This is a genomic window from Xanthomonas sp. F14, assembly GCF_014199865.1.
Window position 1 is genome coordinate 991,745 of the sequence record NZ_JACHOM010000001.1, and the last position, 115,343, is coordinate 1,107,087.

The window sequence follows — 115,343 nt, forward strand, 5'->3', positions numbered from 1 at the left end:
CCCGAGGCACCGGCCACGCGCGCGGCAATGGCCGCCGTGGTGCATGAACTGGCGCATGTGCTGGACCGCGGTGCGCACGGCGGCTTGTCGCGCGACCCGCGGCTGCGCGATCTGGCCGGCTGGCAGGTGCGTCCCTGGCGGATCGGGCGTGGCGCAAACCGGTTCAGCGATCGCAGCCCCGACGATTACGAGCGGCGCAGCCCAGCCGAATTCGTCGCGGTGAATCTCGAACACTACGTGCTCGATGCCGATTATCACTGCCGGCGTCCGGCGCTGGCGGCCTGGTTCGCCGAGCGGGTCGGTGGCATGCCCGGTGCAACCCATTGCGAGACGACGCTACCGTACCTGCAGGCCGATAACGATGCCGGCGCGATGTCGCTGCTGGCACTGGATCCAGCGCGTGTGTACGCGGTGGACTACCTGCTGGCCGAGGGCAATGCGCAGCCGATGAGCCGCTGGGGCCACAGCATGCTGCGTCTGGTGATCTGTGCCCCTGGCCGCGCGCCCGGTCCCGATTGCCGTCTGGATCTGCAGTATCACCGCGTGCTGTCGTTCCGCGCCTTCGTCGGCGATGTGCAGATTTCCAGCTGGCGCGGGCTGACCGGTTCGTATCCCTCGCGGCTGTTCGTATTGCCGTTGAATCAAGTCGTGGACGAATACACCAAGGTGGAGCTGCGCGCGCTGTCGTCGGTGCCGCTGACACTGACGCGCGGGGAGATCGCCGCGCTGCTCGCACGCGCCGCGCAGGTGCATTGGAGTTACGACGGCCGCTACTACTTCATCGGCAACAACTGCGCGGTGGAGACCTTCAAGCTCCTGCACGACGGCGTGCCGCGGCTGGCCGCGGCACGGCTGTCGTCGATCACCCCGCGCGGCGTGAGGCAGCGCTTGCAGCGCGCCGGCATCGCCGACATGCAGGTGCTGGACGACCCTGCGCAGGCGATTCGCCAGGGCTATTACTTCGAGTCGGCGGCAGCGCATTACCAGACCATGTTCGAGGTGATCCGCCGCGGCCTGCCGGTGCCGCAGACCAGCGTGGAGCAATGGCTGGACGCGCGCGCGGACGCGCGTGCGCAGTGGTTCGACCGCGGCGGTCTGCGCGAGACCGCTGCAGCGTTGTTGCTGGAACAGGCCGCGTTGCGCCGCCAGGAATTGCTGGCACGCGATGCGCTCAAGCGCCTGCTGACACCCGGCGCGGCCGGGCGTGACTCGGTGCAGGGTCAGCTGCAGTCGCTGTTCGCGCGGCAGGCCCGGCTCAGTCATCCGGCCACGCTGTTGGGCAGCGCCGGCTACGGACTGCCGCAAGCAGACGAGCGGCAGGACCTGAGCGCGCGCGTGGTGCAGGAAACCGGCGTACTGGTCGACGGCTGGAAACAACTGCAGGCGCTGGGGCGGCAGCAACTGCCGGCCGACGTCCGCACTGGATTGGAGCAGGGCGAGGCGAATGTGCAGCGCCTGCGCGCACGCCTGCGCGAGCTAGCGCGCGGTGATGCGGCTGCCGACAAACGCCTGCAGCGGTAAGTCCCAGTTCCCGGTGCTCCGGCCAGGGACGACGCATTGCACCAGCTGGCACCTGTCACACCAGCCGGCGCACCTCAGCCAGCCGGTTGCAGATCCGCCTGCACCGAATACTTGCGCAGCCAGTCGCTGACCTGCGCGTTGTTGCGGTACTGCTGCATCAGCTTTGCAAGCCGTGCCGGTGCGGGCGTGCAGAATTGCGCGATCGCCACTTCGATCTCGTGGCGACGATCGGCGTCGTACGGGTCCTCGCCCGCGAAGTGCTCGCAGGTGTCGTAATCCTCCACCAGCGTGCGTACGTCCTCCGGCATGCCGCACAGGCCGGGCGGATGTTGCAGCCACTCCTCGTCCACCTTGGCATCGGTGCAGGCCACCGGCGCAGGTGCGGGCGTGGCTGTCGGCGCCGGGGCTGGTTGCGCCGTGCAGGCGCCCAGCAGCCCCAGCGTCACCACAACGACCAGCTTGCGCATCAGTCGGCGCGGCCCGCGAATTCGCCGGTGGTGGTGTTGACCAGCACGCGCTCACCGTTGGTGATGTACTCGGGCACCATGATTTCCAGGCCGGTATTGAGCTTGGCCGGCTTGGGCCGCTTGGTGGCGGTGCCGCCCTTGAGTTCGGGCGGGGTTTCGACCACTTCCAGCGTCACCGTCTGCGGCAGTTGCACGGCCACCGGCTGGTCGTCGATCACCTGCACGTAGATGCCGGTCAGCCCGTCGATGATGTAGCCGGCATCGGTGCCGATCACGTCCGCATCCAGCGTATACGGGGTGAAATCCTCGTCGTCCATGAACACGAACGCCTCGCCATCCTTGTACGAGAACGTCGACAGGCGACGCAGCAACTCCACTTCCGGCAGGTTGTCGTCGGCGTCGAAGCTGGCGTCCAGCTTGGCGCCACCGGGCACGCTGTACATGATGAAGCGGAAGCGCACGTTGCCACCGCGGCCCTGCGGCGAGCTGCGCTCGATGTCGCGGATCTGGTAAATGCCGCCGTTGTATTCGACGACGTTGCCTTTCTTGATGTCGTTAGCTTTCATGGAATGAGTCAGGGATTGGTGATTTGGGATTAGGGATTGGCAAAGCAGAGCTGGAGCGGGCGGGCAGGGCAGTAGTGCTGTTACGAATCCCCAATCCCGACGCACCAATCCCCGCTACTTCGGCGCCAACCGCACGCCGCCGTCCAGGCGAATCACGTCGCCATTGAGATAGCGATTGCGCAGGATGAAGGCGACGGTGTCGGCGTATTCGTCGGGTTGGCCCAGGCGCGAGGGGAACGGGATCGCCGCGGCCAGCGATTGCTGCACCGCCTCCGGCATGCCGTCCACCATCGGGGTCCAGAACACGCCCGGTGCGATCGTCATCACGCGGATGCCGAAGCGGGCCAGCTCGCGCGCCATCGGCAAGGTCATGCCGACCACGCCCCCCTTGCTGGCGGCATAGGCGGCCTGGCCGATCTGGCCTTCGTAGGCGGCCACCGACGCGGTGTTGATGATCACGCCGCGCTCGCCATCGTCGCCGGCGCTGTTGTGCTGCATCACATCGGCTGCGGCCTTGGCGACATTGAAGCTGCCGACCAGGTTGACCAGCACGGTGGTGCGGAAGGTCGCCAGCGGCATTGGCGCTTCCTTGCCGAGCACGCGGCCCGAGCCCAGGATGCCGGCGCAGTTCACCGCCAGGTTGAGCCCGCCCAGCGCCTGCGCGGCCTGCGCCACGTTGGCGGCGACCTGCGCCTCGTCGGTGACGTCGGTGGCGAAATACTGCGCGTTGCCGTCACCGAGCAGCGCCAGCGCCGCCTCGGCCTTGTCGGCGTTGACGTCGAACAGGGCGACCTTGCCGCCGTCGGCCACGATGCGCTGCGCCACGGCCAGGCCCAGGCCGGAAACGCCGCCGGTGACGATGGCAAGAACAGAAGAAGACTGCATGCGGTGGTTCCTTGAAAATCCTGGAAGCCGGTGGATGCCGGCAGGCGAACGGGTGACGACGCAGCCGGCGATTCTAGCCGAAGCGTCCGTGTGACCGCCCTGGAAGATGTGCGGGTGCGGCAGCGTGCGGGACTGAAATCTCAGCCGGCCGCCGCCAAGGCCTTGCCGACCTTGCTGCCGGTCTCGCGGCCCAGTAACTGCGCCAGCCAGCGGCCGGTACGGGCGAGGGCAGGCAGGTCGATGCCGGTCGACATGCCCAGCCCATGCAGCAGATACACCACATCTTCGCTGGCCACATTGCCGCTGGCGCCCTTGGCGTAGGGGCAGCCGCCGGCACCGGACACCGCCGCATCGACCACGCGCACGCCTTGCTCCAGACAGGCGGCGATGTTGGCCAGCGCCTGGCCGTAGGTGTCGTGGAAGTGCACGGCCAATGCCGGCATCGGGACCGCCTGCGCCACCGCAGCAAGCATCTGGCGTGCCTTGGCCGGGGTGCCGACGCCGATGGTGTCGCCCAGCGAAATCTCGTAGCAGCCCAGTGCGTACAGCCGTTGCGTGACATCGACCACATCGGCCACCGGCACCCCGCCCTGATACGGGCAGCCCAGTACGGTGGAGACATAACCACGCACGCGCACGCCGTCGAGCGCGGCCTGTTCCAGGATCGGCCGAAAGCGCGCGATCGATTCGTCGATGCCGGCGTTGGTGTTGGTGCGATTGAAGGCCTCCGACGCCGCGGTGAACACCGCCACCTCCTGTGCACCGGCGGCGCGTGCGCGCGCATAGCCCTGCAGGTTCGGCACCAGCACCGGATAGGCGATGCCCGGCGCCTGGGTGATGCCGGCGAACACCTCGGCCGCATCGGCCAGCTGCGGCACCCAGCGCGGGCTGACGAAGCTGGTCGCCTCGATGCTGCGCAGCCCGGTCGCGGAGAGTTGATCGATCAAGGCGATCTTGTCGGCGGTGGCGATCGGTGCCGCTTCGTTCTGCAGGCCATCGCGCGGGCCGACCTCGACAATGCGGACGAAGTCGCTCACGCCGCGCCCTCCGGCACCCAGGCCGGGCTGCGCTTGTCGAGGAAGGCGCCCAGGCCTTCCTGGCCTTCCGGGGAAACGCGCAGGCGCGCGATCCACGCGGCATTGGCAGCGTCGATGGCGTCGCGGTCGATCGGTGGCAGCACCGCGCGCACCAGCGCCTTGGCGCTGGCCGCGGCCAATGGGGCGGCCGCCAGCAACAGGCGGACCTGGCGCTCCACCGCGATATCCAATTGGTCGGCGGCGACCAGTTGATGCAACAGGCCCAGCAGCTGCGCGGTGGCCGCATCGAAGATCTCGGCAGTGGCGAACCAGCGCCGTGCCTGGCGCGCGCCGATCGCGGCGATCACATACGGTGAAATCACCGCCGGCAGCAGGCCGAGCTTGCTCTCGGTCAGCCCGAAGCGTGCCTCGGTGCAGCCGATGGCGATATCGCAGCACGCCACCAGGCCCACGCCGCCGCCAAACGCTGCGCCGTTGACGCGCGCGATGGTCGGCTTGGGCAGTTCGTCCAGCGTGCGCATCAGGCGCGCCAGGGCGAGCGCATCGGCCGCGTTGTCGGCCTCGCTGGCACCGGCCATGCCGCGCATCCAGTTCAGGTCGGCGCCCGCAGAGAACGCAGCGCCGGCACCGGTGATCACGACGACGCGGATCTGCGCTGCCCGGCCGGCCTGCTGCAAGGCGTCGGTGAGCGCGCCGATCAAGGTCGCATCGAAGGCGTTGTGCACCGCCGGGCGGTGCAGTCGCAACGTGCGGACCGCTCCCTGGTCCTCCACGATCAAGCCGGTGTCCTGCATTGCGTCAACGTCCATGAATGGGATGCGAACCATGATAGCGGCACGGGTCGGCTGAGCCATGACGCGGTGCGTCGATGCTAGAATTGAGAACCATTCCTAACAATCAGGCCGTCTTTGTGACGCTGTCCGACATGCCCTTGCATCGCGCCGCCATCGTGGATTCCGTGGAGGATCGCCTCCCCAACGACACGATCGCCCGGCGTCTGCGCGAACTGGGTTTTGTCGCCGGCGAAGAAGTCACGGTGCTGGCGACCGGGCCGGTCGGGCGCGAACCACTGCTGGTACAGGTCGGTTACACCCGGTTCGCCCTGCGCCGCAGCGAGGCCGCACGCGTGCAGGTGCGCGTCGATGGAGCACAGGCATGAGCGCGGCGAGCGTCCCGTTGCGGCTGGCGCTGGTGGGCAATCCCAACAGCGGCAAGACCGCACTGTTCAATCAGCTGACCGGCAGCCGGCAGAAGGTCGCCAACTACACCGGCGTCACCGTCGAACGCAAGGAAGGGCAGTTCCGTGCGCCATCCGGGCGCGACTTCGCGGTGCTGGATCTGCCCGGCGCCTATAGCCTGCAGCCGGCCAGCCTGGACGAGGCGATCACCCGCGACCTGTGCCGTGGCTTCTACCCCGGCGAACCGGCACCGGACGTGCTGGTCTGCGTGATGGATGCGACCAACCTGCGCCTGCACCTGCGCTTTGCGCTGGAGTTGCGCGAGCTGGGCCGGCCGATGATCGTGGCCTTGAATATGGTCGACGCCGCGCAACGACGCGGCATCGTCATCGACCTGCCGGCGCTGGAACAGGCGCTCGGGGTGCCGGTGGTGGAAACCGTGGCGGTACGCCGCGGCGGTGCCAAGGCGCTGGTCGAGCGGCTCGATACGCAGGCCGCGCGCCTGGTCGCCCCCAGCGCCGCGCCGCCGGCCGATGGCAACTATCACGCCCAGGTGCGGCAGATCCTGAGTGCGGCCGTCAGCATGCCGACCCGCACCTCGCGGGTGGACGATGCGCTGGACCGCTGGCTGCTGCACCCGCTCTGGGGCCTGGTCACGCTGGCGGTCGTGATGTTCCTGATCTTCCAGGCGGTGTATGCCTGGGCCATGCCGGTGATGGACCTGATCGACGGCGGCACCTCGGCACTGGGCGAGTGGGTCGGCGCCACCTTGCCGGAAGGCCCGCTCAACAGCCTGCTCAAGGACGGCATCATCGCCGGCCTGGGCGGGGTGGTGATCTTCCTGCCGCAGATTTTGATCCTGTTCGCCTTCATCCTGGCGCTGGAGGAGTCCGGCTACCTGCCGCGCGCGGCCTTCCTGCTCGACCGCATGATGTCTGCCGCCGGCTTGTCCGGGCGCTCGTTCATTCCGTTGCTGTCGAGCTTTGCCTGCGCGGTGCCGGGCATCATGTCCACACGCAGCATCCAGGACCCGCGCGACCGGCTCGCCACCATCATGGTCGCGCCATTGATGACGTGTTCGGCGCGCCTGCCGGTGTATGCCTTGCTGATCGGCGCCTTCATCCCGCAGAAGACCGTGTGGGGCATCTTCAACCAGCAGGGCCTGATCCTGTTCGGGTTGTATGCCGCGGCCATCGTCAGTGCGCTGCTGGTGTCGTGGACGATGAAGAAGTGGCGCCGCGACAAGAGCGAGCATCCACTGATGCTGGAGTTGCCGTCGTACCGCCTGCCGCATCTGCCCGACCTGGCGCTGGGGCTGTGGGAGCGTGCGCTGATCTTCCTCAAGCGCGTCGGCGGCATCATTCTGGCCCTGACCATCCTGCTGTGGTTCCTGCTGTCGTTCCCGGCCGCGCCGGCCGACGCCACCTTGCCGGCGATCGATTACAGCTTCGCCGGGCGCATCGGCCATGCGATGGCGGTCTTCTTCGCGCCGCTGGGCTTCAACTGGCAGATCTGCATCGCGCTGATCCCCGGCCTGGCCGCGCGCGAAGTGGCGGTGGCCTCGCTGGCGACCGTGTACGCGCTGTCGGCTGCCGACGACGATGCCGCCGCGCAGGCCTTGTCGCCGCTGATCAGCGATGGCTGGTCGCTGGCCACCGCGCTGTCGCTGCTGGTCTGGTACATCTACGCGCCGATGTGCATCTCCACGCTGGCCACGATCAAGCGCGAAACCAACTCGTGGAAGCAGATGACGGTCAGCGCGGTGTACCTGTTCGCGCTGGCCTACCTGGCCTCGCTGGTGACCTACCAGCTGGCCGTGCTGCTGGGAGCCGGCTGAAGTGGATCTGTCGCTCACGCTGCAATACGTTGTCATCGCGCTGGCGGTGTTGCTCAGCCTGTGGGTGGTGATGAAGAAGCAATTTCCCGGCACGCTGCGGCGTCTGCGCGGCGCAGTGGCGATCGGCCTGCTGCGCGATGGGCGGCCTGCGTGGATGCGGGCGCTGGGCCGCCGCGTGGCGCCGCCGGCCGCGCAGAACGCCGCGGCCTGCGGTGGCTGCGACAGCTGCGGGCCGACCCCGCCACGTCGTCACTGACACACCGCAGTTCTTCGGTAGCGCCACCGCGACCCAGGCGTGTGTCGTGACGCGTGGCGATGGTCGGCGCAGCGGCGATACCGCCACTGGGCGGGTTGCGTCGTCGACGCTGCAGTGCACAGCGCGTCGGCCGTGGGCCTTCGCTATGCTTGCGCGATGACGACCTCTTTCCAGATCTCCCGACGTGCGCAGGCGCTGACCAGTTCGGCGATTCGCGAAATCCTCAAGGTGACCGAGCGGCCGGAGGTGATTTCTTTCGCCGGCGGGCTGCCGTCGCCGGCCACCTTTCCGGTGGAGCGCATGCGCGCGGCCAGCGATCAGGTGCTGCGCGATGCGCCGCAGGCCGCGCTGCAATACGGCCCCACCGAAGGCTATGCGCCGCTGCGCGAATGGGTGGCCACACGCCTGAGCCGCGACGGCGCCAGCATTCGGCCCAGCCAGGTGTTGATCACCACCGGCTCGCAGCAGGGCTTGGACCTGCTCGGCAAGGTCTTCATCGACGAAGGCAGCAAGGTGCTGGTGGAAACGCCAAGCTACCTGGGCGCGCTGCAGGCGTTCTCGCTGTTCCAGCCGAGCTTTGTCGGCATGCCCTCGGACGAGGACGGAGTGGTGGTGGACGCGCTGGATCCTGCAGTGCTGGCCGATGCGCGCTTTCTGTATTGCCTGCCGAACTTCCAGAACCCCACCGGTCGCCGGCTGCCGCTGGCGCGCCGTCAGGCCCTGGTGGCGCGGGCGGCGGAGGCGGGCGTGCCGATCGTCGAAGACGACCCGTATGGCGAGCTGTATTACAGCGGCCAGCCGCTGCCGAGCCTGCTGTCGCTCAACCCGGAGGGCGTGATCTACATGGGCTCGTTCTCCAAGGTGCTTGCGCCCGGGTTGCGGCTGGGCTACGTGGTCGCGCCCGAAGCGGTGTTGGGCAAGCTGATCCAGGCCAAGCAGGCGGCCGATCTGCATACGCCCTCGTTCACCCAGCGCGTGGTCCACCAGACGTTGCAGGACGATTTCCTGGACACGCATATTCCGCAGATCCGCGCGCTGTATGCGCGTCAATGCAGCCTGATGCTGGAGGCACTGGATCGGCATTTCCCGCCCCAGGTGCAATGGAATCGCCCCGAAGGCGGCATGTTCCTGTGGGTGACCCTGCCACCCGGGCTGGACGGCACCGCGCTGCTGGCGCGTGCGATCGTGCGCAATGTCGCGTTCGTGCCGGGCGCGCCGTTCTACGCCACCTTGCCGCAGGTCAATACCTTGCGGCTGTCGTTTGTCACCGTGCCCGGCGACAGGATCGACGCCGGCATCCAGGTCCTGGGCGAGGTGCTGCGCGAGGCGCTGGCCGAATTGCCCGGACAGGGCGCGTGAGCACGCAGACCGCTGGCGTGCAGGCGCCTGCGCTTGCGATCACCATCGACAGCGTTGCGATCGGCATCGCACGCGACTTCACCCGGCCCGGTAGCCGCAGCGCGATCGACAAGCGGGCGGTGGACGGCAGGGTGCACGTCGGTCCCGACGGTCTGCACGGCGACGAGCAGGGCGACCGGCGTGTGCATGGCGGGCCGGACAAGGCGATCCATCACTATCCACGCGATCACTACGCCGCCTGGCAGGCCGAGCTCGGTGCGCAGGCATTGCTGGAGACGGCCGGCGCATTCGGCGAGAACCTGAGCAGCCTCGGCCTTACCGAAGCCGAGGTCTGCCTGGGCGATCGCTTTGCATTGGGTACGGCAGTGGTGGAGGTCTCGCAGCTGCGTCAGCCATGCTGGAAGCTGTCCGACCGTTTCGGCCTGCGCGACATGGCGCGCCGCGTCCAGGACACCGGCCGCACCGGCTGGTATTACCGCGTGCTGCAGCCCGGCGACGTTTCGGCCGGCGACATGCTGACACTGCAGCAGCGACCGCATTCGCAATGGACGCTGTCGCGCCTGCAACAGCTGCTGTATGCGCGCGATGTCGACGTCGCCGCCATCACCGAGGTGCTGCAACTGCCGCTGGTACCGTCATGGCAGGCGCTGTTCGAACGCCGCATGCAACGCCGCGAAATAGAGAGCTGGAGCAAACGCCTGCACGGCACAGCCGACTGAAAGCAGCCAGCACCATCGCGCGCGATCAAAGGCCGCGGCCGCGCCAGCTGCAGGGCTGAGATTTGGGATTCGGGAGTCGGGATTGGGGAATCGCGATCACGAAGTCGGCAACGCCACCTTCCAGGCGCCGCCATGATGGCCGTATGCCATGCGTCCTCATCGTCCTTACCAACGTACAGTGGCGCAGCCCTTACCAATCCATGGCCGCTTGCGACGTTGTATGCCAACCACCACGCGCACCCCACGGACGCCACCAAGCCCAAGCGCCACAGCACATAAAACGCGCACACCCGCATCCGCTCTCACGAGTTCCTGATCCCGATTCCCGGCTTTAACGACTCCCCAATCCCGGCTCCCCAATCCCAGCTTTTACGATTCCCGATTCCCGATTCCCAGCTATCTTGTACAACCCCATCGCCCAGCTAGGCCTGCCGCCATGACACCGTCTCCTGTGAAAGTTCTGATCCACGGCGCCTCCGGGCGGATGGGCAAGGCATTGCTGCGCCTGGCTGCCGAAGACGAGGCGCTGCACGTCGTCGGTGCGGTGGTGGGGCGCTCGCCTTCGCAGCGCGTGGTGGACGGCGTGCCGTACTTTGCCGCCAGCGAACTCGGCGGTGCGCCGGCCTTCGATGTGGCAATCGACTTCAGCCTGCCGCAGGGCTTCGCACCGATCCTGGCGCTGTGCGCGCAGCGCGGCAAACCGCTGGTGTCCGGCACCACCGGTCTGGATGAGGCGCAGCGCGCCGCGTTGCTGGAGGCCGCGCAACAGATCCCGTTGGTGTGGGCGTCCAACTTCAGCCTGGGCGTTGCGGTGCTGACCGAACTGGTGGAGCGTGCCGCCGGCAGCCTGCCGGGCTGGGATTGCGACATCGTCGAGGCGCATCACGTGCACAAGCAGGACGCACCCTCCGGAACCGCACTGACGCTGGGGGAGGCGGCCACCGGCAGCGGCGCGCAGCCGCGCTTTGCCAGCCTGCGCGCCGGCGACATCGTCGGCGAGCACACGGTGCAGTTCACCGGGCTGGGCGAGCGGGTGGAGCTGGTGCACCGCGCCACCAACCGCGACATCTTCGCGCGCGGTGCCCTGCATGCGGCCAAGCGGCTGCTCGGCAAGCCGGCCGGCAGCTATCGCGTGCGCGATCTGGTGCTGTAAGCCGGCGCGTCGCCGCGCATGAATGGCGAATGATCGCGGTGGCGCATTCATCCCGCCATTGCGGTGGCACTGCGGCGACCGGTGTTCTCCAGGCTGGCATGCCGGGGCACTTGCCTTTACAATTCTCGCTTGCCCGAACCAGCGTCGGACCGGTCCTCAGCACCGCGTCCGCGCTTTGCTGCAACCGGAATTTGGCCGGAAGCGCATCGGAGTCCCAGGCAGCCAGAGCGAGACCCCCACGTGACCCAACCCGCAATCCTTGTCCTCGAAGACGGCACCGTGTTCGAGGGCGAATCCGTAGGCGCCAACGGGCTTTCCGTCGGCGAAGTGGTGTTCAACACCGCCATGACCGGTTACCAGGAAGTCCTGACCGATCCCTCCTACGCCCGCCAGATGGTCACGCTGACCTATCCGCATATCGGCAACACCGGCTTTACCGATCAGGATGACGAGGCCAGCAAGATCTGGGCCGCCGGCCTGATCGTGCGCGACGTGCCGCGTCGCCCCAGCAGCTGGCGCAGCGAAGTCGCATTGCCGGAGTGGCTGCAGGCCCGCGGTGTGGTGGCCATTTCCGGCATCGACACCCGCAAGCTGACCCGCCTGCTGCGGCAGAAGGGCGCCCAGAACGGCGCACTGATGGCCGGCGAGATCGATGTGGACAAGGCACTGGAAGCCGCGCGCAGCTTCCCCGGCCTGAAGGGCATGGACCTGGCCAAGGTGGTTTCCACCGAGACCAGTTACAGCTGGCAAGAAGGCTCGCTGGATCTGAATTCCGACACCTTCGTGCGCGCCGAGCTGAAGCACAAGGTTGTTGCTTACGATTACGGCGTCAAGCTCAACATCCTGCGCATGCTGGCCGACCGTGGATGCGACGTCACCGTGGTGCCGGCGCGCATGCCAGTGGCCGAGGTGCTGGCAATGCAGCCCGACGGTGTGTTCCTGTCCAACGGCCCGGGCGACCCGGAGCCCTGCGATTACGCCATCAGCGCCATCCAGGAACTGATCGCCAGGCAGGTGCCCACCTTCGGCATCTGTCTGGGCCATCAGCTGCTGGCGCTGGCCGCCGGCGCCAGCACGGTCAAGATGACCACCGGCCATCACGGCGCCAACCATCCGGTGCAGGATCTGGACGGCGGGCGGGTGATGATCACCTCGCAGAACCATGGCTTTGCGGTCGACGAAAGCACGCTGCCGGCCAATGTCCGGGTGACCCATCGGTCGCTGTTCGATGGCACCAATCAGGGCATCGCGCTGACCGACGCACCGGCGTTCTCGTTCCAGGGCCACCCGGAAGCCTCGCCGGGCCCGCGCGATGTGGGGCCGTTGTTCGACCGGTTCGTGGAGTTGATGGCCAAGGATGCCAAGCGCGCATGAGCGCTCGTTTGATGGGTGTGCTGATCGTGCTGATGGGCGTTGCGCTGACATATTGGGGCGTGTGGATGCCGCTGGAGCAGGCACGCGCTGGCGCACAGTCGATCACGCTGCACGGCGGCATGAAGCTGGCCTTGCTGGTGCCGATGTGCTTCGTTTTCGGTGTCGGCTATGTGGTTGGAGGGGGATCCTTTCACCACCGCATGCAGAACACCGACCCGGACAAGGTACGCCGTTGGGGCAAGACCTCCGGGATCGGCTGGCTGCTGATCCTGGGCAGCTTTGCCGCGTCCTTCGGGCTGTATCAATGGATGCAGCACACCCTGCGCGCCCTCGGCTATGGATCTGCCGGATGAACCCGGCATTCGGCTCTGCCGAGCCGATGCACTATCACGCCGCGTCGCGATGCGATCGCCGCGGCCACTCTTCCGCACCTGCGGCTTGCCGCATGTTCCTAATCGAGTAAAGAAATGCCAAAGCGCACCGACCTAAAAACCATCCTGATCATCGGCGCCGGCCCGATCGTCATCGGCCAGGCCTGCGAGTTTGATTACTCCGGCGCGCAGGCGTGCAAGGCGCTGCGCGACGAGGGCTATCGCGTGGTGCTGGTCAACAGCAATCCGGCCACGATCATGACCGACCCGGACATGGCCGATGCGGTGTACATCGAGCCGATCAACTGGCAGACGGTCGAGAAGATCATCGCCAAGGAAAAGCCCGATGCCCTGCTGCCGACCATGGGCGGGCAGACCGCGCTGAACTGCGCGCTGGATCTGGCCGACCACGGCGTGCTGGAGAAGTACAACGTCGAGCTGATCGGTGCCAAGCGCGAAGCCATCCGCATGGCCGAAGACCGCGAGCTGTTCCGCGTGGCGATGGGCGAGATCGGCCTGGATTGCCCCCGCGCCGAAGTGGCGCACACGCTGGAAGAGGCGCTGGATATCCAGACCCGGGTCGGCTACCCGACCATCATCCGTCCCAGCTTCACCCTGGGCGGCAGCGGCGGCGGCATCGCCTACAACCGCGAAGAGCTGATCGAGATCGTCGGCCGTGGCCTGGAACTGTCGCCGACCACCGAAGTGCTGGTGGAAGAATCGGTGCTGGGCTGGAAGGAATTCGAGATGGAAGTGGTCCGCGACACCGCGGACAACTGCATCATCGTTTGCGCGATCGAAAACCTCGACCCGATGGGCGTGCATACCGGCGACTCGATCACCGTGGCGCCGGCGCAGACGCTGACCGACAAGGAATACCAGCGCCTGCGCGATGCCTCGATCGCAGTGCTGCGCAAGATCGGTGTGGATACCGGCGGCTCCAACGTGCAGTTCGGCATCAGCCCGACCACCGGCCGCGTGGTGGTGATCGAGATGAACCCGCGCGTGTCGCGCTCCTCTGCACTGGCGTCCAAGGCCACCGGTTTTCCGATCGCCAAGGTCGCCGCCAAGCTGGCGGTGGGCTACACGCTGGACGAATTGAAGAACGAGATCACCGGTGGTCTGACCCCGGCCTCGTTCGAGCCGTCGATCGACTACGTGGTCACCAAGATCCCACGCTTTGCGTTCGAGAAATTCCCGCAGGCCGATGCGCGCCTGACCACCCAGATGAAGTCGGTGGGCGAGGTGATGGCGATGGGCCGCACCTTCCAGGAATCGCTGCAGAAGGCGCTGCGTGGCCTGGAAACCGGCAAGATCGGGCTGGATCCGACCGGCCTGGATCTGAGCAGCGAAGACGACATCGCCGCGCTCAAGCGCGAGCTCAAGGCACCGGGCCCGGAGCGTCTGTTCTATGTCGCCGATGCGTTCCGCGCCGGCATGAGCGTGGCCGATGTCTACGCGCTGTCGTTCATCGACCCGTGGTTCCTGGATCAGATCGAAGAGCTGATCAGCCACGAACAGCAACTGGCCGATGACGGCATGCCGGCACTGGATGCGGCGCGTCTGCGCACGCTCAAGCGCGCCGGTTTCTCCGACGCGCGCCTGGCCGAGCTGACCGGCACCAACGAAGAGTCGGTGCGCACGCTGCGTCGCGCGCTCAAGGTGCGCCCGGTCTACAAGCGCGTGGATTCCTGCGCCGCCGAATTCGCCACCAGCACCGCGTATCTGTATTCGACCTACGAGGACGAGTGCGAGGCGCTGCCGACCGACCGCGACAAGATCATGATCCTGGGCGGTGGCCCCAACCGCATCGGCCAGGGCATCGAGTTCGACTACTGCTGCGTGCATGCGGCGCTGGCGCTGCGCGATGACGGCTACGAGACCATCATGGTCAACTGCAACCCGGAGACCGTGTCCACCGATTACGACACCTCCGACCGTCTGTACTTCGAGCCGCTGACGCTGGAAGACGTGCTGGAAATCGTCGAGCTGGAAAAACCCAAGGGCGTGATCGTGCAGTACGGCGGCCAGACCCCGCTGAAGCTGGCGCGCGCGCTGGAAGCCAACGGCGTGCCGGTGATCGGCACCTCGCCCGATTCGATCGATCTGGCCGAAGACCGCGAGCGGTTCCAGCAACTGGTCGACAAGCTGGGCCTGAAGCAGCCGCCGAACCGCATTGCCCGCAATGCCGAGGAAGCGCTGGTGCTGGCGCGCGAAATCGGCTATCCGCTGGTGGTGCGCCCGAGCTACGTGCTGGGCGGCCGCGCGATGGAAATCGTCTACGGCGAATCCGACCTGGCGCGCTATGTGCGTGATGCGGTCAAGGTCTCCAACGATTCGCCGGTGCTGCTGGACCGCTTCCTCGACAACGCGGTGGAAGTGGACGTGGACATCATTGCCGACAAGGACGGCAACGTGCTGATCGGCGGGCTGATGGAACACATCGAAGAGGCCGGCGTGCATTCGGGCGATTCGTCTTGCTCGCTGCCCCCGTACTCGCTCTCGCCCAAGACCCAGGCCGAGCTGCGCCGTCAGGTGGTGATGCTGGCCGAAGGCCTGAACGTGGTCGGCCTGATGAATACCCAGTTCGCGGTGCAGGTGAACGAGGCCGGCGACGATGTGGTGTTCCTGCTGGAAGTGAATCCGCGTGCCTCGCGCACCGTGCCGTTCGTGTCCAAGGCGATCGGCATGCCGCTGGCCAAGATCGCCGCGCGCTGCATGGCCGGCAAGACGCTGGCCGAGCAGGGCGCCACCAAGGAAATCGTGCCGGGCTATTACTCGGTGAAGGAGGCGATCTTCCCGTTCGCCAAGTTCCAGGGCGTGGACCCGATCCTCGGGCCGGAGATGCGCTCCACCGGTGAGGTGATGGGCGTGGGCCGCAGCTTCAGCGCCGCGTTTGCACGCGCGCAGGAGGCCGGCGGCATCAAGGCCCCGCCGGTGGGCAAGGCGTTCGTGTCGGTGCGCGATCCGGACAAGCAGCGCGTGTTGCCGGTGGCGCAGGCGCTGGTGGAGCGTGGCTATACGCTGGTCGCCACACGTGGCACCGGAGCCTGGCTGCAGCAGAACGGGCTGAGCTGCGAGATCGTCAACAAGGTCGCCGAAGGGCGCCCGCATATCGTCGATTCGATCAAGAACGGCGAGATCGTGTATATCGTCAACACCACCGAAGGTCGCGCCGCCATCTCCGACTCGTTCTCGATCCGGCGTGAAGCGTTGCAGCATCGCGTGACCTATTCGACCACCGTTGCCGGCGCCAAGGCGCTGGTGCATTCGCTGGAATTCCGCGGCACCGGCCCTGTGTGGTCGCTGCAGGAACTGCACAAGGAGCTGGAAGCATGAGAGCACCCATGACGGCAAAGGGCGCGCAGCGTCTGCGCGAAGAGCTGGACCAGCTGAAGTCGGTCAAGCGTCCGGCGGTGATCAACGCGATCGCCGAAGCGCGCGCGCACGGCGATCTGAAGGAAAACGCCGAATACCACGCCGCGCGCGAGCAGCAGAGCTTCATCGAAGGCCGCATCAAGCAGCTGGAAGGCGAGCTCTCGCATGCCGAGATCATCGACATCACCAAGCTGTCGGCCGGCACCAAGATCGTGTTCGGTGCCACGGTGACGCTGGCCGACACCGAGACCGACGAAGAGAAGCGCTACCAGATCGTTGGCGATCTGGAAGCGGACATCAAGCTGGGCATGATCGCGATCTCCTCGCCGCTGGCGCGTGCGTTGATCGGCAAGCTGGAAGGCGACTCGGTCACCATCGATGCGCCGGCCGGCCAGCGCGAGTACGAAGTGGTCAGCGTTGCCTATCTGGACTGACGGGCCGGGATTGAACGACGCCATCGCCCGATGACCACCGCCACGCTGCTGCTGCCGGAAAAACGCCGCCTGCCCGGTGAACTGGGCGACACGCCGGTGGCGCGTGCGCTGGCGCGTGCCGACCAGCACGGTGCCGAGCCCGGCGAAGTGGCGCAGCTGCAGCGCCACTTCACGCTGACGCCTGCGCACTGGCCGGTGGCCGCGTTGACCCGCCAGCTCGATGCCGGCGATGCGGCGGGTGCGACCTGGGTGCGTGCCGATCCGGCCTATGTGGTGCCGGATATGCAGGGCGCGCGCTTGATGGGCTACGGCGAGGCACTCGGCCCCACGGCCGAGGACCTGGCGGTGTTGCTGCCCATCCTCAAGCCGATGTTCGGCGATGCCGGCTTCCTGCTGGATGCGCCCACGCCTGCGCGCTGGTACCTGCGGCTGTCGCCGGATGCCAAATTGCCGGAATTTGCGCCACCGGATCTGGCGATCGGCGATGACCTGTTCGAGCATCTGCCGGCCGGCGAGATCGGCCGGCGCTGGCGTGCCTTGCTGACCGAGGCGCAGGTGCTGCTGCATCAGCACCCCTGGAACGAGGGCCGCGTGGCCAGCGGCAAGCCGGCGATCAATTCGCTGTGGTTCTGGGGCGGCGGCGTGCTGCCACATGCGGTGAGCTCGCCGCACCGTCAGGTACGCAGCCGCGAATCGCTGCTGCGTGCGCTAGCGCTGTCGGCCGGTGCCGATGCGCAGGGCGAACAACGCGTGGATGCGTTGGTGGACCTGCGCCATCTGCGCTCGCTGCAGCAGTTCAGCGACGATGCGGTGGCGCCCTTGCTGGCGGCGATGGCACGTGGCGAACTGGATCGGCTGGTGCTGGATTTCCAGGATGGCGAAACCGTGTCGCTGACGCATGCGCAACGCTGGCGTTTCTGGCGCAAACCGCGCGTACAGCTGGCGCAATGACCTCCACCCCGCGGATCGTCCGGCGCCCGCCCGGGCAGGCCGGCAGCTGGCCCGATGCCATGTTGCCGCTGCTGCGCCGCATCTATGCCGCGCGCGGCGTCACCGATACCCACGGCGCGCACCCGCGCCTGGGTCAGTTGCTGTCGCCGCAGTTGCTGCACAACAGTGACGTGGCCGCCGAGTTGCTGGCCGATGCGATCGCCCGGCAACGGCGCATCCTGGTGGTGGGCGATTTCGACTGCGATGGCGCCACCGCCTGTGCGGTCGGCGTGCGTGGCTTGCGCATGCTCGGCGCGCTGGATGTGCATCACGCGGTACCCAATCGCATGGTGCATGGCTATGGCCTGTCGCCGGCACTGGTGGAGGAGCTGGCCGCATTGCAGCCGGATCTGCTGGTCACGGTCGATCACGGCATCGCCTGCCACGCCGGCGTGGCTGCGGCCAAGGCGCGTGGCTGGACTGTGCTGGTCACCGACCATCACCTGCCTGGCGAGGTATTGCCGCCGGCCGATGCGATCGTCGATCCGAATCTGGCCAACGATCGCTTCCCGAGCAAATCCCTGGCCGGGGTCGGGGTGATCTTCTATGTGCTGATGGCCTTGCGCGGCGTGCTGCGCGCGCGCGGCGCCTTCGCCGAACGCGCCGAGCCGGATCTGTCGGTATTGCTGGACCTGGTGGCAGTCGGCACCGTCGCCGATCTGGTGCCGCTGGACACCAACAACCGGGCGCTGGTGTCGGCCGGCCTGCGCCGCCTGCGCGAGGGCAAGGGTTGCATCGGCCTGCGCGCCTTGATCGATGCCAGCGGCCGCGATGTGGCGCGCCTGAGCGCCAGCGATATCGGATTTGCGTTGGGCCCGCGTCTCAACGCAGCCGGCCGGCTGGAAGACATGGCGCTGGGCATCGAGCTGCTGCTCAGCGAGGACTGGAACCGGGCGCGCGAGATCGCCGGCATGCTGGAAGAGATCAACGCCGAGCGCCGCGCGGTGCAGCAGTTGATGACCGACGATGCCGAGCAGGCCGTCACCAAGGTGGTGCTGGATGCCGATGGCGCGTTGCCGATCGCCGCATGCCTGTTCGATGCCGACTGGCACCCGGGCGTGATCGGCCTGGTGGCCTCCAAGCTCAAGGACCGCCTGCATCGCCCGGTGATTGCATTGGCGCCGGCCGAGCCGGGCAGCAGTCAGCTGCGTGGTTCGGCGCGTTCGATCCCCGGCCTGCATATCCGCGATGTGCTGGCGGCAGTGGATGCGCGCCACCCGGGCCTGATCCAGAAGTTCGGCGGCCATGCGATGGCGGCCGGGCTGAGTCTGGAGCATGCCGCGCTGGCGACCTTCGAACAGGCATTCCAGCGCCAGGTGCAGGCGATGGTCGACGCCTCGCTGCTGCATGCCGAATTGCATAGCGATGGCGAACTGGCCGCGCACGAACTCGATCACCTGCATGCCGAAGCGCTACGCGTGGCCGGGCCGTGGGGGCAGGGCTTTCCCGAGCCGCTGTTCGATGGTCAGTTCGAAGTGCTGCAATGGCGCCTGCTCAAGGAACGCCATCTCAAGCTCACGCTGCGCTGCGCCGGCCGTGCCGAACCGCTCAACGCCATCCACTTCAACGGCTGGCGCGGCAGCGAGCCGGCACGTATGGTGCGGCTGGCGTACCGCCTGGTCAGCGACGACTATCGCGGCGGCACCGCGGTGCAGTTGATCGTCGAGCACTGCGAGCCGGCGACAGTCACGGGCTGAGCGCGCGGCTGTCAACCGCGGGCTTCGGTAGGGGCGACAGCGCGGCCCTGCAGCCAGGCTGCACATCAACCGCTCTACACGGGGGCGGCGCACCCACAGCCGGCATGTACGTGGTGGTTCATGCCGCAAGTGGCGCATGCCTGATGGCGGCAAGGTGGTTTGGTTCGTCGCTCAAGGCGTCTTGCAAGCCAGTGCTGCAAGCAGACCTGCGCTCGCACTGACCTCGCCCCGGTCAGGGCGCCTTCTTGACCTCGGTCACCAAGGTCGGCAATTCCCACGCTCCGCCAGCGGCGACCAATCTGCACAGGCCGGAGGTGGATTCGGAGGTCGGCACGAAACGGCGGCCGTCCCAGGTCCAGCTGGACTCGCTGTAGCAGTCGCCCAGGCCGCGTCCCTTCTGCGATGCAAGGATGGTGGAGCCGTCGATATCGCTGGCGTGCGTGGTCACCAACGTCGGCGCGAACGGCGGACGTGCATTGATGACCCAGAAACCGGTGCCGATGTTGTAGGCGCCCATCCAGCAGTCGGTCGAGACCAGCAGTTTGTCGCCGCTGAGCCGGGTGACCGACAGCGGCTCGGCTGCATCGCCAGCCCGCAGCCCCTTGCATTCCTCATCGGCCGGCAAGCTGGCACGCAGCGCTTGGTACAACGCCGGCAGCGTGCCCAGGCGCGCATCTGCTGCTTGCGTTGCTGCGAGTTTGACCGCTCGCACCTGCGGTGCCGGCACGGCCGGCAGCACCGCAGCTTCGTCGCGATCGCCCTTGCGCACCAGGGCGCCGCGCGTGCCCAGCCGGCCCTGGAACTCGTCCATCTTCAGCAGCACCGCTGCGGCGCCGCGGTCGGACAGCTGCCAGCGGCGACCATCGTTGCCGAGCGCCACGATCTTGCTGCTGCGGGTCAGTGCGGCCAGCAGTGCGGTCACCTGCGTGTTGGTCAGCGGTGCGGTGCCGCTGTCGCGATTCAATGCCAGCTTGCCCAGGTCGCGCTGGTCGATGCGCAAGGTGAGCGATGCCGGCATCTTGACCTCGTCGTACTGGCCCAGCATCAACTCAGCAGTGACCTGCTGCCCCGCACCGGCCTTGCGCGTCAGCAAGACCGACACCGGCGTGCTGCCGTCGTCATCCGGCTGATAGCCAGCGGCGCGGCAGGTGCGGGTGTTGTCGCAGGCGATGGTCCAGTCCTGGTGCTCGAAGGCGATGCCGACCGGCGCATCGGCAAGGGCGGCGGCAGGCGCGAGCAACAAGGTGGCGGCGAGCAGGGTAGGGCGCATGGTGTCTTCGAAAGAGCGTATCCGGCGGGCATCTTGCGTTGCTGCCGACGGGCCGTCCAGTACGTCGCATGCCGAAGCGGCACACGCCTGCGCAACATTTTCATGACGGCACCGGCGCGCTGTCGGTCGTGCCGGCCAGACGCCGCCTGCGCGCACGCAATCCGAACAAGGGACGCAACCAGCGCATCCGGCGGATCGCAAACTCATGCAACGCCAGGCAGCCGGTCACGGTGGCGGCGATCACCAGCGCCGGCTCCAGCCAGGCATTCAGATGCAGCGGCATCAGCCAGTACAGCGTCACGATGATCAGGCTCTGGTGCAGGATGTACCACGGGAACACCGCCTCCGTGCAGTACGGCAGCCAGGGGAACGGGCGATTCAATCGAAGCCTGGCCCAGCCAAGAATCGTCAGCAGCGCCAGCCAGGTGTAGGCAGCCCGTGCGCTGTGTTCGATCGCCTCCCACGGCAGCGCGGCCAGCGGTGCACCCAGTTGCGCAGTCTGCCCCTGGATGCTGGCATAGCGAATGCCCAGTTCGGTGCCGATCGCCACCAGTGCGGCGACCAAGGTGAGCCAGCGCAGTTGTACGGCCAGCTGCCAGAAACGCTCGCGGCGTGCCAACAGATACCCCAGGACGAACAGCGGGAACGATTCGGCGTGCACGAACCAGTCGCCAAACAGCGCGTGGGTGGGCGGATGCCGCGGCATCACCCACAGCACGCAGAACGCTTCCCACAGCATCGGCAACAGCAGCAGTGCCGGCACCGCCAGCGCAGCGGGCAAGCGCGGCCACGCGGCCAACCGCAGCGGTCGGGCCAACGACACCAGCGCCATCAAGGCAATGGTGTAGGGCAACAGATAGGCCAGATACCACAGATGGTTCCAGGTGATGCCGTGCTCCCAGCCATCGAAACTGCCGGCCGGCCACGGCCGCACCTGCCAGTAGCGCAGCAGGAAGCTGCCGAAGCCCGGGCTGACCTTGCCGTTGCTCACGCCCTGGCAATAGGCCTGCACCGCGACCACCACGAACATGCCGAACAACAGCGGCGGCAGCAATCGCCCGCAGCGTTGCAGGGCGAAATGCCAGGGCCTGGCCTGCGGCCGCGCCAGCCCGATCGCGATGCCGGAGATCATGAACAGCAGGGGCATCCGCCAGCGGTTGAGCACGATCATCGGCCATTGCAGCCACTGCGCGGTGTGCACGCTCTTGAGGTGGAAATCCCAGTCGGCCACATAGGCCATACCCACGTGATAGAGGATCAGCAGTGCGAAGGCGAAGACGCGCAAGGCATCGATATCGTGACGGCGTTCGGTCATGGTGGTGTCGGCAGGAGGCATGCCCGCATCCTCGGCAACGCAGGCCCCAAGCAGCTGCGCCAAGGGCGGCAATGCCGTCCCCGAGTGACCAGTTGCGGTCCCACAGGGACGAACCGGGGACGGCAAGCGGGCGGTTTTGTCGAAGATGCGCGGCTGCATTCCCGAGTCAGAAGCCAGGTCTGACATTGCTAGACCTCAGTTTCACCCTTTATTGGAATTGCGGCGCGCGGCGCCGGTAACGTCGGCAGGCCAAATAGCGGCCGCAGCCAGCGCTGCTTGCGAATGACCTCATAGCTGGCCAAGCACAGCACAGCGGTTGCGACGATCAGCGTCGCACTCTCGGCTAGCTGCGGCAGCGCCAATGGCTTCAGGGAATGCGCCAGTACCACGATGATCGTCTGGTGCAGGACATATACCGGAAACACTGCAGCAGTGAGATAGCGCAGCACGGCACCATCGGCATGACGGAAACGATAGGCGAAGCCCAGGATGGCGGCGATCGCGCACCATTGTTCTACCGCCCACACGGCACGCAAGAGCAGGCGCAGGGCGGTGGGTGCCGGGTGCGCATCGTCATAGATGGAGAAGTACCAGGTGTGGATCATCAGCGCATAGCTGCAAGAGGCCAGCAGCAGTGCTACCCAGCGCAGGCGCTGTAACGATTCCCAGATGCTGGCTATTGGCGCGATCAGCACCCCGATCAGGAAGACCAGCAGGTACTGCGCGTGGTTGTACCAGTCATCGAACAGCCAGTTGGTTTGCTGGAAGCGAGCCACCAGCACCAGCCGTGCGACCGCCAGTAGCGTCAGCGGTACCAGTAACGCACCCCAGCCCTGGAGCGGGCGCGCAGCCCATGCGCACAGACGCACCTTCGCTGCCGCAGGAAGCAGGCGCCAGAGCAGCCACACTACCAGGGTGTACGCCCACAGGTAGGGCAAAAACCACAGGTGATTCCAGGTGGGCAGGCGCAGGCAGTCGCCATCGGCTCCACAAAACCCTTGGTAGGCGCTCAGATACTTGGCATAAAACGCCAGATAGCCCTGGCGGTAGCCGCCGGGCAATTGTTCGACGACTTGATAGTAGGACTGTGGTGGCACGATCACGGCCATACCGAACAGCAGCGGCAGTAGCAGCTGGCGCGAACGTCGGTACAGCAAGCCCTCGGGCTTGTTGTTCAGCATGAAGGCGGTGGCGACACCGGAAATCAGGAACAGCAGCGACATCCGCCACGGGCTGCTGAGCAGCATGACCGGCTCCAGCATCAGGTGGGTCGAGGAACTTTTGACGTGCCAGTCCCAGGTCACGTAATACATGCCGACGTGATAAAGCACCAATGGGCCGAAGGCGATGACGCGCAGCCAGTCCAGATCGTGACGCCTTTGCATTGGCCGCCCTGCACCAAGGATGATATGCCCCAACTACGCGAGATGACGCAGCGGGCGACCAGCGGGAAGGGACGAAACAGGGATCTTCAGGGACGAATGGGTTCCGCCGTGGGGTGACGATCGGCGCCGCCAGCCTAGAATATGGGGATGAGTACCGACCCGGCACGCACGATCCTGGAGCGCTTTCTGCCTTGGCAGCGCAGCGCAGGCATGTTGTTTTGGCTGATGGTGGTGGTGGTCAACGCCAGTGGCAACGCCGTTACCGAGTTGATGGATCGCCGGCGCGCCGGGCTGCCGATCCAGAGCTGGGAACCCTGGGTGTGGGAGATGTCCAGCGGCTTGGTCTGGCTGCTGATGCTCGTCCCCGTCATCGCCTGGTTCACGCGGAAGCTGCCGTTACATCTGGATACCTGGCGGCGCCGGCTACCCTGGTATCTGTTGGTCAGCGTGGCGGTCTCGGTGGTGCATGTCGTCACGATGGTCGGCCTGCGCATGCTGACCTATCGGCTGCTGGGCGAACATTATGATTTTGGAGCGTGGCCGCAGGAATTGTTCTACGAGTACCTCAAGGACGTGCGTACTTTCGCGATCATCGTTGCGTGCATGCATGGCTACCGGTTTTTGCTGCGCCGCCTGCAGGGCGAGGTGCGGCTGCTGGCCGCGCCGGACGAAGGCCCGCCGGTCGAGCCGCTGGACCGTCCGGAACGCTTTCTGGTGCGCAAGCTGGGGCGCGACTTCCTGGTCGCCACTGCCGACATCGAGTGGGTCCAGGCGTCGGGCAACTACGTCAACCTGCATGTACGCGGCCATGATTACCCACTGCGCAGCACGATGGCCGCGATCGAGGCCAGACTCGATCCGGCCGTGTTTGTGCGAATCCATCGCAGCTACATCGTCAACCTGGGCTGCGTGGTGTCGATCGAACCGCTGGACGCAGGCGAGGCGCGCGTGCACCTGTCCGGCAATGGCCAGCTGCCCTGCAGCCGTCGTTACCTGGCGCCGCTGCGGCGCGCCGCCGGACATGCCGAGGCGCCAGCGGTCCCGGCTATGCCGGGCTGAACAGCATGCCTACCGCGTTCCGCCACCGTCGCCCGCTTGCTAAACTAGCCAGCTTGTTTGCCGGAAGTCCGTCATGATCGAAACCAATCCGATCCGCCAGCGCATCACCGATCTCAACGATCGCGTGCTCTCGCTCAGGGGGTATCTTTGACTACGACGTCAAGAAAGAGCGTCTAGAAGAAGTCAGCCGGGAGCTTGAGAGCCCCGATGTGTGGAACGACGCCGAGCGCGCGCAGGCCCTGGGCCGCGAACGCTCGCTGCTGGAAAAGACCGTCATCGGCATCGCCGATGTGCTGGCCGGCCTGAGCGATGCGGCCGATCTGCTGGAACTGGCCGAAAGCGAGCAGGACGAGGACACCGCGGTGGCGGTGATCGCCGATCTGGACAAGTACCAGACCCATGTCGAGAAGCTGGAATTCCAGCGCATGTTCTCCGGCCAGATGGACGGCGCCAACGCGTTCGTCGACATCCAGGCCGGCGCCGGCGGCACCGAGGCGCAGGACTGGGCCGAAATCCTGTTGCGCATGTACCTGCGCTGGGCCGAGTCGCGCGGCTGGAAGACCGAGCTGATGGAAGTGTCCGGCGGCGAAGTGGCGGGCATCAAGTCGGCCACGATCCGCATCGAGGGCGAGTACGCCTATGGCTGGCTGAAGACCGAGATCGGCGTGCACCGGCTGGTGCGCAAGTCGCCGTTCGATTCGGACAACCGCCGGCATACCAGCTTCACCTCGGTGTTCGTGTCGCCGGAAGTGGACGACAACATCGAGATCGACATCAACCCGGCCGATCTGCGCACCGACGTGTATCGCTCATCGGGCGCCGGTGGTCAGCACGTCAACAAGACCGAATCGGCAGTGCGCATTACGCATATTCCGACCAATACCGTGGTCGCCTGCCAGACCGGCCGCAGCCAGCACCAGAACCGCGACAACGCGATGAAGATGCTGGCCGCCAAGTTGTATGAGCTGGAAGTGCAGAAGCGCAACGTCGAGCGCGACGCGCTGGAAGCCACCAAGTCCGACATCGGCTGGGGCAGCCAGATCCGCAACTACGTGCTCGACCAGAGCCGCATCAAGGATCTGCGCACCGGCATCGAACGCAGCGACACGCAGAAAGTGCTGGACGGCGACCTGGACGAATTCGTCGAGGCCAGCCTCAAGGCCGGTCTGGCGGCAGGCTCCAAGCGCCTGGATGCCTGACCGCAGCAAGACCTCGCCGCGCCCGCCGCGCAGCGACGTCTTTTTTCGCGGACGCTGCGACATGTGCAGCGCCGCGCAGCCTGTACATCGCCACGCAGTCCCGTTGCGCCGTGCAGTTGTCACCGATACACCGTAAAACGCAGGAACCGGCCAGCCCGGTTCCGCATTCTCCACCGGGCACGCGCCCGACCTATCGCAGACCGATTCCCGCCATGACCGAGCAGACCCCCGCGCCGCAGATCCCCGCCGACGAGAACAGCCTCATCGCCGAGCGTCGCGCGAAACTGGGCGCGTTGCGCGGCCAGGGCATCGCCTATCCCAACGATTTCGTGCGCGAACACTTCGCCGGCGATCTGCAGGCCGAATTTGCCGATGCCGACACCTGGACCTCTGAGGCACTGGAAGCAAGCGGCCGCACGGTCAGGATGGCCGGCCGCCTGATGGCCAAGCGGGTGATGGGCAAGGCCAGCTTTGCGCAGATCCAGGACGAGTCCGGGCGCGTGCAGCTGTTCCTGCAGGGCAATGTGCTGGGCGATGCCTATACCGCGTTCAAGGGCTGGGATGTCGGCGACATCGTGGCGGTGGAGGGCGGGCTGACCCGCACCAAGACCGGCGAGCTGTCGGTCAAGGCCAGCGCGCTGCGCCTGCTGACCAAGTCGCTGCGTCCGTTGCCGGACAAGTGGCACGGCCTGTCGGACGTGGAGCAGCGCTATCGCCAGCGCTACGTCGATCTGATCGTCACCCCGGAGGCGCGCGAGGTCTTCATCAAGCGCTCCAGGATCATCCGCGCGATCCGCGCCTGGCTGGATACGCGCCGCTTCCTGGAAGTGGAAACGCCGATGATGCATTACATCCCCGGTGGCGCCACCGCCAAGCCGTTCACCACCCACCACAACGCGCTGGACCTGGACCTGTACCTGCGCGTGGCGCCGGAGCTGTACCTCAAGCGGCTGGTGGTCGGTGGGCTGGAGCGGGTCTACGAGATCAACCGCAATTTCCGCAACGAGGGTGTGTCGACCCGGCACAACCCCGAGTTCACCATGCTCGAGCTCTACGAGGCCTATGCCACGTATCACGAGATCATGGACCTGACCGAGCAGGTGATCCGCGACACCGCGCAGTCGGTATTGGGCACCGCCCAGGTGAACTGGGACGGCGCCGCCATCGATCTGGCGCCGGCTTTCCGGCGCTGGCGCATGGATGAGGCCGTTCGTCACCACAATCCGGAGATCAGCGCGGCTGATTGCACCGATCGCGATGCGCTGCTGCGCCATTGCGAACGGCTGAAGATCAAGGTCAAGCCGTCCTACGGCTGGGGCAAGTTGCTGCTGGAAATCTTCGAGGCCACCGTGGAACACACCCTGGTGCAGCCGACTTTCATCACCGACCACCCGGTCGAGGTGTCGCCGCTGGCGCGTTCCAGCGACACCGAGCCGGGGTACACCGACCGTTTCGAGCTGTTCATCAACGGCAAGGAGCTCGCCAATGGCTTCTCTGAGCTCAACGACCCGGAAGACCAGGCCGCGCGCTTCCAGGCGCAGGTGCAGGCCAAGGACGGTGGAGACGACGAAGCGATGCATTACGACGCCGATTACATCCGTGCGTTGGAGTATGGCATGGCGCCGACCGGCGGCCTGGGCATCGGCATCGACCGGCTGGTGATGCTGCTGACCGGCAGCACCTCGATCCGCGATGTGCTGCTGTTCCCGTACATGCGTCCGGAAGCCTGATCTTTTTTGTGCCGTCGGCGTGCCGACGGCACAGATACTGCATATGCTAGAGCGGAGCCCCGAATGGCGTATCGTCGGGGGAGTCGGCACAGCGGCCGGCGTCATCGCTTTTCCGTTCTCGGGATAGAGGAGCAACGGCTATGCAGGATGTTTTGGGTAATCTTGCCGGCGTATCGTCGGCGGATCCATCGGGAAGCTGGTCGGAAAAGGCGGATCTGGGATTGAACATCGTCATTGTCGATGACCAGATGTCTGCGCGGACGATGCTGCGCCACGTCATCGAGGACATCGCACCGGAGTTGAAAGTCTACGATTTCGGTGACCCGCTCGACGCGCTGGCGTGGTGCGAGGCCGGACGGGTGGATCTATTGCTGCTCGACTACCGCATGCCCGGCATGGATGGGCTGGAGTTCGCCCGGCGTCTGCGCCGGCTGCCCAGCCATCGCGATATTCCGATCATCCTGATCACCATCGTCGGCGACGAGCCGATCCGCCAGGCGGCGCTGGAAGCGGGCGTGATCGATTTCCTGGTCAAGCCGATCCGCCCGCGCGAACTGCGTGCGCGCTGCGCCAATTTGCTGCAGCTGCGTCAGCAGAGCGAAAGCGTCAAGCAACGCGCACTGTCGCTGGAGCAGCGTCTGCTGGCCAGCATGAACGAGGTCGAGGAGCGCGAACGCGAGACGCTGTCGCGACTGGCGCGTGCCATCGAGTACCGCGACTCGGGCACCAGCGCCTTCCTGGAGCGCATGTCGCATGTGGCCGGCCTGATCGCCGAGCAGCTCGGCTTGTCGGAAGAAGAAGTGCGCATCATCGAGATGGCCGCACCGCTGCACGACATGGGCAAGATCGCCATTCCCGATGCGGTGCTGCTCAAGCCGGGCAAGCTCACCGACGACGAGATGAGCATCATGAAGCGGCATCCGCGGATCGGCTACGAGCTGCTCAGCGGCAGCCAGAACCGCTTCATCCAGGTCGGCGCCCTGATCGCGCTGCGTCACCACGAGCGCTACGACGGCACCGGCTATCCGGATGGACTGGTGGGCGAGGCGATTCCGCTGGAAGCGCGCATCGTGGCGGTGGCCGACGTCTTCGACGCACTGTTGTCGCCGCGCCCGTACAAGGAGGCCTGGACCATGGACGCCGCGCTGGCTTATCTCTACGCACAACGCGGCCGCCTGTTCGACCCACGCTGTGTGGATGCGCTGCTGCGCGGCCGCGCGCAGCTGGACCAGATCTGCGGCGAATTCTCGACCGCATCGGCACGACCCGGGGTGTAAGGCTATGAATCCGTTCGGAAGGATCCGGCAGCGGTTGATGAATCGACCTGACAGCGAACATGGCCAGGCGATCGTCCGCATCGTTCTGATCAGCCTGATCCTGTCGTATGTCCTCGTGCCGAGTGTCCGGCACAGTTTGCCGCTGCACCAGCACACCGGTGTCTTGGTCATCGTGCTGACAGGTCTCGGGCTTGGCCTGGCGTTGTTTGGATGGCTGCTGTGGCGACCCGACCGCTCGGATGCGCGTCGTATCCTGGGCATGCTGGCCGATTACGGGTTGATGGCGGCCGGCATGATCCAGATGGGCGAGCCGCTGGCCTGGGTCTATGTCGTGGTGATGTGGGTCACCGTCGGTAATGGCCTGCGCTACGGCAACCGCTATCTGTATCTTGCGGTGGCAATGGCGGTGGTGAGCTTTTCCACGACGCTGTCGATGACCGAATACTGGCAACGCAACCAGCGCCTTGGGGTCGGGCTTGCGGTTGGTCTGGCCGCCGTTCCGCTGTATTTCTCCAGTCTGCTGCGGCAGTTGACCCGTGCAACCGCCGAGGCGCGCCGCGCCAGCGAGGCCAAGAGCCGCTTTCTGGCCAACATGAGTCACGAGTTTCGGACACCGTTGAACGGTCTGTCCGGCATGACCGAAGTATTGGCAACGACGCAGCTGGACGATGAGCAGCGCGAATGCCTGAAAACCATTCAAGCCTCCACACGCAGTCTGCTGGCGCTGGTGGAGGAGGTGCTGGACATCTCGGCCATCGAAGCTGGCAAGCTGCGGATCAACGCGTCCGACTTTGCAGTGCATGACACCTTGCAGGCAATCGGTCTGATCCTGGAGCCGCAGGCCAAGGCCAAGGGCTTGCGTTATCAGGCAACTATCGCTGCAGATGTCCCTCCCCGCGTGCACGGGGATGCGGGACATCTGCAGCAGATCCTGCTCAATCTGGTCGGCAATGCGGTCAAGTTCACCGACCACGGCAGTGTCCAGTTGAAGGTGGCGGCCACCGAGGCCAGTGGCCGCGCTGGTGTGCTGCTCCGTTTTGAAGTGCTCGATACCGGGATCGGTGTTCCGGTCGATATGCGTCCGCGTTTGTTCGAGGCGTTCGAACAGGCGGACACCGGACTGGCGCGCCGGTTCGAAGGCAGCGGCCTCGGAACGACGATCGCCAGGGGGCTGGTGCAGTCGATGGGTGGCGCGATCGGGTTTGAGGAAAATCTCGAAGGCGGCAGCTTGTTCTGGTTTGAACTGCCGTTCGGCCTGGCAACCGCCAAGCCTGCAGCTACTCCATCGCCTGTGCTGCATGAGACGGAGTCCACCACCATACCGGGCAACGTGATTGCGTTTGCCGATCCGTTCCTACGTCACCGTGCCCGCGTGCGTAGCATGCAGATCCTGGTGGCAGACGACCATCTGGCAAATCGCCTCGTGCTGCAGCGGCTGCTGCAAAAAGCAGGGCATCGCGTGACCTGTGTTGATGGCGGCGAAGCCGTTCTGGATGCGTTGGCCGAAGCCGACTACGACGCGGCCATCGTCGACCTGCACATGCCTGGTGTCAGCGGTCTGGACATGTTGAAGCAGCTGAGGGTCATGCAGGCCGGTGGTAAGCCGGGAACCCCGATCGTGGTATTGAGCGCTGATGTCACCCCCGAGTCGATTCGCAGCTGCGAACAGGCGGGCGCCTATGCATTCCTGGCCAAGCCGGTGGCGGCGATCAAGTTGCTGGATACGCTGGCCGAAATCGCCGTCAACCAGAAGCTGCGTCAGACCGATCTGAGCATTGGTACCCGTAGCGCGGCCCCAAGCGGCGCAGTCCTCGATCCTGCCGTGCTCGACGAGCTGGCGGAACTGGGGATGGGAAATGAGTTCGAACGCGAGTTCATTCAACAATGTCTCAGCGATGCTGCGGCATGTGTTGTCCAGCTCGGTAAGGCGGCGGCCGACGGAGACTGGGCACGTCTACGTGAGCATGCTCACGCGGTCAAAGGTGTTTCCAGCAATCTCGGGCTGGTGATGTTGGCAGAACAGGGCGGTGAGTTGATGCGCCTGCCGGAAGCGCAGCTGCGAGCAGAATGGAGTCAAAGACTGGAGCAGCTGAAGACTGGTTTGAAACTTGGGCGCGAAGCGCTCGCCCAGCGTGCTCAAAATAAGTCCGACGGAGGCGTCAGCGGGAATGGCGACCGTGGGTAAGCGAAGCCCGGCAATAGGCCGGGCCTGATTCCCCCAGTATTGGATCCACCAAAATCAGGCGACACCCGCGCCTGCGCGGCGGTTCTGTGCTTTGACCAAACGGTCCATCGTGCGCAGTGATTTCTCATTGAGTGCCAGGGCCGTGTCTACCCAGACTTCGGTGATGCGCAGCAATTCCTCGTAAGGCACCGCCTGCGCGAGATTGCGTGCGGCGTTCATCGCCAGATAGGAATGGGAGATGCGCTTTTGCTGGCGAATCAGCGTTTCGGTGGCAACCACGCCTTGGCCCTTCGGTACGAGTACGTCCACGATCCCCATCGCATGCATTTCTTCGCTGCTGTAAATGCGTCCATCGAGAATGATTTTTTCCGCCAGATGGGGCGAAACGCGACGGCACAGGAAGGAATACGCGCCCATGCCCGGAAACAGGCCGAACAGGACCTCGGGCAGTCCCATGCCGATGCCTTCCTCGGCCACGATGGTATGGCAGGCCAGGGCCATCTCCAGTCCGCCTCCCAATGCATCGCCCTGCAGCAGCGCAATGCTGCGCACGTCCCCACCGAAGCCGGTATGCAGGTGATGGACGCCTTCCACGCAGCGAATCGCATACCGCATGAGTTGCTCGCGATTCTGTTCGCGGATCAAGCGTGCGAACAGGTCCAGATCGCCACCGAGATTGAAGGCGTCCGCGTCGGAGGCGAGTACGAAATGGCGCAGTTCCCCACTGCGTCGCTCATGCGGAGCGCGGGTGATGGAGCCCATGACATCCCAGATGTCGTCCAATAACTCAGGACTGCAGCAGGGACGTATGCCAAAAGGCGCATCGGCATGCATGAACAACCAGTGGGTGCCGTCAGCAGCCGAAGAATCGACCCGAATGGTGGAGTGGGGACGACCGAGGGAAATCTTTTCAATCGTGTTCATGGGCGTGATCCTGGAAAAGCCCGCAGTGGGAGAGTGAACGCCGGCGGGCGCGCGCGATCCACTCCAAATCGATGCTACACCGGCACTATCTCCATGAACGCAGAGGGCTTCCTTTCTATCCGGTGGGCCCTATGACCTGAATCTTTCAGTGAATTTCCGCAAGCAAAAGTAGTTTATTGTGAATTGCACATTCTTGAAATTATGTGTTCCGTGATTCTGCGTTCCGGGTCCACCGAAGTACTCCTGGGGGACTGTCATGAGCTTTAAAAACGCATGGTATTTCCATGCATCGGAACGGCGCAGATAACCAAGTGCAAATCGGCCCTTATTCCGGCGCGCGCGTCGTCGCACGCTGGCCGTCCGAAACGAACGTTCCGTCCGAAGCGTGCAAAAACAAACGCCCGCAAGCCTGGCGGCAGTGCGGGCGTTGGATGACAGCCGAGTGGCTGTCGACCTGCGCTGGCGCCGGTGGATTATCCCTTGGGCGTATCCCGCAGTTCGCGGCGCAGGATCTTGCCGACGTTGGTTTTCGGCAGTTCCTTGCGGAACTCGATCACTCGCGGCTGCTTGTAGCCGGTCAGGTTGGCGCGGCAGTGCGCCTTGACGGCGTCGGCGGTCAGGGCAGGGTCTTTCTTCACGATGACGGCCTTGACGATCTCGCCGGACTTCTCGTCCGGTACGCCGACGGCGGCCACTTCCAGCACGCCGGGCATCTCGGCAATCACGTCCTCGATCTCGTTCGGATACACGTTGAAGCCGGACACCAGGATCATGTCCTTCTTGCGGTCGACGATGTAGACGAAGCCCTGTTCGTCCATCCGCGCGATATCACCGGTATGCAGCCAGCCGTCGGCATCCATGACCTTGGCGGTTTCTTCGGGCTTCTTCCAGTAGCCCTTCATCACCTGCGGACCCTTGATGCACAGCTCGCCGATCTCGCCCAATGGCAGCGCCGCGCCGGCGTCGTCCTTGATGCAGGCATCGGTGGACGGAATCGGCAGGCCGATCGAGCCGTTGTAGTCCTTCAGGTCCATCGGGTTGATGCAGGCGGCCGGCGAGGTTTCGGTCAGGCCGTAGGCCTCGACCAGGGTCAGGCCGGTGACCTTTTTCCAGCGTTCGGCGACCGAACGTTGCACCGCCATGCCGCCGCCCAGGGTCATCTTGAGCGAGGAGAAATCCACCTGATCGAAGCCGGGGGTATTGAGCAGGCCGTTGAACAGCGTGTTGACCCCGGTGAAGGCGGTGAAGCGGGTCTTCTTCAGTTCCTTGACGAAGCCGGGCATGTCGCGCGGATTGCTGATCAGGTGATTGCAGCCGCCGATCTTCATGAAGACCAGGCCGTTGGCCGTCAATGCGAAGATGTGGTACAGCGGCAGCGCGGTGATCACCACCTCGGCGCCTTCTTCCAGCTTGCCGGTGCCGGCAAGCCACTGATGGGCCTGCTGCATGTTGGCCACCAGATTGCGGTGGGTGAGCATCGCGCCCTTGGCCACGCCGGTGGTGCCGCCGGTGTACTGCAGGAAGGCGATGTCGTCGGGCTCGATCTGCAAGGTCGGCACGCTGTGCTTGCGGCCCAGCGCCAGTGCGTCGCGGAAACGGATCGCGCCATTGATGCGGTAATCGGGCACCAGCTTCTTGACGTACTTGACGACGAAATTGACCAGCGCCGCTTTCGGGAAGCCGAGCATGTCGCCCAGCCCGGTGGTGATCACCTGCTTGACCGGGGTGTCGGCGATGACCTGCTGCACAGTGGTGCCGAAGTTGTCGATCACCACCAGCACGCTGGCGCCGGAGTCGATCAGCTGATGCTTCAGCTCGCGCGGGGTGTACAGCGGATTGACGTTGACCACGGTCAGGCCGGCACGCAGGATGCCAAAGGTGGCGACCGGATACTGCAGACAGTTGGGCATCATCAGGGCGACGCGGTCGCCTTTCTTCAACTGCAGTTCGCCAAGCAGATAGGCGGCGAACTGCTCGACCAGTTGATCAGCTTCGCGATAGGTGATGGTCTTGCCGAAGCTGTGATACGCGGGGCGGTCGGCAAACCGCTTGACCGAGGTGGCGAACACCTCGGCCACGGTACGGAACTGCTCCAGATCGATCTCGGCGGCGACGCCGGCCGGATAACTTTGCAACCAAGGACGTGCCTGATTCATCTGCCCCCCTCCAGGGTATTCGGTACGTGACGCGGTGTGTTCCACGGCACTACAACAGCAGGCAGCATACCGTCATGGATGGAAAAGGCGAAGCGTGATGCAGAGCAGCATTCAAGCGTGGTGGCGGGTCGGGCTGGTCGCGATTTTGGTCGTGGCCTTGAGCGGTTGCACGCGTGCCGCACCGGAGCAACGGCTACGCGCAACACTGGAAGCGATGCATCAGGCGATCGAGGCGCGGCAGATTGGCGCGGCGATGGCGCCGGTGGCCGAGGACTTTGTCGGCGAACAAGGGCTGGACGCAGCCGGGCTGCGGCGACTGATGCAACTGCAGATGCTGGGCAACCGCCGCATCGGCGTGACCCTGGGGCCGGTGGAGGTGCAGCTGCGCGACGACACCGCGCGCGTGCGCTTCACCGCGCTGCTGACCGGTGGCAGCGGACGCTGGCTGCCCGAGCAGGCACAGACCTATCAGGTGACCACCGGCTGGCGCCTGCAGGACGGCGACTGGCAGCTGACGCACGCGCAATGGGAGCCCGCGGGGCGCTGAGCACGGCGACTCCGGTGTGCGCATCGTCAGGCGAGCGCGGCCGGTGTCTGGTGGCAAGGTATCTCCCCCGTTGCGCTGCGTCGCGTGCAGCGTCTTGCTGCCTCCGACGACGGTTCACCGTCCCGGCGTTGGCGAGTTCTGGCCACCCAAAACGACACTCCCGCCAGGCGGCGGGAGTGTCGTCGAGCTGATGGCGCAGCGCGCCTTGCGATCAGGCTGCCTTGCGTGCGGCCAGTTGGCGCAGCACATACTGCAGCAGGCCGCCGTGCTTGAAGTACTCCACTTCCTTGGGCGTCAGCAGCAGCACCTTGACCTGGAACTGCTTGACGCTGCCGTCGGACTTTCTGGCATCCACGGTGGCACGGCGGCTGGCGCCGTCCTGCAGGCCGGTAATGTCCAGCACTTCCGAACCATCCAGGCCCAGCGTCTGCGCGTTTTCGTTCTCCAGGAACTGCAGCGGCAGCACGCCCATGCCGACCAGGTTGGAGCGATGGATACGCTCGAAGCTCTCGGCGATCACCGCCTTGACGCCGAGCAGGTTGGTGCCCTTGGCCGCCCAGTCGCGCGAGGAGCCGGTGCCGTATTCCTTGCCGGCCAACACCACCAACGGCACGCCGTCGGCCTTGTACTTCACTGCCGCGTCGTAGATCGCCAGTTTTTCCGGCGCCGCGCCGTCCTTTCCGTAGTACAGCGTGTTGCCGCCTTCTTCGCCACCGAACATCAGGTTCTTGATGCGGATGTTGGCGAAGGTACCGCGCACCATCACGTCATCATTGCCGCGGCGGCTGCCGTAGCTGTTGAAGTCGGCCGGTTGCACGCCGCGCTCCTGCAGGAAGCGGCCCGCCGGCGAATCCTTCTTGATGTTGCCGGCCGGCGAGATGTGGTCGGTGGTGATCGAGTCGCCGAACAAGCCCATGATGCGCGCGCCGTGCACGTCCTCGACGTGGCCGACCTGCATGGTCATGCCGTCGAAGTAGGGCGGGTTCTTGATATAGGTCGAGGCCGCGTCCCATTCGTACAGCGCACCATCCGGGGAGGCGATGGTGTTCCAGCGGCTGTCGCCCTTGAACACGTCCGCGTAGTTCTGCTTGAACATTTCCGGGCCGACGGTGGCGGCGATGGTGTCGCCGATTTCCTTGTTGCTCGGCCAGATATCGCGCAGATACACCGGCTGCCCGTCGCTACCGGTGCCCAGCGGATCGGTGGTGAGGTTGATGTCGGTGGTACCGGCGATCGCGTACGCCACCACCAGCGGCGGCGAGGCGAGGTAGTTCATCTTCACTTCGGGATGCACGCGGCCTTCGAAGTTGCGGTTGCCCGACAACACCGAAGACACCACCAGGTCGTCCTTGGCGATCGCCGCAGACACATCGTCCGGCAGCGGGCCGGAATTACCGATGCAGGTGGTGCAGCCATAGCCGACCACGTAGAAACCGAGCGTTTCAAGATCGGCGAGCACGCCGGCCTTGCTCAGGTAATCGGTGACCACGCGCGAGCCCGGCCCGAGCGAGGTCTTCACCCACGGCTGCGCCTTCAGCCCCTTGGCCGCTGCGTTTCGCGCGAGCAGGCCGGCGCCCAGCATCACTGCCGGGTTGGAGGTGTTGGTGCACGAGGTGATCGCGGCGATCACCACCGAGCCGTCGCGCAGCTGCCAGCCGGCACCGCTGTCGGTGGAACTCTCGGCCTGCGCTGCCTTGGCGCCGACCGCAGTGCCGCCGCCGCCTTCGTTCTTCAGCCGGTCTTCCTGCTTGATGTCGGTCAGGCGCTTGCTGCGCGCATCCACGAACGGCTTGAGGCTCTCGCGGAAGTTGGACTGCATGTCTTCCAGCAGCACGCGGTCCTGCGGGCGCTTGGGGCCGGCCAGCGACGGCTTGACCTCGCCCATGTCCAGCTCCAGCGTGGCGCTGTACTGCGCCGGCGGGGTGTTGGCGTCGTGCCACAGGCCCTGCGCCTTGGCATAGGCCTCGACCAGCGCGATCTGCTCCTCGCTGCGGCCGGACAGGCGCAAATAGGTCAGCGATTCGTCGTCGACCGGGAAGATGCCGCAGGTGGCACCATACTCCGGCGCCATGTTGCCGATGGTGGCGCGGTCGGCCAGCGGCAGATGCTGCAGGCCTTCGCCGTAGAACTCGACGAACTTGCCGACCACGCCGGCCTTGCGCAGCATCTGGGTGACGGTGAGCACCAGATCGGTGGCGGTGGCGCCTTCGGGCAGCTTGCCGCTGAGCTTGAAGCCGACCACCTGCGGGATCAGCATCGACGAGGGCTGCCCCAGCATCGCGGCCTCGGCCTCGATCCCGCCCACGCCCCAGCCCAGCACGCCGATGCCGTTGATCATGGTGGTATGGCTGTCGGTGCCGAACACGGTGTCCGGGTAGGCGATCTGTGTTCCGTCCTTGTCCGCGCTCATCACCACGCGCGCCAGATTCTCCAGGTTCACCTGGTGGACGATGCCGGTGTTGGGTGGCACCACCTTGAAGTTTTCGAATGCCTTCTGGCCCCAGCGCAGGAAGCCGTAGCGTTCCTGGTTGCGCTGGAATTCGATCTTGCCGTTGAGGTCGAGCGCATCGGCCGAGCCGAACACGTCCACCTGCACCGAGTGGTCGATGACCAGTTCGGAGGGGATCTGCGGGTTGATCTGGTCGGCGTTGCCGCCGAGCTTGACCACGGCATCGCGCATCGCGGCCAGGTCGACCACGCATGGCACGCCGGTGAAGTCCTGCAGCACCACGCGGGCGGGCATGAAGGCGATTTCGATATCGGGCTCGGCGGTGGGGTCCCACTTGGCGACCGCTTCGATGTGGTCCTTGCCGACGGTGACACCGCCGTCCTCGTGCCGGAGCAGGTTCTCCAGCAGGATCTTCATCGAATAGGGCAGATGGCCGATATCGAAGCGCTCGCCCAGCTTCGGCAGGCTGTAGTACTCGTAGCGCTTGCCGTGGACCTCAAGCGAGGTGCGGGTGGAAAAGGAATCGCTCATGCATCACTCCTATGGCTGCAGGCTGTAGGTCTGTTTGGAACAGTGTGACCAATTCAGTGTGTACGTTCGGTTGCAGGACAGGGTATGTGGCCTTGAGTACGACAAGTCAAGTATGTAAAATCGGCGCATACTTTCTGCCGGGGCCACCTCCATGGAAGCCACAGTTGCCGAACGCGGACAGATCACGCTGCCCAAGGCCGTGCGCGATGCCCTGGGCCTGACCAAGGGCACCACACTCAAGATCGAGCTCGACGGCGGGCGCATCATCCTGCGCAAGGACGTCAGCGAGGCGCTGCGCAAGGTGCGCGGCAAGTTCAAGCTGGTCGACGGGCTGACCAGCACCGACGAGGCGATGCGCGCCATCCGCGGCCGCGCCCCCGGGGATCCGTTCGACCCATGATCGCCCTGGATTCATCGGTGCTGCTGGACATCCTGGTCGGCGATGCGGTCTACGGCGAGGTGTCGGAGATCTGCATCGGCGATGCGCTGGCGCGCGACGAGGTGGTGGTCTGCGATGCAGTGGTGGCCGAGGTGCTGGCCATGCTCGATACCCAGGTCGACCTGATGGAAACCCTGGCCTCGATCGGGGTGCGTTACGAAGCCACCCAGGAAGCGGCGGCGGTGCGCGCCGGCCATATGAACAAGCGCTTCCGCGCGCGCGGCGGCAAACGCGAGCGGGTGGTGGCCGATTTCCTGATCGGCGCCCACGCGCTGCTCCAGTGCGACGGGTTGATCACCCGCGACGAGGGCTTTTTCCGCGACTACTTCAAGGGTTTGAAGATCATTGTTCCCAAACCCGCAAGCTGATCCACGTTTCGCGTCTACACATTCACTGTTGTCTTTCGGAGAATCCGCATGTTGGAAGCCTACCGCCACCACGTTGCAGAGCGCGCCGCGCTCGGTATCCCGCCGCTGCCGCTGACCGCGCAGCAGACCGCCGAGGTCATCGAGCTGCTGAAGGCTCCGCCGGCGGGCGAAGAAGAGTTCCTGGTCGAGCTGCTCAGCCAGCGCGTGCCGGCTGGCGTGGATGATGCCGCCAAGGTCAAGGCTTCGTACCTGGCTGCGGTGGCCTTCGGCACCGAGAACACCGCGCTGATCAGCCCCACCCGTGCGACCGAGCTGCTCGGCACCATGCTGGGTGGCTACAACATCCAGCCGCTGATCGACCTGCTCGACAACGCCGAGCTGGGCGCCACCGCCGCCGAAGCGCTCAAGCACACCTTGCTGGTGTTCGATGCCTTCCACGACGTGCAGGAAAAGGCCGAAGCCGGTAATGCGCATGCCAAGGCCGTGCTGCAGAGCTGGGCCGATGCCGAGTGGTTCACCAGCAAGCCGGAAGTGCCGCAGAGCATGACCGTCACCGTGTTCAAGGTGCCGGGCGAGACCAACACCGACGACCTGTCGCCGGCCCCGGATGCGACCACGCGCCCGGACATCCCGCTGCACGCGCTGGCGATGCTGAAGAACAAGCGCGACGGCGCGGCCTTCGAGCCGGAAGAAGACGGCAAGCGCGGCCCGATCCAGGCCATCGCCGATCTCAAGGACAAGGGCCATCTGGTCGCCTACGTGGGCGATGTGGTCGGTACCGGTTCCTCGCGCAAGTCGGCGACCAACTCGGTGCTGTGGTGGACCGGCGAGGACATTCCGTTCATTCCGAACAAGCGCTTCGGCGGCGTGTGTTTGGGCAGCAAGATCGCCCCGATCTTCTACAACACGATGGAAGACGCCGGCGCGTTGCCGATCGAGCTGGACGTGTCGCAGATGGAGCACGGCGATGTGGTCGAGCTGCGTCCGTACGACGGCAAGGCGCTGAAGAACGGGCAGGTGATCGCCGAGTTCGCGATGAAGTCGGACGTGCTGTTCGACGAAGTGCGCGCCGGTGGCCGCATTCCGTTGATCGTCGGCCGCGGCTTGACCGCCAAGGCGCGCGAGTTCCTGGGTCTGCCGGCCTCGGACCTGTTCCGCCTGCCGATGGACCCGCCGGACACCGGCAAGGGCTTTTCGCTGGCGCAGAAGATGGTCGGCCGCGCCTGCGGCTTGCCGGAAGGCCAGGGCATGCGCCCGGGCACCTATTGCGAGCCGAAGATGACCTCGGTGGGCTCGCAGGACACCACCGGCCCGATGACCCGCGACGAGTTGAAGGATCTGGCCTGCCTGGGCTTCTCGGCCGACCTGGTGATGCAGTCGTTCTGCCACACCGCCGCTTATCCGAAGCCGGTCGACGTCAAGACCCACCACACCTTGCCGGAGTTCATCTCCACCCGCGGCGGCGTGTCGCTGCGTCCGGGCGACGGCGTGATCCACAGCTGGCTCAATCGCATGCTGCTGCCCGACACCGTCGGTACCGGTGGCGACTCGCACACCCGCTTCCCGATCGGCATTTCGTTCCCGGCCGGCTCCGGCCTGGTGGCCTTCGCCGCCGCCACCGGCGTGATGCCGCTGGACATGCCCGAGAGCGTGCTGGTGCGCTTCAAGGGTGAAATGCAGCCGGGCGTGACGCTGCGTGACCTGGTCAACGCGATCCCGCTGTACGCAATCAAGGACGGTCTGCTGACCGTGGCCAAGCAGGGCAAGAAGAACATCTTCTCCGGCCGCATCCTGGAAATCGAAGGCCTGCCGAACCTGAAGGTGGAACAGGCGTTCGAGCTGTCCGATGCCTCGGCCGAGCGTTCGGCGGCCGGTTGCACCGTGCACTTGGACAAGGCGCCGATCATCGAATACCTGACCAGCAACATCACCCTGCTGCGCTGGATGATTGCCGAAGGCTATGCCGATGCGCGCACGCTGGGCCGCCGTATCAAGAAGATGGAAGAGTGGCTGGCCGATCCGCAGCTGCTGCAGCCGGATGCCGACGCCGAGTACGCCGCCGTCATCGAGATCGACCTGGCCGACATCCACGAGCCGATCGTGGCGTGCCCGAACGATCCGGACGACGTCAAGACGCTGTCCGACGTGGCCGGTGCGGCGATCGACGAGGTGTTCATCGGTTCGTGCATGACCAACATCGGTCACTTCCGTGCCGCTGCCAAGTTGCTGGAAGGCAAGCGCGATATCCCGACCCGTCTGTGGGTTGCGCCGCCGACCAAGATGGACGCCTCCGAGCTGACCAAGGAAGGCCATTACGGTACCTTCGGCGCGGCAGGCGCACGCATGGAAATGCCGGGCTGCTCGCTGTGCATGGGCAACCAGGCGCAGGCACGCGAGGGCGCCACGGTGTTCTCCACCTCCACGCGTAACTTCCCGAATCGTCTGGGCCGCAATACCAACGTGTACCTGGGTTCGGCGGAACTGGCGGCGATCTGCTCGCGTCTGGGCCGCATCCCGACCAAGGACGAGTACATGGCCGATGTGGGCGTGATCAAGACCAGTGGCGATCAGATCTACCGCTACATGAACTTCGATCAGATCCAGGAATATCAGGACGTGGCCGACACCGTCGCTGCCTGATCCAGCTGGTTGCTCAGCTGTTCGAAAACGCCCGGCAACGCCGGGCGTTTTTCGTTATTCGGGCGATGACTTCGTTTTGGCTGCGTAATGTCGGAAGTTAAGGCAATCGCAGTTAACTCGTCTGTCGCATTGCAACAAAAATCTGAAGTCGGCAGGTCTAGAGTGGCGCCGCTCCCATCGCTCTGATTGATCTCCAATGCCTACTTGCACGATCGCTGGTCAAACGCTGCATTACGCACAATACGGTCAAGGGTTTCCGGTGTTGCTTGGCCACAGTTATCTCTGGGACGCGGCCATGTGGGAACCGCAGATCCAGGCGCTCTCGCCGCACTATCGGGTCATCGTTCCCGAGTTGTGGGGGCACGGGCAATCGGCGGCACTGCCAGCGGGCACGCAGACGGTGGGCGACCTTGCCAGGCAGATGCTGCTGTTGCTGGATGCGCTGGAGCTACCGCAATGCGCAGTGGTCGGCCTGTCGGTCGGCGGCATGTGGGGCGCCGAGCTGGCGCTGCTGGCACCGCAGCGTGTGCGCAGCCTGGTGCTGATGGATACCTTCCTGGGTGCCGAGCCGCAGGCCACGCAAACGCGTTATTTCGCTTTGCTCGATGCGATCGAAGCAGCCGGGCAGGTGACGCCTGCGTTGATCGAGGCGATCGTGCCGATCTTTTTCAGCCCCGGCATCGATCTGAATTCCGCGCTGCCGGCTGCGTTTGCGCAGCGTCTGGCGGCGCTGTCGGCCGAGCAGTTGCGCACCTCGATCGTGCCGCTGGGCCGGCTGATCTTCGGGCGCGCGGATCGCCTGGAGGCGATGTCCGCGCTGAATCCGGCCAGCACCTTCCTGCTCGGCGGCGCAGACGATATTCCGCGCCCGCCCGAAGAGCTGTGGCTGATGGCCGAGGTGATCGGGTGCGACTATGAGCTGATCCCCGATGCCGGGCACATCGCATCGCTGGAGAATCCGGCCTTCGTCACTGCGCAATTGCTGGGTTGGTTGAAGCGCACCGTGGCATCGGATTCGACGCGGATGCAAAGGCGCGCGCTTGAAGACAACAGTCAGGCACAGGCATCGCTCTCATGATGTGCCGCTGATCTGGCGATCAGAACGACACCATGCGTTGCTTGCAAGCATGAGCACCGGCCACCTCAGTTGGCGCTGCTTGCAACCATGAGCACCGACCACCTCACTTGGTCTTTGCCCGCTCACCGTCGCGGGACCTTACGCGGCATGGATGCCGCGTAAGAGCCTACAAGGACGTACTTGCGGCGTGTCCTGCGATGGTGGGCGGGCAAGGGCCCTGCACAGAACCACCAGATCAGATGCTTTGCCTTCTGGCAATTTGCTTCGACTTGCTGATGCGTGCGTAAAAACGCTATGAGAACAGCCTGACAAACCACGACATGGTTGTCGTGAGCCGCTCTAAGACTGCGCACCCAGCCAGGCTTCCAGTGCCGCCGCCGGCAATGGCCGCGAAAATAGATAGCCCTGCAGCACTTCGCAGCCGAGGTCGGCGAGGAACAGGCGTTGGGCTTCGTTTTCCACGCCTTCGGCAACCACGTGCTTGCGCAGATGCTCGCCGATGCGCAGCACCGAGGTGGTGAGGGCGCGGGCGTCTTCGCTGTGTTCGATGTCGCGCACGAAGCTCATGTCCAGCTTGAGTTCGTCGATCGGCAGGCGATGCAGGTGGCTCAGGCTGGAATAGCCGGTGCCGAAGTCGTCCAGCGACAACGAGATGCCGGCTTCGCGGATGGCGTGCAGGTTTTCCAGGACGCCGGGTTGCCCGGAGAGCATCACGCTCTCGGTCATTTCCAGGGTGAGGTCGGAGGGCTGCACGCCCATGTCGGCGATCAGGCGCAACAGATCGCTGAGCATGCGCGGGCTTTCGAAGCTGCTCGCCGACAGGTTCACCGACACGCGCGACACCGGCACGCCACGCTTGCGCCAATCGGCGATCTGCCGGCAGGCACTGCGCAGCACCCAGTCGTTGAGCTGCGGCATCATGCCTTGCTCTTCGGCCACGGGCAGGAACCGCGCCGGCGAAATGGCGCCCATCTGCGGATGATTCCAACGCAACAGCGCTTCCACGCCGTATAGCGCGTGCGGTGCGGCGCTGTGCAACTGCGGTTGGTAGTGCAACTGCAGTTGATCGCGGTCGATCGCCTGGCGCAGCTCCGCTTCCAGCGCAACGCGTTCCTGCGCCATGCGGTTCATGTCGGAACTGAAGAAACGGAACCGCCCGCCGCCTTCCTGCTTGGCGCGGTTCATGGCCAGATCGGCATGCCGCAGCAGGATGTTGATGTCGCGCCCATCTTCGGGAAACATCGCCACGCCGATACTGGCCGACGGATGCACGGTCATGTGCCCGACCGGCAACGGCCTGGCGATGGTGCCCAGCACGCGTTCTGCGGCGGCACTGGCTTGCTCGGCACTGCATTGCGGCAGCGCGAGCGCGAATTCGTCGCCGGCCAGGCGCGCCAGCATGGCGGTGGCGGTCAGCTGTTCGCCGATGCGCAAGGCGATGTCGCGCAACAGGCCATCGCCGGCGGCATGGCCCTGGCTGTCGTTGATTAACTTGAAGCGGTCGATGTTGATGAACATCAACGTGGCCGGTTCGCCGGCGTATTCGGCCTGTGTCAGGGCTTGCTCGGCGCGTGCGCTGAACATGATGCGGTTGGGCAGGCCGGTCAGCGCATCGTAGAACGCCAGTTGATGCACGCGCTGGCGGATCTGTTCGCGTTCCAGCGCCAGTGTGCACAACTGCTGGCACAGATCGGTGAGGCGTACGTGCCAGGCATCGGCACGCTGCGCCTTGCGGTAGTACAGCGCGAAGGTACCGAGCACGCGTGCGCTGTTGGAGCGGATCGGTGTGCTCCAGCACGCGCGCAGACCCATCGGCAGCAGCAGTTCGCGGAATTGCGCAAACAGCGGGTCGGTGGCGATGTCTTCCACCATTACCGGGCGGCCGCGCCAGGCGGCCGTACCGCAGGCGCCTGCACCCGGCGCGATCTTCAGTCCGTTGACCGCATCGGCATATTCCGGCGGCAGGCTGGGCGCGGCCAGCGAATGCAGGCAGCCCTGGTTGTCCGCGCTCATGACCGTGGCCAGCACGTCCGGTGCGATGCGCTCGACCTCGGTGCAGATCAGCGTCATCACCTCGATCAGCGGCCGTTCCTGCACCAGCGCCTCGAGCACGCGGTGCTGCAGCACCTCATGCATCTTGGTGTCGGTGATGTCGGTCAGCACCGCCACGTAATGCGACGGCAGATGCCTGGCGTCGTAGATCGGATTGAAGTTGAGCGAAATCCACAGCGGCGTGCCGTCCTTGCGGTATACCAGCAGGTCGGCCTGGGTCTGCTGCAACGCATCGGCGCGGTCGCGGATGCGCGCCACCTCGTCCTGGTCGCTTTGCGCGCGGGTCAGCACGTCCGAGGGACGCTTGCCGACCAGTTCGGCCTCGGTATAGCCGAACATGCGCTGGAAGCCGTCGTTGGCGTAGAGCAGGCGCGATTGCAGATCGCAGATCAGGATCGCACTGCTGCTGCCGTCCAGCGCTTCGGCCAGCAGGCGCGAGCGCGTGGCATCGGGATGTTCGTCCGGCCTGCTCACGCCAGCGGTGATCGGGCCGACCTTGAACGTCCTGGGAAGGGGCGCGTGATCTGCCGGTGTCTCCGCCGTCGCCAGCGATGCGGTTACCGCGACGCCGGGAACAGCCGCCTGTTCAGCCGGATGCGGGGGACGAACGGTCATGCCGGATCAACGCGCCTGTGCCGACAGCGCGATCAGGCGCTCGGCAACGCGGCTCAGCGGCACCACTTCCTGCGCGGCGCCGAGCTTGTAGGCGGCGCCTGGCATGCCCCACACCACGCTGCTGGCTTCGTCCTGCACCAGCGTGGGCGCACCGGCCTGCAACATTTCCAGCAGGCCGCGTGCACCGTCGTCGCCCATGCCGGTGAGGATGGCGCCGACCGCATTCGGGCCGGCGTTGGCGGCGACGGAGCGGAACAGCACGTCCACCGCCGGCTTGTGGCGATTGACCGGCGGGCCGTCGTCGATGCGGCAGCGCCAGCGCGCACCGTCGCGGATGATGCGCAGGTGCTGGCCGCCCGGCGGCAGGTAGGCGTGACCCGGCAGGATCGCCTCGCCATCGCTGGCCTCGCGCACCGACATCGCCGAGTGGCGATTGAGGCGTTCGGCGAAGGCGGTGCTGAAGCTGGCCGGCAGATGCTGGGTCATCACCACCGCCGGGGCATCGGCGGGCATGTGTTCGAGCACCACGCGCAGGGCTTCGGTGCCGCCGGCCGAGGCGCCGATGGCGATCAGGCGGTCGGTGGTGCGGAAGCGCAGCGCGCTGCCGGGAACCGGTGCGGACTGCATGTCCAGGGTGACCTTGGGCGCGCTGGGACGATTGAGCGCGCTGACCCTGGCCTTGGAGGCCATCTTGACCTTGCTGACGATTTCTTCCGCGTAGCCTTCCAGCCCGCGTGCGACGTCGATCTTGGGCTTGGAGACGAAATCCACCGCACCCAGCGACAAGGCCTGCAAGGTGGTGTCGGCGCCGCGCTCGGTCAGCGACGAAATCATCACCACCGGGGTGGGGCGCAGGCGCATCAGGTTTTCCAGAAACACCAGGCCGTCCATGCGCGGCATTTCCACATCCAGCGTGATCACGTCCGGATTGAGGCGTTTGATCTTTTCGCGCGCCAGGATCGGGTCGGCGGCCGAGCCGATCACCTCGATGCCGGCATCGCGCGAGAGGATTTCGGTCAGCATCTGGCGTACGACCGCCGAGTCGTCGACGATCAATACACGCACAGGGGTTTCCAGCGTCATTCGAACAACTCCACTCCACCGGTAACCGGTGCTTTGGACAGACGGGCGCGCACGGCCGATTCGGTGGCGGCGACTTCGGCTTCGTGTGCATGCGGCAAGCGCTGCACGACCACGCGTCCGGTCGTCGGGAAGAACCACACCTTGCGCGGATGGATGCCGCACAGATCTTCGGCAATGATGGGAATGTGTTCGGCCTGCAGGTACTGGCGCACGAACTCGGCGTTGCGGGTGCCGACCGGGTTGCTGGTGAAGCCCTTGAGCACGTTGGCGCCGCCGAAGACCTTGGCTTCGATGCGTTTGCGATGCGCGCCGCGCTTGAGCATGTCGTTGATCAGCAACTCCATCGCATAACTGCCGTAACGCGCGGGTGCGCCATCGCCGACCTGTCCTTCCGGCAACAGGAAGTGATTCATGCCGCCGATCTTCAGGACCGGGTCGCGCAGGCAGGCGGCAACGCACGATCCCAAGGTGGTCGTCAACGCGGTGTCGTCGTCGACCACCAGGTATTGGGTGGGCAACAGCTTGGCGGTGATGGTCTGGAACCGCGAATCGCGGTAGCGCATGACATCGTCGACCTGCACGGCGGTACTCATGCAGACGCTCCCGCGCGCGGGCTGCGCCGATACAGCGTGCGCCCGCACGGCTGGATCAGATCGGCCGCGTGCAGGTAGTTCTCCGAATGCCCGGTGTAGAGCAGACCGTCGTCGCCCATGTGGCTGACCAGCCGCGACAGGATGCCGCGCTGGGTCGGTTTGTCGAAGTAGATCATCACGTTGCGGCAGAACAACGCCGCATACGGGCCGCCCACGTCGTAACGCGGTGCCAGCAGGTTCAGTTGGCGGTATTCGATGAGCTGGCGCAATGCCGGGATCACCCGGCACTTGCCCTCGTTGGGGCCGCTGCCGCGCTGGAAGTACTTGCGCTTGATCGATGCGTCCAGCGAGGCGACGCGGTCGATGGCATAGACGCCGCGCGAGGCGGTCTCCAGCACCTGGGTGTCGACGTCGGTGGCGACGATGCTGACCGGCGGGGTCAAGGTGCCGAAGGCTTCGCAGGCGGTGATGGCGATGGAGTAGGGCTCTTCGCCGGTGGAGGCCGCGCACGACCAGATCTTCAACGGCGCCTGCGAGGCGCGCTTTTGCAGTTCTTCGCGCAGCTTGTCGAAGTGGTGCGGCTCGCGGAAGAACGAGGTCAGGTTGGTGGTCAGCGCGTTGGTGAACGCCTGCCATTCCTCCTCGTCGTTGCCTGCTTCCAGCTGGTCCAGGTAGTCGCGGAAGGAGCGCAGGCCGAGCACGCGAAGGCGACGCGACAACCGGCCATACACCATGTCGCGCTTGGCCGGAGCCAGGGCGATGCCGACACGCTGATAGATCAGGTCGCAGACGCGCTTGAAATCGCGGTCGCCAAAATCAAATTCGCGTGTGTCTGAAGCGGGAGTCGAGGTGGTCGTCATATCCATACGCGTCGTTAGCTATGACTGGATATCGGCCATGTGGTCATGCAACTGAAGCACCAATCGTGCATTGCAGACAGCCGGGTCCGCTGGCGGTGCACGGCGCTGCGCGGGCGGTGCGATCGCAGCCGGCGGCAGGGCAGTGCGCGCTGCGCCGGGGGCAGATACACAAAGCCCCGGCAGTGCCGGGGCTTTGTGGGGAGACAGCAGCGGCTTAGAACTCCTGCCAGTTACCGTCGGCCAGCGCGGCCTGCGGCTTGGCCGGGCGCGATGGGGTGGCTTCACGCGTCGCCGCCTTGGCTGCGGACTTCACCGCGACCGGGCGCGAGGCGACCGGGCGTACGCGCGCGGCCGGGGCGGCCGGCTCGTCCAGCTTGAACACCGACACCGCTTCGGCCAGGTGGCCGGCCTGTTCTTCCATCGAGCGCGCGGCCGCAGTGGCTTCTTCCACCAGGGCGGCGTTCTGCTGGGTGGTCTCGTCCATCTGGGTGATGGTCTGGTTGACCTGCTCGATGCCGGTCGACTGTTCCTGCGAGGCCGCAGAGATCTCGCCCATGATGTCGGTCACGCGCTGCACGCTGGCCACGATCTCGGCCATGGTCGCACCGGCCTTGCGTACCAGGGCCGAGCCCTCGGCCACCTTGTGCACGGAGTCGTCGATCAGGCCCTTGATCTCCTTGGCGGCACCGGCCGAGCGCTGTGCCAGCGTACGCACTTCGCTGGCGACCACGGCAAAGCCGCGACCCTGTTCGCCGGCACGGGCGGCTTCCACCGCCGCGTTCAGGGCCAGGATGTTGGTCTGGAACGCGATGCCGTCGATCACCGAGATGATGTCGGCGATCTTCTTGGACGAGGCTTCGATGCCCGACATGGTGGTGACCACCTGCGAGACCACCTCGCCGCCCTGCGAGGCCACGCCGGTGGCGCCGATGGCCAGCTGGTTGGCCTGACGGGCGCTTTCGGCGTTCTGCCGGACGGTGGAGGTGAGCTCCTCCATCGAGGCAGCGGTTTCTTCCAGGTTGGCGGCCTGCTGCTCGGTACGATGCGACAGGTCGCTGTTGCCGGAGGCGATCTCGCCGGCCGCCGAGTTGATCGCGGTGGACGAGACCTTGATGCGCCCGACGATGTCGGCCAGCTGCTCGGCGGTGGCATTGGCATCGTCACGCATCTGCGCGAACACGCCGCTGAATTCGCCGTGCATGCGCACGGTCAGGTCGCCGCGCGACAGCGCCGACAGCAATGCCGAGATCTGCTCCAGGCTGCCGGCGTTGGCATCCAGCAGGCCGTTGAGCTGCTGGGCCAGCTGCAGGAAGAAGCCCTGCTTGCCGTCGGTTTCCACCCGGCCGCTCATGTCGCCGCTGGCGGCGGCACGCACGATGCGGGCGACTTCCTCTTCAACCTGGACTTCGATGGTGCGGTCGCGCCATTCGCAGACATCGCCGGTGCTTTCGCCCTGCTCGTTCTTGATGACGGTGACGGTCTGCATCATCACAAACTCGCCGTAGCGCTCTTCGAAGCTGGTGATGCCGTCGCGTTCCAGTGCTGCGATGGCCTTGCGCACGGTCGTTTCGGGCAGGCCGAGATAGCTGATGTGCTGGCCGATGATCTTGCTGGCTTCAAAATCGGGCGAGGACAGACGAATGCTGCCTTCGTAATGCGTGACCAGCTTCATGAACGCCTCGTTGGCGTAGATCATGACCCGATCGGCGTTGGTGATGAAGGTGCTGGTGGACGATTTGTCCAGCGCGGTACGGATGCGCAGGTTTTCGTCGGCGATCTTCTGGTCGCGTTCGATGCGTTCCTTCAGGTCGCGCTGCATGCGGTGCATGGAGCGCATCAGTTCGCCCACTTCGTCCTGGCCCTGCACATTGATCTGGCCATCCAGCTTGCCGCTGGCGATTTCGGTGGCGGTGGACACGGCGCCGCGCATGCTCTTGACGATGGAACGTGCGAACAGGAATGCCAGGCCCAGGCCACCGGCGATGCCGATCAACAGCACCATCACGGTCAGCGAGACCGAGGTGGCATGGACTTTTTCGGCCTTGCTCTTGGCAGCCTGGGCCAGCTTGTTGTCTTCGACGATCAACGCGGCCAGCGAATCCTTGGCCTTGTTGTGCAGGGTGCGGGTCTCGCCGACAAAGGTGTCGACGGCATCGTCGGGCAGATTGAGCTCGACCATTTCGTCGACGCTGGCGTAGGAGGCCGCTGCCTTCTTCCAGTCCGCCACGAACACGTCGAACAACTTCTTCTGCTGCGGGCTCTCGATCAGGCGGGGGTAGCCCTTGATCGTGGCCTCGATTTCGCCATGGAGCCGCTTGGCGCGGACCTTGGCTTCCTGCTTGACCGAGTCGCTGGCGCGCACCAGATTCTGATAAGACGCATTTCGATATTCGCCGAGCATGCCGCGCAGGTCGCCTGCTTCGCGCACGCTGGACATGGTATTGCCGGCCAGATCGCGGGTGACGTTATTGAGCGACGCCAGGCCGGCATAGGCGATGATGCCCTGCACCAGCATGATCAGCAGCACGATGCCGAACGCCAGCATCAGCTTGGGCATCAGTTTGAGATTGTTGATCCATTGCATTGACACGATTCCCCGATAGAAGTCAGTGCGCATAACCGCAAACGGCAGATCGCCACGCGCGAGGGCGTGGCGATCTGCGGGGCGATTACTTGATGGTGGCCAGCTTCAGGCTGGCCGGCGAGCTGACTTCGATTTCGGCACGCGAGCTGTCGCGCTGGATCTTGCCGAGCACACAGACGTCCTTGCCTTCCAGGCTTTCCGGGGCAAAGCTGAACTTGCCGCGGTTGGCGCCGTCGATGCGGGCCGAGAAGGTGTGACGCGGGAACATGCCGCCCATGTACAGGAAGGTGGGTTCACCTTCCGAGCTCTGGGCGTACTTGGCCTTTTCGACCTTGCCGCACACCATGCCGTCCTTGCCGACGAAACGGGTCGCCATTTCCGGCGGAATCATTTCCTGCGACTGAGCCGACAGCGTGGGAGCAACAATCACGAGAGCAGCGACGGGGAGGAGCGAGAGCAGGAACTTCATAGGGATTCTCCAGAATCAAAAGTCGAACGGTGACCCGTTTGTGTACGCGGGCTTCTATTCAGCTATCGGCTAGCCGCCGTTCAACTTGAATCCGAAAAACGTGATTTCTATCTCACTTCAACTTCGTTGTGCGTCTCGTGTCGGGAAGCTCCCGACACCAGATGGTCTGAATCAGGCCGCTTCTTCGGCCAGTTGCTGCTGACCGAGCTCGGTGCTGTCCAGCAGGGTCTCGATATCCAGCAGGATCAGCATGCGATCGTCCTGGGTACCGATGCCCGAGATGAAGCGGGTATCGACCGAGGCGCCGAATTCGGGGGTGGGGCGGATCTGGTCGTCGTTGAGCGGAATCACGTCCGAGACGCTGTCCACCACGATGCCGACGACGCGGTCTTCGACGTTGAGCACGATCATCACGGTGAAGGCGTCGTAGCGCGCTTCTTTCAGGCGCAGCTTCAGGCGCAGGTCGATCACCGGCACGATGGTGCCGCGCAGGTTGATCACACCCTTGATGTAGTCCGGTGCGTCGGGCAGGCGGGTGACCGAATCGTAGCCGCGGATTTCCTGCACCTTCAGGATGTCCACGCCGTAGTGTTCTTCGCCCAGGGCGAAGCTGAGGAATTCACCACCGGTGCCGGTGGTCGTGCTTTTGTCGTTCATGGAAACTCCGGGCGTTGCGGCTGAGTGTCGGATTGCAGCTATAGGAAAAGCATGCGGATGAGGATTGCCCTAGCAACATCGGCGCAGCGCAGGGCAACTTTAGCCGTGCGCCGTGGCTGGTGCGGGTGGGTTCAGAACACGCCGCTCTTGCGCGCATTGCGCTGGCGGTCGACCCGGAAGATATAGCGCTGGATGGTCTCGTCGGCACCGCGTGGCAGGTCGCTGAACTGCATGCCGACACGGAAACCTTCGCTGCCGTTGGGCAGGGTCTGCTTGTACTGGCTGCACACCGTCAGCGGCAGGGTGATCGGCGCGGTGTCGGGCAGTTGCAGCGTGCAATTGCGGTAGGTGCGCTGCGGTTCGAGCAGGGGCATGCCATCGGTGAGCGAGACCGCCAGGCCGCCGCTGCTGATATCGATCACGCGCAGCTGCAGGTTGAGATTGCCGCCCTGTGCCTCGTCCTGGCGAATGATGCAGACGGGCGAGTCGGTGATCGGCGTTTCCAGCCGGTACGACTCGCGACGCTGCAGGTGATACATCGCCTCGGGCAGCTCGGCGCGGAAGGCAACGTGGATGTCGCGCTCCAGCCGCTCGGGCGTTTCCAGGCGGAAGCGGATATTGACCCGTTCCAGTTGTGCGTAGCACAGCAGGTACTTGGCGTCCTGGATGGCGCGGTTGGAGGCTTCGTTATGGCTGCCGTCCAGAATCACGCAGTCGTCGTCTTCGTCCACCTCGAGCACGGCGGTGGGCACGGCCATGTCGCGCCCGGCCACATGCATGGTCACGATGGCGCGCTGGTCGAGCAACTGGCGTAGCAGGCCACGGATCTGCCGTTTGTTGCGCAGCAGATAGCGCTCGTCACCTTCGGCGAGGTGGTCGGCGTCGTGGTCCAGCTCTGAGGTATCGCCTTGGGACATGGGCACAGGCACAGTAGATGCGGGAAGCCGCCGGAACGGTTGTCCCGGCGTCGCCTTGATATCGGCGGCAAAGCGAAATCTTTAAGAGCGGCTGACAAAAACTATTGCGTGAAGCGTTGGTTGCTTTGGGCGTTGTGTTCCCAGCGGCTAATAGTGCACATGGATCAAGTGTAGAGCGCGTGGTGCTGCCGCTTAGCTGCAGGGCCCTTGCCCGCCCACCATCGCAGAACACGCTGCAAGTACATCCATCTAGGCGCTGGCGCGGCATCCATGCCGCGCAAGGTCCCGCGACGGTGGGCGGACAGGGACCAGTGGAGATGGTCGGTGTGCACGGTTCCAGGCCTCTTTTTTTGTTGCCGTGTTTCGATGGACTTGGGGAGTGCAGATATATAAGTCGAAGAGCGGGTGATCTGTGACTTTGCTGCAGGGCCCTTGCCCGCCCACCGTCGCAGGACACGCCGCAAGTACGTCCCTGTAGGCTCTTACGCGGCATCCATGCCGCGTAAGGTCCCGCGACGGTGAGCGGGCAAGGACCAGTTGAGATGGTCGGTATGCATAGGGGAAGCGATGCATGACATGTGCTGGTCGGATCACTAAGCGTTCGATCAACCTCTGACCATTTTCCATTCGCAAGCCGAACAATACGCTTTCAAGAAAGCAGCCGACTAGCTGTCTGGCGCGGTGTCCTCGCCGGTTGCGGGACCCTTGGCGGCATGGATGCCGCCAAGGCGCCTCCATGGACGGATTCACGGCGTGTCCCGCGAGCGGTGAGGGCACCGCGCACTCGACTCACTGAGCTTTTGATTCAATCAGGATCGCGCCTAAATGACGCGACGCAGTCTTCGCTTACGGAGTCACGGAGTTTCCGCAAGCGGCGAGGGCATCGCGCCCTCGACTTACATATTCGACGGGCGCGCCGTCGTCGTCTGTCGCATCAGGTGTAGGCGTGGCGTGCGTTGGCCAGCAAGGTGTTGAGTTGGTCCTGCTGTTCCAGGCGGAACACGGCCACTGCATCCACCAGTTGCGCGGCCTGGTCTTCCATCGCGCGTGCAGCCGCGGTGGCTTCTTCCACCAGCGCGGCGTTCTGCTGGGTGGTTTCGTCCATCTGGGTGACGGTCTGGTTGACCTGGGTGATGCCGGCGGCCTGCTCGCGCGAGGCGCTGGTGATCTCGCTCATGATGTCGGTGACGCGCTGCACCGAGCTGACCACCTGCTGCATGGTGTTGCCGGCTTCGGACGCCAGTGCGGCGCCGTTGCCGATGCGGGTGACCGAGTCCTGGATCAGGTGCTTGATCTCCTTGGCTGCGCCGGCCGAACGCTGTGCGAGCGTACGTACTTCCGAGGCGACCACGGCGAAGCCGCGGCCCTGTTCGCCGGCGCGTGCGGCTTCCACTGCCGCGTTCAAGGCCAGGATATTGGTCTGGAAGGCGATGCCGTCGATGACGCCGATGATCTCGGCGATCTTCTTGGACGAGGTGTCGATGTCGGCCATGGTGGTGACCACGCGGCCGACCACATCGCCGCCCTGGGCCGCCACGCCGGCGGCGTCCAGCACCAGCCGATTGGCCTGGTCGGCGTTGTCGGCATTCTGCTTGACGGTGGCGGTGAGCTCCTCCATCGAGGCGGCGGTTTCTTCCAGGGCCGCGGCCTGCTGTTCGGTGCGACGCGACAGGTCGCCATTGCCGGTGGCGATCTCGGTGGCGGCCGAGTTGATCGCCAGCGAGGAGTCCTTGATCCGGCGCACGATGCCGGCGAGTTGGTCGGCGGTGGCATTGGCATCGTCGCGGATGGTGGCGAACACGCCTTGCAGGTCGCCGTCCATGCGCGCGGTCAGATCGCCCTGCGACAACGCAGAGAGCAGGGCGGACACGCGCGACAGCCCGTCCGCATTGTTGTCCAGCAGCGCGTTGAGTTGCTGGGCGAGCAGCAGCAGGAAGCCCTGCTTGCCTTCCAGGCCGACGCGCTCGCTCAGGTCGCCGGCGGCGGCGGCCTGCACGATACGTGCGACCTCCTGTTCCACCTGGACTTCCTGGGTGCGGTCGGCCCACTCGACCACAAATCCCATGCGCTCGCCGGCCGCGCCCAGCACCGGGTTGACCACCAGCCGCATGGTGCGGCCACCGACATGGATCTGCGCGGTGTGCGTGCCGGTGAGCTGGTCGAGCATGCGTGCCTGGTGCTCGGGCTTGCGATGGAACTGGTCGATGCTGGCATCGATCAGCGCATCGGCATCGAAGTTGGGCAGGTCGCGGCGCAGTTCGTCCTGCACGCTCTTGAGCATGCGTTGCAGCGGGCGGTTGACGTAGATGATGCGGCGATCGGCATCGGCGATCATCACGTTGGTGCTGACATCGTCCAGCGCGGTGCGCACGCGCAGCGCTTCGCTGGCGATCAGCTGATCGCGTTGCAGCCGCGCGCGCAGGTCGTCGCGCATGGCGCGTGCGTTGAGCAGCAGGCGACCGAGTTCGTCGTGGCGGTCGATCTCGATCGGGTTGTCCAGGCGCCCGGCAGCCACATCGCCGAGCACGCGTTCCACCGCCAGTAGCGGGCGGGTGACCATCTTGCGCGCGGCGATGAAGACCACTGCGATGCACAGGCCCAGCACCACCAGCGAGAACAGCAGCATGCTGCCCATCAGCTCGTCCAGCGGGCCGTCGATGGCACTGCGCGGCTGGGTGCCGATCACCGCCCACTGCCACGGCGCGTAGCGCTGGGCGGTGACTTCGAAGGCCCGGGCGTTGCCCTGGGCATCGCGCAACTGCAGGCTGGCGCTGGGCTGCTTGCCGTCCAGCACCGACTGCAGCAGCGATTGCTGCTCGGCCGGCACCAGCGCCGCCAGCGTGGCCGGTGTGCCCGGCGGTGCGGCGATGACCTGGCCCTGGTGCTCGCCCGGCGCCATGTCGACGATGACGAAATAACCGTCCTGGCCCAGCTTGGTGGTGCTGACCTGCGCCTTCAGCGCGGCCAGGCCCTGGGTGTAGTTGCGCCCGACGAACAGTGCGCCGATCACCTCGCCGGCGGCATTGCGCAGCGGCTGGTAATGGGTCATGTACTGCTCGCCGAACAGCTGCGCCTGGCCGGTGAAGGCCTTGCCTTGCGACAGTGCGGCGTAGGCCTTGCCCTTGCGGTCGAGCAGGGTGCCGATCACGCGCTCGTTCTGCTTGTTGCGCAGCGAGGTGGTGATGCGCACGAAGTCGTCACCGGTGCGCGCAAAGATCGTGGCGACCCCGCCGGCGGTCTGCGCGAAGCGATCCACGGCGTCGAAGTTGAGATTCAGTGCCTGCTTGCCGGCACGCAGCGACGGCGTCTGCTGCGCGCCGATGGCGACGGTGCTGGCGGTGTCGAGAGTGCGCTCGCCGCTGGGGAGCATGGTCTCAAATACGCTGCCCAGGCGCTGGGTGCCCTCGGTCAGGGTGACGTCGTACATCGCCACCGACTGCTGCATCAACCGGGTGCTGGAGCGCAGCTCGGCCTTGACCTGGGATTCGATGTCGTCGGCGGACTGGCGGTAGATGGTCAGGGCCAGCAGGCCGAGGGAGAGCGCGATCACCACGGTCAGCAGCGCGGACAGCCGGGTGCCGACGGACAGGCGGTTGAAGGAGTGCATGAGGAATCGACCTTGCCCGGGGGAGGGCGTTACGGATGCGTGAAGTCGATAGCGGCCGTTTATGCAATTAATTGATGGTTTGTGTCGAAATCCGCACAATTGTCCAGTTCGCTTGCCTAATTGGGCGGCTCCAGCGATGTGGCAGTTGTTAGTTTTTGATGAAGTATGGCGCGTCACATGATGCGTGGCCTGACGCCCGCTGGCGGATGGCCACAGATGCCCGGAACAAAAAAAGGGCCGCTTCCCTCGCCAGGAAGCGACCCTCAAGATTCGTCACCGAATCAAACTGCGCTCGAATGGTATTTCTGGAGACTGCGGGTGTGACGCGTTGCGGTGGGGCTCAGAACTCCTGCCAGTCGCTCGGATCGGCGGTGGCTGCCACCGTCGTCTTGCCGGTGTTGCTGCGGCGCGGGGCCGCGTTGCTGCCGGCACGGGCAGCCGGGCGGGCGGCAAAGCGTGCGTTGACCGGCGCAGCGACCATCGACGCGGGCTGACGTGCGGCCGGGCCCTGCTCGACGATCTTGAACACGGCCACCGCCTCGGTGAGCTGCTGGGCCTGTTCTTCCATCGCGCGGGCGGCGGCGGTGGCTTCTTCCACCAGCGCGGCGTTCTGCTGGGTGGCTTCGTCCATGTGGGTGACGGTCTGGTTGACCTGCTCGATGCCGGCCGACTGTTCCTGCGAGGCGGCGGAGATCTCGCCCATGATGTTGGTGACACGCTGCACGCTGGCCACGATCTCGGCCATGGTCTTGCCGGCCTGGTCCACCAGCTGCGAACCGTCGGCCACCCGCTGCACGGAGTCGTCGATCAGGCTCTTGATCTCCTTGGCTGCCGCCGACGAACGCTGTGCCAGGGTGCGCACCTCGGAGGCGACCACCGCAAAGCCGCGGCCCTGGTCGCCGGCACGCGCCGCTTCCACTGCTGCATTCAGGGCCAGGATGTTGGTCTGGAACGAGATGCCGTCGATGACGCTGATGATGTCGGCGATGCGCTTGGACGAGGCCTCGATGCCGCTCATGGTGTCGACCACCTTGCTGACCACCTCGCCGCCCTGCGAGGCCACGCTGGCGGCGCCGATGGCGAGTTGATTGGCCTGGCGTGCGCTTTCGGCGTTCTGGCGCACGGTGGAGGTGAGTTCCTCCATCGAGGCGGCGGTTTCCTCCAGGTTGGCGGCCTGCTGTTCGGTGCGCTGCGACAGATCCTGGTTGCCGGCTGCGATCTCGCTGGCGGCGGCGTTGATCGAGGTGGCCGAGTGCTGGATGTGCCCGACGATGCCGGACAACTGGGTCGCGGTGGCGTTGGCGTCGTCGCGCATCTGTGCAAACACGCCCTTGAACTCGCCGTCCATGCGCGCGGTCAGGTCGCCCGCCGCAATCGCGCGCAGGATGCCCGACAGCGACTGCAGGCTGCCGTCGGCGGTAGCCATCAACTGGTTGAGGCTCTCGACCATGACGCGGAAATCGAACTGGAAATGCGCTGCATCGCCGCGTGCACCGAAGTTGCCGTCGGCAGCGGACTGGGCCAGTTGCTTGATCTGCTGATTCATCGAGGCCAGGTTGGTTTTCACCTGCGCCATGGTGTCGGTCAGCCTGGCCTTTTCGCCGGGCAGCGCGTCCATGTCCTCGCTGAGGTCGCCGATGGCGTAGCGGCCCATGATCTGCGCCAGACGCAGCGTCACCTGGACGTGGCTGTCGACCAGTGCGTTGGTATCGCCGGCCATGCGGCCATAGTCGCCCGGGAACGCGTCGGCATCCATGCGGAAGCTGATCTGGCCGTTGTCGTGGCGCTTGGCCATGTCCAGCTGCGCGGTGATCAGGTTGCGCACCTGCGACTGCATCTTGTCCATTGCCTGCAGCAGGCGGCCGGTTTCGTCGCTTGCCTCGCTGTGCACTTGGTTGTCGAGCCGGCCGTCGGCGATCGCTTCGGCGGCGCGGGTGGCGCGGTTCAACGGGCCGGTGAGGCTGCGGGTGATCGTCCAGGCCAGCAGGGCGCTCAGCAGCACCACGGCCAGGCCGCCGCCGATCAGCATGCTGCGACCACGTGCCATGGCGTCATTGGCCTGCGTGTAGGCGACCTGGCTGCTCTTGCGTTGCGCTTCGGAGTAGGTGCGGATCGCATCCTGCCAGCGCTGGGTGGCTGGGGCGGCACGCTGGATCAGGATCGGCATGGCCTGGTCGACCTTGCCGGCCGTGCCCAGTTCGCGTACCTGCTGGTTGTGCGATAGCGCCTGTTCGCGCGCCAGATCCAGCGCATCGCGCATGCGCTGCCCTTGGGCATCGGTGGGGAAGGCATACAGCTTGTCACGCACTTCCTTGTAGCGAATCCGCTGCGCATCGATCGCATCACCGAACTGGCGATTCTGCTCGGCAGTGGTCGGCAGCACGATGTTGCGCAGGTTCAACGAGATGGTGGCATTGGCGTCCAGCATGTCGGTGGCGTACTGGATCATCGCCATGTTGCGGTTGACGATGGTGTCCAGGCGCTCACGCGCCTGGCTGAGCGTGTACAGGCCGGCGGCCACCAGCGCGCAGGACAGAAGGATCAACACGCCGAAGGCCAGGGAGAGGCGCTTGCCGACGTTGAAGCGGTGCAGAAAGGAATTCATTGGATGACCTGAGCGAATGTGCCGTTAGGTGGACTGGCATGCGATGCAGTGCTGGAGCAGTGCGTCGCACGTCATGCCTTGTGTGATGCGTCGGTCAGATAACGGCGTTAGAACTGCTGTATTGAGGCAAGCCGGGCTGGCCGGTAAAGCCGGGTCTCAGGCACGTGACTGCCATGTGTACAAGGGGTAAAGAATTGGTGGGGGTGTGTCAGGAATTCCCCTAGAAAACACCCGTTGAACGTGGTTTTGGAGGCAACGCGAGAGAGTCCGGGGTGCACGATGTGAAGTGCGATTTCACGCTGGCCTCGCTGCATGCGGGCTTGCGGACAGTTGGCATGGTGCGCACAACGCAAAACGGCACCGCATGTGCGGTGCCGTTGTGACCTTGCTGCGGATGCGGAATGCACGGCCGCCTGCTTGAGCGTGGTGTCGAGCATATGTATCCCGCGCACCGTGCACGCCGGTTGCAACAACTGGCGTGCACTGCTGTCGATGTGCTGACAGCACCTGTTGGCGGTTTAGAACTCCTGCCAGTCGCCCACGTCGTTTGCCGTTGCCGATGCACCCGCGGTGCTGCGGCGCACGGGTGCGGCCGTGCTGGCGCGGGCGATCGGGCGCGGTGTGCTGCGGGCATTGGCGGGCGCATTGGCAATGGCCGACAACTGGCGCGCCACCGGTGCGTGTTCGGCAACCTTGAACACGGCGACCGCTTCGGTGAGCTGCTGGGCCTGTTCTTCCATCGCCCGCGCGGCGGCGGTGGCTTCTTCCACCAGCGCGGCATTCTGCTGGGTGGTTTCGTCCATCTGGGTCACGGTCTGGTTGACCTGCTCGATGCCGGAGTACTGCTCCTGCGACGCAGAGGAAATCTCGCCCATGATGTTGGTGACGCGTTGCACGCTGGCAACGATTTCGGCCATGGTGGTGCCGGCCTGGTCGACCAGGGTGGCACCCTGGGTGACCTTGTCGACCGAGTCGTCGATCAGGTGCTTGATCTCCTTGGCGGCACCGGCCGAGCGCTGTGCCAGTGTGCGTACTTCGCTGGCGACCACTGCAAAGCCGCGCCCCTGTTCGCCGGCACGCGCCGCTTCCACTGCGGCATTCAAAGCCAGGATATTGGTCTGGAAGGCGATGCCGTCGATCACGCTGATGATCTCGGCGATCTTCTTCGACGAGCTCTGGATGTCGGACATGGTGGTGACCACCTTGGCCACCACATCGCCGCCCTGCGACGCCACTGCCGCCGCGCCGATGGCGAGCTGGTTGGCCTGGCTGGCGTGTTCGGCATTCTGCTTGACGGTGGAGGTGAGCTCTTCCATCGAGGCGGCGGTTTCTTCCAGGTTGGCGGCCTGCTGCTCGGTGCGCTGCGACAGATCCTGGTTGCCGGAAGCGATTTCGCCCGAGGCCAGGCCGATCGCGTCGGCAGCGGTCTGGATGCGGCCCACGATGCCGGCCAGCTGTTCGGCGGTGGCGTTGGCGTCGTCGCGCATCTGTGCAAACACGCCCTGGTACTGGCCACTCATGCGTGCGGTGAGATCGCCGGCGGCGATCGACTGCAGCAGGCCGGACAGCGACTGCAGGTTGCCGTCGGCGGTGGCCATCAAGGTGTTGAGGCTTTCCACCATGATGCGGAAGTCGAACTGGAACTGCTCGGCATTGCCACGCGCGGTGAAGTCGCCGTTGGCGGCGGCCTGTGCCAGCTGCTTGATCTCGGCGTTCATCGTCGACAGGTTCAATTTGACCTGATTCATTGCCGTGGTGATGGCGGCTTTTTCGCCCGGCAGCTGCGGCATGTCTTCGCTCAGGTCACCGATCGCATAGCGCTCCACCAGGTGGATGGTCTGCATCTTGACCTTGATGTGCGCGGCGACCAGCTCGTTGGTGTCCTTGGCCATGCGGCCGAAATCGCCCGGGAAGGCGCCGGCATCCATGCGGAAGCTGATCTGGCCGTCATCGTGGCGCTTGGCCATGTCCAGCTGCGCGGTGATGAGGTTGCGCACCTGGCCCTGCATGCGATCCATGGCCTGCAACAGGCGGCCGGTTTCGTCGTTGGACTGCGTGCGTACGTCGTTGTCGAGATTGCCGTTGGCGATCGCTTCGGCGGCGCGGGTGGCCTGGGTCAACGGGCGCACCAGGCTGCGGGTGATCAGGAAGCCGAGCAGGGTACTGAACAGCACCACCGCCACGCCGCCGCCGATCAACAGCGCACGGCCGCGGGCCATTTCTGCCGTCGTGGCCACATAGGCTTCCTGGGTGCGCTGACGCTGCAGATCCGAATACTCCGTCAACGCATCCTGCCATTGCTGCGTGCCCGGTGCGGCCTTTTCCAGCAACAGCTTGAGTGCCTCATCAGCCTTGCCGGTCAGGCCCAGCTGCACGACGGTGTCCCTGGTCTCGCGGGCCTGCTCACTGGCAAGGTCGATCCGCTCGCGGATCTGGGTGGCCTGGGGCGAGGCCGAAAACGCATACAGCTTGCGGCGCGTGTCTTCGTAGCTCTTCAGCTGGTTCTTGATGATGGCGTAGAAGCGCAGATTGTCTTCTTGCGAGGTCGGCAACACGATGTTGCGCAACTGCACGGCGATGACCGAGGTGGCGTTGGTCATGTCCTGAGCGTACTGCATGATCGTGATGTTGCGGTTGACCACCGTGTCCATGCGATCGCGGGCCTGCGCCAATGTATGCAGGCCGGCGGCGACAAGTGCGCACGACAACAGGATCAGCGTGCCGAAGGCGAAGCTCAGGCGCTTGCCGACGTTGTACCGTTGAAGAAGAGCGATCATTTGGGGGTCTCAAGGCAGTGGGACAAGAAGGAACAAGACGCGTCGGGTTGACGCGTGGGCGATGCGCAGTGACGGCGCAGCAGGCAGGCATCCAGCCGATCCATCGCCCGGGCCGTAGCGCGGCCCGGGCGATTGCAAGGCAGGTAGGCGTGCCGTTGTAGGTAACGGCCAGCGGCTATGGCACTGAACTGGTCAGCCCCGCTGCGTATGGGTGGCCGTCACCGAAGTGACGCGCATGTGCACAAACGGCCGAAAAATGCTGATGGGAGCGCTATCAACGCGCCTGCCCGCATCGGCGGATTCACATCTGTCTCACCCCATCGGGCGCGATGCGAAACGCCAGGCGCGAGCATGGCCGGGTGCAAGACACCGGCGGATGTAGCAATCCACCCGGCGATGCGACCTTGTCGCACCCGCGCGTAGAAGCAGGGCTTGGCCTGCGCCAGGCATCGAACGTGCCCTGCGCCGTGTTGACGCGGCAGCGGCGATCTCATGCCGCTGCATTGGTTTGGATCAGATGCAGCGCATTCTTACGGAACAGGGGCTGTCACGTTGCACGAGGGCCCCGTGCGCCGGCCCGCAGGTGTGCGACAGACCGCGCGGCGCGCACACGCACATCCGCATGCGACCGCGTCACGCGGCGCGCACGAGCCTGGCCGGCCTGGCGAGGCCGTGCAGTTGGAACACCGACACCGCATCGCGCAACTGCTGCGCCTGTGCTTCCATCGCACGCGCGGCGGCAGTGGCTTCTTCCACCAGCGCGGCGTTCTGCTGGGTGGACTGGTCCATCTGCGCGATGGTCTGGCCGACCTGTTCGATACCCTGCGACTGCTGCTGCGAGGCTTCGCTGATCTCGTGCATGATCTCGGTGACGCCGCGCACCGAATCGACGATGTCCTGCATGGTGCGGCCGGCCTGGCTGACCAGCACATTGCCTTGCTCGACCCGGTTCACCGAATCGTCGATCAGCTGCTTGATCTCCTTGGCCGCGCCGGCCGAGCGCTGCGCCAGGGTACGTACCTCGGAGGCGACCACCGCAAAGCCGCGCCCCTGTTCGCCGGCGCGTGCAGCTTCCACCGCCGCATTCAAGGCCAGGATATTGGTCTGGAACGCGATGCCGTCGATGACCGAGATGATGTCGGCGATCTTGCGCGAGGCGGCCTGGATGCCGGCCATGGTGCCGACGACTTCGCCGACCACCGTGCCACCTTGCGCGGCCACCGCGGCGGCACCGACCACCAGCTGGTTGGCGCGCCGCGCATGCTCGGCGTTGTTGCGCACGGTGGAGGTGAGTTCCTCCATCGAGGCGGCGGTTTCTTCCAGGTTGGCGGCCTGCTGCTCGGTGCGCTGCGACAGGTCCTGGTTGCCGGCGGCAATCTCGCTGGCGGCATCGTTGATCGTGTCGGTGGACTGCTGGATGCGTCCGACGATATCGGCCAGTTGCACCACGGTGGCATTGGCATCGTCGCGCATCTGCGCGAATACGCCGTGGAAGTCGCCATGCATGCGGGTGGTGAGATCGCCGGCGGCGATGGCCCGCAGCACGCTGGATAGCGCGCCCAGATTGCCATCGGCGGTGGCCATCAGCTGGTTGAGACTCTCCACCATGGCTAGGAAGTCGTGCTGGAAGCGCTGGGTATCGCCACGCACGCTGAAATCGCCGTTGGCCGCAGCCTGCGCCAGCAGCTTGATCTCGCTGTTCATCGCAGACAGGTTGCGCTTGACCGCGTCCATGGTGTCGCTGAACACGGCTTTTTCGCCGGGAAGGCGGTCCATGTCCTGGCTCAGGTCGCCGATGGCATAACGCGACATGATCTGGGCGAGTTTCATCTTCACCGCGATATGCGAGCCGACCAGCGCGTTGGTGTCGCGCACCATGGTGGCGTACGCGCCCGGGAAGGTCTCGGCGTCCATGCGATAACTGATCTGGCCGGCGTCGTGGCGCTGGGCCATCTCGCTCTGCGCGGCCAGCACCCGCTGCAGCTGCTCCTGCATCCGGCGCATGTTGTCGAGCAGCTGGCCGGTTTCATCGCGGCTGGGCGCGGCGATGCGCTCGCCGAGCTGGCCTTGCGCGATATTGGCGGCCACCACAGCGGCGCGGCGCACATTGCGGGTCAGCCGCGACAAGGTGTACCAGCCCAGCGCTGCGATCAGCACCGCCAGCAGCGTCAACCCGGCGATGGCCTGCCACATCGCGTTGCGGGCATCGGCCAGGTGGCGTTCGGACTGGCGCTGCAGGGCCTGCAGCGAGACGCTGCTGAGCGCCTGCATGGCTTGGCCGAGATTATCGAGCGCAGCGTTCCATTGGGTGTCGGCGTTGGCGTCGCTGCCGTCCAGCGCGGTGCCGAGCGCGGCCAGCGCCGCGGTTGCACGCGTGGTTTCGGTCCTGGCGGCATCGGCCAGGGCGGGGTCGGGTTGTTCCAGCAGGCCCATCGCCTTGTCCAGCTCATGCCGGAAGCGCGCATGGCTGCGCGCCAACTGGCCGAGCTGTTCGCGCAGCATGGCGCGGCTGTCGGCCGCCTGCGACGGATCGCTGGCCGCATCCAGGCGGGTCAGCGATTCGGTGGCATCGGGACTGTAGATCAGGGTGGCCACCACCAGGTGGTAGCTCTCGATATAGGGGGTATAGACCAGCTGGCTGTCGTCGCGCAAGGCGTCGAGCGCAGCAAACGCCTGCTCGCTGACCGCGGCGTAGCCGTCTGCCGCGGCGCTGGCGACGTGGCGCTGCTGCAGGCCCAGCAAGGCCTTCTGGCTGCGTTCGAAGCCCGGCATCGTGGCGGTGGTGGCCAGCAGGTGTTGCAGATCGCGATCGGCGCGCGCGGCCGCAGCTCCGGCGGCGTCACCGCTGTCGACGTGGGCGGCGTGCAGGTCGGTGATCAGGCCCAGCATCTGCCCAAGCGGCGCATAGCTGCGCAACTCGTTGCTGCTGATGGCCACACTTTCGTTGAGCTTGCCGCTGTACAGCAGTACCGGAATGACCAGGCCGGCCAAGGCCAGGATGCCGATCATGCCGAGTTTCTTGGCGATCGCCAGATCATCCCAGCGGCTGCTCCAGCGCTGGTGAGGGGGTGGGGCGGTCTGCGGCGACAGCGCGGGCGAAGTGGTCATGGAAGATTCTCGTAGGCGTACGCAGCCTATCGGCCCATAACAGTTATGCCTTGAGCCGGTCGGCATCGATGCCGACCGGCTCCATTCAGACTGTCGTGCTCGCTTGGCTCAGAACTCCTGCCAGCTGGCGTCGTTGCTTGGCGCGGTGACCACGGCGCGCGGCTTGGACGCGGCGGTGCGTCCGGCCGCGACCACCTTGGCCTTCAGCGCGGGAGTCACCACCGGCCGCGGCGCGGCGGTGCGCACCGGCGCCAGGGCATTGGCGGCATCGGTCTTGAATACCGCCACCGCGTCGGTGAGCTGGGTGGCCTGGTCTTCCAGCGCACGTGCGGCGGCGGTAGCTTCTTCCACCAGCGCGGCGTTCTGCTGGGTGGCCTCGTCCATCTGGGTGACGGTCTGGTTGACCTGCTCGATGCCGGAGGACTGCTCCTGCGAGGCAGCGGAGATCTCGCCCATGATGTCGGTGACCCGCTGCACGCTGGACACGATCTCGCCCATGGTCTTGCCGGCGCTGTGCACCAGCACCGACCCTTCGGAGACACGCTGCACCGAGTCGTCGATCAGCCCCTTGATCTCCCTGGCCGCCGCGGAAGAGCGCTGCGCCAGCGTGCGCACTTCCGAGGCGACCACGGCAAAGCCGCGTCCCTGCTCGCCGGCGCGCGCGGCTTCCACCGCCGCGTTCAAGGCCAGGATGTTGGTCTGGAACGAGATGCCGTCGATGACCGAGATGATGTCGGCGATCTTCTTGGACGAGGCTTCGATGCCGCTCATCGTCTCGACCACCTTGCTGACGATCTCGCCGCCCTGCGAGGCCACGCCGGCCGCGCCGATGGCGAGCTGGTTGGCCTGGCGCGCGCTTTCGGCGTTCTGCTTGACGGTGGAGGTGAGCTCTTCCATCGAGGCGGCGGTTTCTTCCAGATTGGCGGCCTGCTGCTCGGTGCGCTGCGACAGATCCTGATTGCCGGCCGCGATCTCGCTGGCGGCACCCTTGATCGACACCGCCGAGGCCTTGATGCCGCTGACGATCTCGGCCAGCTGCGTAGCCGTGGCATTGGCGTCGTCACGCATCTGCGCGAACACGCCACGGAAGTCGCCGCTCATGCGTGCGGTGAGGTCGCCGGCGGCGATGGACTGCAGCAGGGTGGAGAGCGACTGCAGGTTGCCGTCGGCGGTGGACATCAGATTGTTGAGGCTTTCCACCATCAGGCGGAAGTCGTACTGGAAGCGCTCGGCATCGCCGCGGGCGCTGAAGTCGCCGTTGGCCGCCGACAGTGCCAGGTGCTTGATCTCGGTATTCATTGCACCGAGATTGACCTTGACCTGCGCCATGGTCTCGCTGAGCACGGCCTTTTCGCCGGGCAGCTTTTCCATATCCTCGGACAGGTCGCCGATCGCGTAGCGGCCCATGATCTGCGCCAGCCGCATCTTCACCGCGATGTGCGAGCCCACCAACGTGTTGGTGTCGTGCGCCATGCGGCCGTACTCGCCGGGGAAGGCGGCGGCATCGATGCGGAAGCTGATCTGGCCATCGTCGTGGCGCTTGGCCATGTCGGTCTGCGCGGCGAGCAGGTTGCGCAACTGCAGTTGCATCTTGCTCATCGCCTTGAGCAGGCGGCCGCTTTCGTCGTTGAATTGGGTGTCGACGTCGTTATCCAGTTTGCCGCCGGCAATCGATTCGGCTGCGCGGGTGGCCCGGCTCAGCGGCTGGGTGAGGCTGCGGGTGATCAGCACGCCCAGCACGCCGCTCAGCAGCACCACCAGCAGCGAGCCGCCGACCAGCAGCTTGCGCGAGTCGTCCATGGATTGCAGTGCGACCGCAGAGGCCTCACCAGCCAGCTTGTCCTGCAGGGCGATGTTCTCGGCGATCTTGTCCTGCCATTGCTGCATTGCCGGTGCGGCCTGGGTCAGCAGCAAGGGCAGCGCTTCGTCGCTGTGGCCGGTCATGACCAGATCGATGACCTTGTCGTTCAGTGCCTTGACCACGGCGCGCCGGCGATCGATTTCTGCGCGGATCTCACGTCCCTGGTCAGACGGTGGAATCGCATACAGCGCTTCGCGTGCCTTGGAGTAGTCGGCGCGCGCCGCCTGGATGAGCTCGATAAACTTGACATTATCTTCATTGCTGGTGGGCAGCACCACGTTACGGATCTGCATCGCAATGACGGAATTGGCATTCATCATGGCGTGGGAGAGGCGGATCTTCTCCATGTTCTGATGCACCAGATGGTCCACCAGCGCGCGCGCGGAAGTCAGGCCGCGGTAACCGATAAAGGCAATGAGGCCGGATAAAACAATCAGGACAGCAAAAGCCGCCGCCAGCCGAGGTCCGACGTTGTAGCGTTGGAGAAGTGCAGTCATGACAGATCCTGGAAGGCGTTATGCGATAGATGGGAGCGACCGGATAATGCCAGCCCGTATTTTGCGTGACATGTCGCTATGCGCAGTAACGGCGCGCGACCGTAGTGCTGAATACCTCGATATCAAAAAAATATATAACCCGGTCAGGCTTGTGAAGAATATAAGTCGCCAGAGATGGAGTTAATCGGTTTTGTAATCGCTACCAGTGGAAATAATGCCGAACTCGACAGTTTGAATATTGCTACATAAGTAAAAGGTTATTTTAAAGCTGTTTTATTGCCTATCGGGTTGATGTGTCTTTTCAAAAAGCGATGCGGCAATAAAAAAGCCGCGCTCCCGGGAGCGCGGCTTGGGTCTTTTACAGCGGCCAGTGCGCGGCCGCTGCGGCGTTTCCTAGAACTCGGCCCAATCCGACTCGTTGGACGGTGCCAGCGCCACTGCGGCGCGTGCAGCGGGCCTGGCGACCGGCGGCTTGGTCGCCGCTGCGCTGGCGGCAGCGGGCCGCTTGGCAGCGATCTGGCGCACCACCGGCGTGGCACGCGTCACCGCTTCCAGTTCGGCCGACAGGCGGAACAGGGCCACCGCTTCGGTGAGCTGCTGCGCCTGTTCTTCCATCGAACGCGCGGCGGCGGTGGCTTCTTCCACCAGCGCGGCGTTTTGCTGGGTGGCTTCGTCCATGTGGGTGACGGTCTGGTTGACCTGCTCGATGCCGGCCGACTGTTCCTGCGAGGCGGCGGAGATCTCGCTCATGATGTCGGTCACGCGCTGCACCGAGGAGACGATCTCGCTCATGGTGGTGCCGGCCTGGTTCACCAGCGCCGAGCCTTCGGCCACCTTGCTGACCGAGTCGTCGATCAGGCTCTTGATTTCCTTGGCGGCGCCGGCCGAGCGCTGCGCCAGCGTGCGCACTTCCGAGGCGACCACCGCAAAGCCGCGGCCCTGTTCGCCGGCACGTGCCGCTTCCACCGCCGCGTTCAGGGCCAGGATGTTGGTCTGGAATGCGATGCCGTCGATCACCGAGATGATCTCGGCGATCTTCTTGGACGAGGTCTGGATACCGGACATGGTGGTGACCACCTGGCCGACCACGCTGCCGCCATGCGAGGCGACATCGGCGGCACCGATCGCCAGCTGGTTGGCCTGGCGTGCGTGTTCGGCATTCTGCTTGACGGTGGAGGTGAGCTCTTCCATCGAAGCGGCGGTTTCTTCCAGGTTGGCCGCCTGCTGCTCGGTACGCTGCGACAGGTCCTGGTTGCCGGCGGCGATTTCGCCAGCGGCGGTGTTGATGGCCAGGGTGGAGTGCTTGATGCGCCCGACGATGTCGGTCAGGCGCTGGGTGGTGGCATTGGCATCGTCGCGCAGGCGCGCGAACACGCCGTGGAATTGCCCATCCATGCGTGCGGTCAGGTCGCCTTCGGCGACTGCGCCGAGCAACTGCGACAGCTTGCCCAGGTTGCGGTCGCTGACCTCCATCATCGAATTCAGGTCCGCCACCATCACTGCGAAGTCGTACTTGAAGCGCGCCGCGTCGCCGCGTGCGCTGAAATCGCCGGCCGCTGCGGCCTGCGCCAGCTGCTTGATCTCGGTGTTGATCGACAACAGGCTGGCCTTGGCGGCATCCATGGCTTCATGCAGGATGGCGCGGCTGGCCGGCAGACGGCGTGCGTCCTGGGTCAAATCGCCCTGTGCGTACTGGTTGAGGATGCGCACCGCATCGGTGATGGCATCCAGATGCTCGAAGATCATCGTGTTGATGCCAGTGGCCAGGGTGCCGTACACGCCGGGGAAATCCTCCGGCATGCGGTGGGTGATGTCTTCGGCCGCGTGCAGGTGCGACATGCGCGCGGTTTCGTCGCTGAAGCGGCGCAGCATCTGCGTCATGCTGCCGGTGGCGTCGAGCATCTGGCCGATTTCGTCCTTGCTGGTGTTGCTGACCTGCACGCTCAGATCGCCACGCGAGACCGCCTTGATGGCGCCCAGCGCCTTGGACAGCGGGTTGGTGATGCCGCGCGCGATCAGCCAGCCGAAGGTTACCGACAGCGCGGCCATCAGCAGCGTGCCGATCAGCAATACCGCGCTGGTCAGCTTGAACGAGGCGTCGCTGGCCGCGACCATGTCGCTCAGGGCCTTGGATTGCTGTGCATACAGCTTGTCGACCGAGGCGAACAGTTCCTTGCGGATCTCGCCGGACTGCTTGCGCGAAAATTCCATCGCCGCAGCGCGGTCGGGTTCTGCATAGAGCTTGCGCAGCTGCTGGTTGGCGGCAAAGTAACGCGTGCTGGCATCGCTCAGCTTCGCGTATTCGGCCTGCAGCGGCGAGCCGGCGCCGATCTTGGCGTCCAGCAGCTTTTGCGTTTCGAGGTACTTGGCCTGGATCTCATCCATGCGTTTGAAGAACATCGCATAGCGTTCCGGATCGTCCAGATTGACGAACTGGCCCACTTCATAGACGCGGAATTCGCCGGCAAAGCCACGCAGCTCGGACAGACGGCTCAGCACCGGCACCACGTCCTGGTTGATCAGGGTGGTCTGCCGCTGCATCTGCTGCATGCGCGAAAAACCGAGCCCGCCAAGCAGGGCGGTCAACACGGCACTCAGGCAAAAGGCAAACATCAGTTTGCGGCGGATCGGCCAATCGTTGAACTTGTTCATCAGTAACTCCGGGGCATTGCGCAGGAACGCTCTCCAGCACGCTAGCGGCTGCCCGGTATGATTCTTTATCTTTGAAGGATGAACGGTGCCGTGGCCGGCTCGCGGATGCCGCGATCAGGCCGCCGGCAACGCTGCCGCGGCGGGCAGGGCGGCACGCCGGTGGCGCGGCCGCTACGCGGGTGCGGCCCAGGCTTGGGTCGCCTGCACGCGTGGCTCAGAAGTCCTGCCACTGCCCGTCGTTGCCGCTGGCAAGCACCGGCGTGGTTGCCGGCTTGCGTGCAGCCGCTGCGCCGGGGCTGCGCTTGGGCGCAGCCACTGCCGCTGTGGCGGCTGGCGCTGCCGCCATCGGTGCCGGCGCATCGGCAAGGGTGAAGCGCGACACCGCCTGCGCCAGCTGGCCGGCCTGGTCTTCCATGGTGCGCGCGGCGGCGGTGGCTTCTTCCACCAGCGCAGCGTTCTGCTGGGTGGCCTCATCCATCTGGGTGATGGTGAGGTTGACCTGCTCGATGCCGGCCGACTGCTCCTGCGAGGCGGCGGCGATCTCGCCCATGATGTCGGTGACACGCTGCACGCTGGCCACGATGTCGGCCATGGTGGTGCCGGCCTGCTGCACCAGCACCGAGCCTTCGGCGACCTTGCTCACCGAGTCGTCGATCAGGTGCTTGATCTCCTTGGCGGCGCCGGCCGAGCGCTGCGCCAGCGTGCGTACTTCCGAGGCGACCACCGCAAAGCCGCGGCCCTGTTCGCCGGCACGCGCCGCCTCCACTGCTGCATTCAGGGCCAGGATATTGGTCTGGAAGGCGATGCCGTCGATGACGCTGATGATCTCGGCGATCTTCTTCGACGAGACCTGGATGCCTGACATGGTGGTGACCACCTTGGCCACCACCGCACCGCCTTGGGAGGCGACGCCGGCCGCGCCGATCACCAGCTGGTTGGCCTGGCGCGCGCTTTCGGCATTCTGCTTGACGGTGGAGGTCAGCTCCTCCATCGAGGCGGCGGTTTCTTCCAGATTGCCGGCCTGTTGTTCAGTGCGCTGCGACAGGTCGTTGTTGCCGGCGGCGATCTCGCTGGAAGCGGTGTGGATGCTGCCGGCGGCTTGCTGGATGCGTCCGATCACCAGCGCCAGCTGCTCGGCGGTGGTATTGGCATCGTCGCGCATGTGGGCAAACACGCCGTGGAAATCACCCTGCATGCGCGCGCTCAGGTCGCCATCGGCCAGTGCGCTGAGCAGGCGCGAGACCTCGGCGATGCTGACGGCGTTGGCATCGAGCAGGGCATTGAGCTGCTGCGCCAGCTGCAAGAAGAAGCCTTGCTTGCCGGCGCTGTCGATACGCTTGGACAGGTCGCCGGCCGCGGCGCTGCGCACCACATCGGCCACGTCGATTTCCACGCGTGCCTCGGCGGTGCGGTCGCGCCATTCGCAGACAAAGCCCAGATGCGCACCGGCCGAGTCGCGGATCGCCGAGACATCCTGGGTGATGCATGCCGCGCGGTACTGCACCTGGCGTTGCGCCGAATCCTGGCGATCCAGACGTTGATAGATCTCCGCATCCTGCGCATTGCCCACTTCCAGCATGGACACCGATTGGCCGATCAGGTTGCTGGAGCGGTCGAACGCCGGCGCGCAGGCGTGGATGTCGTCGGCATAGGTCTGCAGCAAGGTCCGCAGCGCGGTGTTGGCGTAGATGATGGTCAGGTCCGGGTCGGCGATGTACATGCCGGTGGAGGCATTGTCGAGCGCGGTGCGGATGCGCAGGTTTTCCGCAGCGATGCTGCGCTCGCGCTCCAGCCGTTCGCGCAGGTCGCGCTGCATGCGCGCCAGTGCGGCCATCAGGCTGCGTGCGTGGTGTGCGGCCACCGGAATGGGCTGGTCCAGGCGACCTTCGGCGATGTGCTGCGCAGCGCTCATGGCCAGCTGCGGCTCGCCGCCAAGCAGGCCGAACACCGAGCGCAGGATCCAGCCGGCGGCCAGTGCCAGGCAGACGAAAGCGAGCACCACCGCGCCGCCTTGCTGCCACATCACCCGGTGGCTGTCCTGTTCGGCCTTGAGCCGATTGGCCTTGTTCAAGGCCAGGATGCGCTCGCTGATCGCGCCCATGCGGGTTTCCAGCTGGGCAAACTTGGCGGTGAAGTCGGCGTAGGCCGCGCCGCTGTCGGCCTGCGTCTCGGCCAGGGTCATGACCTGGTCGGCCGCGCCGATATAGGCCTGCAATGCCGGTGCCGCCGCGTCCAGATCGCTGCGCAGTGCCGGGTCCAGCGGCAGTTTGCGGTTGGCCTGCAGCGCCTGACGAAATTCCGTGGCGTGTTCGCCCAGTGCGCTGCGTGCTTCCGCGATCGCGGCGGCGTCCTGGCGCGAGGCGGCCAGCAGGGCGGCTGTGACGTCGCCGCGCAGGGCGTCGTGCATCATGTCGGCCTGCATGTGGTTGCGCAGCGCATCGGAGGAGATGACCTGTGCGGCGATCGCGTCGAGCAGGCCGCGCTGGCCGTTGTAGCCGACGCCGCCCAGCGCGAGCAGCGCCAACGCTGCCACCAGCACCAGGATCCCCAGCATATGCATGATTTTCATTGTGCGGCCTGTTTCAGAAGCGGAAAGACAGACCCACGCCGAGCGCGTGATCCGGTGAGCGATCGTTGAGGCCGCGGCTGTACACCGCGTCCAGTTGCACGTCGTTGCTCAGCAGCCAGGCCGAGCCGACGTCGAGCAGTGCCACGGTGCCGCCGTCCTCGCTGTTGGCGACCTGCGGCAATGCCACTTCCACGAAGGAGCGCACGCGCTCGTTCCAGGCCTTGCCCAGTACCGCGCCGAAGATGCCGGCGGTGTAGCGGTTGCCTTGCCCATCGTCGTCCCACACCACGCCGGGCATCAGCCCGGCCGAGAGGCTGTCGCTGAGCTCCCATTCGGCCACCAGCCGCAACGATGGCCGTGCACCGTGCCCACGCAGGGCGCGGGCGCCGCTGGGCAGGTCCACATGCAGCAGCCAGGCCAGCGAGGCCTTGCCGTCGTCGGACCCGGCAAGATGGTGCTTGACCCCGAGCGCCACATCGGACATGCCGCTCACCTTGGCCTCGCCGGGTGCGTCGATGCGCTGCCAACCGTCGGTTTCCAGCCGCAGTTCCCAGCTCTGGCCGAGGCCGTAGCGAAACAGCGTGGGCGTGGAATATCCGTCGACCGAGGCATCGCGCTCCCAGGCGACGCTGGTTTCCACCTGCAGCCGGCGGTCGCCGACGGTGAGGCTGGACTCGACGAAATCAGGACGGTCGGTGGCGATCTGATCTTCGGCGCGGGCATGGCCGACGACGCAACACAGCACAATACAGCTGGCAACAAGGCATGGCTTCATGGCAACCCCTGGAACGCGCGAATCTCCGGGCGCATGCGCGGGTCTGGCGACCGGGCACATGCGCTGCTGGACCGGCTGCTACGGTGGGGGCGCAGGCAGTCGATGTCTTCCTCGCTAACGGCAACGGCTGCTGAATCTTTAAGCGTCGCCGATGGCCGGAGCCGGGCAGGGGAACGCGGTCGAGTGTCAGATCCGCGATAGGACGATGTGGGTGTGCTTCATCCTGTGTCGGCAGCTGCGCGCGTGCGCAGCTGCCGACACCGCACTCAGAAATCCTGCCACTGGCTGTCGTTGCCGGCGACACTGCCGGGCGACTTGCCGGTGGGGGGACGCGGCGTTACCGCCGCACGTTTCTTGTCGGTCGGCGCCCGTGTGGATGGCGCAACCGCGCTGACCACCGGTCTGGTGGCAGGGGCAATCGCCGCCGGCCTGCCGGCATGGCTGAGCTTGAACACCGCCACCGCCTCGGTCAGCTGGCCGGCCTGTTCTTCCATCGCGCGTGCAGCGGCAGTGGCTTCTTCCACCAGCGCCGCGTTCTGCTGGGTGGCCTCGTCCATCTGGGTCACGGTCAGGTTGACCTGCTCGATGCCGCTGGATTGCTCCTGCGAGGCGGCGGAGATCTCGCCCATGATGTCGGTGACGCGCTGCACGCTGGCGACGATCTCGGCCATGGTGGTGCCTGCCTGCTGCACCAGCGACGAGCCCTGCGCCACCTTGCCGACCGAATCGTCGATCAGGTGCTTGATCTCCTTGGCCGCGCCGGCCGAGCGCTGCGCCAAGGTGCGCACTTCGCTGGCGACCACCGCAAAGCCGCGGCCCTGCTCGCCGGCACGCGCCGCTTCCACCGCTGCGTTCAAGGCCAGGATATTGGTCTGGAAGGCGATGCCGTCGATGACCGAGATGATCTCGGCGATCTTCTTCGACGAGACCTCGATGCCGGACATGGTGGTGACCACCTGCGCCACCACCGCGCCGCCATGCGAGGCGACATCGGCCGCGCCGATCGCCAGCTGGTTGGCCTGGCGTGCGTGCTCGGCGTTCTGCTTGACGGTGGAGGTCAGCTCCTCCATCGAGGCGGCGGTTTCTTCCAGGTTGGCGGCCTGTTGTTCGGTGCGTTGCGACAGGTCGCTGTTGCCGGCGGCGATCTCGCTGGCGGCCGCGTTGATCTGCGTGGCCGAGGTCTGGATGCCCGAGACGATGCCGGTGAGTTGCGCCACGGTGGCATTGGCATCGTCGCGCATGCGTGCGAACACGCCCTGGAACTGCCCGTCCATGCGCACGGTGAGGTCGCCCTCGGCCAGCGCGCTGAGCAGGCGGGAGATGCGCTCCAGGCCTTGCGAGGTGGTTTCCAGCAAGCCGTTGAGCTGACGGCCGAATTCCAGATAGAAGCCGCGCTTGTCGTCCAGCGCAAGACGCTGGCCAAAGTCGCCCATCAGCGCCGACTGCACCAGCGCGGCGACCTCTGCCTGGGTGCTGACTTCGGCGCTGACATTGCGCCACAGCAGCATGCTGCCGCTGCGATGGCCATCGGCGGCGTAGAGCGGGGTCATGGTCAGGTCCAGCGTCACCGGGCCGAAGGTGTAGCGCTCCAGCGTGGTGGACTGCAGTTGCTGCAGGCGCTGCAACCGCGCCTTGCCCTCGGCATCGCTGCCGAACACGTAGTCCAGCGGTTTGCCGACTACCGCATCGGCGCTGAAGCCCTGCTGGCCCTTGGCATGAAACGCCGCTTCGCCGCATTTGAACGAGGTGTGCAGTGCCTCGGTGATGAACACGGCAGTGTGCTGCTCGTCGGCCAGCAGCACTTCCATTTCCGAATGTTCCAGCGCGGTGCGGATGCGCAGGTTTTCGTTGGCGATCTGTGCATCGCGTTCGATGCGCTGGCGCAGGTCGGTCTGCATGCGCTGCATGGCGCCCATCAGGCGGCCCACTTCGTCCTGACGCTGCGCGGCAATCTGGTTGTCCAGCTTGCCGGAGGCAATCGCATCGGCCACCTTGGCCGCGGCGTTCAGCGGACCCACCACCTGCCGCCGCAACAGTACGAACAGCGCCAGGCTGAGCACCAGCGCCGAGCCCAGGCCGACCGCCAGAATGGTCCACAACAGGCGATGTGCCTGCTGCATGATCGCCGCATACGGCACCACCACACCCAGCGCAAAACGCTCCTGCGCCTGGCCGATCTGCAACGGCACATAGGCGCTGACCATGCCGGCGGCATCCGGCGTGAAGTCCAGATAGTCCTTGCCGGCGCTGGTGGCCGCCAGCATCGCGCGATAGTCGGCGCCGTCGGCCGGCTTGCCGATTCGCGCGGCGTCGCGCGAGGCCAGAATCACCCCGGCGGGCGAGATCAGCTCGACGTAGCCGTCGTCCATCGGACGCAAGGCGCTCAGGCGCTTCTGCAACGCGGCCAGGGCGAAATCCACCGACACCACGCCCACATACTTGCCCTGATCCAGGATGGGCGTGGACAAGGTGGTCATCAGCACCGGCTTGCCGCCGATCTGGTAATCGTAGGGGCCGGCCACGATCTGCCGGCCCAGCTCGCGCGGTTTGAGGTTCCAGTCACCGTCGCCGGGTTTTTCGTAACCGACCAGGGGTTCGCGGATCAGCGATTGCCCGTTGTAGGCCCAGTAGGTCATGAAGCGGCCGGTATTGTCGTGACCCTCGGCATCGACATAGTCGCCGTCCTTGCCGTCGAAGGCCTGCGGCTCCCACAACGTGCCCATGCCCACCCATTCGGGATGGTTCTGCAACTGGTCGTGCACGATCGCCGACGCCGCCTCGCGGCTCACCCCGCCGTGCGCACGCTGCGCCAGCAAGGCGCTGGCGACCGACTGGCCGGTGGTGAACGCCTGCCCCAGCTCGCTGCCGATCTGCTCGGCCTGATAGCGTGCCGCGTTCTGCATCGTGGTCTGTGCCGAGGCGATCAGTGCGCGGCTGCTTTGCCAGTAGCTGATCGCCGCAGTGAGGCCGAAGCACAGCAACGCAGCGACGGCGGTGCCGAGCATCAGGCGATACGCAAGACTGCCGCCGGAGCGGGGTTGCGTGGGGGACGAGGGCATGGGCGTGGCTTCGAAGTGAGGGAGGGAGTGCGGGAACGATCTGGCAGTCATCAGCTGGCGACGCGCAAGGCCTCCGCGCGCGCGGCAGCGCGGCCGCTGCCGCGCTGCGCCGACGAGGCAGCGCTCACGCGGAAGCTGGATACCGCCTCGTCAAGCTGCTGCGCCTGCTGCTGCATGGCGTTGGCGGCGGCGGTGGCTTCTTCCACCAGCGCGGCGTTCTGCTGGGTGCTCTCGTCCATCTGGGTGACGGTGAGGTTGACCTGCTCGATGCCGGCCGATTGTTCCTGTGAGGCGGCGGAGATCTCGCTCATGATGTCGGTCACGCGCTGCACCGAGGACACGATGTCGGCCATGGTCTTGCCGGCCTGATCCACCAGTGCCGACCCCTGCGCCACCTTGCCGACCGAGTCGTCGATCAGGTGCTTGATCTCCTTGGCCGCGCCGGCCGAGCGCTGTGCCAGCGTGCGTACTTCGCTGGCGACCACCGCAAAGCCGCGGCCCTGTTCGCCGGCACGCGCCGCTTCCACCGCTGCATTCAAGGCCAGGATGTTGGTCTGGAAGGCGATGCCGTCGATGACCGAGATGATCTCGGCGATCTTCCTGGACGAGGTCTGGATGCTGGACATGGTGTCCACCACCTGGCTGACCACCTGGCCGCCCTGCGAGGCCACCGAGGCGGCACCGATCGCCAGCTGGTTGGCCTGGCGCGCGTGCTCGGCGTTCTGCTTGACGGTGGCGGTGAGCTCCTCCATCGAGGCGGCGGTTTCTTCCAGGTTGGCGGCCTGCTGCTCGGTACGCTGCGACAGGTCGTTGTTGCCGGCGGCGATCTCGCTGGCCGACCCGGTGATGGCACCGGCGGCCTGCTGGATGCGCCCGACGATGCCGGCCAGCTGCGTGGCCGTGGTGTTGGCGTCATCGCGCATGCGTGCGAACACGCCGTGGAACTGACCATCCATGCGCGCGGTGAGGTCGCCTTCGGCCAGCGCGGCCAGCAGCTCGGACAGCTTGCCCAGGTTGCGGTCGCTGACTTCCATCATCGCGTTGAGGTCGTTGATCATGCGCGCCGAGTCGTGCTTGAAGCGCGTGGCATCGCCGCGCTGGCTGAAGTCGCCATTGGCCGCGGCCTGGGCCAGGCGCTTGATCTCGGTGTTGATCGCCAGCAGGCTGGCCTTGGCCGCATCCATCGCTTCGTGCAGCACCGCACGCGTGCCGGGCAGGCGCGCGGCGTCGCGCGACAGGTCGCCTTGCGCGTACTCGTTGAGGATGCCGATCGCATCGATGATGGCGTCCAGGTGTTCGAAGATCATCGTATTGATGCCGCCGGCCAGTTCGCCGTAGACACCGGGGAAATCGGTGGGCATGCGGTGGCCGACGTCTTCGCCGGCGTGCATGTGCACCATCACCTTGGTCTGCGCGGAGAAGCGCTCCAGCGTGTGCACCATGTCGTCGGTGGCCTTGAGCATCTGTCCGATTTCATCGCTGCCGTGCTGTGCGGTGCGCACGCTCAGGTCGCCACGCGCCACGCCCTTGATGGCGGCGAGCGCACGCGAGACCGGCTCCAGGATCGAATTGCCGATCAGCCAGCCCACCAGCAGGTTAAGCAGCACCAGCACGCCGCCGGCCAGGGTGACGACGCCGGTGAAGGCCAGCGCCTGCGACTGGGTGTCGTCCAGATACACGCCGGTGCCGATCACCCAGCCCCACGGCTTGTACAGCGCGGCGTACGAGGTCTTCTGCACCGGCTCCTTTTCGCCGGGCTTGGCCCAGGCGTAATCGACATAGCCGCCGCCGGCCTGCGCCGCAGCGACGAAGGCCGGGAAAATCCGTTTGCCGTCCGGGCTCAGCACATCGTTGAGCGGCTTGCCGTTGAGATCCGGGCGGATGGGGTGCATCAGCATCACCGGCGTCTGGTCGGTGACGTAGATGTAATCCACGCCGCCGCGTGCGCGCATGGTGGACAAGGTATGCAGCGCGGCTTTCTTGGCACTGTCCACATCCATCTCGCCCTTCTCGGCGCGCTCGGCGTAGCCATTGACCACCGCAATCGCCATCTCGATCTGGCTCTTGAGCCCGTCGCGGCGCGTATCGGTGAGATCCACGTATTGCATGCGGGCGGCGATCACCGCCAGCGCGATGATGCCCAGCGCCACCAGTGCGGTCTGCGCCAGAAACTTGCGCTTCAGCGGAACGTTGGCCAGCGTGTTTGCAATCGTGGTCTTGAAGGTCATGGCAGGTATCCAGTAAAGGAATGTGACCGGGATAAGTCGAATAGCGACCTGATCCCCAAAAGGTTGAGTGCCGCGCGATAGCCGGTCTGATGGCGGTTTTTCAGCGTGTTTGCGGCTGTGGCCGCATGCCGAGCGCGCCTGAGCCGGTTGCCGGCGCTGCGCGGCGATTGCGCGCACCCGCGCGGGCAGGGCATGCGGCATTGGGATCAGTCGGGGCAGGGCGCCCGCTTACCTGCACGGCAGGCCGCGTGGTTTGGCGCAGCGCCTGCCTGGCTAACCGGGAATGCTGCAACGCCGCCGCGACCGCTGGGGTCGCAGTGCGGACAATGCTCAGTTGCGTTGCGTGGTGCGCACGCTGGCGACCGATTGCTGCAGGGCCTGCAGTTCGGTCCACAGCACATGGCGCGTGTCGCCGGCATGGCCCAGCGACAGGGCCTGCGCGTATTGCAGGTCGCCCTCGTGCAGGGCGCGGTTGGCCTGCCGATGCTGCGCCAGGTAGTGACCCAACTGCTGCTGCACCAGCGCAAACTGGCGCGCCTGCTCGCCCTGCGGCGCGCTGGCCTGGAAATAGCCTGCATGTCGTGCAATGCGTTGACGCAGCTGACCCAGGCGCTCGTCGTAGGCCTCGATGCGGGCGGGATCGTGCGCGGCGGCAAGCTGCGCACGCTGGTCGTCGCGCAACTGCACCAGGTCGATGGCGAGCGACTGCAACGCGCTCATCGGGATGTTGTCCAGCAGGACCGAAACCGGCGCGGCCGGCGCTGCAAAGGAGGGCGGTAACCAGACGCTGGCAGCCAGCAGCGCGACGGCGAACACCGAGCCCAGCATGTGGCGGGCAGGGCGGGGTGAGTTGACGGTAGGCATGCGGACTTCCTTGGACGTGGCGCGGGCCAGGCAGCCCTCATTGCTCCTGGTATCGGCCGTCGAAGCTTGTGCTTGATCACCTTTCGACCAACGGCAGCATTGCCAGGCGATCGCAGGGATGCTGTGGTGCGTCTGTGAGTCGCTGCCGGATGGCAAGACGCCCCGACAGGATCGGGGCGTTGCGGGTGCCGATGTAGAGGTGCCAGACCCGACAGCGCGGTTGCCTGTTCCCGCGCACGACAGTGGCGTGCAGCCCCTGGGGAGGGGACGAAGGCAGCCTCGTTTGGCTTAAACCACGGCCAGATGCCGCGGGGCGGGTTGGCGGCTTGCCGGCGACAGCGCAGCATGCGGCTGGATCTTGAAGATCGCCACCGCATCGGACAGCTGGCCAGCCTGTGTTTCCATCGTACGCGCAGCGGCGGTGGCTTCCTCCACCAATGCCGCGTTCTGCTGGGTGGCCTCGTCCATCTGGGTGACGGTCAGGTTGACCTGTTCGATGCCGGCCGACTGCTCCTGCGAGGCGGCGGAGATTTCGCCCATGATGTCGGTCACGCGCTGCACCGAAGACACGATGTCGGCCATGGTCTTGCCGGCCTGATCCACCAGCGCCGAGCCCTGCGCCACCTTGCCGACCGAATCGTCGATCAGCTGCTTGATTTCCTTGGCCGCACCGGCCGAGCGCTGCGCCAGCGTGCGTACTTCCGAGGCGACCACGGCGAACCCGCGCCCCTGTTCGCCGGCACGCGCCGCCTCCACCGCCGCGTTCAAGGCCAGGATATTGGTCTGGAACGCGATACCGTCGATGACGCTGATGATGTCGGCGATCTTCTTGGAAGACACCTCGATCCCGGACATGGTGGTGACCACCTGTGCGACCACGCTGCCGCCTTGCGAGGCCACCGCGGCGGCGCCGATCGCCAGCTGGTTGGCCTGGCGCGCATGCTCGGCGTTCTGCCGCACGGTGGAGGTGAGCTCCTCCATCGAGGCGGCGGTTTCTTCCAGGTTGGCCGCCTGCTGCTCGGTGCGCTGCGACAGGTCCTGGTTGCCGGCGGCGATGTCGCTGGCGGCCGAATTGATCGAGCCGGCGGCCTGCTGGATGCGCCCGACGATGCTGGCCAGTTGCTCGGTGGTGGCGTTGGCATCGTCGCGCATCTGCGCGAAGACGCCGTTGAACTGGCCGTGCATGCGTGCGGTCAGGTCGCCGGCGGCAATCGCCTGCAACAGCGTCGACAGGGAGCGCAGGTTGGCATCGGCGGTGGCCATCAGCTGATTGAGGCTGTCCACCATCGCGTGGAAATCGTACTGGAAACGCTGCGCATCGCCGCGCACGCTGAAGTCGCCGTTGGCAGCGGCCTGTGCGAGCAGCCTGATCTCGCTGTTCATCGCCGACAGGTTGTGCTTGACCGTATCCATGGTCTGACTGAGCACGGCTTTTTCGCCGGGCAGGCGGTCCATGTCCTGGCTCAGATCGCCGACTGCATAGCGCGACATGATCTGCGCCAGCTTCATCTTCACCGCGATATGCGAGCCGACCAGACTGTTGGTGTCGTGCACCATGGTGCCGTAATCGCCCGGAAATGCGCTTTGATCCATGCGGTAGCTGATCTCGCCGGCCTCGTGGCGTTGCGCCATTTCCGATTGCGCCGCCAACACTGCCTGCAGTTGTCGCTGCATGTCCTGCATGCTGCGCAGCAGCTGGCCCGCTTCGTCGCGGCTGTCGACATGGATGGCGTTATCCAGCTTGCCTTGGGCGATGGCGCCGGCCACCCGCGTGGCGCGACCGAGCGGCCCGGCGATGCTGCGGGCGATGAACCAGCCTGCGGACGCGGCCAGCAGCACCGCCAGCGTCATCGCTGCGAGCATGATGCGCACCGAGGTTTGATACGCCGCTTCGGCCATGGCGATTTCGGCATTCATCTGCGCGGTATTGAACTTGGTCAGCTCCACCAGCTTGGCGAACAGATCCCGACGTGCGGGGCGCGACTGCTCGTCGGACACGGTGTTGGCGGTGACCAGGTCGCCGGCACGCACGGCTGCGCCAAGCGCCGCGTTGGCCTTGTAGTAGTCGGCGAGCTTCTGCTTGACCGCCTCGTACAGCTCGGCCTCCTTGCCCGGCTGCGTGGTCCTGGCATACGCAGTCTGCGCGATCTCGACCTCGCTGCGGGCCTTGTCCATGCGCTCGAAGTAGTTCTGCACCGCCTTCGGGTCGTCTGCGTGCGCAAGTTGCGCGAGCTCGTAGGTGCGGAATTCGCCAAGCAGCGCGCGCATTTCGCTGAGCTGTTGCACCGCCGGTGCCCAGGTATAGCCGATCTCGCGCAGCAGATGCGCACTGGATTGCATGCGTGTCAGCGCGAATACGCCGAGGCTGAGCGTGATCAGGACGGTAATGGAAAAGGCAACGGTGAGCTTGCGGGCAACGGCGAGATTGCGGAACCAGTTCATCGAAGTCATCTCGTGCATACAGAGATCAATGGGCAGCGTTGGCGTCTGCAAGCGGGCAGACGCGCCAGGACGGTCGCTGAGTCGGACATGGCCGCGGGCTAGGACACCCCGCGGGTCGTGCCATGCCGCGCGGGTTCGGCGCTGCCGGCGGGCCCCAGACCGCCGGAAACATCACACCATGGTGTTGGATGTGTTGCAGGTGTTGCGATGCGGCGTCCGTGCCGCAGTTGTTGTACTGACTCAGGCGGCCTGCGGCACGCGCAGCGAGCGCACCAGCCCACCGATGTCCACGATCAGCGAGACCCGTCCATCGCCCAGAATGGTGGCGCCGGACACGCCCGGGATGCGGCGGTAATTGTTCTCGATGTTCTTGACCACCACCTGTTGCTGGCCGAGCAGTTCGTCCACTTCCAGCGCGATCTTCTGGCCATCGCCTTCGACCACCACCACCAGCGGTTCCTGCGAGGACTGCTGCCCGCCGAAGCCGTAGTAATCGGTGAGCGACAGGATCGGCAAGTACTCGCCGCGGACCCGCAGCACCCGGCCGTCGCCGGCCATCGAGCGGATGTCTTCCGGTGCCGGCTGCAGGGCTTCGAGCACATAGGCCAGCGGCAGGATCAGGGTTTCGCCGGCCACCGACACGGTCATGCCGTCGAGGATGGCCAGGGTCAGCGGCAGGCGGATCAGCACGCGGGTACCGCTGCCGGCATTGCTTTCCAGCTGCACTTCGCCACCCAGGCCCTGGATGTTGCGGCGGACCACGTCCATGCCCACGCCACGGCCGGACAGGTCGGTGACGGCATCGGCGGTGGAGAAGCCCGGTGCGAAGATCAGGTCCCACACCTGCGCATCGGTCGGGTTGTCCGGCACGGCGATACCGCGTTCGGCGGCTTTTTCCAGGATCTTGGCGCGATTGAGGCCACGGCCGTCGTCGCTGACTTCGATCACGATATGACCACCCTGGTGCGAGGCCGCCAAGGTGATCGTGCCGGTCTCGTCCTTGCCGGAGGCGCGACGCGCATCGGGCATTTCCAGACCGTGGTCGATCGAGTTGCGCACCAGGTGCACCAACGGATCGGCGATCTTTTCGATCAGGCCCTTGTCCAGTTCGGTGCCTTCGCCGATGGTGCGCAGGCGCACCTGCTTGCCGAGGCGGCTGGAGAGGTCGCGGACCAAGCGCGGGAAGCGGCGGAATACCGCATCCACCGGCAGCATGCGCACGCCGATGACCGCTTCCTGCAGGTCGCGGGTATTGCGTTCGAGCAGATCCAGGCCGGCGAACAGCTGTTCGGCATGCGCCGGGTCCAGGCCGGTGGAGACCTGCTTGAGCATGGCCTGGGTGATGACCAGCTCGCCGACCAGATTGATCAACGCATCGACCTTGTCGACGCTGACGCGGATCGAGGTTTCCGCTTCGGCAGCGGCGGCCTTGGCCGGCGTGGCAGCAGCAGCGGCGGCAGGTTCGGCAGCAGCGGCGGGCGCCGCAGCGACGGCGACCGGCGCCGCGACAGCGGCTTCGACGGCCAGGCTCGGCGGCGGGCCGGGCACCGCCATCGGGCGGATGTCCAGCTCGCAATCGTCCACCACCCAGGCGAAGGTGTCTTCGATCTTGCTGCGCGGAATCTTGCCGATCAGGCCCAGATCCCAGGCCAGGTAGGCTTCCAGCGGGTCGATGTTCTCAAAGCCCGGCATGCGCTCCAGGCGTGCGGCAATCTGCAGCGGGCCCAGGTGCTCGAGCTCGCGGATGATGCGCAGCGGGTCGTTGCCGCTCATGAACAGCGACGGCGCCGGGGTGAACCCGATATGCCAGGCCTCGGGTTCTTCTTCCTTCGGCTTGGCGACCGCCGCAGCGGTCGGCGCTTCGCCGGCCAGCACGGCGTTCAACCGGGTATGCACGGCCTTGACCGCGGCCGGGTCGGCCGGGGTGCCGTGTTCGGCTTCGCGCAGCAGGGCGCGCAGCACGTCGACCGAGCCGAGCATGGCATCGACCGCATTGGGTTCGAGCTGGCGCTTGTTGGAGCGCAGCTCGTCCAGCAGCGTCTCCAGCACGTGGGTCAGGCCGGCGACGGCTTCGAAACCGAAGGTGGCCGCGCCGCCCTTGATCGAGTGCGCGGCGCGGAACACCGAATTGATGATTTCCGGGTCGCGGTTGCCCTCTTCAAGGGACAACAGCCCGGCCTCCATCGCGTCCAGCCCTTCGCGGCTTTCCTCGAAAAAGGTGGCGTGGAAACGTTGCAGGTCCATGCTCATGGGCGTGAGATCCGATGGTGAAGCGAGTAAGGATTAACCCAGAACTTTCTGGACGGTGGCGATCAGCTGTTCCGGATTGAACGGCTTGACCAGCCAGCCGGTGGCACCGGCGGCCTTGCCTTCGGACTTCTTGTCGGCCGCCGACTCGGTGGTGAGCATCAGCATCGGGGTGAACTTGTAGTCCGGCAGCTGGCGCAGCTCGCGAATCAGCGAGATGCCGTCCATGTTGGGCATGTTCACGTCGGTCACCACCGCATTGAAGCGTTGGCCCTTCGCGCGGCCCAGCGCAACGGCGCCGTCCTCGGCTTCTTCGACGGCAAAGCCGGCAGAGGTGAGGGCGAAAGAGACCATCTGGCGCATTGACGCCGAATCGTCCACCACCAAGATACGTGCGCTCATGCGGCGTTCTCCACAGATTTCAGGTTGTCATTGGATGCGGAAAGTCCGAGCGCGTCGGTGACGCCGAGCAGACGGGCCGCATCTCTAAAAGTGTCGTTGCAGCCATCGAATTCGGTATGCAAGCCCGCCTGGCGGCGGCTCTGCACAAAGGCGCAGAGCAACTGCACGCTGGCGGTATGGATGCGCCGGACGTCGCCGGCATTGAGCACCAGGTCGCCGTCCTGGGTCAGGAACGCGGCAAGCTTCTGCTTGAGGTCGGCGCTGGTCTCGATGCCGAGATCCTCACCCAATGTCACTGTGCTCATTGTTGCTCCGAACGGATGGTTCTATGCGTACTAACGGCGGGGGGCGGGAAAGCTTTAACGCTGAATCGTTGCGTGTGCAGGTGCGCGTCAGCTGCGCGCTGGATCAATGCAGCAGATGGCTGGCATCGAGCAGGATCATCGGTTGATGGCCCAGCCGCGCGACGCCGCGGAACAGGTTGTTGGAAATGCGGCACAGGCGGGCGTTGTCCGGCGGCTCGATCTGCTGATCGGTCAGGCTGGTCACATCCTCCACCGCCGACACGCGCAGGCCCATGGTTTCGCCATTTTCTTCCAGCACCACCACACGCGTCTGCAGATCCATGTCGATCGGTGCCGAGCCCAGATGCATGCCCAGGTCGATCACCGGCACCACCTGACCACGCAGGTTCATGATGCCGAGCATTGCGCTGGCGGTGCCGCGCAACGGCAGCAGCGGCACCGGCAGCACCACTTCCTGCACCTTGAGCAATTCCAGCGCGTAGGTCTGCTCGCCGCAGCGCAGGCGCAGCCAGCGCGTACTGCGTTCGCTGGCGCGCCGCTCGGCCTGGATGTGCTCGGCCTGGCCGGGAGCCAGCAGCGCCTGCAGGCCTTGCGGATAGATCGGCGACGGCGGTGCGCGGTGCGGTGCCGGTGCAGGGCGCGGCGGTGCAGGAGCGGGTGCCGGCGGGGCGGGTGCAGCATCGGCAAAGGCCGGGTCGGCATCCATCTCCGACAGCAGATCGGCCGCCAGCAGGTCCGCGCCGGAGGCAGCGGTGGCAAACGCCGGGTCGGCGTCCATTTCGGCCATCAGGTCGGCGGTGCTCATGAACGGGCTGGGTGCAGCGGCGGCAAAGGCCGGGTCGGCATCCATTTCGGCCAGGAAATCGGCAGCGATGTCCGCGGCGCTGGGCGCGGCGACCACCGGCGGCCCGAAGGCCGGGTCGGCATCCATTTCAGCCAGGAAATCGGCAGCGATGTCCGCGGCGCTGGGCGCGGACATCACCGGCGGCCCGAAGGCCGGGTCGGCATCCATTTCGGCCAGGAAGTCTGCAGCGATATCCGCGGCGCTGGGTGCAGCGACCACCGGCGGCCCGAAGGCCGGGTCGGCATCCATTTCGGCGAGGAAGTCTGCAGCGATGTCCGCGGCGCTGGGCGCAGCAGCCACCGGCGCCCCGAAGGCCGGGTCGGCGTCCATTTCTGCGAGAAAGTCTGCAGCGATCGCGTCGGCGCTCGCCACCGCGGCAACCGCGTGGGCGGTAGCCGCTTCCGACACGGCGGCCGCTTCGGGAGCCGCGGCAGCCTGCACCGGCGGCTCGGCCAGCGCAACGTCTGCATCCGCAGGCGCCGGAGCCTCGCTGGCAGCAGGGGCGGCAGCGGTGGCAGCGGGGATCTCGACGCCGGCATCGTGCAACAGGCCTTCCAGATAGTCGTCCAGCTCACCGTTGGCGGTGTGGTTGCTCATGCAGCTTGCTCCATACGCATCGCGTCATCGGCCAGCACCCATTCCAGCGCGCGGCGATAGGCGGACAGGCCGCGGCCCTGGTAGTCGCCGCCGGTAGCGGGGACGGTCAGTGCGGCGGCATTGCAGATTCGGGTATCCACCGGCACCGCGTCTTCCCAGACGACGGCGCCGTAGGTGTCCTGCATCTCCTTGAGTGTCTCGGTGCCGGCGCGGGTGCGACGGTCGAACAGGGTCGGCAGGATCGACACCGGCAGCGCGCGGCGACGCGAGCGCTGCACCATGTCGGCAGTCCGCACCATGCTGGCCAGGCCATGCAGCGCCAGCGGCTCGGCCTGGGTCGGCACCACCACGCGGTCGCAGGCGGCCAGGGCGTTGATCATCAGCAGGCCGAGCGTGGGCGGGCAGTCGAGCAGGATGTAGTCGTGCTGGCCGGCATGCCGGGTCATCGCGTTCTGCAGCGCCAGGCCCAGGCCGGGCTGGTTGGCGCTGCGGCGTTCCAGCGTGGCCAGTGCGGCTTGCGCGCACACATAGGACAAGCCGGGGATGGCGCTTTCATGGGCCAGGCTGGCCAGATCGCTCGGCGGAGTGCCGAACAGGTCCAGCACGCCGCGCGGCGGCGGGTCGATCGCCACACCGAACGCGCGGGTGAGGGAGGAGTGCGGATCAAGGTCGATCAACAATACCCGGTGGCCGAGCGCGGCCAGGCCGCGACCCAATGCCAGCGTCGTGGTGGTCTTGCCGACGCCGCCCTTTTGGTTGGCGATTGCCCAGATACGCATCTCACTGCACTCCTTGAATTACGGCGGGGACGGAACTTGTGCCGCTTTCGGTGGTGACGGCCGTTTGGCCGCCGTCAGACTTGGGAAGCTTGGGCGCCCCGGCGGCGGTCGCATGCATCTGCGATGGCGGATCGGGTGCGAGTGAGCCAGCCGAGTCAGCGAGGATGATCAACACCACACGCCGGTTCGCATTCCGTCCCGCCTCAGTGCTGTTATCGGCACGTGCGCGGAATTCTCCATAGCCCACCATCGCCAATCGTTGCGGGGCGACGCCGTCGTCGGCAAACAGGTGCACCACGCTGGCGGCGCGCGCGGCCGACAGCTCCCAGTTGGAGGGGAACTGTGCGGTGGCGATCGGCTGGTTGTCGGTATACCCCTCCACGCGCACGCCATTGGGCGCATCGCGCAGCACCGCGGCCAGCGCCGACAGGGTGCCGCGGGCGCTGCCGGCCAGCGAGGCCGAGCCGGTGCCGAACAGGATGTCGCTGTTGATCTCCACCTCGATCCACAGGTCGTTGCGGCGGATGGTGATGAGTTTCTGCTCGATCAGCGGCGCCAGCGTCTTGCTCAGCTGCTGGGCCACCGCGTCCATCTGCCGCTGCGCGCGCGCCAGCTGCGCCTGGTTGCGCAGCGACACCGGCATGCGCATCTGCGCGGCCATCGACGGCAGCAGGGTGGGGTCGGTCGGCCCGCTGGAGGCGGCCATCGGCGCGCCGGCCTTGATCACCGAGGGGCGGTCGTAATCGGCGCCCAGGGTCTGGGTCTTGCCGATCTGCACCGGGCTGGCGGCAGTGGACGAGCCGCCGAAAGCGGTGGTCAGCGCCTGCGCCATGACCTTGTACTTGCCCTCGTTGAGCGAGGAGATTGCGTACATCACCACGAAGAACGCCAGCAGCAGCGTCATCAGATCGGCATACGGAATCGCCCACGCTTCGTGGTTGCCATGGTCTTCGTGATGTTTGCGACGGCGGGCCATGACGGGACTAATGCAAGTATCCGGCCAATTTCGACTCAATGTTGCGCGGGTTCTCGCCCTGGGCGATCGCGATCAGGCCTTCGATCGCCATTTCGCGCTCGTTGGTGCTGCAGTGGATGACGCTCTTGAGCTTGGCGGCGACCGGCAGGAACAGCAGATTGGCCGAGGCGATGCCGTAGATGGTGGCGGTGAACGCCGCGGCGATGCCATGGCCGAGCATGGCCGGGTCGGCCAGGTTCTTCATCACCGCCATCAGCCCCAGCACCGCGCCGATGATGCCCAGCGTGGGCGCATAGATGCCCATGCCTTCGAACACCTTGGCCGCGGCAAGATCCTGACGCTCCTGGTTGTCCATTTCGATCTCGAGCATGTGCCGCATGGATTCGGGCTCCACGCCATCGACCAGCATCTGCAGGCCCTTGCGCAGGAACGCGTCGTCCTGGCGCGGGAGCTGGTCTTCCAGGCCCAGCAGGCCCTGGCGGCGGGCGATGTTGCTCCATTCGACGATGCGCGCCAGCAACTGCGGGCGGTCGCTGGCCGGCGGCTGGATCACCCAGCGCAGGATCTTGAAGGCGCGCCGGAAAACCGCCGGCGAGGTGTGCAGCAGGATCGCCGCCACGGTGCCGACAATCACGATCACGAAGGCAGCCGGCGACCACAGCGACGAAATGCCGGCGCCTTTCAACACGCTGCCGCCCACGATCGCCACGATCGCGAGCACCAGTCCGATGATGCTGAGTCTGTCCATGGAAGCGATATCGGCGCGAGCCCGGCGGACTTGATAGACGCACTCGGTCGATGCGCCAGAAAGTTGTCGTTTTGCGGCATGGGCCGCTTCCACGCTGGCGTCGATGCAGGGTTGACAGGTCATCGGCGCCTGCGCTTCCGACCAAGGCGTGTCATCGATGCCGCAGCAGGCCCCGCCGTCCTTGCGCGTGTACGCAGGCAACAAGCGCGCGCATGTTCGGTGTGGCGATCGCGTTGGCGATGGCCGCCAAGCGGCGTGTGGCAGGCGATGCCCCCACGTCGATCCAGCCTATTGCTGAGCTCGGTTTCAAACAAGGTGTGTGCTGGCGCGTCGGCAAACCGCTTGCGTCCGGTTGCGGGCAAGGGTGTGTTGCTTGCTGCGATCACGCTGCTGCAGCCGGCAACGCGGCAGGCCGTGCCATGCCGCGTGCAAGCGTGGCGGGCCGGCCGGCCATCGTGGATGCCCTGCAATGCCGCGGGCCTGTTGCGGGGCAGAATGCGCTGCCGCATGGGCTGTGCTACTTAGCTTTCCACGGTATTAGAACGATCTAATTACATCTGCGTGGAAGCGGACGCAAGAGGAGGGGGGGCGCAACGGCGCCGGATATTTTTGTGTCACTTCGCGCAGCGTTCTTGGCGGATCGTTGGATCGACAGGAATCGGCCGAAGCCAATCACTATTGGGAGAGCATGATCGAAATGAACTGCATGCCATTCGCACGCAACCGCAGCACGCTGTCCGCCGGTATCGCCATCGTCTTGTTCGCGAGCGCCGCCTCTACCACCGCTGCCGCCCAGCAGGCCGACGCCACCCCGGCGCCCACCGGCCAGGCCGAGGTGCAGGCCACGGACCTGGATGCGGTGACGGTGACCGGCTACCGCTACGCGATCGAAAAAAGCCTGGAGCAGAAGCGCAACGCCAACGCCGTGGTCGATGTGATCACCGCCGAGGACGTGGGCAAGTTCCCCGACAAGAACGTGGCCGATGCGCTGCAGCGCGTGCCCGGCGTGGTCATCAGCCGCGACGGCGGCGAAGGCAAGAACGTCAGTGTGCGCGGCCTGTCCTCGGAGCTGGTGCTGACCGAATTGAACGGCAACTACATTGCCACCGCCGAATCCAACGGCGACCCGACGCGCTCGTTCAACTACACGCTGCTGCCGTCGAACCTGCTGGGCAGCGCGGAGCTGTACAAGACCCCGGAAGCACGCATCGACGAAGGCGGCATCGGCGGCACGGTGATCCTGCAGACGCGGCGCCCGCTGGAACTGGAGCCACATTCCGGCTTCGTCTCGGCCGAGGGCACCTGGTCGGATACCAGCAAGAAGACCGACGGCCAGTTCTCCGGTTCGTACTCGTGGCACGACAAGGACAACCGCTTCGGTGTCTTCGTTGGTTACACGCAGCAGAAGCGCACCGCTCGCACGCTCAATGCCAGTACCGAGAGCTGGCAGTGGTACGGCCGCGACGAAGTTGGCCCGGCGGTCGATGTGAACGGCAATCCGTCGGACTTCAACGCCAACTGGTGGGGCGGTACCGGTTTCTGGGACCAGAACAGCAATTACTACACCGGTTTCATGATGCCGACGGCGGTCAGCCTGGACGCCAAACGCGAGGAGCGCGAGCGCAAGGGTGGGCAACTGACCTTGCAGTTCAAGCCGACCGACGACCTGACGCTGACCGCGAACTACTTCCGCTTCGACCTGTCGCAGGACTCGCAGACCAATACCATCAAGATTCCCGAGTGGAACATTGCCCGCTATAACGGCGACGGCAACTGGCGCGGCGGCCGTCTGCTCGACGGGCTGCAGTTCGATCCCAGCGGCACCATCGTCACTGGCGCCGCCTACAGCCTGCGTCCGGGCAAGACCTACTATTGCAGCGAGGCGCAGGCCGCCGCGGCCGGCCTGCCGCCGGGCGGCTGGGGCTCGGACGATTGCACCGTGCCGACGCCGCAGATCACCGGCAGCTACAACATCGAGAAATCGCAGTCGCAGACGGTGGACCTGGGCGGCGAATGGCGTGGCGAGCAGGTGGACGTGGCGTTCAAGGTCGGCCGCACCTGGGCCAAGGGCGGGCCGGAGCTGCAGTTCTCCCTGCCGATCAAGCCGCGCCTGCAGAACGCCGACGGCAGCTGGAGCAACGGCAACTTCGCCAGCGCCTGGGACCTGACCGGCACACCGAGCATGACATTCTCGCCGCAGCTGATGCAGAACCTGCGCGACGGCATTCTGCAGGTCGACCTGGGCTCGACCGGCTCGTCCTGGACCCGCAACACCAATCAGCAGCAGTACGCGCAGATCGATACCACCTGGCACTTCGATGGCGAGGTCGTCGACTCGCTGCAGTTCGGCCTCAAGCGTCGCGACGGCGGCATCCACCGCAGTACCGGCAACAACTACTGGGTGTGCCCGGGCACCGATCCGAGCGACTACGACAACCGCTACTGGAACGGGCGCTGCAATGCCATCGCCACCCAGTTCTCGCCGGGCCTGCTGTTCGCGCAGGACAACCTGGCCGGTGGCGTCAACGCCAGCGCGTTCCCGGCGATCAACTTCCCGGGCTACATCGGCTACTTGAACCAGACCTACGGCGCGATGCAGACCCGTAGCGAAGACAACTTCGTCTACAACGTCGACGAGGAGATCTATTCCACCTACCTGCAACTCAACTTCCACACCGAGCGGCTGCGTGGCAACGTCGGCGTGCGGGTGGCGCGCACCGGCCAGCGTGCCGATTCCACCGACAAGGTGACCGCCTACAACGACTACTTCTTCGATGGCGCCGACGGCAATCCGCTGGCCTGCCAGCAGGGCGCCGCCATGCCCGGCGGCGCCCCGGCCGACACCTATTGCGGGACCGAAGGCTACTGGCGTTTGTCCGACAGCGTGCAACGCACCGAGTCGTTCGTGGTCAGCGGGCTGGACCGCAACTACACCGACGTGCTGCCGAGTTTCAACCTGGCCTACGACCTGACCGAGAACCTGCTGCTGCGCGCGGCAGCCGCCAAGGTGATCGCACGTCCCAGCTACAACGACATCGCCGCGCCTGGCAGCCTGGAGTTTTACAGTCCCGAGTACGTGGCCGACCGGCGCCTGACCGGCGGTGCCAGCGAGCAGGGCTGGTACGGCTCGGGCAGCAACAAGAACCTGGAGCCGTACAAGGCCAACCAGTTCGACCTGGGGCTGGAATGGTATTTCCAGCCGGGCTCGGTGGCAGGTGTGGGACTGTTCCGCAAGAACGTGGAGAACTTTGCGGTCGACGTCATCAGCGACGTGAACATGATGGTCGACGGGCAACCGGTCACCGTGCAGAACTACAGCACCCAGGCCGGCGGCCAGGACGCGGTCTCGCAGGGTGTGGAGCTCTACGCGCAGCACACGCTGCCATTTGGTCTTGGTGTGCAGTTCAACTACACTTACAACGATGCCAGCAAGGCGGCGGTGCGGCTGGAGGACGGCACCGAGGTCGGCAAGACCTCCATGCCGGGCAGCGCCAGAAACCAGACCAACCTCACCGTGTTCTACGAGACCGACAGCCTGCTGCTGCGCGCCTCGTACAACCGTCGCGGCGAGCTGGTGCAAGGCCTGGTCAACGGGTTGAACGTCTTTGAGGAGCCTTACTACCAGATCGATCTGAACGCGGCCTACAACATCACCCCGGCGCTCAGCCTCACCGCCTCGGTGCTGAACCTGACCAAGCAGGAATCCCGCTCGCACCTGGGCGAGGACACCCGCGCCCGCTTCTACACCGGCGGCTACGCAGGCCGGCTGGCGTACCTGGGGCTGACCTACAAGTTCTAGCGCCGACGTGTCGCGCCCATGCCTGCCGCGTGGCGGTATGGGCGCGATGGTTCGGTGACGGCCGGACTGCAGTGTTCGCTGTCCGCGACGACATCGTCGCGTGTGCGCGGTCGTTCACCGCAGGATCTCATCGCATGAGGTCTTTGTTGGTGCGAATGCTCTCCCTGTCCCCGGTGCCGTCGCTGGCCACGCCGACGCTGGCTGCCGCACCGCGGTCAAACCGTCGAGCGATGCGGCGATCTAGTCGGGCCTTGCTGAAAAGAAGTGGACCTGGGCCCGTTATTTCGACCCGTTATTTCGACACCACGGGCGACGACTCAGCGCCATTTCGTCGGCGATCGGGGTGATTCATCGGCGGCTTCTGTGGCTTGGTCGCAAGCGGATTGCCACGCCCCCGCGCGGATGGCAACTTGCAGCGGCGATCACGTCGACCTGGAGCCCCGCATGACCCCCGTTGCCCTGTATTCGCCCGATCCAGCCCGCGGCTGGCTGCCCTGGGCCTGGGTAACGCCGATCCTGATGATCCTGTTCAACGCGGCACCAACGATCGCGCTGGACGGGTGGATGCAGTCGCAGCATTGGTCGACGCCGCACGGCGATCCGATCGGCCTCGCTGGCTTGTATGCGCTGTTGTGGATCGGCTTCGCGCCGACGCTGGCGGCCGTGCTCGTCTGGGTACGCTTCGTCGAAGGGCGCTCGCTGGCGAGTATCGGGCTGACCGGTCCGGCGCCGCTGAAAACCTTCCTTCGCGGACTGGCCGTTGGATTCGGCACGGTCGCGCTGGTCGTAGTCGCGATCTGGATGGCTGGCGGCATGCAGGCGGTGGGCTTGGGGCAGGCCTGGCGGTCGCCCGTCAGTCTGCTGCACATCAGTCTGCTGCTCTTGAGTTTCATGTTCCAGGCGAGCGTGGAGGAAGTCATCTTCCGCGGCTGGATGCTGTCGGTGGTGGCGCGCAAGACCAATGTCGCGGTAGCAGTGCTGCTGGTGTCGCTCGTTTTCTGCTTCCTGCATTTCAGTCCGCACCAGCCGCCCCGGGTCATGCTCGGCACGTTCCTGTTCTCGCTGTTCGCCTGCGCCTGGGCGCTGCGGACCGGCAATATCTGGGGCGTGATGGGCTGGCACGCGGGGTGGAACTGGTTGCTCGCGACCGGCTTCGAACTGCCCGTCACCGGCATCGATGCGCACTTGCCGGCGCTGCTGGTGGCGCTACGCCCGCAAGGCCTCGACGCTCTGACCGGTGGCGCGCAAGGGCCGGAAGGCAGTTACCTGTGCAGCGTCTTCTTCGTCGCCGCGATCGCGTGGATCCAGTGGCGAAAGACGCGCGGAGCTCAGAACTTCTCGCCGACCAGCAGGTAACGCCACTGCCCGGGCGGCATCGCCCCGTCCGGGCCCTTGCCGATCGGATGCTGGTTCGCGCCATACCGGCGACGACCACGCAATGGAGCGTCTGCTAGCGCTCGGTGGGCCGGTCGACGCTCCGCTACGGGGCTTCTCGGTAGGGTAGGGGAACTGCTATCCAGTACTAGAATTAGGGATGTTTATCGGGGGTAGGGCAGCTCCCGACCCTAAGCGGTCACTCAAAAGAACGGGCTCAGATTCACTCAAGGAAGTCGACCTGACCCTGAGGTTTCAGAACTACAGCACCCAGGCCGGCGGCCAGGACGCAGTTTCGCAAAGCGTGGAGCTGTACGCGCAGCACACGCTGCCGTTCGGTCTTGGTGTGCAGTTCAACGACACCTACAACGATGCCAGCAAGGCCGCGGTGCGGCTGGAGGATGGCTCCGAGGTCAGCAAGACCTCCATGCCCGGCAGCGCCGGGAACCAGACCAACCTCACCGTGTTCTACGAGACCGACAGCCTGCTGCTACGCGCGTCGTACAACCGTCGCGGTGAATTGGTGAAAGGCCTGGTCAACGGGCTGAACGTCTTTGAGGAGCCGTACTACCAGATCGATGTCAACGCGGCCTACAACATCACCCCGGCGCTCAGTCTCACCGCCTCGGTGCTAAACCTGACCAAGCAGGAATCCCGCTCGCACCTGGGCGAGGACACCTGCGCACGCTTCTATACCGGCGGATACGCGGGTCGGTTGGCGTACCTGGGGCTGACTTACAAGTTCTAGGTCCCAGTGTGTGGCGCCCATGCCTGCCGCGTGGCGGTATGGGCGCGACGGTTTGGCGACGGCCGGGTTGCAGTGGAAGTGAACCTGGAACCGTTATTTACTAGAAAGGCAATATCAGCCCATAACAATCGGCCTCTTTGAGCAGCCCATTGAACGGGCGATAGCTTCGCCCAAGGTGAGCACTGACCCTGCACTGATTGAGTATGGCGGCGGGCAAAAGTCTGGGCCGAAAGGATTTGCGCGGGAAGGGTGGTGCTTCTGATGAGCACGAATGGCAGTCAGACAGAAGCTCTGCGAGCTCGGATTCTGACAGCGATGCAGCGCGACATGGGCATCAGCACAACAATGGTTGAGCCGTTCGTGAATTCAGTGATGAAGTGTTTCGCCGGCGAGCAGCCCTACTTTCCGCACCCAAAGCGCGCGTACCCGGTCGAGCAGATCAAAATGGCACTTGAGGACGGGGCTGCAGTGAGCCAGATTTTAAAGAAATATGACTTGTCTCGGTTTAAGCTTTACAGCCTTTCCCCGGAGGACTACCCGGGCGGGGACGGCGCGTTAAGCGGACTGATCCTTAGGGCCCTTTTTCGAGCTTCTACGCTACCGGTCGATGCGTAATTTCTCTGTTCCAATGGTTCACAAATCAAGTAACATCCCACAAGGGGGCGGAAGTAGTTGCCACTAGTCACAATTTGCTAAAAATTAAAGGGGCGGGATGTATTTTCAAATTGGCAAGCCGAAGTCGCTATATGGACTTCAAATACCGCACCAAGAAATGGCTCAGTTAAAGCGTAATAATCAAATTGCTGTGATCGATGATATGCCTTTCGCTAAGGCCGCGGCTTTGCGGAATCATAAGTTCAGCATAGTTGAGCTGGGTGATATAAGGTCGGTTGATCAAATCGCCGAATACCCAATAATTATTTGTGATATCAGAGGCGTAGGAAAAGCTCTGGATTCTGATTTGGAGGGTGCTCACCTTATTGCAGAAATGCGGAAAGACTACCCTGATAAATACTTAGTATCTTACTCTGGGGCGCAGTTCGATGTTTCCTACAATGAATCTCTCCGGAATGCAGACGCGTCACTTGCTAAGGATACATCTACCGAGCAATGGGTAAGCGCACTAGAGACTGGTATAACAAAAGTTGCGAATCCTCGCGAACGCTGGCTTAGGCTGCGGAAAACTTTTTTGGATCGCGGTGTAGAGCTACATCAAGTCTTTAAGCTTGAGCAAAGTTTTATCAGAGCGGTAGAAGAAAGAGACGCAACTAAGTTTAAGGTCGAGGGGCTACCACCCGAGGTGAGGCAGATTGCAGTTGGCTTCGCGAAAATCGCGCTTGTTCAGATTATCAGGTCGGTGGCAGGGCCATGACCAACTACGATAAGCAACGCCGACGTGAAGAAAAGCTTATCAAAGAGCGCCAAGATGCTCTAGCTAGAGCGGAATCGGCCGAAAATGAGCGTATTCGTCTTTATTCCATCTTGGATGGAATTATGCACGAAACCAGACGGTTAAATTCCGAAATTGCTTCGGCGTGTGAAGAGGTTTCCAAAAATATCGAGAAAAAGGATTACGCGTTAGCGTCAAGTAATGCCGATGATGCTTTTTATACGTCAGGGCTGATTTCTTCTCGTTTAACTTTCGCTGACTATGAAATAAATCCTGAAGCAATCACACGACAAGCTAAGTATAGTGCGAACGTCTATAAAAAATTTGACAAAGCAAGGAGAATATTGGCCCGAAATGCGAAGCGTAGGAAGATTCGAGTAATTTTAAATGGTCCTTCCCGAAACGAGATCAATGTGTTGCCTGCGTTTGAGATGGTTCCGTTTGTGCTTATTGAAAATGCGGTGAAGTATTCTCCCGGCAATCAAGATGTCGTAATAGACGTTAGAGATTCGCCTAGTCCTGGTGTGCGAATAAATGTGCGAATAACATCTACGGGGCCTACAATCGACCCTGAGGAGCTCCCGCGCCTGACTCAACGAGGAAGTAGGGGTAAATCTGCTATAAAATCAGGAATTGTGGGAGAAGGTATTGGATTGTATTTGGCTAATACGCTTGTAAAGCTCGCTAATGGCAGGATGTTAATTTCAGCTTCTCAGGACATGAAGTATATGGTGGATGGAGTGTCCTATTCAGAATTTGAGGTCAACCTTTTCTTTAGCTAAAAATAGGTTCTAGATGAAGACGGAAGAAGTTCTCGATATCATCCGAACAGCAATTGTCAACGCTAAGGATAATGGTGTCGACAAGGTTGCTCTGAATGACCTGGATAAAATGATTCAGGCTCTAGCAGAGGATGCAGCCGAATCCCCTGAGGGAGTCTCAGCTGGTGAGGCGGCCATGGCTACATATAAGGCAAATTTGGACGCTTTGGGTAATTCCTTGCGGTATCAGCATGAGACCCGTTTGGAAATGTTGCGCGCCACCGTAACCACCAGCCAAAGTGCCCTTCGGAGTAGTTTGTTAATCAATGCTGGTGCTGCAGTGGCTTTACTTTCATTTATGGGTGGTATTTGGGGTAAGGGGAGTTATTTGAATGTTATCCCTGGCCTGTCGTACAGCCTTTCGGTGTTTGTTTGGGGTGTTTTAGCGGGCGCGCTGGCTGCTGGCGCTACATATGGTTCTCAAGCGGGTTATGGAGAAGAGTTTGGTCGGTTCAGTGTGCTAATCGGTCGAGTATTTCATGGAGTTGCGATACTGGCGGGCGTAACCGCATATATATGCTTTGGGTCTGCAAGCTGGCTCGCGTACGGCGCATTGATGGCTGGTGCCAACTAATGAGGTTGCGAGTCTAGAGAGAGAAACTGTCAGGCAGTGAATGAGTGATTTGCATTTTTTCACTCGATGCGTGTTTCAACTACTAGGACTTGTCTACGAAGTCCCGCGCGTGCCACTCGCTCTGTCTAAAAGCAAATTAGTTGGTGGACTGAAGAGATTTTTATTCCGTAATGGGGTCAGGTGCACTTATCAGGCAACGGCGCTCGGCTCGCGTGGCCCTTATGGAACTGCGCCAGCGGCGCACGTAGCCGCGCGAGACTTGCCAGCGTGTATTGACACGCCAGACCGCGTACTTGCAATCTAGGCCCAAGGAGCGTCGAAACTCCTCACGTAGCGGTACCCACCTCCGTCAAACCGGTGGGTTTTTTGTGCCTGCATCCTGCAGGTACAAGCCGACGCAATGCCTGCGTCGGGAGGGCGGCTAATACAACACCCGCAAGGGGAATATGCCCGCCGGCTACGTGCGGTTTCGAACCTCCCGACATCCCGTCGCCGTTGGTGGCGGTTCTTGGGTTGTTCCAGGAGGGCGTTGCCATGTCTACCGCATCATCCAAGCCGGCATCTGTGCCGGTTGATCTGTTGCCAGCTTCCGCTCACCGCCTGCGTTGGTATGTGCGTGAGGTGCTGCGCCAGCTCGCCACACGCGCAGCTGTTGAGCAGACGAGCGCCAATTGCGCGCATCCGCTGAGTTGCCAGTCCGCTGTGTTGCCGCCCACCTTGCGCCGCCGGTTCGCATGCAAGGCCGTGGCGTTGCAGCAGCGCGTCGCCGCATCCACCAACCACTACCCGGAGGCGCCATGACACGCCGCCGCCCACCCACGGCATCTGCCAGCGCACGGCCCACCCGCACTCGTACGCGCCCCGCGCCGCCTAAGCGGGTGCAGTGGGTTGTTGTGGAACCCGACCGCACCAAACTGCCACCGATGCTGCCGCCCGACCCGGACGCCTCCCCACAAGGCCCCGGCACGCTACGCGCACCCCGCCGCGCCCGCCGCCCGCGCCAATGCACCGTCAGCTACACCCATTACCCCGGCGCCCACGACCACGCCGGCGACCAGCACGTGCCCCATGTCCGCCTCAGCGGCCTATGGCTGGAACAACTGGGCTTTGCCATCGGCACCAAGCTGCGCATCACCGCCAGCGAAGGGCAGCTGCTGATGGAGGTGTTGCCGCCGGTGGAGGTGCCGGCCAAGGCGCGCAGCGTGCGGCGATGATGCTGCGGCTGCCAGACCCCCTGCGATTGACCTCAGTGCCGGATGCCACTAGCGTCGCAGCCACACCAGCGCACAACGGACGCTTCATGATCGCGCGCCCCCTCTACGCCTTGCTCGCCACCCTCGCTCTGGGCGCATGCGCCCACACGGCGGCCACCCCAGCCCCGGCAACCGTCACGGAGACATCTGCCATGAATTCATCCAGTCCTACCACTGTGCCGCCTAACAAGCCCACTGCGGAAGGCTTGCTTGGTCAGCTGCTTGTGTTAATCAAGGGCAGCCAGAACATCTCCGATTTCACTCCCGAGCGTCTGAATTCCACGATGGGGCAGGCGGTTCAGTTCGTGAAAGGCGACGAACGCCGATATCGGGCCTTCGGCCCGCTCACTAAGGATTGGAGTTATGGATTTGGAGTCGATGAAACCAAGCTTGATGGCAGATGGTTCGAATTCCGCTTCGATCGCAATGTGGCCGGTGCATCGCCTGCGATGACCGAAATTTGTCGCCTGGACTTTGATCGTTTTACCCAGCAGCTTGAGCAGATGGGATTTGCGCGTGAGCGCAACATCGTCGAAGACGGGCGCTGGATGAGTGATTTCTTTACGCGCCCAGGAATGCGAGTAGAGGTCTTTCCGCGAGGTGAGGCTGCGGAACCGCAAGAGTTTGTGGCGCACAAATGCGTCGAATGGGTCTACATCCGTTAAGTCCAAGGAGCGGACATGTCACTCAGTCCTGATGCTTTGAAAGTTTTGAATGATTTCGGCAATGAGCCTGGAGTTACCAAACCTCACGTCGATCAACTGAGGCAGCTTCTAACCGATTCGCCGGAACTTACGCGCCAGCTGAATGTGGCAATTGATCAAAAGCTGGTGACTAGTTTCAAGCCTCTCACCGATCCGCATGCTGGAGGCTCGTTTGATCCTGTTGGCCATTCAATCCAGTTGCCACTGACAAAGCTGGTGGGCCCCAATGGAGTTGCTCCCCCATCTGCCGGGGATCTGACTTTTGTCCTTGGGCACGAGTTGCAACACAGCACCTTCAGCCCGGACGCGGAGGCCGCAAGGCAGCAGTTTATGACTGAAGCTCGTACGATTGCGCGCACCACACACGACTACACGTCAGCCGCTGAAAAGGTCATTGCTAGCAACCGTGAGGATGAATCACGTGCAGAGATCGCGGGTTGGAACGCCACCCTCAGCAGGGTGAAGGGCAGTACACCTCAGCCGACCTTGGAGGATATCTATCGTGCGGCCCCAGGACGGATGCGTGACTTCATCGATACCGCTGCGGGAAGCCAAGGTCTCGTCTACACCTTAAAGCCAAATCTTTCCTTGAATCAAGATTTGACCATGTCAGCCACGCCGGCAAATATCGAGGCAATGGGTGTCAACTATTTCGATAAACCAGCACAGGATACGCAGATCGGTTATGGCGGCCTATCTGACTATCACAACCACTACGGACCTTGGGTCATCGGCACCGCAGCGATCTTTGAGCGTCACTACAATAAGGCGCAGCAGGGCACGCCTGAGCAACCGATGATCTTTAACCTGCAGCGGCTTGGTCTCAAAGAGGATGCACTAGAACGCAATGGTATTGACCTGGGCAGCAATACGCGCCCGATGCCTTACCTGGATAGCAGCACCCAGCCCCCGACGCCGGGCTTGTTCCAGCACAGCAAGAACACTCATCTGCATGTCTCGCCGATCTCTGCACAAAAGCTGGAGCAGGAGCTCCGTGCACGTGAATCCCAATCGCAAGGGACCTCAGCTCAGCGTCTTCCGTCAGACCCAGACCATGCGGATCACCCGCTGTACCAGCAGATCAGAGGCGGGGTGCAAAAGCTCGATAGCGCACATGGCAGAGAGTGGGATGCATCGAGCGAGCGCATGACAGCTAGCCTGCTTGCGCTGGCAAAAGAGGAAGGGTTGTCGCGGGTGGATCATGTGGTGCTCAACAACCCAACGGCTCAGCTGGCGGGCGGCGAGAAGGTCTTCGTCGTTCAGGGCGCCCTCAACGACCCGGCTCACCAGCGTGCCCATATGTCGACCATGGACGCCGTGCAGACACCAGAGACTCAGTCGTTCGATCGCCTGCAGGCAATCAACCAGACTCAGGCCCAGGCGCGCGAACAGCAGCAAACGCTGGAGCAGTCCCAGCAAGCCGTCAGCCAGGCTGGTCCGTCGATGACGCGCTGAGTGTTTCGCAACGAGATAACGAGGTCCAAATAACGGTTCCAGGTTCACTTCCACGGCAGCCTGACCTTCGCCAAACCATCGCGCCCATGCCTGCGCGCGTAGCGGCGTAGATCGGCAGCCATGCTGGTAGTAAAAACGACAACGGCCGCAGTACGCGGCCGTTGTCGTTAGATCAGGCAAACAGGATCGTCTTCCCGATTCCCGATTCCCGATTCCCGATTCTCCCAATCCCGAATCCCGAATCCCCAACCTCAATGATCGCTGGAGCGCAGCCCATCCACATCCAGGATCAGCGCCATGCGGCCGTCGCCGATCAGGGTGGCGCCGGCGTAGCCGGGCAGGCCGCGCAGGGCACGGGGCAGGGGCTTGATCACCACTTCCTCGCGGCCGCGGACCTGGTCTACCACCAGGCCGAAGCGGGTTTCACCGGCCTGCAGCAGCACCACCGTCAGCAGCGGCGGTTGTTCGGCAGGCACGCCAAGCCAGCGGCGCAGGTCGATCAGCGGCAGGGTGTGCGAGCGGCGGTCCAGCACGGCGCGGCCGTCGAACCAGCCCAGCGAGGTCTGCGGGGCGTGCAGCACCTCGACCACGCGCGCCAGCGGCAGGGCATAGACCGCTTCGCCGGCCTGCACCAGCAGCGTGGGCAGGATGGCCAGGGTCAGCGGCACACGGATCATGAAGCGGCTGCCGCGGCCCAGTTCGGACTGGATCTGGATCTGTCCGCTGAGTTCGCGGATGCGCGATTGCACCACGTCCATGCCCACGCCGCGGCCGGAGATGTCGGTGACCTCGGCCTTGGTCGAAAAGCCCGGCATGAAGATCAAATGCAGGCACTCGTCGGTGCTCAGGCGGGCGGCGGCCTCGGCGTCGATCAGGCCCTTGTTGCGGGCGATTTCGCGCAGGCGTTCGGGGTCGATGCCGGCGCCGTCGTCCTGGATCTCGATGCTGACGTAGTCGCCTTCCTGCTGCGCCGACAGGCGCACATGGCCGCTGCGCGGTTTGCCGGTGGCTTCGCGCAGGGCCGGCGATTCGATGCCGTGGTCGATCGCGTTGCGCACCAGGTGCACCAGCGGGTCGGCCAGGGCTTCGACCAGGTTGCGATCCAGTTCCGTCTCGGCGCCGATCAGTTCCAGTTCCACTTCCTTGGACAGCGTGCGCGCGACATCGCGGGCCACCTTGGGGAAGCGCGCGAACACCTTGCTGACCGGTTGCATGCGGGTGCGCATCACCGCGGTCTGCAGGCGCGCGGTGGCGATGTCCAGGGTGCTGACCGCGCGGTCGAGTTCTTCGTCGCGCAGGCGGGTGCGCAGGGTCTTGAGACGGTTGCGCGACAGCACCAGTTCGCCGATCAGGTTGACGATGGCATCCAGGCGCTTGGTGTCCACGCGCACGGTCTGCTCGGCGTCGGCGGCCTTGGCCGCCGCCTTGGGCGCGGCCTTGGCGCCAGGCGCAGCAGCGCCATGTGCGTCATCGTGTGCAGGTGCTGCGGCAGCGGCCTTGGGCGCGGCCTTGACCGCCGGCGGGCCGCTCTTGGCATCGAACTGCGCAATCAGCGAGGCCGGCGCGTGCGGCACGGTTTCGCCCGAGCCCATCGCATCCAGCATGGCCTGCAGATAATCCAGCGACTGCTGCGCGGCATCGAAGTGATGCGCCTGCAGCACCGCCTGGCCGGAGCGCGCCATGCCCAGGGTTTCCTCGGCGGCGTGGCAGAGCTCCACCATCGGCTTGATCGCCAGGAAGCCGGCGCCGCCCTTGAGCGTGTGGAAGCCGCGGAACACCGCGTTGAGCTGGTCGGCTTCGTCCGGTGCCTGTTCCAGCGACACCAGCTGTTCGCCGAGGCGATCCAGGATCTCCTGGGCCTCGACAATGAAATCGGCAGCAATATCGTCTGGAACAGCACTCATGGTTACAGCCCCAATCCGGACAGCAGGTCGTCGGCGTCGTCCTGCGACACCGCGTGACGGTCCAGGCCCTTGACTGCAGGACCGGCAAGACCGCCGTCGTCTTTCTTCGGCTCGGGATTCTTCGGCGGCAGGCCGAGTGCACCGAAGCCCTCGTGCACGCGCCGCACGATGCCGGCCACGCGACGGATGATCTGGCCGCTCAGGTCCTGGTAGCTCTGCGCCAGCGACAGCTCGGTCAGGTTATGGCGCATCTTGTCCATCAGCGCGCCCTGGTCCTGGTTCAGGCCACCGTCGCGCAGCTGGTTGGCCAGCTCGCGGCATTCCTCGACCAGGTCCAGCGTGCGATGGCTGGCCTTCTCGGTCATTTCCACCACGTGGTCCAGGCGCGAGCAGGCATCGTCCAGTTCGCCGGCTTCCTCGGGCACGGTGGGCAGCTCGCCCAGCGCCTGCCCGAGTTCGCGCGCGAGCCGGCTCAGGCTCTGCATCATCGGGCGCGTGCGCAGCGCGGCGAGGTGGTCCACCTCGCGCCGCCAGGCGACCTGGTCACCGCTTTCCAGTGCATCGAGCGCGTGCTGCAGGCGCTCGATCAGGGCGGCACGTTCGGCATCGGCTTCCACGGTGGCGTTCATCAGGCGGTCGCCGCCAGACGTTCGAACACCTTGCCCAGCTTCTCTTCCAGCGTCTGTGCGGTGAACGGCTTGATGATGTAGCCGTTCACGCCGCACTGGGCCGCTTCGATGATCTGCTCGCGCTTGGCTTCGGCGGTCACCATCATCACCGGCAGGTGCTTGAGCTTGGCGTCGGCGCGGATGTTGCGCAGCAGGTCGATGCCGGTCATGCCGGGCATGTTCCAGTCGGTGACCACGAAATCGAACGGGCCGGCCCGCAACGCCGCCAATGCGCTGTTGCCGTCTTCGGCCTCTGCGGTATTGGTGAAGCCCAGATCGCCCAACAGATTCTTGACGATACGTCGCATCGTCGAGAAGTCGTCCACGATCAAAATCCGCATGTTCTTGTTCACATCAAGCTCCTAACACTAAAAAATGCGCGAAAAAATCATTCGTCAATTTCGACACCGGCATCGGCCAGTTCGAAGACCTTGAGGCGGCCGCGCAGACGCACCACCGCCTGGCCATGGATCTGGCAGACGCGCGATTCGCTGACACCGAGCACGGCGCCGATTTCTTTCAGGTTCAATTCCTGTTCGTAGTACAGCGACAGCACCAGCTGCTCGCGCTCGGGCAATTGGCCGATGGCCTTGCCCAGCTCGCGGCCGAATTCGCCACGCTCCATCATCTGCTGCGGATTGGGGCCGCCCTTGGCGGTGGTGTCCAGCTCGCCGTGATCCTCGATCCGCGACTCCAGGCTCAGCACCTGGCCGCGGGCGGCATCTTCCATCAGACGCAGGTAGTCGGGCAGCGGCATCTCCATCGCGGCGGCCACTTCGGTGGCGGCGGCGGCGCGGCCGGTGTGCTGTTCGATCTTGCGCACGGCGGCGGCAGCGTCGCGTGCGCGGCGGTGCACCGAGCGCGGCACCCAGTCGCCACGCCGGATTTCGTCGATCATCGAGCCGCGGATGCGGATCGAGGCATAGGTCTCGAACGAGGCGCCCTGTTCGGAGTCGTAACTGCGCGAGGCTTCGATCAGGCCGATCATGCCGGCCTGGATCAGATCGTCCACTTCCACGCTCGCCGGCAGGCGCGCGGCCAGATGGTGGGCAATACGGCGCACCAGGTCGGCGTGCTGGGTGACGATGTCGTTGGCGTTGTTGCGCTGCACGGCGCGGTACTGCGCGCTGGCCGTGGTTGCGGTAGCGGTGCTCATGCGGCCACTCCCCGTTGGATGATGCGTTCGACGAAGAACTCGACATTGCCGCGCGGCACGGTGGGGGCCTGCCAGCGCGAGGTACGGCGAGCGATTTCTGCAATGGCCTGCGCCGACGGACTGGCGGGGTAGGCCTTGATGACCGGCTGCTGGCGCTGCACCGACAGGCGCAACCAGTCGTCCTGCGGCACGTGGCCGAGGTAGTTCAGCGACACGTCGCCGAGGAATTTTTCGCAGACCCGCGACAGCTTGTCGTACAGCAGGCGGCCCTCGTTGGGGTCGCGCACCATGTTGGCGATGATCTGCAGGCGGTCCACGCCGCGTTCGCGCGAGAGCACCTTGATCAGCGCGTAGGCGTCGGTGATCGAGGCCGGCTCGTCGCAGACCACCACCACGGTGTCCTGGGCGGCCTGGCAGAAGGTCAGCACGCTGTCGGTGATGCCGGCGGCGGTGTCGATGACCATCACGTCCAGGTCGCGCTCCAGCTCGGAGAACACGTTGACCAGGCCAATGTGCTGGGCCGGGGCCAGTTCGGCCATGTGGCGGCGACCGGAGGCGGCCGGGACCACCAGCACGCCGCCGGGGCCTTCGATGATCACTTCATCCAGCGTGCAGCGGCCGGCGATCAGGTCGGCCAGGGTGTACTTGGGCGACAGGCCCAGCACCACGTCCAGGTTGGCCAGGCCCAGGTCGGCGTCCAGCAGCAGCGTGCGCTTGCCCATGTCGGCCAGCGCCACGGCCAGGTTGGCGGAGATGTTGGTTTTACCCACGCCGCCCTTGCCACCGGTCACGGCAATGGTGCGCACCGGGCCCAGGGGCTCGGGACGGGTCGCCGACAGGGGGAAGGCGTTGGTCAGCTTGGCGTATTCACGCGACTGCATGGTTGTGCTCCGGAGTACAGGGCTTATCGGCAGCGCGCCGCAAATCTTCAAGGCGAAGAACGAGACTGGCGGCATTGGCGCGGTGCAGGTCGTCGGGGACCCGCTGTCCGTCAGTCACCCAGGTGATGGGCATTTGGTGATCGACGACGACCGACAGCGCACTACCGAAGCGGCCGGTCTCGTCAAGTTTGGTCAGCACCACGCCCTGGGGCTTGGCGTGGGCAAAGCGGCGCACGACCTCGTCGAGGTCGGAAAAGTGCGCGTTGGCAGGCAGCACCAGCAGCGAGGTGACCTGGTGCGCGGCGCGCAGCCAGTTCAGCTGGGCGGCCAGGGCGCGGTCGCGCTGGCCCATGCCGGCGGTGTCGATCAGCACCAGCTTGTAGTCGCGCAGGCGTTCGAGCAGTTCCAGCAGGCTCTCGGCGCTGTCGGCCTCGTGCACGGCGATGCCGAGCTGACGGCCGTAGCTGTGCAGCTGCTCGCGGCCGCCGACGCGCTGGGTGTCGGTGGTGACCAGGGCCACGTCGCGCGGGGCGTGCTGGGCGGCGAAGCGCTGGGCAAGCTTGGCGATGGTGGTGGTCTTGCCGGCGCCGGTCGGGCCGACCAGGGCGATCACGCCGCCGCGTTCCAGCGGGTCGACCGGGGCCACCGGCAGGCGCTTGGACAGCAGGCCCAGCATCAGCCCGCGGCCGCGGTGCAATTCGGTATCGGCCGGGATCTGCAGTGCCACGTCGCGGATCAGGCCGGCGTCGAAGCCGTAGTCGTCCATCAGTTCCAGGGCCTGCGCGCGCACCGGCGAGCCACGCAGGCGCTCGTCGGTCAGGCGGTTCATTTCGCGCTCGATCATCTGCCGCATCAGCGCCAGCTCGCCACGCAACTGCTTGAGTTCTTCATCGTTCTGCGGCGCCGGGGCGGCGGCGACCGGCACCGCGGCCAGCGCCGGCGGGGCGACCACCAGCGGCGGCAACGCGGCCGGCGGCAGGATCTGCGGCAGCGCGTCCAGGTCGAAGTCGGCGTCGTCGTCCAGCGCGTCCTCGTCCTGGTCGTAGCCGGCCTGCGCAGGCGCAGCGGCGGCGGCCATGATCGGGGTCGCCGCCTGCACCGGGGCGGCCTGCACGGCGGCGCGCTGCACCGGCGCGGTGGTCAGGAAATCGGCGAACAGCTGTTCCGGCACGGCCGACAGCGCGTGTTCCTGGCGCGGTGCGGCGGTCACCGCGACGGCGTGCGCCAGGGCCTGGGCGGCGGGCGAGGGGACGGCGGCGCTACGCACCGGTGCGGGCACCTGCGGCTGGCGCGGCACGTTGACCGGCTGGCGCAGCGCCATCGCGGCGATCATGTCTTCGGCGGCACTGGCAACGCGCTGGCGCTGGCTCGTGCCGGCATCGGCGGCCGGCTTCAGCGGTGCGTGGACCGGTGCGGCGGCTGCTTGCGGGGCCGGTGCCTGCGGGGCAGCTGCCGACGGGATCGGCGCGGCGGCAACGGCCGGCGTCTCGGAGCGCGCGGTTTCCAGAGCGCGCTGCACGAGTTCTTCGTCGTAGTTGCTGGCAGCGACGATCTCGATGCCTTCGGCGGTGCGGCGATTGGACAGGATCACTGCGTCCGGGCCGTGTTCTTCACGCACCATGCGGAATGCGGTGCGCATGTCCGGGGCAACGAAGCGTTTGATTTTCATGCGAAGTGCCTCCAGGAACGGGACCCGCCGGACGCCGGACGGGTGCGCGATGAATGTGGGTGTGTTGCCAGCGTCATGAGTTGCCTGTCCCGTTCGGTTGTTCCAAGTGCTGCTCTCGCCCCGCAGCGGTGGCGCTGGCCGCGGTCTCGGCAGAGCTAATGCACGCGGCGTGCCAAAACGGGGTGCCGGGGTTCCGGCGCGGGGGCGCTGGTGTATCGGGACGGGGGCGGGGCTGTGCGTGCGGCCGGGTCCGAGCGCTTTAAGTCAATGGCGTGATTGACTTTTTTCCAGGGCGGCGATGCGCTGGCGTCGTCGTGCGGGCGGATGCGCTGGCGGGTCGGAGGTCCAGTCTGAGGCGCTTGGGACGTCTGGAAACGGCCAGCGCCGTGCAATCGATTGGAGATCCGGACCAGTGGCGGCTTTCCGGCGCCGGGTGCTGGTCGGCGTGGTGGGTAGGTTCGTAGGAGCGCACCCGGGCGCGACGGGCCGTGCCGGTAACGCCTGTCGCGCCCAGGTGCGCTCCTACCGTGGTGTCGGCGTCTGCGGTGTGTTGTCGGATTGCCTGGCCTGTCGTAGGAGCGCACCTGGGCGCGACGGGCCGTGCCGGTAACGCCTGTCGCGCCCGGGTGCGCTCCTACCGTGGTGTCGGCGTCTGCGGTGTGTTGTCGGCTTGCCTGGCCTGTCGTAGGAGCGCACCTGGGCGCGACGGGCCGTGCCGGTAACGCCTGTCGCGCCCAGGTGCGCTCCTACGTCGGCGGGCGGTCTCAGCTGATCGTGCCGACCAGCTTCAGGCGCTTGTCTTCGGGCACTTCGCTGTAGGCCAGCACCGACAGGGACGGGACGCTGTGGCGGACCAGGCGGGCCAGGGCGGCGCGGACCTGGCCGGGCACCAGCACGACCGCCGGTTCGTTGCGGGCTTCCTGCTTGCCGACGCAGTCGGCCAGGCTCTGGTGCAGGCGCTCGGCCAGGCCGGGCTCCAGCGCCACGCCGTTGCCGTGGGTGGATTCCTGCAGCACGCGCTCCAGCTGCGGGGCCAGCGTGTAGACCGGCAGCTCGGCCGACATGCCGGCGATTTCCTGCACGATGAAGCGGCCCAGCGAGGTGCGTACCGCGGCGGTGAGGGTGGTCGGGTCCTGGCTGTGCGGGGCGTGTTCAACCAGCGCTTCGACGATCTTGCGCAGCTGGCGCACCGGGATGCGCTCGATCAGCAGGTTCTGCAGCACGCGCACCACCACCGACAGCGGCAGCGCCTTCGGGGTGAGGTCTTCGACCATCTTCGGCGCGGTCTTGGCCAGGGTCGCCAGCAGCTGCTGCACTTCCTCGTGGCCGAGCAGTTCCGGGGCGTGTTCGCGGATCAGGTGCGACAGATGGGTGGCGACCACGGTGGCCGGGTCGACCACGGTGTAGCCCATTGATTCGGCATAGGCGCGTTGGTGCGGCTGGATCCAGGTGGCGTCCAGGCCGAACGCCGGGTCCTTGCCGGGGATGCCGTCGAGCTGGCCGAGCGCGCCGCCCGGGTCCAGCGCCAGTTCGCGATCGGGATAGATTTCCGCGGTGGCCACCGGCACCCCGTGCACCAGCAACCGATAGGCGTTGGCCGACAGTTCCAGGTTGTCGCGGATATGCACCGGCGGCACCAGGAAGCCGATGTCCTGGGTGAGCTTGCGGCGCACGCCCTTGATGCGCGCCATCAGTTCGCCACCCTGATTCTTGTCCACCAGCGGAATCAGCCGGTAGCCCACTTCCAGGCCCAGCGGGTCGATCGGGCGCAGCTCGTCCCAGCTCAGCTCCGAGCTGGCCTGGGCGGCAGTGGCCGCGGCGGCGGCCTTGGGATCGGTGGCCGGGTCGCCGGTCGGCGGGATGACCAGGCTGCGCTTGTACATTTTCCAGGCGATCACGCCCAGGATCAGGCCCAGCGTCAAAAACGCGACGTTGGGCATGCCCGGCACCAGGCCGACCAGGCCCAGGATGGCCGCAGCCACCGCGAGGGCGCGGTGCTGGCCGAACACCTGGCTGATCATGGCGCCGCGCATGTCCTGCGCGCGCGAGGCGCGGGTCACCAGCAAGGCGACCGAAGACGACACCAGCAGGGCCGGCAGCTGCGCCACCAAACCGTCGCCGATCGACAGCAGGGTGTAGGTGGAGGCGGCATCCACAAAGCTCATGCCGTGCTGGAACATGCCCACCGCCATGCCGCCGACCAGGTTGATGAACAGGATCAGGATGGCGGCGATGGCGTCGCCGCGGATGAACTTGTTGGCACCGTCCATCGCACCGTAGAAGTCGGCTTCCTCGCGGACCTCTTCGCGGCGGGCCTTGGCTTCCTCGCGCGTCAGCAAACCGGCGTTGAGGTCGGCGTCGATGGCCATCTGCTTGCCGGGCATGGCGTCCAGGATGAAGCGCGCGGTCACTTCCGACACGCGTCCGGCACCCTTGGTGATGACCACGAAGTTGATGATGGTCAGGATCGCGAACACCACGATACCCACGGCGTAGTTGCCGCCGATCACGAACTGGCCGAACGCCTCGATCACCTTGCCGGCTGCGGCATGGCCGTCCTGGCCGTTGATCAGGATCACGCGGCTGGAGGCAACGTTCAGCGCCAGCCGCAGCATCGTGGTCATCAGCAGCACGATCGGGAAAATGGTGAATTCCAGCGGACGCTGCACGTAGACGACCGCCAGCAGCACCATCAGCGAGATGGCGATGTTGAAGGTGAACAGCGCATCCAGCACCGGCGCGGCCAGCGGCACCATCAGCATGGCCAGCATGGCCATCAGCGCCAGCGGAGCGCCCAGGCCGTTGCGCAGCAACTCCATGATGCGCCGGGCATTCATCGGGGCGGGTTGGGCGCTCATGCGCTGGCTCCCTTGCCGAACTCATCCACGTCCAGCGACGGCAATTCCGGCATCGGGCCGCCGTTCCAGCCACGCAGCTGGTAGACGTAGGACAGCACCTGGGCCACGACCGAATAGAGTCTCACGGGAATTTCCTTGCCGATTTGCGCTTCTCTATACAAGGCGCGTGCCAAAGGCGGGGCGGTGACGATCGCCACGCGGTGCTGTTCGCAGGCTTCGCGGATGCGGAAGGCCATTTCGTCCACGCCCTTGGCCACCACGATCGGGGCGCGCATCTTGCCGCCTTCGTACTTGAGCGCCACCGCGTAGTGGGTCGGATTCATCAGCACCACGTCCGCCTTGGGCACTGCTTCCATCATCTGGCGCTGCGACATCTGCATCTGCATCTGGCGGATGCGGCCCTTGACCTCCGGGCTGCCCTCGCTCTCCTTCATCTCGCGCTTGATCTCTTCGCGCGTCATCTTCAGCTTCCGTAGCCAGTTCCACTTCTGGTAGGGCGCGTCGATGGCGGCCAGCAGCACCAGCGCGCCGGCGGTGTAGAACAGCAGGCTCTTGGTGAAGTCCAGGCCGTTGCCTACCGCCTGTTCCAGCGGCTGGTTGACCAGCGAGCGCAGGCCGTGCAGGCCCTTGGAGATGCACAGGCTGGCGGCCAGGCCGACGAACAGCAGCCGCAGCACCGACTTGATCAACTCGGCCAGGCTATTGCTGCCCCACATGCGCTTGATCCCGTTCATCGGGTTGAGCTTGTTGAGGTCGGGCATGATCGCCTTGCCGGAAAAGCGCAGCCCGCTCATCAACAGCGGGCCGGCCAGGCCGGCGGCCAGGCAGATGCCGATCAGCGGCAGCATCACCCACAGCAGCTGCAGCAGCAGGTCGCCGAAATGGCCGAACAGCGCCATCGGGTTTTCACGCATCTTCGGGTCCGGGCTGAGCGCGGTCTTCATCCAGACGCTGGCGCCATCGCCGATGCCGCGGGCCAGGGCCATCAGCGCGAACACGCCGGCACCGAACACCGCGGCGGTGGACAACTCGCGCGATTGCGGGATGTTGCCCTGCTCGCGGGCTTCGCGCAGGCGTTTTTCGGTGGGAAGCTCTGTGCGTTCGCCGCCGTCTTCGGACTCGGACATGGAGGTGCCGGTGACTGGTCAGCCCTGTGTCATGCAAGTGGCGTTCCAGTCGCTGGGGCCGGGGGTGGGGAGTCGGGGTCGGGGGAGAGCTGGCCGAGAGGGGGCCGGCCTGAAAAAGTGGCTGATCGGTGCAGGCGGCGCTGTGGAGCCGCTGCGTTGTATGCGCCTGGCCTGCGCCCGGGGCGCGGCTGCTCATGCCACCGAGGATTCGGGCTCTTCCGGTTCGATGCGATTGCGGCCATGCCGCTTGGCGCGGTACAGCGCCTCGTCGGCACGCGCCAGCAGCGTGGCGGCGTTGTCGCCGTTCCGGAACCAGGCCACGCCGACCGAGCAGGTCACCTGTAGCGGCCGGGCGGCACCCACCTCGTACGGTGCCAGGCTGAGCTTTTCGTGGATGGCGCGCAGCCGGTGCTGGCTATGCTGCGACATGCCCGGCAGCAACAGCAGCAGTTCCTCGCCACCGTAACGGCCCACCTTGTCCGAGTCGCGCAGGCAGGCGGTCAGGCGTGCGCCGACCTTGGCCAGCACCGCATCGCCGACCAGATGCCCGTGTTCGTCGTTGACCAGCTTGAAGTGGTCCAGGTCGATCAGCACCACCGCCAGCGGATGCCCGCCGTGCGCACAGGCCTGCAGTTCTTCGGCCATGGCTTCGAGCACGCCGGAGCGGTTGAGCAGGCCGGTCAGGGCATCGTGGCTGGCCTTCAGGGCCAGTGCTGCGCGCGCGCTTTCCAGATCGCGTTTTTCGTGTTCCAGCTGATAGGTGCGCTCGGCCACCAGTTCGGCCAGCATGCGTTCGCGCGCGACCAGGTGGCGGTGCCGCCAGCGCCACAGGCCGGCCAGCAGCGCGCTGCCGATCAGCACATACAACGCGATCGCCGGCGGGCTGCGCCACCACAGCGGGGCCACCGCAAACGGCAGGTCGGCGATCGGCGAGGCGGTGCGGCGGTAGCGGTCCAGCACCTGCACCTGCAGCCGGAAATGCCCGGAGGGCAGCGGCGCCTGGTCGATCGACAGGTTGTCGCTCTGGATCCATTCGTTGTGCAGGCCGAGCAGGCGGTAACGCACGGTCAGACGACTCGGGTCGTCGTACACCTCCATCGTGGACAGCTCGATATGCAGCGGCTGGTCGCTCCAGCCCAGCAACTGGCCGCGCTGCACCGGCACGCCGCCACGGCTGACGCTGTCGATGCGCACGCTGGGCTGGCGCGCATCGAACAGCCGCGCCGGGTCCAGCAGATGGCTCACCCCGCGCGAGGTACCGATCCAGATCGACCCATCCGGATCCTCGGCGAAGGCCGCTTCGGAGATGTCGTCCCACAGCAGGCCCTGCGATTGCGACAGATGCGCCCAACGCTCGCCGTCGTAGACCTCCACGCCGCGCGCATGGCCCACCCAGACCCGGCCGAGGCTGTCGCCGCGCATCAGGTAGACGCCGACATCGCGCAGCGCCTCGTCGCTGATCGCCTGCAGATCCAGCCGCTCGCCCAGCAACATGCCGTGCCAGAGACCGGGCCGATAGAACGCCAGCCACACCTCGCCGCTGTCGCTGATGTGGAACTTGCTGATCCACGGGTCCGAGGCGCCGCCATTGACCAGCACCTCGACCCTGGACCAGCGCGCGCCCTGCAGCCGGAACAAGCCGTTGGCGGTGGACACCCACAACGTGCCGTTGGCGGTCTGCTGGATGTCGGTATAGGCGATGGTGGGCATCTCCGGGACCGCTTCCATCGTGCCGCCCTCCAGCGGATGCCGGATCACGAACAGGCCGCCCGCGCTGAGCATCCACATCCGCCCCTGCCGATCGATCAGCAGGCGGCGTGCGGTGCGCGGCAGTTTGGCGATCTGCGCGCTGCGGCCATCCGGCCAGGTGCGGCGCAGGAAACCGGCCGAATTGAGCGTCCACAGGCTGCCATCGGCGCTGCGTTGCATACCCACGATCTGGATCCCGGAGGCCTGCAGGGCCGGGACGAACCGGCCGCCCGGATCGACCTGGCGGCCGGTGCCGTGTTCGTTGCCGACCAGCAGCGCGCCCTGCGCGTCGCGGGCGATCGACCAGGTGGGCGCGGCCGGCATGCCCTGCGAGGCGTCCCAGTTCTCGATCCATTCGTAGCCGGCCCAGCGCACCAGGCCTTCGCCATCGACGGTCATCCAGACATCGCCATCGCGGTCCACCAGGATCGCATCGCTGCTGCCGGGCGGCAGCCCGTTGTCGGCGCCGAAACTGCGCCAGCGGCCGTTCTCCCAGCGCGCCAGCCCGTCGTTGCGACGTACCAGCACGCGTCCTTCGCGGTCCAGCACCAACGGCGCCTGTCGCCCGATGGTTCTGCCATCGAGCAAGGGCAGCGGCCGCACGCTGAATTTGCTGGCGCCCGGCGCGCGATAGAGCAGGTTGCCGGTGCCGCGGACCCACAGTGCGCCGTCGTGATCACGCAATACGCTGTACCAGCGATCTTCCGGCACGCCTTGGTCCGGCCCGTACACCTGCACCTTGCGCTGCGCATCGATGGCGCACAGCCGCTTGGCGCAGCCGGCCCACAAGGTGTCGCCGTCCACCGACAGGCTCAGCACCTTGGACAGCTCGGGCACGCGCACCCGGGTGGCGGTATCCAGCAGCGGCTCGCTGTGCCAGTGGCCGTTGCCGCGTGCGCTCAATCGTTCCAGCGTGCCGCCATTGGCCAGCACCGTGCCCCAGGAGGGACTGGCCAGCAGCATGTCTTCCTGCAGGTGTTCGGCCTCGTCGGGGGCCAGTTTGCGGAAGCCGTGCTCGTCGCCGACGAACAGGGCCTGGAAGCCGGCCACCCACAGCCGCCCGTCGGCGGCTTCGGCCATCGAGGTGATCGGTTCGTTGCGCAGGCCATCCAGCATCACCTGCTGGAAGCTGCGCCCGTTGTAGCGATACAGGCCGCTTTCGGTACACACCCACAGCAGCGTGGCGCGGGTCTGCAGCAGGCAGGTGCCGGCCAGCCCGAGCAAGCCCTGGTCGTGGGCGTAGCGACGAATGCTCGCGCTCTGCGCGCCGGCCAGATCGGCCAGCGACAGCAAGGCCAGCAGCAGCACCGCCAAGAACGGTGCGCGCCGGCCTGACGACCTGCATTGACGGTACTCAACCCCCACGAGCGTTGCACTCTCCCACGCATCGGCGCGTGTGCTCCGCGCCCCTCGCGCGGGTGTCTCACGCTTGCCATGGGCGGCCCCCATAGCAGGCCGCAGTAAACCGACTAGCGGCTGTTCACGCGTGTTTCTTTAATGCTTAAGCAGGCATGGCGGCGTGAGTGCGCAGCGCGCACGGCCCTTGCCGGGCGCGTGTTGTTCCCTGGGCCGGACCCTGTCGCTGCAGGCGCGATCACGCCGATGGCTTGATGCCGGTCGCGCAACGGCTGCATGGCTGCCCGCACGCAGGCGTCGCAGCGGACACGTCTTTCCCGGCAAGGCGTCCGTGGGAGGCTACGTGCCCGGCCGGTTGGCAGATCGCAGCATTGGCGCTGTCCTTCGGCCTGCGTCCAGACGCGGGTTCAGCCGCTGGACGCGGCGTCGTAGCGCACATGGTCGTAATCGATGCGGTTGCGTCCATTGCGCTTGGCGCGATAGAGCGCGGCGTCGGCACGCGCCAGCAGCTGTTCCAGGGTTTCGCCCGGCTGGAACCAGGCCACCCCGACCGAGCAGGTCACCGGCAGCACGCCACCATCGATCGGGTAGTTGCCGCAGATCCCGCGATGCAACGCCTGCAGGCGATGGGTGGACTGGGCACTGAGCCCCGGCAGCAGCGCCAGCAATTCCTCGCCGCCGTAGCGACCGATGCGGTCGTCGCCGCGCACCAGCGTATCCAGGCGCCGGCCGACTTCGGCCAGCACCGCGTCCCCGGCCAGGTGGCCGTGCTGATCGTTGACCAGCTTGAAGTGGTCCAGGTCGATCAACACCACCGCCAGCGGCCGCGCGCTGGTGTCGGCACGCGCCAGCATGCCGCGCAGCGCGTGCAGGATGCCGGCGCGATTGAGCAGCCCGGTCAGCTCGTCGTGGGTGGCCTTGAGCGCGAGCTCGGCGCGTGCCGCCTCCAGCTCGCGCTTGTCCTGTTCCAGCTCGGCAGTGCGCTCGGCCACCAGTTGCTCCAGTTCGCGTTTGCGCCGCAGCAGCTTGCGCGTGCGCCAGCGCAGCAGCGCGATCACCGCGGCAATGCCCAGCAGCACGTAGCCGGCCACTGCCGGCACGCCGCGCCACCACGGCGGGCGCAGCACGAAACGCAGCCGCGCGACCGGGCTGGCGCTGCGCTGGTAGGCATCCAGCGCCTGGACTTCCAGCGTGTAGGTGCCGGGCGGCAACAGCGGGTAGGTGAGGTGACTGAGCGAGGTCTGGGTCCAGCGTGCCTGGTGGCCCTCCACCCGGTAGCGGAAGCTGATGCGGTCCGGGCCGCCTTCGGCGCCGGGCGCGCTGATGTCCACATCCAGCGGCACCTGCGACCAGTCGACCTGCGCCCCCGGCGTGATCGCCTGGTTGCCACGCCGCACGCGCAGGATGTCCACGCGCAATGGCGGTGCGGCGAACACGCGCAACGGATCGATCAGATGGGTGGCACCGCGGCTGCTGCCGAGCCAGATGCTGCCATCCACGTCCTCGAAGAACGCATTGGCCGACATGTCGTCCCACAACAGGCCCTCGGTGCGCGTGGCCCGCGACCAATGGCCGTTTTGCAGCATGTCCAGGCCCTGGCTGCTGCCCAGCCACAGCCGGCCCTCGCGGTCGTGGCGCAGGATGAACGGCATCACCCGCGCCACCAGCGGATCGTCGACCGCGCGCAGCGCCAGCACGCCATCGGCCTGCAGGCGGCCATGCCACAGCCCGGTATCGCGCAACGAGATCCACAGCTCGCCATCGGGAGCAAAATCGATCAGGAAGAAATCCTGGCTGGGCAGCACGCCACGCACCTGCACGCGTTGCCAGGCACCGTCTGCCTGCCGCTTGTACAGCCCCTCGCGGGTGCTGGCCCAGAGCCGGCCCTGGGGATCGAGATCGACATCGCCCACGAACGCGGCCGGCACGCCCGGATCGCGGATGGCCTGGTATGGCGCGCCCGGCGTCATGCGATACAGGCCGCGCGGGGTGGTGATCCACAAGGTGCCGGCGGCGTCGAACAACAGCTTGTTGATCGGCAGGCCCAGCTGCAGCACGTCGACGGTCCGGCCGCTGCGCGGATCGCGCCGCGCCAGTGCGCCGGACGAGCGCGCCACCCAGGCCGCGCCGTCCGCCGGCGAGAGTGCCAGGGAGATCGACTGCAGCAGCGGCTGGCCGTCGTCCAGCGTCCAGGGCTGCATGCGCCCGCTGCGCGGATCCAGCACATTGGAGCCGGCATCGCCGCCGACCAGCAGCTCGCCGCTGGGCAGGCGCTGGATCATCCAGGTCGGCGCTTCCGCCAGGCCCTGGC

At 65.5% G+C, this 115,343-nt stretch carries 80 protein-coding genes and 1 pseudogene (2 of these 81 running past the window's edge); 33 read left to right on the forward strand and 48 right to left on the reverse strand.

Going from position 1 to position 115,343, the window contains the following annotated elements; all coding sequences use genetic code 11:
- A protein-coding gene (locus GGR73_RS04410) for an Lnb N-terminal periplasmic domain-containing protein (protein WP_184455797.1) crosses the window boundary here: on the forward strand, positions 1-1,521 show its 3' portion. 315 nt of this gene lie to the left of the window's left edge; only the last 1,521 of its 1,836 coding nucleotides appear in the window; its start codon lies beyond the left edge, outside the window; it ends in the stop codon at positions 1,519-1,521.
- 74 nt (positions 1,522-1,595) lie between these two features.
- Here GGR73_RS04410 and GGR73_RS04415 read toward each other — a convergent pair whose 3' ends face one another.
- From GGR73_RS04415 to GGR73_RS04435, 5 genes are all read right to left on the reverse strand, one after another.
- A complete protein-coding gene (locus GGR73_RS04415; RefSeq protein WP_024937731.1) occupies positions 1,596-1,988 on the reverse strand; it encodes a hypothetical protein in 393 nt (130 codons plus the stop codon).
- Positions 1,988-2,554 carry an elongation factor P-like protein YeiP gene (yeiP, locus tag GGR73_RS04420; protein ID WP_016904354.1) on the reverse strand — a complete coding sequence of 189 codons (567 nt, stop codon included), beginning with the start codon at positions 2,552-2,554 and terminating at the stop codon, positions 1,988-1,990. Before yeiP ends, GGR73_RS04415 begins: the two co-directional genes overlap by 1 nt.
- Before the next feature lie 114 nt (positions 2,555-2,668).
- Positions 2,669-3,439, reverse strand: a complete 771-nt coding sequence (locus tag GGR73_RS04425; protein WP_104570108.1) for an SDR family oxidoreductase — start codon at positions 3,437-3,439, stop codon at positions 2,669-2,671.
- Between the two features lie 140 nt (positions 3,440-3,579).
- On the reverse strand, positions 3,580-4,476 hold the full coding sequence (locus GGR73_RS04430) for a hydroxymethylglutaryl-CoA lyase (RefSeq protein WP_184455798.1): 897 nt from the start codon (positions 4,474-4,476) through the stop codon (positions 3,580-3,582).
- On the reverse strand, positions 4,473-5,270 hold the full coding sequence (locus GGR73_RS04435; protein WP_016904357.1) for an enoyl-CoA hydratase-related protein: 798 nt from the start codon (positions 5,268-5,270) through the stop codon (positions 4,473-4,475). The genes GGR73_RS04430 and GGR73_RS04435 overlap by 4 nt, the downstream gene beginning before the upstream one ends.
- A 116-nt stretch (positions 5,271-5,386) precedes the next feature.
- Between GGR73_RS04435 and GGR73_RS04440 the strand changes: the two genes are divergently transcribed.
- The 12 genes from GGR73_RS04440 (at position 5,387) to recJ (ending at position 19,222) form a co-directional block, all read left to right on the forward strand.
- Entirely contained in the window at positions 5,387-5,635 is a 249-nt protein-coding gene (locus tag GGR73_RS04440; protein ID WP_016904358.1) for a FeoA family protein, read from the forward strand.
- Positions 5,632-7,491, forward strand: a complete 1,860-nt coding sequence (gene feoB, locus GGR73_RS04445) for a ferrous iron transporter B (protein ID WP_184455800.1) — start codon at positions 5,632-5,634, stop codon at positions 7,489-7,491. Before GGR73_RS04440 ends, feoB begins: the two co-directional genes overlap by 4 nt.
- 1 nt (position 7,492) lies before the next feature.
- Positions 7,493-7,747: a DUF6587 family protein gene (locus tag GGR73_RS04450; RefSeq protein ID WP_016904924.1), complete on the forward strand. Its 255-nt coding sequence runs from the start codon at positions 7,493-7,495 to the stop codon at positions 7,745-7,747.
- 156 nt (positions 7,748-7,903) lie between these two features.
- Complete coding sequence (locus tag GGR73_RS04455) at positions 7,904-9,106, forward strand: aminotransferase-like domain-containing protein (protein WP_184455802.1); 1,203 nt, start codon at positions 7,904-7,906, stop codon at positions 9,104-9,106.
- Positions 9,103-9,825, forward strand: a complete 723-nt coding sequence (locus tag GGR73_RS04460; RefSeq protein ID WP_456362915.1) for an MOSC domain-containing protein — start codon at positions 9,103-9,105, stop codon at positions 9,823-9,825. The genes GGR73_RS04455 and GGR73_RS04460 overlap by 4 nt, the downstream gene beginning before the upstream one ends.
- 436 nt (positions 9,826-10,261) lie before the next feature.
- A complete protein-coding gene (dapB, locus tag GGR73_RS04465; protein ID WP_039521385.1) occupies positions 10,262-10,978 on the forward strand; it encodes a 4-hydroxy-tetrahydrodipicolinate reductase in 717 nt (238 codons plus the stop codon).
- A gap of 240 nt (positions 10,979-11,218) precedes the next feature.
- Positions 11,219-12,352: a glutamine-hydrolyzing carbamoyl-phosphate synthase small subunit gene (carA, locus tag GGR73_RS04470; RefSeq protein ID WP_184455804.1), complete on the forward strand. Its 1,134-nt coding sequence runs from the start codon at positions 11,219-11,221 to the stop codon at positions 12,350-12,352.
- Positions 12,349-12,705: a hypothetical protein gene (locus GGR73_RS04475; protein WP_065032247.1), complete on the forward strand. Its 357-nt coding sequence runs from the start codon at positions 12,349-12,351 to the stop codon at positions 12,703-12,705. Before carA ends, GGR73_RS04475 begins: the two co-directional genes overlap by 4 nt.
- A 114-nt stretch (positions 12,706-12,819) precedes the next feature.
- The gene (carB, locus tag GGR73_RS04480; RefSeq protein WP_024937721.1) at positions 12,820-16,062 is read left to right on the forward strand and encodes a carbamoyl-phosphate synthase large subunit; all 3,243 of its coding nucleotides are present in this window, start codon (positions 12,820-12,822) and stop codon (positions 16,060-16,062) included.
- A gap of 8 nt (positions 16,063-16,070) precedes the next feature.
- Positions 16,071-16,535: a transcription elongation factor GreA gene (gene greA, locus GGR73_RS04485; RefSeq protein ID WP_024937720.1), complete on the forward strand. Its 465-nt coding sequence runs from the start codon at positions 16,071-16,073 to the stop codon at positions 16,533-16,535.
- 30 nt (positions 16,536-16,565) lie between these two features.
- A complete protein-coding gene (locus GGR73_RS04490; protein WP_184455806.1) occupies positions 16,566-17,486 on the forward strand; it encodes a phosphoglycerate mutase in 921 nt (306 codons plus the stop codon).
- Complete coding sequence (gene recJ, locus GGR73_RS04495) at positions 17,483-19,222, forward strand: single-stranded-DNA-specific exonuclease RecJ (protein ID WP_065032245.1); 1,740 nt, start codon at positions 17,483-17,485, stop codon at positions 19,220-19,222. Before GGR73_RS04490 ends, recJ begins: the two co-directional genes overlap by 4 nt.
- A 232-nt stretch (positions 19,223-19,454) precedes the next feature.
- Here the strand turns inward: recJ and GGR73_RS04500 are convergent, their stop codons facing one another.
- The 3 genes from GGR73_RS04500 to GGR73_RS04510 all read right to left on the reverse strand — a co-directional run bounded on the left by GGR73_RS04500 (position 19,455) and on the right by GGR73_RS04510 (position 23,225).
- Entirely contained in the window at positions 19,455-20,492 is a 1,038-nt protein-coding gene (locus GGR73_RS04500) for a DUF1176 domain-containing protein (protein WP_184455808.1), read from the reverse strand.
- Between the two features lie 100 nt (positions 20,493-20,592).
- Positions 20,593-21,807: an acyltransferase family protein gene (locus GGR73_RS04505; protein ID WP_184456488.1), complete on the reverse strand. Its 1,215-nt coding sequence runs from the start codon at positions 21,805-21,807 to the stop codon at positions 20,593-20,595.
- A gap of 188 nt (positions 21,808-21,995) precedes the next feature.
- On the reverse strand, positions 21,996-23,225 hold the full coding sequence (locus GGR73_RS04510; RefSeq protein ID WP_456362916.1) for an acyltransferase family protein: 1,230 nt from the start codon (positions 23,223-23,225) through the stop codon (positions 21,996-21,998).
- A gap of 177 nt (positions 23,226-23,402) precedes the next feature.
- Here GGR73_RS04510 and GGR73_RS04515 point away from each other — a divergent pair, with 177 nt between their 5' ends.
- The 5 genes from GGR73_RS04515 (at position 23,403) to GGR73_RS04535 (ending at position 30,642) form a co-directional block, all read left to right on the forward strand.
- On the forward strand, positions 23,403-24,251 hold the full coding sequence (locus tag GGR73_RS04515) for a LytTR family DNA-binding domain-containing protein (protein WP_243849373.1): 849 nt from the start codon (positions 23,403-23,405) through the stop codon (positions 24,249-24,251).
- Positions 24,252-24,324: 73 nt separating this feature from the next.
- Positions 24,325-25,450, forward strand: a protein-coding gene (gene prfB, locus GGR73_RS04520) for a peptide chain release factor 2 (protein WP_102252050.1) whose coding sequence is annotated in 2 segments (ribosomal slippage) — positions 24,325-24,399 and positions 24,401-25,450 — 1,125 coding nt in all. Because the reading frame shifts where the segments join, the coding sequence is not laid out codon by codon here.
- 212 nt (positions 25,451-25,662) lie between these two features.
- Positions 25,663-27,180: a lysine--tRNA ligase gene (lysS, locus tag GGR73_RS04525; RefSeq protein WP_104576814.1), complete on the forward strand. Its 1,518-nt coding sequence runs from the start codon at positions 25,663-25,665 to the stop codon at positions 27,178-27,180.
- Positions 27,181-27,320: 140 nt separating this feature from the next.
- Complete coding sequence (locus GGR73_RS04530) at positions 27,321-28,457, forward strand: HD-GYP domain-containing protein (RefSeq protein WP_029219717.1); 1,137 nt, start codon at positions 27,321-27,323, stop codon at positions 28,455-28,457.
- A 37-nt stretch (positions 28,458-28,494) separates the two neighbouring features.
- A complete protein-coding gene (locus GGR73_RS04535; protein WP_456362917.1) occupies positions 28,495-30,642 on the forward strand; it encodes an ATP-binding protein in 2,148 nt (715 codons plus the stop codon).
- A 54-nt stretch (positions 30,643-30,696) separates the two neighbouring features.
- On the opposite strand, the gene GGR73_RS04540 is transcribed toward GGR73_RS04535, so the two are convergent.
- The gene (locus tag GGR73_RS04540) at positions 30,697-31,566 is read right to left on the reverse strand and encodes a crotonase/enoyl-CoA hydratase family protein (protein WP_184455811.1); all 870 of its coding nucleotides are present in this window, start codon (positions 31,564-31,566) and stop codon (positions 30,697-30,699) included.
- Positions 31,567-32,039: 473 nt separating this feature from the next.
- A complete protein-coding gene (locus GGR73_RS04545; RefSeq protein WP_166771266.1) occupies positions 32,040-33,722 on the reverse strand; it encodes a long-chain fatty acid--CoA ligase in 1,683 nt (560 codons plus the stop codon).
- A gap of 97 nt (positions 33,723-33,819) precedes the next feature.
- Between GGR73_RS04545 and GGR73_RS04550 the strand changes: the two genes are divergently transcribed.
- Positions 33,820-34,269, forward strand: a complete 450-nt coding sequence (locus GGR73_RS04550) for a Cif family virulence factor (protein WP_024937708.1) — start codon at positions 33,820-33,822, stop codon at positions 34,267-34,269.
- Positions 34,270-34,480: 211 nt separating this feature from the next.
- Here the strand turns inward: GGR73_RS04550 and acnA are convergent, their stop codons facing one another.
- Entirely contained in the window at positions 34,481-37,249 is a 2,769-nt protein-coding gene (gene acnA / locus GGR73_RS04555; protein ID WP_039527487.1) for an aconitate hydratase AcnA, read from the reverse strand.
- A gap of 151 nt (positions 37,250-37,400) precedes the next feature.
- On the opposite strand from acnA, the gene GGR73_RS04560 reads away from it, so the two are divergent.
- The 4 genes from GGR73_RS04560 (at position 37,401) to GGR73_RS04575 (ending at position 41,774) form a co-directional block, all read left to right on the forward strand.
- Positions 37,401-37,649, forward strand: a complete 249-nt coding sequence (locus GGR73_RS04560) for an AbrB/MazE/SpoVT family DNA-binding domain-containing protein (protein WP_016903180.1) — start codon at positions 37,401-37,403, stop codon at positions 37,647-37,649.
- A complete protein-coding gene (locus GGR73_RS04565) occupies positions 37,646-38,056 on the forward strand; it encodes a type II toxin-antitoxin system VapC family toxin (RefSeq protein WP_046342478.1) in 411 nt (136 codons plus the stop codon). The genes GGR73_RS04560 and GGR73_RS04565 overlap by 4 nt, the downstream gene beginning before the upstream one ends.
- A gap of 48 nt (positions 38,057-38,104) precedes the next feature.
- Positions 38,105-40,696 carry a bifunctional aconitate hydratase 2/2-methylisocitrate dehydratase gene (gene acnB, locus GGR73_RS04570; protein ID WP_043087348.1) on the forward strand — a complete coding sequence of 864 codons (2,592 nt, stop codon included), beginning with the start codon at positions 38,105-38,107 and terminating at the stop codon, positions 40,694-40,696.
- Positions 40,697-40,892: 196 nt separating this feature from the next.
- Positions 40,893-41,774, forward strand: a complete 882-nt coding sequence (locus GGR73_RS04575) for an alpha/beta fold hydrolase (RefSeq protein WP_456362918.1) — start codon at positions 40,893-40,895, stop codon at positions 41,772-41,774.
- A 339-nt stretch (positions 41,775-42,113) separates the two neighbouring features.
- On the opposite strand, the gene GGR73_RS04580 is transcribed toward GGR73_RS04575, so the two are convergent.
- The 27 genes from GGR73_RS04580 to GGR73_RS04710 form a co-directional block, all read right to left on the reverse strand.
- Positions 42,114-44,441 (reverse strand): EAL domain-containing protein, encoded by a 2,328-nt coding sequence (locus GGR73_RS04580; RefSeq protein ID WP_434983178.1) that lies wholly within the window; start codon positions 44,439-44,441, stop codon positions 42,114-42,116.
- A gap of 6 nt (positions 44,442-44,447) precedes the next feature.
- The gene (locus GGR73_RS04585; protein WP_039510453.1) at positions 44,448-45,524 is read right to left on the reverse strand and encodes a protein-glutamate methylesterase/protein-glutamine glutaminase; all 1,077 of its coding nucleotides are present in this window, start codon (positions 45,522-45,524) and stop codon (positions 44,448-44,450) included.
- Entirely contained in the window at positions 45,521-46,117 is a 597-nt protein-coding gene (cheD, locus tag GGR73_RS04590; protein WP_005993860.1) for a chemoreceptor glutamine deamidase CheD, read from the reverse strand. Before cheD ends, GGR73_RS04585 begins: the two co-directional genes overlap by 4 nt.
- Positions 46,114-46,983: a CheR family methyltransferase gene (locus GGR73_RS04595; RefSeq protein ID WP_046342487.1), complete on the reverse strand. Its 870-nt coding sequence runs from the start codon at positions 46,981-46,983 to the stop codon at positions 46,114-46,116. The genes cheD and GGR73_RS04595 overlap by 4 nt, the downstream gene beginning before the upstream one ends.
- 208 nt (positions 46,984-47,191) lie before the next feature.
- Positions 47,192-49,561: a methyl-accepting chemotaxis protein gene (locus GGR73_RS04600; RefSeq protein ID WP_184455815.1), complete on the reverse strand. Its 2,370-nt coding sequence runs from the start codon at positions 49,559-49,561 to the stop codon at positions 47,192-47,194.
- A gap of 85 nt (positions 49,562-49,646) precedes the next feature.
- Entirely contained in the window at positions 49,647-50,030 is a 384-nt protein-coding gene (locus tag GGR73_RS04605) for a hypothetical protein (protein ID WP_005993867.1), read from the reverse strand.
- A 171-nt stretch (positions 50,031-50,201) separates the two neighbouring features.
- Positions 50,202-50,687 carry a chemotaxis protein CheW gene (locus GGR73_RS04610; protein WP_016904902.1) on the reverse strand — a complete coding sequence of 162 codons (486 nt, stop codon included), beginning with the start codon at positions 50,685-50,687 and terminating at the stop codon, positions 50,202-50,204.
- 131 nt (positions 50,688-50,818) lie between these two features.
- Positions 50,819-51,604 carry a flagellar brake protein gene (locus tag GGR73_RS04615; RefSeq protein WP_016904901.1) on the reverse strand — a complete coding sequence of 262 codons (786 nt, stop codon included), beginning with the start codon at positions 51,602-51,604 and terminating at the stop codon, positions 50,819-50,821.
- A gap of 934 nt (positions 51,605-52,538) precedes the next feature.
- Complete coding sequence (locus GGR73_RS04620; protein ID WP_184455817.1) at positions 52,539-55,211, reverse strand: Cache 3/Cache 2 fusion domain-containing protein; 2,673 nt, start codon at positions 55,209-55,211, stop codon at positions 52,539-52,541.
- A gap of 340 nt (positions 55,212-55,551) precedes the next feature.
- Positions 55,552-57,816, reverse strand: a complete 2,265-nt coding sequence (locus GGR73_RS04625; protein ID WP_184455819.1) for a methyl-accepting chemotaxis protein — start codon at positions 57,814-57,816, stop codon at positions 55,552-55,554.
- Between the two features lie 518 nt (positions 57,817-58,334).
- Positions 58,335-60,593, reverse strand: coding sequence for a methyl-accepting chemotaxis protein (locus GGR73_RS04630; protein WP_184455820.1), 2,259 nt, complete (start codon positions 60,591-60,593; stop codon positions 58,335-58,337).
- A 633-nt stretch (positions 60,594-61,226) separates the two neighbouring features.
- Complete coding sequence (locus GGR73_RS04635) at positions 61,227-63,701, reverse strand: methyl-accepting chemotaxis protein (protein ID WP_184455822.1); 2,475 nt, start codon at positions 63,699-63,701, stop codon at positions 61,227-61,229.
- A gap of 108 nt (positions 63,702-63,809) precedes the next feature.
- A complete protein-coding gene (locus tag GGR73_RS04640; RefSeq protein WP_184455824.1) occupies positions 63,810-66,059 on the reverse strand; it encodes a methyl-accepting chemotaxis protein in 2,250 nt (749 codons plus the stop codon).
- Positions 66,060-66,452: 393 nt separating this feature from the next.
- Positions 66,453-68,711, reverse strand: a complete 2,259-nt coding sequence (locus tag GGR73_RS04645) for a methyl-accepting chemotaxis protein (RefSeq protein WP_184455826.1) — start codon at positions 68,709-68,711, stop codon at positions 66,453-66,455.
- 214 nt (positions 68,712-68,925) lie between these two features.
- Positions 68,926-71,280: a methyl-accepting chemotaxis protein gene (locus GGR73_RS04650; RefSeq protein WP_184455828.1), complete on the reverse strand. Its 2,355-nt coding sequence runs from the start codon at positions 71,278-71,280 to the stop codon at positions 68,926-68,928.
- Positions 71,281-71,293: 13 nt separating this feature from the next.
- Positions 71,294-72,055, reverse strand: coding sequence for a transporter (locus GGR73_RS04655; protein ID WP_184455830.1), 762 nt, complete (start codon positions 72,053-72,055; stop codon positions 71,294-71,296).
- A 266-nt stretch (positions 72,056-72,321) separates the two neighbouring features.
- Positions 72,322-75,114 (reverse strand): methyl-accepting chemotaxis protein, encoded by a 2,793-nt coding sequence (locus tag GGR73_RS04660; protein ID WP_184455832.1) that lies wholly within the window; start codon positions 75,112-75,114, stop codon positions 72,322-72,324.
- Between the two features lie 50 nt (positions 75,115-75,164).
- Positions 75,165-77,342 (reverse strand): methyl-accepting chemotaxis protein, encoded by a 2,178-nt coding sequence (locus tag GGR73_RS04665; protein ID WP_184455834.1) that lies wholly within the window; start codon positions 77,340-77,342, stop codon positions 75,165-75,167.
- A 330-nt stretch (positions 77,343-77,672) separates the two neighbouring features.
- Positions 77,673-78,206 (reverse strand): hypothetical protein, encoded by a 534-nt coding sequence (locus GGR73_RS04670; protein ID WP_184455836.1) that lies wholly within the window; start codon positions 78,204-78,206, stop codon positions 77,673-77,675.
- Positions 78,207-78,494: 288 nt separating this feature from the next.
- A complete protein-coding gene (locus GGR73_RS04675) occupies positions 78,495-80,666 on the reverse strand; it encodes a methyl-accepting chemotaxis protein (protein ID WP_456362919.1) in 2,172 nt (723 codons plus the stop codon).
- 222 nt (positions 80,667-80,888) lie between these two features.
- On the reverse strand, positions 80,889-82,898 hold the full coding sequence (locus GGR73_RS04680; RefSeq protein ID WP_039527454.1) for a chemotaxis protein CheA: 2,010 nt from the start codon (positions 82,896-82,898) through the stop codon (positions 80,889-80,891).
- A gap of 33 nt (positions 82,899-82,931) precedes the next feature.
- Complete coding sequence (locus GGR73_RS04685; RefSeq protein ID WP_002806565.1) at positions 82,932-83,297, reverse strand: response regulator; 366 nt, start codon at positions 83,295-83,297, stop codon at positions 82,932-82,934.
- Positions 83,294-83,602: an STAS domain-containing protein gene (locus GGR73_RS04690; protein ID WP_024937684.1), complete on the reverse strand. Its 309-nt coding sequence runs from the start codon at positions 83,600-83,602 to the stop codon at positions 83,294-83,296. Before GGR73_RS04690 ends, GGR73_RS04685 begins: the two co-directional genes overlap by 4 nt.
- A 103-nt stretch (positions 83,603-83,705) precedes the next feature.
- Entirely contained in the window at positions 83,706-85,043 is a 1,338-nt protein-coding gene (locus tag GGR73_RS04695) for a chemotaxis protein CheW (RefSeq protein ID WP_184455838.1), read from the reverse strand.
- Entirely contained in the window at positions 85,040-85,822 is a 783-nt protein-coding gene (locus GGR73_RS04700; protein ID WP_024937682.1) for a ParA family protein, read from the reverse strand. The genes GGR73_RS04695 and GGR73_RS04700 overlap by 4 nt, the downstream gene beginning before the upstream one ends.
- Position 85,823: 1 nt before the next feature.
- Positions 85,824-86,798 (reverse strand): flagellar motor protein MotD, encoded by a 975-nt coding sequence (gene motD, locus GGR73_RS04705; RefSeq protein WP_039515497.1) that lies wholly within the window; start codon positions 86,796-86,798, stop codon positions 85,824-85,826.
- 7 nt (positions 86,799-86,805) lie between these two features.
- A complete protein-coding gene (locus GGR73_RS04710) occupies positions 86,806-87,546 on the reverse strand; it encodes a flagellar motor protein (RefSeq protein WP_026064871.1) in 741 nt (246 codons plus the stop codon).
- A gap of 643 nt (positions 87,547-88,189) precedes the next feature.
- On the opposite strand from GGR73_RS04710, the gene GGR73_RS04715 reads away from it, so the two are divergent.
- The 10 genes and pseudogenes from GGR73_RS04715 to GGR73_RS04760 all read left to right on the forward strand — a co-directional run bounded on the left by GGR73_RS04715 (position 88,190) and on the right by GGR73_RS04760 (position 99,664).
- Positions 88,190-91,345, forward strand: a complete 3,156-nt coding sequence (locus GGR73_RS04715) for a TonB-dependent receptor (protein ID WP_184455839.1) — start codon at positions 88,190-88,192, stop codon at positions 91,343-91,345.
- A 444-nt stretch (positions 91,346-91,789) separates the two neighbouring features.
- Positions 91,790-92,701, forward strand: a complete 912-nt coding sequence (locus GGR73_RS04720; RefSeq protein ID WP_054591200.1) for a CPBP family intramembrane glutamic endopeptidase — start codon at positions 91,790-91,792, stop codon at positions 92,699-92,701.
- Positions 92,702-92,975: 274 nt separating this feature from the next.
- Positions 92,976-93,467 (forward strand): annotated as a pseudogene (locus GGR73_RS04725) (TonB-dependent receptor domain-containing protein); the annotation flags it as partial.
- A gap of 261 nt (positions 93,468-93,728) precedes the next feature.
- The gene (locus GGR73_RS04730; protein ID WP_184455841.1) at positions 93,729-94,082 is read left to right on the forward strand and encodes a hypothetical protein; all 354 of its coding nucleotides are present in this window, start codon (positions 93,729-93,731) and stop codon (positions 94,080-94,082) included.
- Positions 94,083-94,179: 97 nt separating this feature from the next.
- Positions 94,180-94,839, forward strand: a complete 660-nt coding sequence (locus GGR73_RS04735) for a hypothetical protein (RefSeq protein ID WP_184455843.1) — start codon at positions 94,180-94,182, stop codon at positions 94,837-94,839.
- Positions 94,836-95,639 carry a sensor histidine kinase gene (locus tag GGR73_RS04740; protein WP_184455845.1) on the forward strand — a complete coding sequence of 268 codons (804 nt, stop codon included), beginning with the start codon at positions 94,836-94,838 and terminating at the stop codon, positions 95,637-95,639. Before GGR73_RS04735 ends, GGR73_RS04740 begins: the two co-directional genes overlap by 4 nt.
- A gap of 13 nt (positions 95,640-95,652) precedes the next feature.
- On the forward strand, positions 95,653-96,252 hold the full coding sequence (locus GGR73_RS04745) for a hypothetical protein (RefSeq protein ID WP_184455847.1): 600 nt from the start codon (positions 95,653-95,655) through the stop codon (positions 96,250-96,252).
- Positions 96,253-97,049: 797 nt separating this feature from the next.
- Positions 97,050-97,466: a SymE family type I addiction module toxin gene (locus tag GGR73_RS04750; protein ID WP_076038903.1), complete on the forward strand. Its 417-nt coding sequence runs from the start codon at positions 97,050-97,052 to the stop codon at positions 97,464-97,466.
- Between the two features lie 86 nt (positions 97,467-97,552).
- Positions 97,553-98,170, forward strand: coding sequence for a hypothetical protein (locus tag GGR73_RS04755; protein ID WP_074053428.1), 618 nt, complete (start codon positions 97,553-97,555; stop codon positions 98,168-98,170).
- A gap of 15 nt (positions 98,171-98,185) precedes the next feature.
- Entirely contained in the window at positions 98,186-99,664 is a 1,479-nt protein-coding gene (locus tag GGR73_RS04760) for an XVIPCD domain-containing protein (RefSeq protein ID WP_184455848.1), read from the forward strand.
- A 251-nt stretch (positions 99,665-99,915) separates the two neighbouring features.
- Here GGR73_RS04760 and GGR73_RS04765 read toward each other — a convergent pair whose 3' ends face one another.
- The 10 genes from GGR73_RS04765 to GGR73_RS04810 all read right to left on the reverse strand — a co-directional run.
- Positions 99,916-101,568 (reverse strand): chemotaxis protein CheA, encoded by a 1,653-nt coding sequence (locus tag GGR73_RS04765; protein ID WP_016904945.1) that lies wholly within the window; start codon positions 101,566-101,568, stop codon positions 99,916-99,918.
- A gap of 2 nt (positions 101,569-101,570) precedes the next feature.
- Positions 101,571-102,197 carry a protein phosphatase CheZ gene (locus GGR73_RS04770; protein ID WP_016904946.1) on the reverse strand — a complete coding sequence of 209 codons (627 nt, stop codon included), beginning with the start codon at positions 102,195-102,197 and terminating at the stop codon, positions 101,571-101,573.
- On the reverse strand, positions 102,197-102,589 hold the full coding sequence (gene cheY / locus GGR73_RS04775; protein WP_002813536.1) for a chemotaxis response regulator CheY: 393 nt from the start codon (positions 102,587-102,589) through the stop codon (positions 102,197-102,199). Before cheY ends, GGR73_RS04770 begins: the two co-directional genes overlap by 1 nt.
- A gap of 35 nt (positions 102,590-102,624) precedes the next feature.
- On the reverse strand, positions 102,625-103,392 hold the full coding sequence (locus GGR73_RS04780; protein ID WP_024937674.1) for an RNA polymerase sigma factor FliA: 768 nt from the start codon (positions 103,390-103,392) through the stop codon (positions 102,625-102,627).
- On the reverse strand, positions 103,389-104,273 hold the full coding sequence (locus tag GGR73_RS04785; RefSeq protein ID WP_010374294.1) for a MinD/ParA family protein: 885 nt from the start codon (positions 104,271-104,273) through the stop codon (positions 103,389-103,391). The genes GGR73_RS04780 and GGR73_RS04785 overlap by 4 nt, the downstream gene beginning before the upstream one ends.
- The gene (gene flhF / locus GGR73_RS04790; RefSeq protein WP_184455850.1) at positions 104,260-105,942 is read right to left on the reverse strand and encodes a flagellar biosynthesis protein FlhF; all 1,683 of its coding nucleotides are present in this window, start codon (positions 105,940-105,942) and stop codon (positions 104,260-104,262) included. Before flhF ends, GGR73_RS04785 begins: the two co-directional genes overlap by 14 nt.
- A 764-nt stretch (positions 105,943-106,706) precedes the next feature.
- On the reverse strand, positions 106,707-108,779 hold the full coding sequence (gene flhA, locus GGR73_RS04795) for a flagellar biosynthesis protein FlhA (RefSeq protein WP_024937671.1): 2,073 nt from the start codon (positions 108,777-108,779) through the stop codon (positions 106,707-106,709).
- A gap of 17 nt (positions 108,780-108,796) precedes the next feature.
- Positions 108,797-109,927: a flagellar biosynthesis protein FlhB gene (gene flhB / locus GGR73_RS04800; protein ID WP_046342540.1), complete on the reverse strand. Its 1,131-nt coding sequence runs from the start codon at positions 109,925-109,927 to the stop codon at positions 108,797-108,799.
- Between the two features lie 192 nt (positions 109,928-110,119).
- On the reverse strand, positions 110,120-113,041 hold the full coding sequence (locus tag GGR73_RS04805) for a ligand-binding sensor domain-containing diguanylate cyclase (protein ID WP_184455851.1): 2,922 nt from the start codon (positions 113,039-113,041) through the stop codon (positions 110,120-110,122).
- Positions 113,042-113,439: 398 nt separating this feature from the next.
- On the reverse strand, positions 113,440-115,343 hold the 3' portion of the coding sequence (locus GGR73_RS04810) for a diguanylate cyclase (protein WP_184455853.1). Its footprint extends 1,048 nt past the window's final position; only the last 1,904 of its 2,952 coding nucleotides appear in the window; the start codon falls outside the window, past its right edge; it ends in the stop codon at positions 113,440-113,442.

Coding starts and splice junctions, on each gene's coding strand:
- GGR73_RS04415 (WP_024937731.1), bottom strand. CDS start 1,988: ATGCGCAAGCTGGTCGTTGTGGTGACGCTGGGGCTGCTGGGCGCCTGC.
- yeiP (WP_016904354.1), bottom strand. CDS start 2,554: ATGAAAGCTAACGACATCAAGAAAGGCAACGTCGTCGAATACAACGGC.
- GGR73_RS04425 (WP_104570108.1), bottom strand. CDS start 3,439: ATGCAGTCTTCTTCTGTTCTTGCCATCGTCACCGGCGGCGTTTCCGGC.
- GGR73_RS04435 (WP_016904357.1), bottom strand. CDS start 5,270: ATGCAGGACACCGGCTTGATCGTGGAGGACCAGGGAGCGGTCCGCACG.
- feoB (WP_184455800.1), top strand. CDS start 5,632: ATGAGCGCGGCGAGCGTCCCGTTGCGGCTGGCGCTGGTGGGCAATCCC.
- GGR73_RS04455 (WP_184455802.1), top strand. CDS start 7,904: ATGACGACCTCTTTCCAGATCTCCCGACGTGCGCAGGCGCTGACCAGT.
- dapB (WP_039521385.1), top strand. CDS start 10,262: ATGACACCGTCTCCTGTGAAAGTTCTGATCCACGGCGCCTCCGGGCGG.
- GGR73_RS04475 (WP_065032247.1), top strand. CDS start 12,349: ATGAGCGCTCGTTTGATGGGTGTGCTGATCGTGCTGATGGGCGTTGCG.
- carB (WP_024937721.1), top strand. CDS start 12,820: ATGCCAAAGCGCACCGACCTAAAAACCATCCTGATCATCGGCGCCGGC.
- greA (WP_024937720.1), top strand. CDS start 16,071: ATGACGGCAAAGGGCGCGCAGCGTCTGCGCGAAGAGCTGGACCAGCTG.
- GGR73_RS04490 (WP_184455806.1), top strand. CDS start 16,566: ATGACCACCGCCACGCTGCTGCTGCCGGAAAAACGCCGCCTGCCCGGT.
- recJ (WP_065032245.1), top strand. CDS start 17,483: ATGACCTCCACCCCGCGGATCGTCCGGCGCCCGCCCGGGCAGGCCGGC.
- GGR73_RS04500 (WP_184455808.1), bottom strand. CDS start 20,492: ATGCGCCCTACCCTGCTCGCCGCCACCTTGTTGCTCGCGCCTGCCGCC.
- GGR73_RS04505 (WP_184456488.1), bottom strand. CDS start 21,807: ATGACCGAACGCCGTCACGATATCGATGCCTTGCGCGTCTTCGCCTTC.
- GGR73_RS04515 (WP_243849373.1), top strand. CDS start 23,403: ATGTTGTTTTGGCTGATGGTGGTGGTGGTCAACGCCAGTGGCAACGCC.
- lysS (WP_104576814.1), top strand. CDS start 25,663: ATGACCGAGCAGACCCCCGCGCCGCAGATCCCCGCCGACGAGAACAGC.
- GGR73_RS04530 (WP_029219717.1), top strand. CDS start 27,321: ATGCAGGATGTTTTGGGTAATCTTGCCGGCGTATCGTCGGCGGATCCA.
- GGR73_RS04535 (WP_456362917.1), top strand. CDS start 28,495: ATGAATCGACCTGACAGCGAACATGGCCAGGCGATCGTCCGCATCGTT.
- GGR73_RS04540 (WP_184455811.1), bottom strand. CDS start 31,566: ATGAACACGATTGAAAAGATTTCCCTCGGTCGTCCCCACTCCACCATT.
- GGR73_RS04545 (WP_166771266.1), bottom strand. CDS start 33,722: ATGAATCAGGCACGTCCTTGGTTGCAAAGTTATCCGGCCGGCGTCGCC.
- GGR73_RS04550 (WP_024937708.1), top strand. CDS start 33,820: ATGCAGAGCAGCATTCAAGCGTGGTGGCGGGTCGGGCTGGTCGCGATT.
- acnA (WP_039527487.1), bottom strand. CDS start 37,249: ATGAGCGATTCCTTTTCCACCCGCACCTCGCTTGAGGTCCACGGCAAG.
- GGR73_RS04560 (WP_016903180.1), top strand. CDS start 37,401: ATGGAAGCCACAGTTGCCGAACGCGGACAGATCACGCTGCCCAAGGCC.
- GGR73_RS04565 (WP_046342478.1), top strand. CDS start 37,646: ATGATCGCCCTGGATTCATCGGTGCTGCTGGACATCCTGGTCGGCGAT.
- acnB (WP_043087348.1), top strand. CDS start 38,105: ATGTTGGAAGCCTACCGCCACCACGTTGCAGAGCGCGCCGCGCTCGGT.
- GGR73_RS04575 (WP_456362918.1), top strand. CDS start 40,893: ATGCCTACTTGCACGATCGCTGGTCAAACGCTGCATTACGCACAATAC.
- GGR73_RS04580 (WP_434983178.1), bottom strand. CDS start 44,441: ATGACCGTTCGTCCCCCGCATCCGGCTGAACAGGCGGCTGTTCCCGGC.
- GGR73_RS04585 (WP_039510453.1), bottom strand. CDS start 45,524: ATGACGCTGGAAACCCCTGTGCGTGTATTGATCGTCGACGACTCGGCG.
- cheD (WP_005993860.1), bottom strand. CDS start 46,117: ATGAGTACCGCCGTGCAGGTCGACGATGTCATGCGCTACCGCGATTCG.
- GGR73_RS04595 (WP_046342487.1), bottom strand. CDS start 46,983: ATGGATATGACGACCACCTCGACTCCCGCTTCAGACACACGCGAATTT.
- GGR73_RS04600 (WP_184455815.1), bottom strand. CDS start 49,561: ATGCAATGGATCAACAATCTCAAACTGATGCCCAAGCTGATGCTGGCG.
- GGR73_RS04605 (WP_005993867.1), bottom strand. CDS start 50,030: ATGAAGTTCCTGCTCTCGCTCCTCCCCGTCGCTGCTCTCGTGATTGTT.
- GGR73_RS04610 (WP_016904902.1), bottom strand. CDS start 50,687: ATGAACGACAAAAGCACGACCACCGGCACCGGTGGTGAATTCCTCAGC.
- GGR73_RS04615 (WP_016904901.1), bottom strand. CDS start 51,604: ATGTCCCAAGGCGATACCTCAGAGCTGGACCACGACGCCGACCACCTC.
- GGR73_RS04620 (WP_184455817.1), bottom strand. CDS start 55,211: ATGCACTCCTTCAACCGCCTGTCCGTCGGCACCCGGCTGTCCGCGCTG.
- GGR73_RS04625 (WP_184455819.1), bottom strand. CDS start 57,816: ATGAATTCCTTTCTGCACCGCTTCAACGTCGGCAAGCGCCTCTCCCTG.
- GGR73_RS04630 (WP_184455820.1), bottom strand. CDS start 60,593: ATGATCGCTCTTCTTCAACGGTACAACGTCGGCAAGCGCCTGAGCTTC.
- GGR73_RS04635 (WP_184455822.1), bottom strand. CDS start 63,701: ATGACCACTTCGCCCGCGCTGTCGCCGCAGACCGCCCCACCCCCTCAC.
- GGR73_RS04640 (WP_184455824.1), bottom strand. CDS start 66,059: ATGACTGCACTTCTCCAACGCTACAACGTCGGACCTCGGCTGGCGGCG.
- GGR73_RS04645 (WP_184455826.1), bottom strand. CDS start 68,711: ATGAACAAGTTCAACGATTGGCCGATCCGCCGCAAACTGATGTTTGCC.
- GGR73_RS04650 (WP_184455828.1), bottom strand. CDS start 71,280: ATGAAAATCATGCATATGCTGGGGATCCTGGTGCTGGTGGCAGCGTTG.
- GGR73_RS04655 (WP_184455830.1), bottom strand. CDS start 72,055: ATGAAGCCATGCCTTGTTGCCAGCTGTATTGTGCTGTGTTGCGTCGTC.
- GGR73_RS04660 (WP_184455832.1), bottom strand. CDS start 75,114: ATGCCCTCGTCCCCCACGCAACCCCGCTCCGGCGGCAGTCTTGCGTAT.
- GGR73_RS04665 (WP_184455834.1), bottom strand. CDS start 77,342: ATGACCTTCAAGACCACGATTGCAAACACGCTGGCCAACGTTCCGCTG.
- GGR73_RS04670 (WP_184455836.1), bottom strand. CDS start 78,206: ATGCCTACCGTCAACTCACCCCGCCCTGCCCGCCACATGCTGGGCTCG.
- GGR73_RS04675 (WP_456362919.1), bottom strand. CDS start 80,666: ATGCACGAGATGACTTCGATGAACTGGTTCCGCAATCTCGCCGTTGCC.
- GGR73_RS04680 (WP_039527454.1), bottom strand. CDS start 82,898: ATGAGCATGGACCTGCAACGTTTCCACGCCACCTTTTTCGAGGAAAGC.
- GGR73_RS04685 (WP_002806565.1), bottom strand. CDS start 83,297: ATGAGCGCACGTATCTTGGTGGTGGACGATTCGGCGTCAATGCGCCAG.
- GGR73_RS04690 (WP_024937684.1), bottom strand. CDS start 83,602: ATGAGCACAGTGACATTGGGTGAGGATCTCGGCATCGAGACCAGCGCC.
- GGR73_RS04695 (WP_184455838.1), bottom strand. CDS start 85,043: ATGAGCAACCACACCGCCAACGGTGAGCTGGACGACTATCTGGAAGGC.
- GGR73_RS04700 (WP_024937682.1), bottom strand. CDS start 85,822: ATGCGTATCTGGGCAATCGCCAACCAAAAGGGCGGCGTCGGCAAGACC.
- motD (WP_039515497.1), bottom strand. CDS start 86,798: ATGGCCCGCCGTCGCAAACATCACGAAGACCATGGCAACCACGAAGCG.
- GGR73_RS04710 (WP_026064871.1), bottom strand. CDS start 87,546: ATGGACAGACTCAGCATCATCGGACTGGTGCTCGCGATCGTGGCGATC.
- GGR73_RS04720 (WP_054591200.1), top strand. CDS start 91,790: ATGACCCCCGTTGCCCTGTATTCGCCCGATCCAGCCCGCGGCTGGCTG.
- GGR73_RS04730 (WP_184455841.1), top strand. CDS start 93,729: ATGAGCACGAATGGCAGTCAGACAGAAGCTCTGCGAGCTCGGATTCTG.
- GGR73_RS04735 (WP_184455843.1), top strand. CDS start 94,180: ATGTATTTTCAAATTGGCAAGCCGAAGTCGCTATATGGACTTCAAATA.
- GGR73_RS04740 (WP_184455845.1), top strand. CDS start 94,836: ATGACCAACTACGATAAGCAACGCCGACGTGAAGAAAAGCTTATCAAA.
- GGR73_RS04745 (WP_184455847.1), top strand. CDS start 95,653: ATGAAGACGGAAGAAGTTCTCGATATCATCCGAACAGCAATTGTCAAC.
- GGR73_RS04750 (WP_076038903.1), top strand. CDS start 97,050: ATGACACGCCGCCGCCCACCCACGGCATCTGCCAGCGCACGGCCCACC.
- GGR73_RS04755 (WP_074053428.1), top strand. CDS start 97,553: ATGATCGCGCGCCCCCTCTACGCCTTGCTCGCCACCCTCGCTCTGGGC.
- GGR73_RS04760 (WP_184455848.1), top strand. CDS start 98,186: ATGTCACTCAGTCCTGATGCTTTGAAAGTTTTGAATGATTTCGGCAAT.
- GGR73_RS04765 (WP_016904945.1), bottom strand. CDS start 101,568: ATGAGTGCTGTTCCAGACGATATTGCTGCCGATTTCATTGTCGAGGCC.
- GGR73_RS04770 (WP_016904946.1), bottom strand. CDS start 102,197: ATGAACGCCACCGTGGAAGCCGATGCCGAACGTGCCGCCCTGATCGAG.
- GGR73_RS04780 (WP_024937674.1), bottom strand. CDS start 103,392: ATGAGCACCGCTACCGCAACCACGGCCAGCGCGCAGTACCGCGCCGTG.
- GGR73_RS04785 (WP_010374294.1), bottom strand. CDS start 104,273: ATGCAGTCGCGTGAATACGCCAAGCTGACCAACGCCTTCCCCCTGTCG.
- flhF (WP_184455850.1), bottom strand. CDS start 105,942: ATGAAAATCAAACGCTTCGTTGCCCCGGACATGCGCACCGCATTCCGC.
- flhA (WP_024937671.1), bottom strand. CDS start 108,779: ATGAATGCCCGGCGCATCATGGAGTTGCTGCGCAACGGCCTGGGCGCT.
- flhB (WP_046342540.1), bottom strand. CDS start 109,927: ATGTCCGAGTCCGAAGACGGCGGCGAACGCACAGAGCTTCCCACCGAA.